A 115343-nucleotide genomic window follows, 5' to 3' on the forward strand; every position below is an offset into this window, starting at 1 on the left:
TATACGGCATCATGCAGGGAATACAGTTGGCGGTAGCCATGATCTCTTCCTTATGCGCCTCGAAGTGCAGATGTCCGATCAGCTCCTCCATAATCTCCTCGCCGGTACAGTCGCACATTTTTTTGTGTACATAATCGCCGACCTTGTCCGGGTACAGGCCATATCCCCAGAAGACCTTGACATGCTCCGGCTGATTGCGGAAATGCGGCTGGAACGCCAGCACGACCGACATGAACCAACTGGAATCCTTGAACGTTACGAGTGCGCCGGTTCCGGCCCGGTTGCGGGTGAACTTCTCCATCAGGTCGAAGAATTTCGAGTCCTGGAAGGTCACCGTGAAGGATTCCCATTTGGATTCATCCACATGATCGTCGAAGGAAGAAGGATTACCGAGACCCGGCTTCTTCGCGGCGATCGTCTCCCACAGCTTCCATGAGCTGCCCTTACCGTTCATCCCGGGAGCGGAGGTCATCGATCCGAGGCTGGAGCCTTCGGTCATCGAGCCGTTCGTCACAATTACGCGGTCGCCTTCATGAACCTGAATCGTGTCCTCCACGCCATCGCGGACCACCTTCATCGCTGTTACAGTAATGCCGTCGCCTTCTTTGAATTCCAGATCGGTTACGGTACATTTCAAGGTGAAATCTACGCCCAGCGGCTCCAGATATTGATGCAGCGGCAGAATGATGGAATCATATTGGTTATACGGGGTACGGGTTACGCCTTCAAGCGTTTGAATTCTAGGGAACTCGTGCATGAAGCGGAGCATATAACGCTTGAACTCAACCGCACTATGCCAAGGCTGGAAGGCAAATGTGGTTGCCCACATGTACCAGAAGTTCGTCGTGAAGAAATGCGGTCCGAACCAGTCGTTAATCCGCAAGGTGCCCAGGGCTGGCTCCGGCGTAATGACCAGCTTGCCCAGGGCCAGGCGGTCTGCCATATCGAAGCCCATGGAGGTGACATCCTGAACCTCACCCTTGCTGTTGATCAGCCGTGCCTGGCCGCGGGTCGGATTGGACTCGTCGAATTGAACGATTTCTTCCCGCAGCGTCATACCCGGCTGGTCAATGGACGGAATGGTACTTAACAGCTCCCACAGATTCTCATAGGTCTCATCGTTCAGCATCCGGCCGCCGCGAATGACATATCCATGCTCTGCATCGCCGGCACCGTCATTGCTGCCGCCAAGGATCTTCATCTCTTCAATAATGTGAATGTTCTGTCCGGGAAAATTGCAGTCTCTAACCAGATAGGCCGCACCCGCAAGGGATGCAATGCCACCGCCTACGAAATATACCTGCTCGTTACCGTACTCTTTTTTCACTGATTACCGCCTCCATAGATTTGCTTGAATACTGGACCTGAACCGAGTGTAATCCAGTCCCGCTCTGGAGGGTATCATCAAAGCGCTTGATCTGTATAAAATTTGGACATATGGAACAAAGTGTAACGTTTTTGGGCAGAAAAAAAGCCGCAGCCCTGAGGTTACGACAAAATGTTCTCATATTTATGCAGCGCCTTCAGGAAGTTTCCTTCAATCAGGACGCTCAGCTTCTCAATCATCGGCCCCGGCGGCTCCTGCATCCCGTCCTGCATCCACTGAATGATCAGTCCGGTGAAGGCCAGTGTGTAAAAGTTGGCGATGAACCGCTTATCCGATGTCCCGACATTCAGCCCGGCGGCCAGCTCGTTGATGACGCCCATGACGAGATCACTCGTCACCTCATACAGATAAGCGTCCAGATGCCTCCGTCCGAGGGAGTCCAAGGTGTTGCAGCAGAACGCCTTATTGTTCTCGATATAGCAGAATATCCGGTAGAATCCGTCGGTCCAAGTACTGTAGCTGCGGTACTGGGCAATGCTCTCGACAGCCTCCGTCTTGTAGATCCAGCCCAGCAAATCATAGATATCCTGAAAATGATAATAAAAGGTCTGCCGGTTCACGCCGCAATCCTCGACCAGATGCCGGACAGAGATTTTGTTCAGCGGAAGATGGGCCATCAGGTCCTTGAGCGAGCGGGCGAGCGCATTTTTGGTCAGCAGGGAATTGGACATAAGGGTCATCAGCTCCTAACAGGAATCAGCGTGTGCGCCAATAGTGTATCAGCAGGCGGCCGCCCTCGGCGATCAGACCCAGAGCGAAGCCGCCTGCTGTAAACAGGCCGAAGGACAGAAAGCCCGCAAGATCCTCGAAGCCCGACATCTCACGGTAAGTATACAGGTACATCAGGAAGAGTCCCGCGACAGTTCCAGCAGTTGAGAAAATCCACACAAGCCGTGCACCCAACCAGCCGAATCCGTTGACTACACCGGAGATGACAAGGGCAAGGATAGCCCAGCGTAGGGCAAGAATAGAGTTGAAAGGCTCACCTAACCACATATACCGGTGCAGAATCAGCAACAGCCACAGCAGCAGCGCGTAACCGGCAGACCATGCCAGCCAGCGGCCCGTCCGGGCAGGAGGCAGGAAATTCATTATCAGCTCACCCCATGTATAGCGTTATACCTCTTCCAGTTCTTCGGCGCTCTGCAGCAGGAACTTCAAGAGGTTCGGAAGGTCTTCCATTTGCTCTTCGGTAATTTGCCGTTTGAATTGCAGTTCAACACAGTTATTGTACGTATCCTCCGTCTGTCCATAGCGGAAGCTGAGCGATTGCACAGGCTGGAATTCAGGTCCCCAGATTCGGGTCAGAATCTCTTCAATGTCCGGGCACTGCTCATTTACATCCTCAATCTCCAGATAAAAGCGTAAGAAAAGACTGCACCCCGGGTCGCTGCCCGGCGTCTCCAGAATCTCATCTCCGAGGTCCTTCACTGTGGACTGGAGCAGAATCTCGGACGTCACATTCAGGCCTCCGGTCAGCTTGAACGCGAGGCTGAATTCCCGCGACATCAAAGCGAGATTGAGAGAATCGGACCGGTCCGTTACAACTAGAATCCCATCCAGATTATCGTAGTCATAGATCTGGTTCTCCAGGGCGATTTTGATATTGTCAAAAACAGTCGGGTGGAACAAGAGCGGCACCTTCTATCGTTTCTCTATATTATATAATGATCTGCTGCCGGCATTCCCGGCTTAGGAATTAGTTCGTAGGTGCCGGTGCCGTGTATTTCAGAAAAGTCTTCGGAATCGCGCTCTCAAACGTCAGGATTTCACCGGTAGTGGGATGGACGAACGAGAGCACACGGGCATGCAGGCCCAGACGGCCGACTGCCTTGGTCTCTGCGCCGTACTTCTTGTCCCCGGCAATCGGATGGCCGATGTCGGACATGTGGACACGGATCTGATTCTTCCGTCCGGTCTCCAGATGCACCTCCAGCAGGGAGAAGTGGCGGTTCGCCTGGATCAGCTTATAGCGGGTTACGGCATGCAGCCCGTCTCCCTCATGCGGACTGGAGTACATCTTCAGCGTCGAGGTCTCCTTCAGCCAGGAGCTGATCGTGCCTTCAGATCTCTTCACAGCGCCTTCGACCAGAGCCACGTAGGAGCGTTCCTTGACGGTCTCCTTCCAGCTGTTCTGGAGGGACTGCTGAATCGCCTCGCTGCGGGCAAACATCATGACGCCCGAGGTATCCCGGTCCAGCCGGTGCACCACATAGACGCGGTTTTTCGGGTTGCTCAGGCGGACATGCTCCATCAGCTGGCGGTAAGCCGTCAGTTCATTGTCTTCTCCGGTAGCGATGGACAGGAGTCCCGCATCCTTCTGAATCACGATAATATCGTCGTCCTCATGGACAATGGTCAGTCCCAGCAGCTCCTTGGCTTCAGCAGGCTTCTCCTGGTCAATCGTCACGGTCTGTCCGGGATGGAGCTGATGGTTATGCTTAGTCACAGGCTTGCCGTTCACAGCAACCTGCCCGCGGGAGAGCATGGATTTGATCGAGTTGCGCCCCTTATTCGTAATTGTCTTCAGCAGAAAAGCAAGCAGCTCCGCAGGCTCCGCTACTGTATAGGATTTGGGTGCAGCTGCCGGCTTGGCCGGGGCTCCGGATCTTGCTCCCTGTTTATGGTTAGAGGTTCTGTTCCCCTGATTTCTGGTTCTTCTTGTATTCATGACCGCATTCTCCGTCCTTTAATAGGTTACTCCTCAATATACCATGGGCCGTGAAGAAATACTACGGACGTAAGCGGCAGCTAGATATAGAGGAGCAGGCCGATACAGATCATCAGGGAGAGCAAGATATAGCTCCAGGCCACGACTCTGGCGTACTTTTTCTCCCGGTGCCAGCCCCGGTTACTGTAAATTCGGATATCCACCACCAACAGGAGCATGGCCGAGACCAACATTATCCCGGCTAGGCTTCCTAGCAACCGGATCATACGCTTCCTCCTCCTTCAACAGATACTTGTATAGGCGGATGCTTAGTCATGCTTGAGGCCCACTCTGCGGATATGCAGAGTCAGTCTGATCTCTACACCAACACTGCTGTACAGGCTCTCCCAGTCGTTTTTGCCGTGGATGTGTTCCCTCCAGTAGGCGGGATGATGGCTTCGGATCTGTTCACCCATACCAAAAATATCAGAGTGGTCCTTCTGGGTCTGCTTCACCAGCCCGTGCAGCACCGTCTGGATCTGCTCTTCGAAGTCCTGTTCGATCTCATGCAGCTTCTGCGGGGAGTTGACGGGAACATCACTGCTGTAATGCTCGTCCAGATCCCCTTCCAGGAAGATGTCATAGGACAAACAGGGCTTGCCGTCCTTGATATAGCTCCGGGTGCGGGTGAAGCGTTCATTGATCTTGGTCATGACAATCCCGAGCTCCTGCGTACGGAGCAGAGTGGAATAGCCGCCGGGGTCCATCCCCTGCATCGCCATGAACCCGCCGATCTCAATCGGGGCCGTTTTGCCCGCCATCCGGCCGCCGCTGAAATAAGCCAGCCCTGCAATGAGGATATTATCCTTGTTTCGCAGTGCCACATAAGGCAGATAAGCGCTTTGGCCCCACCTGGAATCCGCTGACCAGAAGGTGCCGATATAATCCCGGGGGAATTTGCCGGAGGAGACGGACTTCTCCATCATGGACAAAATATAAAGAGTAGGCACACGCTGCAGCGGCGGGTTCACATCCATGAAGGCGGAAGCACGGCCCTCGGAGACGAGCAGCCAGGTTCTGCGCCGGATTTCCGGGTTGCGCCGCAGATAATCATTTAGCTCGGCAAGGCTGCCCCGGGCAATTTCCTCGCTGATGATGATGATCCGCAGGTGAACCAGATAACGCGGGTCGGCAATCTGCTGCTGCAGATTATTCATGGCATCGTCGAGGGAGATGCCGCGCACGCTGACTACCCAGACGGGACTGGTTTTGCCTTCCCCTGCGCTGCCGCCGGTGCCGGGGCCCAGCGGGACTCTGCCCGGGACGGCAATCTGGGCGGTGACACTGATCATCTCCGTAGGCAGAGAGTTATCATGGATGTGAGTCACCCGGTCTTCTTTTTGCGTATCGTCTGCAGGGATTTTGTCAATGGATAAGCCGAGAACCAGCGCACGGTCCTCAATCTCCACCTGATCCCAGCATCCGCTGAGCAGGGGGGTGGCTATCGCCAGCAATAGGAGAAGGGCGAGTGTGCGCGGTAGCTGTATATTCATGAGGTCACCTTCTTCCTGTGGCGTCTAAGCAGATAGACCGTCCATAACAGCAGAGGATAGCCGAACATCAGCATCATGCCGGCATTGCCGAGGTGAAGGGCCCACCGGTAAGATTCGAACACATTTGAAGGCAGCATAGCCAGGATGAACACCACCGGCAGCAGAATCGTGGAGGCCATCCGCTGGTCGCGGAACCGCAGCAGCTTGTGCAGCAGATAGGCAGATATGTAATAAGTGGTGTAGATCGTCGTGTAGACAGAGATGACCCAGATAATAATGAAGATAGCATCCAGCCGCTCCAGGAATCCCTCGCCAAAAGCCGCCGAACGGGCCATCTCCAAGGTAGGGTAGATCAGCAGCTTGGTCTCTTCGGCACCGAATATCCCTACAGAGGCAATGACGATCAGCACGTAGATTGCTCCCGACAGGAAGATGGCCCAGGCCCCCGCACGAACCGCATGCCCGGGCTTCTCCATGAATGGAATCAGCAGCACGATGACGAAGGAGCTTTGGAACAGATAGGTGGCATCCCGCGCTCCTTTCCAGAACTGGAAGCTTGGGGGCATCAGGACAGGCTGCAGATTGAGCATATCCACATTTTTGAGCGAGAGCAGAATGGTGACCAGAATAGAGCCGGTAATCAGCGGCAGATAGAAGAAGTGGATATAGGAGAACTTCACAACGTTGCGCCTGGAGGACAGCAGACTGATGAGCAGCATCAGGAAGATGGTTGCTTCGATCGGTGTTTTTTTGTACAGCACGGTTGTGGCAACATCCCCGAATTGGCGTACGGTGAGACCGGTGAGTACAATGAACAGCAGCATAATTACCACAGTGAAAATAGCAGCAAGCGGGCGTCCGATCAGGCGGCGGCTGAACACAAACAGGGTCTCCTGCGGAAACCGCTGGCAGAGGGAGGCCAGCAGCCAGTAGCTGATGAAGGAGAACAGTACACCGCAGAGCGCAACAAGGGGAGCGCTGCTGTTGCCTGCTTCGGTCATATAACGCGGGAAGCTGAGGATGCCCACTCCGATAATGGTGCTGGTGATCACGGCTGCTGCGCGCAGAGTCGTAATCTGGCGCGGATTATTCATCGGTCTCATCTCCCTGCCTGAGAATCTGGTCAATCTCTGCGGCTGGCACGCTGCGGGGCAGTCTGTCCGTATCCCGGACATGCAGGAAGCTGGGGCGGCGGCGCATCCACCAGAGCGGCACCCGCACCAGCGTATCCTTCAGATCACGCCATTTGCCGGGAATGTAAGGGGACATATAAGGAACGCCGAAGGACTCCAGGAACAAGAGATGATTCAGAATCAAAATCGTGCCAATCATGACTCCGTAGAGGCCGAACATACCGGCCAAAAGGATCAGCGGAAACCGCAGCATCCGCAGGGCGATCGCCGCATTGTAGGCGGGAGTGGCGAACGAGCCGATGGTCGTCAGAGCCACAATGACAACCGTGATCGGACTGGCCAATCCTGCGCCCACGGCAGCCTGTCCGATAACGAGCACGCCCACAATAGATAATGCTCCGCCGATCATCTGCGGCAGCCGGATCGTCGCTTCCCGCAGCACCTCCATCGATACCTCCATGATCAGCACCTCCAGCACAGCCGGAAACGGCACGCCCGCGCGGCCTCCCGAGATCGCCACAGCGAAATCCGTAGGCAGCAGCTCGGGGTTGAAAGAGATTACAGAGACATATAACGCCGGGAAAAATAGTGAGCTGGCCAACGCAATCAGCCGGATGATCCGGATTAGGCTGCCCATAATGAAGCGTTCCGTATAATCATCCACCGTCTGGAAGAACTGGTTGAAGAGGGCGGGAACAATCAGGGCAAACGGTGAGCCATCGACGAGAATGGCAACCCGTCCTTCCAGAAGGGCGGCCACAGTCTTATCCGGCCGCTCAGTGCTCTGGACCTGAGGGAAGGGAGAGAGCGGCTGGTCTTCGATGAACTGTTCGATGTACCCGGCATCGAGAATGCCGTCGGTATGAATCAGCGAGATTCGGCGCATGACTTCAGCGACCAGACTGCTGTCAGTGACGCTGTCAATGTAACATAGAGCCACCCTTGACTGGGTACGTGCACCTAGCGGGCTGATCTCAATCCTGAAGTCCGTGCTCTGGAGCCGGTAGCGCAGCAGGGAGAGGTTGTTCTCCAGCTTCTCCACATAGCCTTCACGGGGCCCGCGGATGACCTGTTCCGTCTGCGGCTGCTCGACCCCGCGCATTTCAATCTGGCGCATTTCCATGCGGAGCGCCTCGGGAGTTCCGTCAATCAGCAGAATCAGATCACCCTTCACGGCGGCTTGGGGGAGTGCGGACAGATCGGCAGTCGTGGTGCCTTGAGTGACCTGGACGGCAGTACTCCAGATATAATGAATCATTGCGCCCGTATCCTCCGGTACCTCAAGCTGCGCTGGAGGCGGGGCCATTAACGGTTTCAGTACATGCTCGCGCACCTGCTCCATATTCACGAGTGAGGAGAAGAAGAGCATGGCGGCAGGATACGCCCCGAAGAGCAGGAAGTCGCGTACGACCAGATCGCCGTTCTCTCCGAGCCTGGCCTGAAGCTCCGGCAGATCGCTCTTCAGCTCTCCTGTCAGCTTGCTTCCGCCGGCCGGCTCCGGCTCTGGCGGAGAAGCCTGTTGCTTATGTATATAGGAGGCATATTTATCTTTCCAGTCTTGCAAACGGGCGACCTCCTTCATGGGGCAGATGGATGAAATTATCTAAAGTGTTGCTTGATCGTAAGGTTTTTATGTAATTTCTATGTGTAAAGTCCGGAAGGAGTGCTATCTTATCTGCTTCAGGCGGTTGCTTGGCAGCCGGTTGCCCGGTAAACTAAAAGGTAGAAAGCCTTAAGGAGTTTGAATAGACATGGAGATGCAAGGATCATTAATGGAGCAGGCCCAGGCCGAGCTGCAAAAATATTACGGTTATCCCGATTTCCGGGACGGCCAGAAAAAAATTGTGAACAATCTGCTGGAAGGCCGCGATACGCTGGGCATTCTGCCTACCGGAGGCGGTAAGTCCATCTGCTATCAGGTTCCGGCGCTGCTGCAGCCGGGGCTTACCCTGGTCGTCTCACCGCTGATCTCCCTGATGAAGGATCAGGTGGATGCTCTTACGACGGCAGGGATTCCCGCTGCTTATATCAACAGCACCTTGAGCGGCAAAGAAGTGAATGAGCGCATCCGCGCGGCCCGCCGAGGCGACTTGAAGCTGCTCTATGTAGCTCCTGAGCGTCTGGAGCTGGACTGGTTCCGCCTGGAGATGGCGGGACTGAACATCTCCTGCGTGGCTGTGGATGAGGCACACTGCGTCTCGCAATGGGGCCATGACTTCCGCACCAGTTATCTGGCAGTCTCCCCGTTCGTGGAGCAGCTGCCGCAGCGTCCGATTCTGGCGGCCTTCACAGCTACGGCTACCCCGGAGGTTATGGAGGATATGGTCCGGCTGCTGCGCCTGCGCGAGCCGGGTGTCTTCATGACCGGCCTTGGCCGCGATAACCTGGCGATGTCAGTGCTGCGGGGAGAGAATAAGCGCGAGTTCGTGCTGGATTATGCAGCTCAGCATGCCCATCAGCCGGGCATCGTGTATGCCGCCACCCGCAAGGAGGTGGACGATCTCTACCAGCGCCTTCAGGCCGCAGGGATCACTGCCGGGCGCTATCATGCCGGAATGAACGACCAGGAGCGGGCGGACAGCCAGGAAGGCTTCCTGTATGACGATATCCGCGTCATGGTCGCCACGAATGCCTTTGGAATGGGGATCGACAAGTCTAACGTGCGTTATGTCATCCATTACAATATGCCGAAGAACATGGAGGCCTACGTTCAAGAGGCGGGCCGTGCCGGGCGTGACGGGGAGCCGAGCGATTGCATCCTGCTGTTCAGTGCACAGGATATCATGACCCAGAAGTTCCTGATTGAGCAGAACCCGCAGGACCCGGAACGCAAAGCCAACGAATACCGCAAGCTCCAGCAGATGATCGAATACTGCTACACGACCCGCTGCCTGCGCAGTGCGCAGCTCGACTATTTCGGGGAGAGTCATGAGGATGATCACTGCGGGATCTGCAGCTCCTGTACTGACGAGCGTGAGCTGGTAGATATCACTGTAGAAGCGCAGAAGATCTTCTCCTGCATCCACCGGATGCGGGAGCGTTACGGCGTGGCGCTGGTCTCCTCCGTGCTGAAGGGCTCGCGTAACCAGAAGGTGCTGCAATACGGCTTCGAGAAGCTGCCGACCCATGGCGCTATGTCCAGCCGCAGCGAGAAGGAGATTACCGAGATCATCAACATGCTGATCTCGGAAGGCTATCTGGCCTTGTCCGAAGGCCAGTATCCGGTGGTCCGGCTGCAGCCGCTGGCAGCCGAGGTGCTGCGCGGCCAGCGCCAGGTGCATCAGCGCGTGGCCCGCACGCTGGTCACCTCCGGCACGCGGGACCGCAGCCGCTCGCGCGATACTTCGCCGTCTGCGGTCAACGAGACGGTGTTCGAGCAGCTGCGCCTGATCCGCCGCGAGCTGGCGGGGCGCGAGCATGTGCCGTCGTACATCATTTTCAATGATGCGACGCTGCGCGAGATGAGCGTGGTCTGCCCGCAGACGGAATCGGAGATGCTGAGGGTGAAGGGTGTCGGTGAAGTGAAGTACCGGAAGTACGGCAAGGCCTTCCTGGAGTTTTTTCAAAATGACATGTAAAGAAGGTTATAAGGCATGAGAATCATCCTGGCCACATTAAATGCCAAATATATTCATACTTCGCTTGCGATCCGGCTGCTGAAGGCGTATAGCGAGCATGAGTTCAAGGATATCCTTTTGGCGGAATATACCATCAAAGATCCCGCGATGAACATCGTGTCTGACCTTTTTCAGAAGCAGCCGGATGTGATTGGCTTCTCCTGTTACATCTGGAACATCGAGGAGACCATCAAGCTGGTCGGAATTCTCAAGCAGGTCATGCCGGAGGTCAAGATCGTGCTGGGCGGGCCGGAGGTATCCTATGAGCCGCTCTACTGGATGAAGCGGGAGGCCGGAGTGGACTTCGTTGTGAACGGTGACGGGGAAGAGACCTTCCACCATCTGCTGCAGGAGATCCGGGACGAACATAAGTACCATTTCGTATACGGTGCGGCTTACCGCAAGGGGGAAGAGCTGATCGTCAATCCTCCCCGTCCCAAAAGCGATCTGAACACCCTGCCGACCCCACACCGCTTCGCGGAGGATCTGCCGGAGCTGAGCAAGCGTATCGTTTATTTTGAGACAAGCCGGGGATGTCCCTTCAATTGCCAGTTCTGCCTGTCCAGCATTGAGGTGGGCGTGCGTTATTATGATATCGAACGGGTGAAGTCTGATCTGCTCTATCTGATTGAGGGCGGTGCCAAGGTCATTAAGTTCCTGGACCGCACGTTCAATATCAACCGCAATTATGCGATGGAGATGTTCCAGTTCCTGATCGATAATCATCAGGGCTGCGTGTTCCAGTTCGAAATTACCGCCGATATTATGCGTCCCGAGGTGCTGGATTTCCTGGCGCAGAACGCCCCTCCGGGCGTTTTCCGCTTCGAGATCGGCGTCCAGTCTACGAATGATGAGACCAATGAGCTGGTCAAGCGCCGCCAGAACTTCACCAAGCTGTCGCGCACGGTGATGAAGATCAAGGCCAGCGGCAACATCGACCAGCATCTTGATCTGATCGCCGGACTGCCGATGGAGGATTACGCCACCTTCCGCAAGACCTTCAATGACGTCTTCGCCATGGAGCCGGAGGAGCTGCAGCTAGGTTTCCTCAAAATGCTGCGCGGCACCGGGCTGCGCGCCCAGGCTGCCAAATACGACTACACGTATATGGAGCATGCGCCATACGAAATTCTCAGCAGCCATGTCATGCCGTTCGCCGATATTATCCGGCTCAAGCGGCTGGAGGATGTGCTGGAGAAGTACTGGAACAGCCAGCGGCTGGCTCATTCGGTCAAGTACCTGATCCGCCATGTCTTCCCGTCCCCGTTCGACTTCTTCCAGGAGTTCGGGGACTACTGGGAAGAGCGGGGCTGGCAGAAGATCGGGCATCAGCTGGAGGATCTGTTCACCCGGCTGCATGACTTCCTGACGGACCGGGGCACGGCCTCGATGGACATTGTCACCGGCCTGATGAAGCTGGACTACTTCCTCGCCCACAAGTACAAGCCCCGCAAGATCTGGTGGGACGATGTGCTTGATAAAGCAGAGTGGGCGAAGCACCTGAAGCAGATCGCCAGTCAGCCGGAGCTGATCTCGGCCAAGCTGGCGGAAGCCGGACTTAGCGAGCGGGAGCTCCAGAAGTTCATCGTGCTCGACGAGCTGCCGTTCCGGCTTGCGCCGGTGCTGGACTCGATCAGCGGACTGCGCTATGACGGGGAGCTTGACGCTGAGGCGGGTGCGCAGGCTGAAGCCGGGAACAGGGACGGTGGGGAGATACACGCGGCGGTTACAGCATCGGCCCCGGCAGAACGCGGGCGAGCTGGAGCGGGAGGCGTGGCTGCTGCTGAGGCAGATCTTCTGCCTTCTGTGGCAGCAGTGGCCGGTGGTGTGCCAGCGGCGGCCCATAGCGATCCGCACCCTGGGGCAAGCGAAGGCCGCACGCTGCTGGTCGTCCTGTATCAGCAGGATGAGAGCCAGCGGGCGCAGTATTATACGCTGCCTTTGTAGGGAAGAGTAACCTGATCTCATCCGGGCATCGGCCAAATGTAATCGAAAAACCGATCACATTCGGCGCCGCGTGGGCACGTGGACCGATAACCTGCGCAAACTGAACTTTTGCGGAAAGAAGACTTCTGAGTTAGTTACCTATGGGGGGCATACCGTTGAGTCAGGAGCAACACATATCATTGTTTAGGTACGGTGACGAGCATGGGGAGCAATTCAAGGACCAGTTACTTGGCTTTAAGCTTCCAGCGGAGCAGTTGCAGTTCACTGGACTGCCGGAGGAGACGCTTCAGGATATCAAGGAAGATGCCGGTAAGGAGGGAGTGGTCATTGCCTGCGGAGAACGGGCTGTGGGCTTCTTCATCCTCCACACTGGTGAGGGCATGGCCGATTTCTTTCCAGACTATGCCGATGCAGTTCTGCTGCGCGCTTTCCTTATGGACCATGCCAGCCAGGGCCGTGGGTTCGCTAAAGCAGCGATGTTGCTGCTGCCGGATCTTGTCCGCCGCTACTACCCTGAATCCCGGCAAATTGTGCTGGCTGTGAATGAACGCAATACCGCCGCCAGTCAGCTATATCTCCGGGCCGGATTTCAGGATCATGGTCTGCGGCGGAGCGGAAACAAAGGAACACAGCTGATTTTGCAATATGGGCTATCCTCTGAGCCTGTTGAGGCTTCTGCTGATGTATGAGGGGGACGTACTGCATAACCGTCTTATGGAGCTATTTACCCGCGATACACTGCTAATGGATATTTTCAAGCGTGCCCAAGGATTGGCTCCAGTTCCTTACTACATTGGCGCAGGATGCCTGGTGCAAACAGTGTGGAATGAACTTACCGGACGGTCGCCGGGATACGGAATCAGTGACATCGATTTTATTTACTACGATTCATCGGATCTGAGCTACGCTGCTGAGGATGAGATGGTTGCGAAGGGCAGGGAGCTTTTTGACGGTATTGTCCTTCCAGTCGATCTCAAAAATCAGGCTAGGGTCCATCTGTGGTACCCCCAGAAGTTCGGTGTGGAGATTAACCCCTACCTCTCCCTGGAAGCAGCAATTGACAGCTGGCCGACTACGGTGACCTCACTGGGAGCAAGGCTTGAGCTAAACGGTGAATGGAAGATTTATGCCCCATTTGGTCTGGAGGATTTATTTCAATTAATTCTACGGCCCAACAAAGCACTGATCAGCGAGAAGATCTACGAAGCGAAGACGCAGAAATGGAGGTCCAAATGGCCGGAGCTTACAGTGGTTCCTTGGTAGGAGAAAAAGCAGAAATTCCACATGCCTCAATCAGTGAGTATACTAGAATGAACACCTAATTGTATTTATCCTTCTCCAGTGTTACGATCAATAAAGAGATGCCAGTAAAGGAGCATAAACACTATCATGTGGATTACTCTGTAAGTGTGAATGAACTGAAGGATGGGCCGGCAATAGTGGAGATCACTATGCTATTAGGCATGCCTTTCTGTCGACTTACAGGGTATGCAGGGTGAATGGTTCGTATACCGACTTCTGCGGATATCTAAGGGTATCTTTTTTTGTTGCCGGAAATAGCATCTCTATGGCTCTTAACCTGCCTATCCTCCTAATGAGTGAATGGGGGAACGATATATGAAACAACCGAAATTAGTCTTAATCGAGGGTCTGCCCGGCTTCGGGAAGTCCACAGCGGCACAGCTGGTTTACGAAATTCTTACGGAGATGAATATGGGCGCTCAGCTTGTCCTGGAAGGGAATCTGGATCATCCCGCTGATTATGAGGGCATAGCTTGCCTTACCCTAGCAGAATATGATGAGATGTTCAGAACCAGTGGGATTCCGGGGGAAGTATTAAGTGCGCACACTACCTGTCAAGACAACAATTATCTGGTCGGATACCTGAAAATAATAAATGAATACGGTCCTCTCCTTCCGAAGGAATGGATGGACAGATTGACCCGGAAGGATGTATATGAACTGCCGCTGGCTCAGCACAGGAAGCTGATTACAGCAAGGTGGAGGCAGTTTACGGAGAGTGCCTTACGGGGGCCGGATACGTATGTGTTTGATTGCTGTTTTATTCAGAATCCTGTGACTATGGGGATGATCAGGCATGATGCAGCCGAGGAGTACATGATAAGCTACATTCAGGAGCTGGAGGCCATTATTAAGCCATTGAACCCGCTGCTGATTGTGATTGAACAGGACGATCTGGAGCTGGCTTTCCGCAAAGCTGTCCGCGAAAGACCTCTTGAATGGTCGGAAGGGTTCATCCGGTACTACACCGCACAGGGGTGTGGCTTGAGACAGGGACACCGGGGTTTAGAAGGTACGCTGGAGGTACTTAAGAGCAGAAGCAAGCTGGAAGAAAACATATACAACCTGTTAAGTATGAATAAGACAAAAGTAAATAATTCTACGTATGCGCTCCAGGCCTATAAGCAAGTTTTGAAGGAGAAGCTTGTCGCTTGGCGCAATCACCCAGCGGGTTCTTAACCCGCACAATTCAAAGAGAGGCATCCCTTACCTGACGGAGTGCCTCTCTTTTGAATATAGAATTTCTATTTTTCACACGACAACTTATCCTTATATTTCCCTCTGAAACGGTACCGCCCTTTAAAAGGACGGTGCTTACAACCGAATACAATGGCTGGTGCAAGGCATATGGACCAAATGTATGTGAAAAACAGCATACATTGTGCTCATAAGTAGGTATATGGACAAATGTATGTGAAAAACAGCATACATTGTGTTCTACGCCATTGACCCTGGTGGGGACTGTAAAAACTAATCTGCCGTAGGCTGAAGCCGCATGGATTCGGCAGGCAGGTGGCGGGCGAGCCAGTCCAGCACATCGGCCGTGACCTCGTCCCGGTTGACCTCGTTCAGCATCTCATGCCGGCCTCCCGGATACAGCTTGCATTCCACATCCTGAAGCCCCTGCTTCCGGTATAACTCAGCCAGACGTATCACCCCCTGGCCGTTCATCCCCACAGGGTCCTTCTCGCCCGCGAACAGGTAGACCGGCTTGTCGCTGCACAAGTGCTGAAGTGTGGACCTGGTATGCAGCTCCCGCAGCATATGGAAGAAATCCCGGAAGAAGCGGGTGGTGCAGATCGCCCCGCAGTACGGGTCGGCAATGAAGTGGTCCACCTCCTCCGGGTCGCTGCTGAGCCAGTCAAAAGCCGTCCGGACCGGAGAAAAGGAGCGGTTATATGCGCCAAATACAATTCCGTTCAGCAACACGCTGCGGTGGTGGTCTCCCTGGAGCCTTAACTGCACATTCGACAGGGACTCTGCCAGCCGCAGCATACCCCGGGGACCGTTGGTGCCGCTGAGGATGAAGCCGCTGTAGATCTCGTGGCCTTCCTCGCACATCAGCTTCTGAGCCAGAAATGAGCCCATGCTGTGCGCGAACAGGAAGATAGGCACGTGCTCATGCCGGGAGCAGGCGAGCTCTGCAAGCTGAAGGAGATTGCGCCGCATCCAGTAGAAGCCGTTCTCCCCGCTGTCGCCGAGCAGGTTGACTCTGCCGGCGGTAAGGCCATGTCCCCGGTGGTCATTGGCATACACAGTATAACCGGCTGCGGTGAGCGCCGAGGCGAACCGGGCATACCGCCCAGCCGTCTCACACATACCGTGTGCAATCTGCACAATCCCCCGGATCTCCGTTCCCGCGTCCGGCAGCCATTCATAGACATGGATTTTGACATCTAAGGGATCAGTCATGGTAAAAGTGTTCTCAGTCATCGCCTGTCCTCCTGAAAGTGAAATTCAGCATTCCTAGCGTAAAGAGTACCTGTTGCTTCTGATCCAAGTGAAACGCAGTCCGGCTGCTTAAGGCAGATAAGAGCGCAGCACTGTAGATTGTCCTTCAATACTGTAAGCGCCGAGGCTGGACGGAAGCAGATAGCATTCGCCCGCTGCATATGGCTGGGAGCCGCCCTCCCAGATCAGATGGCCGCTGCCCTCACAGATCACCAGAATGGTGAAGCTGTCATCCGTAGTGGCGAGCTGCCATTCACCGGAGACGATTCCTTTTTCCACAATAAAATAAGGCGAGGAAGCAATTCTAAGCCATTCCCCGGCCACAGCACCATCTGTCTTCATCGAAGTCGCGCCTGCTCCCTTATAGGCAGTCACATTCAGGGAATCCTCGATATGCAGCTCGCGCGGCTTCCCGTCCAGACCCGGACGGTCATAATCGTAAATCCGGTATGTAGTGTCAGAGTTTTGCTGGATCTCTGCTACAACGACTCCTGCACACAATGCATGTACAGTCCCGGCAGGGATATAGAAGGAGTCACCGGCAGCTACAGTCACTTCCTGCAGGCTGTCCATAACCGTTCCGTTCTCCAGCGCGTCCTTCAGCATCTCGCGGGTGACGCCTTCCTTCAGACCATAGATGATTTTGGCGCCTGGCTTGGCGTCCAGTACGTACCACATTTCGGTTTTGCCCAGCTCTCCCTTGGGAAGTCCGGCATAATCATCCGTAGGGTGAACCTGTACGGAGAGGTTATCGTTGCAATCCAGCAGCTTGATCAGCAGCGGGAATCGTCCGCCTTCTTCCGTAATTCCCTTGCTCCCGAACCACTCGTGCCCGAACTGCTCACGGATGGCATCCAGGCCTTGTCCGGCCAGCTCGCCGTTGACTACAGAGGAGGTGCCGTTCGGATGATCGGCAATCATCCAGCCTTCGCCGATATGGCCTTCCGGCAGATCCAGGCCGAATTTCTCCAGCGCCCGGCCTCCCCAGACACGTTCTTTGAACTCCGGCTGAAATTTCAGAGGATATGGTTTCGTCATTACAACATCTTCCTTCCTGATAATAAGATGATCTTCAGTTACAAGGGGCTCACTGTCTTCAGGTGTTAGCCCCTTTGTCTCTTCTCTACAGCTACAACATATGGTGCAGACTCGCGCTGAAGCTGCCGGTACACGATGGTCTGCGCGTCGTGCTGGGCCAGTCCGGCGGCCCAGGCTTCGACAGCGGCGGCTTCGCTGCCGCCGCCTTCGTGGCCGGGATACAGCACGGCCGTGATGATCCCGCCCGGGCGAAGCAGCGCAAGTGCCGACTCCAGCGCGGCCAGCGTGCTTGGCGGTTCGGTGATGATGGTCTTATCGGCATCGCCCGCAGGCAGATAGCCGAGGTTGAACATCACCGCCGAGACCGTTCCGCGCCAAGTGGGCGGAACGGCTTCAGCCATAGCTGCATGGCTCTGCTGCAGCAGCGTCACGGGAGCCAGCGCAGCAGGCGCTTCCTCCCGGGCCAGCCGCAGGCGCTCGCCGGCAAGAGCCAGCGCCTGCGGCTGGATGTCGAACCCGTACACCCCGCCGCGCGGCCCGGCCGCCCTGGCGAGGAACAGGGTGTCGGCGCCGGTGCCCAGGGTGGCGTCGATAGCCCGTCCGCCCGGCGAGAGCCGCTCAGCGGTCAGCTTATGGGCGAAGCTAAGGACAGAGAGGAAGCCCATCAGCCCTTCCTCCAGTACTTACCCTGCCAGGTGTCCCTGGCAACCAGTTCCTGGTCAATGGCATTCAGCACTTCCCACTTCTTGAGGCTCCACATCGGGCCGATCAGAGCATCGCGCGGGGCATCGCCGGTCAAACGGTGGACAATCATGTCCGGCGGCAGAATTTCCAGCGAATCGGCGATGAGCTTCACATACTCATCCTGCTCCAGGAACCTCAGCAGCCCGGCTTCGTACTGCTTCACCATCGGCGTTTTGCGCATGAGGTGAAGCAGGTGGATTTTGATTCCCTGAACCCCCATATTAGCTACAGCAGCTACAGTCTCCAGCATCATCTCATGCGTTTCCTGCGGAAGCCCGTGAATGATGTGGGTACACACACGGATGCCGTGCCGCCGGAGCTTGGCAACAGCTTCAGTATAGCAGGCGGTATCATGTGCGCGGTTAATCAGATCCGAGGTAGACTGATGAATGGTCTGAAGCCCCATCTCCACCCATAGATACGTGCGCTGGTTCAGCTCCGCGAGATACTCGACTACATCATCCGGGAGGCAGTCCGGCCGGGTGGCAATGGCCAGGCCGACAACCCCGGGCTGCTGCAGAATGACTTCATAATATTCCCTTAGCTCCTCGACGGGAGCATACGTATTGGTATAGGCCTGGAAGTAGCCGATATATTTGGCATTCGGCCATTTCTGATGCTGGCGGTCGCGGATATGGTTGAATTGGGTGACCAGATCATCCCGGCGGCTTCCGGCGAAATCGCCTGACCCTCTGGCACTGCAGAACGTACAGCCTCCTTTGGCGATGGTACCGTCACGGTTCGGACAGGTGAAGCCCGCATCGAGCATGACCTTGAACACCTTGGTATCCATCTGCCCGCGCATTTCGTAGTTCCAGGTATGGAACCGTTTATCCCCCCACAGAAGCGGAGAGGAGGCCTGTTGAAGATTAGACATGTGCAGCTCCTTTCATTAACCTTCCCATTGTATCAAAAATCCGTGATGAACGTAACAATCCCTCCCGGAAATCCGCCGAAAAAAAACTGAAAATAGGCTGTGAATTACCGCCATTTGGCTTGAAAATGCTTACACATTATGTTATATTTAAAGTGTTAAAAAAGCCGCTGCAGCAACCACAATCATATGCTTGAATTCATAATTTCGTGTCGTCCGGTCCATACTAAACCTTAGAGGTGATAACGATGAATTCTCCAACGGTATTTGCTGATAACAAAGGTTCGATTGATGTGCAGCTGACTCCCGATGAAGCTCTCGCCCTGACAGGCGTAGAATTCAACGGCAACCACAAGATCAAGACAGAAGCGCAGCGGAAGATCCGCAATGCGTTCGAGAAGACCTTCGAGTTCGATAAATAAATGGCAGTCCGCTGAACGGCGGGCCGGTAATGCAGATACAACACGCACGGAACTTTCGACCAGTCCTAACAGGGGCGGGACGGAAGTTCCTTTTCTTTTGCTGAAATCCCTTTACTTTTGCCGGTAAGTTCGGCACAATATTGCAAGTGGCATTTATCCTATTCAAAGATAAGGCAATAAGAGATAAGCGGAGGAATACCTATGCGTTTACGCGGAAGAAAAGGAATACGTGAAAGTCTTGAGGAGCAGACCGATCTGGTCATCCTGGAACCACGCAGCCTGAAGGGGCGCTGGTCCGAATTGTTCGGCAATGACCATCCGATTCATGTGGAATTTGGAATGGGCAAGGGGCAGTTTATCAGTCAAATGAGCTTCAAATACCCGGAGATTAATTTCATCGGCGTGGATATGTATGACGAGCTGGTGCGGCGCGCCGCCGAGAAGGCCCGGAATGTATGGGAGCCGGCAGGTGAAGAGACGCCGCCGAACGTGAGAGTGGCCCTGGCCAATATCGATTACGCGGAGGAAGTGTTCGCTCCGGGGGAGCTGGAACGGATCTATCTCAACTTCAGTGATCCCTGGCCGAAAAGCAAGCATGCCCGCCGCCGTCTGACCCATCCGCGTTTTCTGGATAAATACCGCGGACTGCTCAGTCCGCTCGGCGAGATTCATTTGAAGACGGATTCCCGCAGCCTGTTTGAATTCTCGTTAAATGCCTTTGCGGACTACGGTCTGCAGATGAAGAATATTTCCCTTGACCTGCATGAGGGCGGCGTGATCAACGAAGAGCATGTAATGACCGAATATGAGACCAAGTTCTATGGCCGCGGCGTGAACATTCACCGCTGCGAAGCGATTGTCGGAGATGAGGCGCTGAAGCAATATCAGGCCACCCGTCTGGACAAGTACCGGCTCTAGGCTGGATTACCGGTTATTACAGCAAAAGGCAGTCCGGCTCGTTCATACCGGACTGCCTTTTGCGTTCCAACTTGAGTTCTCTACTTTCCCTGTTCTGCGCGCGGTTTATCCAGCATATCAATAATGCTTTGGGCGCTTTGCAGCGGGTTGTACCTGGAGATAGCCTCCAGATGGGCCTTGCGCGCCGCGCGGACATTCCCGTAATCATTCAGCAGCCGCTTCATCCACCGGTCAACTACATCGAGAGAGCTGATCGGCTCCCCCAAGCCGGCGGCAGTGAAGTAACGGCAGTTCTCTTCTTCCTGGCCCGGCAGCGGTGAGTGGAAGAGCATCGGAATGCCCTTGGCCAAGCCTTCGCTGCAGGTCATGCCGCCCGGTTTGGTGACCAGCAGGTCGGAAACCTCCATCAGCTTGTCAATCTCCCGGGTGAAGCCCAGTAGCCTGATGTTGGGATGCCTGAACTGCGGGTCTTGCTGCATCTCCTGCAGCAGCTTGTCGTTCTGGCCGAGGCAGAACACAATCTGCACCTTGTCCCGCCATCCGGCCAGAGCCGCGTTCACTACTTCGTCATTCATCATGCCCCATCCACCGCCCATAACCATGACCGTTGGAATATTCAACAACTTGAACTGCTCTTGAATGTCTTCCCGGCCGTGCTGCTCCCAGAAGCTCGGGTGCACAGGGATGCCGGTTACCCGGACTTTGAGGGCGGCAACGCCCCAGCGGCGCAGCTTCGCCTTGACCTCGGGGGTGGATACCAGATAGCGGTCGACCTGCGGGCTGATCCAGCTGGCATGGGCGTCATAATCCGTAATGACCGTAATCAGCGGGGCCTTGAGCGGCGGGTTAAGCCGTTTCAGGCGTGAGATAACAGCACCGGGAATGAAGTGGGTACACACGATAATGTCCGGCTTCAGCTGCTTCACAATATTTTGGGCATGCGTATAAAACAAGTGGTGCAGGGCAAGTGTGGTAAGACGATTGAATGATTTCTGGTGACGGTACACATAGCCCATCAGCCGGGGCTGGGAGGTGACCGTCTTGCGGTAGGCCGAGACAATGAGCGGGGCCATCTTGGGATTCAGGAAGCTCCCCAGCTCCAGCACCTTGGTCTGCACCTCCGGAGACAGCTTCCGCAGGCTGCTCGACAGCGCATATGCAGCCTGCGTATGCCCGGCACCGAAGCCCTCCGACAGCAATAATATTCTTTTTTTGCGCAATGTATAGTTCACCTGTTCCCTAGAGGTATTCACTGGCCGGACGCCCCTCAGGCATCATATCCAAAGGGCAAGCGTACCGGCTGCGACTCCAGACCCAATGACCGCTCCAGCCAGGACATCAGACGGATAATGCAGCCCGAGGTAGATCCGGGAGAAGCCGACTGTGCAGGCCAGAGGAAGCAGAACCGCAGTCAGGACAGGGTAGGCTATCATATAAGGAACCGTTGAGGCGAAGATAGCAGTCGTATGGCCTGAAGGAAAAGAATGATCCTTAAGCGGATTACGGAACGTATTGGTGTCCGGCAGGGCAAGATAAGGCCGCAGGCGCGGGTAGAGCTTTTTGGCGATAGCGACGGGCACATGGCTTATCGCCAGCGCGGCCAGCGCTTGCAGCCCTGTAGTTCTCCATGGCTGCGGGCATACTGCCCAGACCAGAAGATTGATGCCGATCGCACTTGTTGCACCTCCGAGATGAGTGAGGTAGAAGAGCCAGAAGTTCAGAAACGGATTGTGCATCCGTCCGTTAATCCATTGAAACACCCGCTGCTCCAGGAGATGCAGTTTCTTGAATAAAGGTCTCATATCATGTCCCTCCGATAGTCCGGCTAAAAGAGTTCTGGCGCAGCTTAAGCAGCAGATTTCACGGCCTGAAGCTGTCTTTATCATACTTTTTTAAGGTAGCCCGTTCAAGAAAAAGCTCGGGTCCGCTCGAAAAATGTCTCTTTTGACTTGTGAGCCCCAAAGCGACTACAATGATTCAAGCAGGAAGATCGCGTTTATAAGGTAACAGAGAAATAAGGAGCCAGCCAGTACACTGGAATCCTTATTCATATCTTGTGTAACGTGACATAATACAATCGGAATCCTGCCCGAAACTAAGGGGAAATTCCTAAGTCTACAGTAAGGGATGAAACAAAAGGGTCAGATAGAACGTTAACAAGCCAGAGAGAGAAAAACATCTAGACTTGGAAAAAGGGGGCATCAAAAGATCATGACAGACGCATTATTTGTTTCGCTCCAAGTGATCTTGGCGGCAATTGCAGTTTATCAGTTTGGATTCTCACTGTTTGGATTGCGCAAGAATAAGAATAAGGTTAAGCATGCGCCGCAGAAGTCATTTGCTGTACTGGTTGCCGCGCATAACGAAGAAGAAGTGGTCGGCGCACTGATGGAAAACCTGAAGCAGCTTAATTATCCCCAGGAACTGTACGATGTATTTGTCATCTGCGACAATTGCACGGACAATACAGCTGCGATTGTACGGGAGCACGGCATGAATGCCTGTGTACGTACTAACAGTAACCTGCGCGGTAAAGGCTATGCCATTGAGTGGATGCTGAAGGAGCTGTGGGCGTTGCCCCGCCAGTATGACGCTGTTGTCATGTTCGATGCCGATAACCTTGCGCATACAGAGTTCCTGACAGAGATGAACAACGATCTGTGTTCAGGCGGACGGGTCATTCAAGGGTACATCGATACGAAGAACCCGGAGGATTCCTGGATCACGGCTGCTTACGGAGTATCCTATTGGTACATCAACCGGCTGTGGCAGCTGTCACGCCATAATCTGAAGATGGCCAACTTCCTCGGCGGAACAGGCATGTGCTTCGAGACGAACCTGCTGAAGGAAATGGGCTGGGGCGCAACCAGTCTGGTGGAGGATTTGGAATTCACCATGCGCAGCGCCTCCAAGGGCGTATATCCAAGATTTAATTATGATGCCAAAGTATTCGATGAGAAGCCGCTTACCTTCAAGGCTTCCTCCAGACAGCGTCTGCGCTGGATGCAGGGACATTTCACCGTGGCCCGCCGTTACTTCTTCCCGCTGCTGTGGCAGGGGATCAAGGAGCGCAGCCTGACCAAGTTCGACCTGGCACTGTACGGAGCGAACGTATACATTGTGTTGCTTACGTTCCTGATGACTGCCGTAATGTTTGTGGATAATGCTGTGTTCGACGGTCCGCATATTGCGAATATTTACGGACATCTGCCACTGTGGCTCGGGTATTTTGCCGTAGGCGCGAACATTCTGACCTTCCTGCTGGCTATGGCGCTGGAACGGGTGAAGTTCAAGAAGGTCTATCTGTACCTGCTGGTATTCCCGGTCTACCTGCTCTCGTGGTATCCCATTACGTTTTATGCGTTCTTCACGCAGAACAACAAGCAGTGGAGTCATACCAAGCATACGCGCGTAGTCCGGCTGGAAGAAGTACAGAGCAAGCAGGTTTCATAATCCGCACTGTAAATTAATAATTTCAGAAGGTGTTGACACCTTAGGTCTGATGATGTATAGTATTCAAGTGTGCAAAACATAGGGATTGCAAGCAGAAGCACCGGCTTCTCACCTGACTGGCTAACAGCCTGCTGGTTTTGATCTCAATGCTTTATGAATGGTTACAATTCATGAACGTTGATCAAACGGGGTGTCGGGGAATTACCGGCATCCCTTTTTTATGGAGAACCGTAATATATTATCTGAAAATTATTCGGAGGTGGAGGATTATCAGTAAGGAACATATGATCAATGATGAAATTCGTGCCAAAGAGGTTCGGCTGGTCGGAGCAGAGGGTGAACAAATCGGGATCAAGCCGATCCGCGAGGCGTTACAAATGGCGATCGATCTTAATCTGGATTTAGTCAACGTAGCACCGCAGGCGAAGCCGCCGGTATGCCGCATCATGGATTACGGCAAGTTCCGTTATGAAACGCAGAAGAAAGAGAAGGAAGCCCGCAAGAACCAGAAGATCGTGGATCTCAAGGAAGTCTGGTTCCGTGCAAACATTGAGGAACATGATTATCAGACCAAGTTCCGCAATGTAATTAAGTTCCTGGGCGAAGGCGATAAAGTGAAGTGCTCCGTCCGTTTCCGCGGCCGTGAGATTACCCACGCTAGTATCGGCCAGAAGATCCTGGAGCGCGTGAAGAGCGAAGTAGAAGAAATTGCTGTTGTAGAGCGCCAGCCTAAGCTGGAAGGCCGCAGCATGATTATGATTCTGGCTCCGAAGCCCCAATAATCCTGGAGTCACTTGCATAGCAATCTGGCGCCGCATAATATTCAAGGAGGAAACACCATGCCTAAAATGAAAACACATAGCAGCCTGAAAGGCCGCTTCAAGATCACTGGAACTGGTAAAGTATTGCGTTACAAAGCTCACAAGAACCACTTGCTGTCCCACAAATCGAAACGTGCAAAACGCGTATTGAACGGCAATCCGGTAATGGCCCCTGGGGATGTAAGACGTTTGAAACAAGGACTCGCTAACTTGAAATAGTTAATCACACATTTTTGGGAGGTTTATTAATATGGCAAGAGTTAAAGGCGGATTTGTAGTTCGTCGTAGACATAAAAAAGTATTGAAGCTGGCAAAGGGTTACTTCGGTTCCAAGCACCGCATTTTCAAAACAGCTAAAGAGCAAGTAATGAAATCGATGGTTTACGCATACCGTGACCGTCGTCAGACGAAACGTAACTTCCGCAGACTGTGGATCGTTCGTATCAATGCTGCAGCCCGTTTGAACGGTCTGTCTTACAGCAAGCTTGTATACGGCCTGAAATTGGCTGGTGTAGAAGTGAACCGTAAGATGCTGGCTGATCTGGCAGTGAATGATCTGAACGCCTTCAACTCCCTGGCTGTTGTTGCCAAAGAGAAGATCAACGCGTAAGATGCTATAAACCGAAAAGCACCGCCTGCGGGTTCTCCCGTGTGACGGTGCTTTTTTGCGCGGTGGGAACCGCCGGATGGACGGCTATTCCCAGTATTTCGTTGTACTAAGCAGTGAAGCGAGTTTCTTGCTGCTGGAACGTCTCAGCTTGCGCAGGGCGGACCGCTCGTCCGCTGACTGGCAGATCAGCTTCTCTTCGTCGGTCTGGGCCACGATGGCTGGAACAGGAGCTGTAGTGCCGTCTTCATTCATGGCTACGAAGGTCAGGAAGGAAGTAGCAGCAACGGCGCGTTCGCCTGTGTATAGATTCTCGGAGATGATCTTGACGAACACCTCAATGCTGGTGCGGCCTGTCCAGGAGACAAAGGATTCGAAGCAGACGGAATCCGTCGGCCGGATCGGCAGGAGGAAGTCTACAGAGTCAGCCGAAGCCGTTACCACGTTGACCCGGCAATGGCGCATGGCGGAGATAGAGGCCACTTCATCAATGGTACTCATCAGCTTGCCGCCGAACAGTGTCTTGTGATTGTTGACATCATTCGGGAAGACACGGCCGGTTTTAAATACGCGGGATTCATGACAGTATTTGAAGTCAGGTGCAGCTTGTGGTGTGTGTTCTTGTTCCATTTTCAGTAACTCCCTTTGCGTACAAGATGTAATCATACATGATAATAGAAAAGCCTTCCCTGTGCAATAATAATGTTAATGCACTTGGAGCCATAAGCTACATTTTGAGGTTTTCTAACATATAACAGACACAAAAGTAACATATCGCGTCATGGTAAGCGATTTCTTGTTGAAAAATGCAAATTATTATTGACCTGAGGTCATTAATAGACTGGATTTTAGCTTTTTTTGCAGGTATAATTTGTACTAATGGTATGTCCAAAGCAGAACACAGAAGACATCCAATTTACTAAGGGGGATCACTTTCGATGAAGAAGTTTTACCAACTATCTTTGGTTATGGTTATGGCCTTCACTGTCATTCTGGCAGGATGCGGTAACAATAACAGCGCTAATTCCGGCTCCAATGCTGGAACAGCAACTAATGCACCAACAGACGCAGCTGCAACAGAAGCGCCGGCACAAACTGAGGCTCCTAAGGCTGTCAAGCTGGGCCTTGTAACTGACGTAGGCGGAGTTAACGATAAGTCCTTTAACCAGTCTTCTTGGGAAGCACTGCAGGCTATGGAAAAGGATTTCGGCGCTGAGATTAAATATCTTCAGAGTAAATCCAATGCAGATTACGAGCCAAACCTTAACCAGTTCGTTAAAGGCGGCTATGATCTGACTTGGGGAATCGGCTTCGACCTTGGCGATGCAGTGCTGAAGGTTGCCAAAGAGAACCCGAATGCTAACCTTGCGATCATCGACAGTGTAGTAGATGCCCCTAACGTTGAATCTGTAACCTTTGCCGAGAATGAAGGCTCCTTCCTGGTAGGTGTAGTTGCAGGTATGACAACCAAAACCAACAAAGTAGGTTTCATCGGCGGTATGGAAAGCCCGGTTATCAAGCGTTTCGAAGTGGGCTTCAAAGCCGGAGTAGAAGCAGTTAACCCTAATGCAAAAGTAACTATCACTTATGCTGGCGCTTATGACAAGCCTGATACTGGTAAATCCCTGGCTGCAACGCTGTATGATGCCGGCAACGACATTATCTTCCCTGCTGCAGGCGCGACAGGCAACGGCGTATTCAACGAAGCGAAATCCCGCAACAAAGCCGGCGGTACTAAAGTATGGGTTATTGGCGTTGACAAAGACCAGTCTCTGGAATTTGGCGATGATGTAACCCTGACTTCCATGATCAAACGTGTTGACGAAGCGGTTAAGAAGGTTTCCCAGCAGGTTGTTGATGGTACTTTCAAAGGCGGTACTACAACTGTTCTTAGTCTGAAAGACAACGGTGTAGGCCTTCCTGAAACATCCAAAGCTAACGTTAGCGCAGATATTCTGGCTAAGGTTGACGAATACAGCAAGCAAATCATTGATGGAACAATCGTTGTTCCTGCCGAGTAATTCATTGCTTCAGCTTTACCCGATTTAACATAACGACGAAGCAGGGCCGGTTCAAGTACTGGCCTTGTTCTCTGTCAGCATCTGTTATAGACAATCACAACTGTACCGTCCTTGTGTGGGGCGGTACAGCCGTGTCTAAAAGGCAATATTATATATATTCTGTGATGAGGGTGATTCCATGAGTGCTGCGGCTCCTGTCGTAGAGTTGAAGCAAATCACAAAACGCTTTCCCGGTATCGTTGCGAACGACTCTATTAGTCTGACGCTGGAAAAAGGGGAGATCCATGCGCTGCTTGGTGAGAACGGGGCAGGCAAATCGACCTTGATGAATATCGTATTCGGACTGTACCAGCCCGATGAAGGCAGCATCGAAATCGACGGGAAACCGGTTATTATTGATAACCCCAATAAAGCTATTGAGCTTGGCATTGGTATGGTTCACCAGCATTTCAAGCTTGTTGATCCTTTTACGGTCACCGAGAACATTGTTCTGGGCATGGAACCGAAGAAAGGTCTTAAAATTGACTATAAATCCGCTGCGGAGCAGGTTCGTAAGCTATCTGAGCAGTACGGGCTCCAAGTCAATCCAAATGCCAAAATTCATGACATTTCGGTAGGCATGCAGCAACGGGTAGAAATTATGAAAACCCTGTACCGCGGAGCGGATATACTTATATTCGACGAGCCTACCGCTGTACTTACGCCGCAGGAAATTACGGAACTGATGGCGATTATGAAGCGGCTCGTTGCTGAAGGTAAATCCATTATCCTGATCACGCATAAGCTGAAGGAAATTATGCAGATTTCCGACCGTGTCACGATTATCCGCCGCGGCAAGGTAATTGATACGGTGAAGACTGCCGGTACCAATCCGAATGAGCTGGCCGAGAAGATGGTCGGACGCGGAGTTACGTTCAAAGTGGACAAGCAGACACCGCATATTGGCGAGACCATCCTGAAGCTGTCTAATGTCAGCAGCAAGAGCAAGGATGGCGTGCCTGTGCTGAATAACTTGAGCTTTGAAGTGAAGGCGGGGGAGATTCTCGGAATCGCCGGTGTGGACGGTAACGGCCAAAGTGAGCTGATTCAGGCCATAACCGGGCTACGTAAGATTGATTCAGGTTCGATCCAGGTCTCCGGTAAGGAGATTGCCAATCTGTCACCGCGTAAGGTATCTGAAATGAATGTCTCCCATATTCCGGAGGACCGTCACAAGCATGGTCTGGTGCTGGATTTCACTGTAAGTGAGAACATGGTTCTGGAGACGTATTATAAGAGTCCGTACAACCAAAATGGATTCTTGAACACAGATGTCATTAACAAACATGCCGAAGACCTGGTAAGGCAGTTCGATGTGCGTACACCGTCCATAGAGAACAAAGCCCGTTCCTTATCCGGCGGTAATCAACAAAAAGCGATTATTGCGCGGGAAATAGACAAAAATCCGACTCTTCTGATTGCCGCACAGCCAACACGCGGTCTGGATGTCGGGGCGATTGAATTTGTACAAAAGCAGCTTATTGCCCAGCGGGACCAAGGCAAGGCTGTGTTGCTTATTTCTTTTGAATTGGATGAAATCATGAATGTGTCTGACCGGATTGCCGTTATTTATGAAGGCCAGATTGTCGGAGAAGTATTCCCGCAGGATACGAATGACCAGGAACTGGGTCTGATGATGGCGGGCAGTTTGAAGCGGGGAGGTCATGCGGATGTCTAGACTCCGGAAAATATTCGCAACAGACAGCTATATCGTTCCGCTTGTAGCGATTCTATTGGGCTTCCTGGTGGGTGCTATTGTCATGCTGTTTGGCGGTTACGATCCTATCGCCGCCTACTCTGCGCTGTTCAAGCGTGTGTTCGGCAGCCCGTACGATTTCGGTGAGGCGATCCGCGAGATGACTCCGCTGATGCTGACGGGTCTGGCCGTAGCCTTTGCCTTCCGCTCAGGGATGTTCAACATCGGTGCGGACGGACAGGTCATGATCGGGATGACGGCTGCGTCTGTTGTCGGCATTAAGCTTGGCGGGGTATTGCCTTCCTTCCTGTTAGTCCCGCTTGCGGTCATAGCGGCTGCTGTATGCGGCGGGCTATGGGCCGGTATTGCCGGATATCTGAAGGCCAAGCGCGGAATTAATGAAGTTATTACAACGATCATGTTGAACTGGATTGCGCTCTTCCTGTCGAATTATATTGTCCGGACCTTCCTGCTTCTGCAGGGGCAGAACCGGTCGGAGGATAATCCGGCTTCTCTCTCCATGACCTTCCTCTTCTCCACCTTTGATAATGCCCGCTTGCACTGGGGAACTGTGATTGCTCTGGCGGCAGCCACCTTCTTCTATGTCTATCTGTGGAAGACCAAGCAGGGTTACGAAATGCGTGCAGTAGGCTTAAATCCGCATGCTGCTGAGTATGCAGGAATGAATGTTGGACGTAATGTAGTGAAGGCCATGTTCATCAGCGGCGTGTTCGCAGGCCTCGCAGGCGCTGGTGAAGTACTGGGCGTATTCCATTATCAATCGGTATTCGCAGCTTCACCCGGTTATGGATTCGACGGTATCGCTGTTGCCCTGCTCGGACTGACCCATCCGCTGGGTGTCATTCTTGCTGCCATTCTATACGGCACGCTGACGTACGGCTCGGCAGGCATGAGCTTTGGTGCGGATGTGCCGCCGGAGCTGATCCGTATTGTAATCGGTTCGATTATATTCTTCATCGCTGCGCAAGGCATTGTACGCTGGGTGCTCAAACCGTTTTACTTCAAGCGCAAGAAAGAGAAGGTGTTATAGATGGACTTCGTAGTCTTAGGCCAACTGCTCAATACGACGCTTGTTTTTTCCACAGCGCTAATATTTGCCTCCCTCGGCGGCATCTTCTCTGAACGATCCGGTGTCGTGAATATCGGACTTGAAGGCTTAATGATGTTTGGTGCCTTTGCAGCTGCCGTAGGCGGTTATTATGCTCAAGATGCAGGCATGGGCGAATGGGCTCCTTGGGTCGGTGTGCTTTGTGCCATGGCTGTAGGCGTAATCGGTTCACTGATCCATGCTGTGGCTGCGATTACCTTCAAGGCTGATCAGACGATAAGTGGTACGGTTATTAACTTCCTGGCCGCAGGCAGCACGCTTTACATGGTTAAGCTGTTCTTCGAAGGCTCAGGCGAAACTCCGCTGATCGACGGCTTCAGTAAAATGGCAATTCCTGGACTCTCCAAGATTCCGGTTATCGGAGAAGGGATATTCAACTCATACCCCACCACCTATTTAGCGATTATATTAGTAATCGTCATTTATTTCGTCCTGTTCAAAACTCCGTTTGGGCTCCGGCTGCGCGCGGTTGGTGAACATCCGAGTGCGGCTGACACCCTGGGGGTCAACGTTAACAAGATGAGATATATCGGCGTCATGCTGAGCGGACTGCTGGCAGGTATCGGCGGAGCCACCATTACGTTGACCACTACCGGTACGTTTGCCCATAATACGATCTCGGGTCAAGGCTTCATTGCCATTGCAGCGATGATCTTCGGGAAGTGGAACCCGCTTGGTGCGTTCGGTGCAGCTGTATTCTTCGGCTTCTCCCAGGCGATCCGCAACTATGTACAATTGTTTGAATGGTCCAAGAGCATTCCGCAAGAGTTCATCTTCATGATTCCTTATGTGTTAACCATTATCGTACTGGTGAGTGCAGTGGGCCGTTCCTCGGCGCCCAAGGCGCTTGGTGAGCCTTACGATCCTAGCAAACGCTAGGCCATCAGCAATACCATACTAAGTACTGAACAGAGCGCATTTCCGGATTCCGGAAATGCGCTTTTTTTTGAAAATTTGCAGGCAGCAGCTGCGGATACTTCAAGCCCTGAGGCGGGCGGATGTACAGGCAAATACCGGGTGAGGCGAATAGACTGTTAAGAAACAATTACAGGAGGGATATTATGACACACCCGGTTACTAAACAACAAGTGAGAAAGCTGATCGGTAAACATATCGTGGCGGTAAAAAAAGACGGGTCCAAGGTGACGGGCAAACTGGTCCGCATCTCAGGCAACCGGCTGATCTTGCAGCGTATCAGTAGTAAAAAAGTACAAACCAAGGCATTGATTCCACTTGTGTTGTTTGATTTGCTGGCCATCGGTACGGCTCCTTACGGTTACGGCGGAGGCTATGGCTACGGCTATGGCGGCGGGGCTCCTTACGGGGGCGGTTATGGTTATGGCCATGGTCCTGTTCCCGGCCCTTATGGAGGCTATGGCCCCGGTCCTGGTTATGGCATTCCGCCGATTGGCTTCTTTTAAGTCTTAGAGCTTGCCTGCTCCATCAACGGAACTGTTTCTCAAGCTCATAGCAGTAATTTTGCGGTTGATAACGGGCTACGCTGTAGCCCAGTTTTTCATAAAAGGCCAGGCCAGCGGTATTTCCGGTATCTACGGAGACCTTCGCTCTATGGCATGCACGGGATAGTGCAAACCGCTCTGCCCTGTCCATGAGCATATTACCGTAGCGTTTACGCCTTGCTCCCGGGGCAATAGCGAGCATATCAATGTATAACAAATCGCCATGCAGCAGAAAATGCACGAACCCCAGCGGATCGCTTTCGTAGTCGGGACAAGCAACAAGTGTGACTCCCTGTCCCAGGCGGCGGGGCAGATCCTTCCTGACCTGATTAATGATCGTCTGCGGAAGATGAGATAACGGGACAAGCTGCTTTTCAATCAAGTCATAAATAATCGTGTCATCCTGCCTGGGTCTGCGGTAACGAATCATAAATATTGCCCCCTTTCCACGCATTGTCGTACATCATATGCCCCGGGTGGTGTGGGCGTTCCGGCAAGAATAGAACAAGATTTTATGAAGAATTTAAGGTATAACTCGCAGAGGGGTATTGACTAACCGTGTGAGGAATCATATAATGTGTCTAAACATTTAACGAGCATACATGTATCGGCAATGATGAGGACGAAGTTTTAAGGGCTCTTTTGTTCAGAGAGTGAGAGGAATTGCTGCAACCTCCACCAGAATCCCTTATATACGAGCTCACCTCGGAGCTGTTTCCCTGAAAGGTCCATCAGCAAGAGCGGTGGAATTATTAGGGGGAATCGTTTGGTCCGCGTTAGGGACTTCAGGTTACGAAGATTTGGGCCCTGCCTACATCGATGGATTTTTGTATCCTGATAAGGCATTTCATCGCGAGATGTAATGCAAACATGGGTGGTACCACGGAAGCTAAACCTTTCGTCCCTCACGCGCTTCTTCTGCGCGTGGGAGGCGAAAGGTTTTTTTGTTGAATAGGGAGAAAATAGGGCCTGTTCGCTAATATTAAGGGTTGTTGATAAGGGCGTCCTGTCATTTGAATAATGCATGTGAATGATCGAAGGGAGGAATACTGATGAGCGCGCAATTACCGGAAGAAGTGCGGTCGATAGAGCAGTTACGTGAGAAATGGAAAAATCCAGAGGTGGTTTCGGGTTCCGAAGTCCTCTTGCGCAGTCTTGTACTGGAAGGTGTAGATACTGTATTTGGATATCCCGGCGGGGCTGTACTCTATATCTATGATGCTCTGTATGGATTTGACGATTTCAACCATATTCTGACCCGCCATGAGCAGGGAGCGATCCATGCGGCCGACGGGTATGCCAGAGCAAGCGGTAAGGTTGGCGTATGTATTGCCACTTCAGGTCCGGGAGCAACCAATCTGGTGACGGGAATCGCTACAGCTTTTATGGATTCGGTTCCGCTGGTGGTCATCACCGGTAACGTATTCTCCAGCCTGATTGGTACAGATGCTTTCCAGGAAGCGGATATTACCGGGATTACGATGCCGATTACGAAGCACAGCTATCTGGTGCGGGATGTTGAGGACCTGCCGCGTATTATTCATGAAGCCTTCCATATTGCGAATACAGGACGTAAGGGTCCGGTACTGATCGATATTCCGAAGGATGTATCGGCGGCGATGACATTGTTCACTCCGGCAGAACAGCAGGGGGTTAACCTTCGCGGCTACAATCCGCGCACGGTTCCCAATAAGCTGCAGCTGGATAAGCTGGTGAAGGCTATCGATGCAGCGGAGCGTCCGATTATTATTGCAGGCGGCGGAGTCATATACTCTGGAGCGCATGAGTCTATGTATGAATTCGTGAAACGCACGGAGATTCCAATTACAACTACATTGCTGGGCTTGGGGTGTTACCCGAGCGGCGAAGAGTTATGGATGGGAATGCCGGGGATGCACGGCACATATACAGCCAATAATGCCATTCAGCAATGCGATCTGCTGATTAACATCGGTGCCCGGTTCGATGACCGCGTAACCGGCAAGCTGGACGGCTTCGCTCCCAAAGCGAAGATCGTGCATATCGATATTGATCCGGCCGAGATCGGCAAGAATGTTGCAACTGATATCCCCATTGTCGGCGATGTGAAGACTGTTCTGGAAATGCTGATCCCGGATGTGAAGCGCGCCTCGAAGGCCGATGCCTGGAGAACACAGATTGCCCAGTGGAAGCTGGACCAGCCGTATCGCTACAAGGATTCGGAGACAGAGCTGAAGCCGCAATGGGTTATCCAGATGATTAATGACACCACTAATGGTGAAGCGATTGTGACTACAGACGTAGGCCAGCATCAGATGTGGGCTGCCCAATATTACAAGTTCAACCATCCGCGTTCATGGATTACTTCGGGGGGGCTTGGAACTATGGGCTTCGGTTTCCCGTCGGCGATTGGGGCGCAAATGGCCCATCCGCAGCGGCTCGTAGTCTCCATTAATGGTGACGGCGGAATGCAGATGTGTTCCCAGGAGCTTGCCATCTGTGCGATCAATAAGATTCCGGTCAAAATTGTTGTCATCAACAATCAGGTGCTCGGAATGGTCCGCCAGTGGCAGAACCTGATCTATGAGAAGCGTTACAGCTATACTGATCTCGCGGGAAGTCCGGATTTTGTAAAGCTGGCTGAAGCTTACGGTGTGAAGGGACTGCGGGCAACCAACAAGGAAGAAGCCGGCGCGGCCTGGAAAGAAGCCATGGAAACACCTGGACCCGTCCTGGTAGAATTCGTTGTTCCAAAGGATGAGAATGTCTACCCGATGGTAACTCAAGGCTCTACCATTGATCAAATGCTGATGGGGGATGAATAACAGTGATGAGACATACGATTGCTGTGCTCGTAAATGACCAGCCTGGTGTGCTGCAGCGGGTATCCGGATTATTCGGCCGCCGCGGCTTCAATATTGAGAGTATTACGGTAGGACAATCCGAAGAGGTCGGATTGTCCCGGATGGTAATTGTAACCTTGGGTGACCAGCATACCCTGGAGCAGATTGAGAAGCAGCTGTACAAGCTGATCGATGTAATCAAGGTGGTGGATCTGGGCGCAAAACCAATGGTAGCCCGGGAGCTGGCGTTGATTAAGGTGAAGGCAGAGCCGTCAGAACGGCCGGAGATTATGGGCGTCGTCGAAACCTTCCGTGCATCTGTAGTAGATATTGGCTCAACCAGCCTGCTTGTACAGGTAGTTGGGGATACCACCAAGATTGATGCAATGATCGAGCTGCTGAAGCCTTATGGTATTAAGGAGCTGTCCCGGACCGGAGTCACGGCGATGATTCGCGGGAATGCCTGATCGTCACATTTTACAGCTTTAACGAATTACTGCTTGCGTGCATTAATTTATTGATATTCGCTTAGACTTGCCCGCGAAAGAGCGGGGGCTTGAGGAACACGTCATTATATAGTAAGACTAATATGCAACGTGTTTTTGAAGCACCCGCTCTTTACGATGGGTCCCAAATTAAAGGAGGATTTTGACAATGGCAGTTACAACGTACTATGAACAGGATGCAGAGCTTAGCGTATTGAAAGGAAAGACAATTGCGGTAATCGGGTACGGTAGCCAAGGACATGCCCAGGCACAGAACCTGCGTGACAGTGGTCTTCAGGTGATAATCGGACTGCGTGAAGGCAAATCGTTCGAAGCTGCCAAGAATGACGGTTTTGAAGTATTGTCTGTAGCAGAAGCGGTATCCCGTGCAGATGTGGTGCAGATCCTGATGCCGGACGAAACACAGGCCTCTGTATATAAGAACGATATCGAACCGAACCTTAAGAATGGTGCGGCTCTGATGTTCTCCCACGGCTTCAACGTACATTTCGGCCAAATCGTAGCTCCTAAGGATGCCGATGTGCTGCTGGTAGCTCCTAAATCCCCGGGACACATGGTTCGCCGTACTTATGTGGAAGGCTTCGGCGTTCCCGGCCTGATCGCTATTGAGCAAGATGCAACCGGCAATGCACAGGCTATCGGTCTGGCGTATGCCAAAGGCATCGGCTGTACCCGTGCCGGAGTGATCGAGACCTCGTTCCGTGAAGAGACGGAAACGGATCTGTTCGGTGAACAGGCTGTCCTCTGCGGCGGTGTGTCCGAACTGATCAAGGCTGGCTTCGAGACATTGACTGAAGCCGGATATGCTCCTGAGATGGCTTACTTCGAGTGCTTGCATGAGCTGAAGCTGATCGTTGACATGGTATATGAAGGCGGATTGTCCAGCATGCGCGATTCCATCAGTAACACTGCGGAATACGGTGACTATGTAACTGGACCACGCATCATTACTGCTGAGACCAAGAAAGCAATGAAAGAAGTACTGTCCGATATTCAGCAAGGTAAATTCGCCCGCGACTTTATCCTTGAGAACCAATCCGGCCGTGCCTTCCTGACCGCTACCCGCCGCAACGAAGCCGCTCATCCGGTAGAAGTGGTCGGCAGCCAGCTGCGTGAAATGATGCACTGGATTAAGAAATAGAGTCATATACTTACTAAATACAATGAACCATAGATAACCCTCAGATGCGGCCGTAATTTTGCGGGCCGCATTTGAGGGTTTATGGACAATCTTCAGGAGGTGCTCAGCATGCGGAAAATTTATGTGTTCGACACGACGCTGCGTGACGGAGAGCAGTCGCCGGGTGTGAACCTCAATACGCGTGAGAAGGTAGAAATCGCTTATCAGCTGGAGAAGCTGGGAATTGACCGGATGGAGGCAGGCTTCCCTGCCGCTTCGCCGGGGGATCTGGCTGCGGTGAATGCAGTAGCCAGAGCGGTCAAGAATGTCACTGTAATCGGTCTGTCGCGTTCCAGAGAGAGCGATATTGATGCGGTCAAGGAAGCGCTGCAGGGGGCACAGGACCCATGCATTCATATTTTCCTGGCAACCTCGCCGATACACCGTCAGCATAAGCTGCGCATGGAGAAGTCACAGGTGCTGGAAACGGCACAATCGGCGATCCGCTATGCTAAGAAGTATTTTCCCAAGCTGGAATTCTCCCTGGAGGACGCCGGACGCACCGAGCGTGAATTCATGGCCGAAATGGTCTCCATGGCGATCCGTGAGGGTGCGAATGTAGTAAATATTCCAGATACAGTCGGTTACTTGAATCCGGCGGAATATGGAGCCATCTTTAAATTCCTGAAGGATACGGTGCCGGATATCGAGCGGGTACAGCTTAGCGCCCATTGTCATAATGATCTGGGGATGGCTACTGCCAATACCCTCGCTGCCATTCAGAATGGTGCAGACCAGATTGAGGGGACAATTAACGGGATCGGGGAACGTGCCGGCAATACAGCGATTGAAGAGGTCGCTCTGGCGCTTGAGACCCGCAGTGAATATTTCGGTGCCAAGACCTCTCTGGTCCTGTCCGAAATCTCCCGTACCAGCCGTCTCGTCAGCAAGCTGACAGGAATGGTTGTTCCGGGCAACAAGGCGATTGTCGGCGCCAATGCTTTCGCCCATGAATCCGGGATTCATCAGGATGGCATGCTGAAGGAGAAGACCACTTATGAGATTATGACGCCCGAAACGATTGGCCTCAAAGAAAGTAAGCTGGTGCTTGGCAAGCATTCCGGCCGTCACGCTTTCCGCGATAAGCTGAGTGATCTGGGCTATGACATTTCTGAGGAAGAGGTCAATGCCGCTTTTGCCAAATTCAAGGATCTCGCAGATAAGAAAAAGGAAGTCTCGGACGAGGATATCCTAGCGCTTCTGGAAGAGAAGCTGATCGATACGCCGGAGACCTTCAGCCTGCAGACGATCTATGTTACGTATGGCAATGAGGCTACTCCAACCGCTAAGGTGATTATTCACGGCCAGGACCCGCAGCCGATTGTGGCGGTTGCCGAAGGCAACGGATCGGTCGACGCAATCTACAATGCCATTGACCAGGCTACAGGGGAAGAAGTCACACTTGGCGATTACTCGATCAAAGCCGTCAGTAGAGGTAAGGATGCTCAGGGTGAGGTACATGTCGTGCTCTCGCAAGGCGAGGTTGCTGCGCAGGGCCGCGGACTTAGCACCGATATTCTGGAAGCGAGTGCCAGAGCCTACCTGGATGCACTGAACAAGCTGATTGAGAAGCGCAAGACCTACACCAAGCGTGAGCATGCCAATCTCTAATTCAGTTATATAAAAGAAGCCTCCCTGGACCAGTACGATTGGTCCGGGGCGGCTTCTTTTTTTGTTCAAAAATTTGCTGAAATTTTTTTGCGCTGAGAATTTTGGTTTTGAATCCAGTTATAGAGGATTTGAAACAAGTTTTTGAATGAAAAGAATGAACAAGATGAGTCGAAAAAATGAAAAATAGTTCATAATCCAAGGCTGATTCCTCATTATCTGCGTTTGAAACCACTTTTTTGTCGATAAAAATATTTTATTTTTAAGTTATCTATGATTTATCTCATAATCTGTTCAGAAATTGTTCAGAGGCAGGAAGTAGAGTTACGGAAGTACAGTAAACGCGAAATTGAAGGCCCACATACATATTAGCGACAGGGGGACGATCGGGAAGAAGGAAGCGGACTGGGTGAATGGCAAAGCAAGCTGGAATGTTCATTAAGCAGAAAGAGAGAGGGTATAACAATATGAAAAGAAAGACGATAGGCGCCTGGTTGGTTGTTGTAATGCTGATTACACAGTTTGCCAACGGTTTCGGGTTCATGACGAAGGTTAAGGCGGATGGGACGGAGATAACAGATCCACTAATTACAAGTGTGACTATGTCAGTCTATGATAATGGTGTTCCTGTAACGGATGTTGTCTACAAGCAGGGGGCTGAAGTCAAGCTGACTTATAATTGGGAGCTTCCCGATAACCATAATTATAAAGGGGGAGATACTTACTCCTTTGATTTGCCTGATAAATTTGTACTCGCTTCAGATATTAAAAATGTAGCACTTGTAGCGGATGGAATGAATTTGGGATCCTTTGATGTACTTAAAGGCAGCCCGAATAAGGTTGTAATGACTTTGGGCAATGATGTTGATAAATTCTTCGGAGTGCATGGTTCCTTTACAATTAAAACCTCCTTTGATATGAGCAAATTCACCGAAACAACAGTACAGACGATTGTCTTCCCTGTAGACGGCGGCAATCAGACCGTTACTATTACTTTCGAGCCTAAGGTAGACTCGACAATCTCTAAACGCGGTGTTCCTAAAGGAACTAACGCAAATAATGTAAATGCTAAACAAATTGTTTGGAGTGTCGATGTAAATAAAGTATTGGACAGTGTCTATGGAGCTAATGTCCTTGATACTATTCCTGCAGGTCTTACTTTGACTAATCCACTGGATGTTAAAGTATATGATCTGAATGTGAAACTAGACGGATCAGTTACACAGGGGTCAGAAATTTCAAACTCCAAGTATTCAGTTACGACTCCTTCGGGTGATCTGAAGGTCGCATTTAATGAATCGCCAATCACAAGCGCTTATCGTGTTCAATTCACTACCGATATCACGGATGCAACTAAAACAAGCTTCACGAATAATGCTTCATTCAGTGGAACAAACTTACAGGCTGTTCCTGCATCAGCGACAGTGAATGTTTCTAGAGGAGCTTATCTGAGCAAAAAATCATCTAATTATAATTCCGCAACTCAGGTAACCTACTGGGAGATCAATTATAACTATAACGAGTCATCGGTTCTTAAAGATGATGCCGTGTTAAAGGATTACTTCAATAACTCACAGCAATTGGTAGAGGGTTCCGTAAAAGTATTTCCGGTGAATTTCCTGACAGATGCGGCAGGAACTGTTGGAAGTACTGAGATTAATAATTATACGGTTACTCCTGCAACCCAGCCTGGGAAGAACGGATTTGAACTGAAATTCAATGAAAACATCAACAGTGCCTACCAAATTAAATATCAGACAAAGGCGATCAATCGAGTTGAGGGATCGGAGACTATTACCAACTCGGTTACATCCGGATCTACGACTGTAACTGGAGTTAATGATATTGGTCAGGTCATTATTAATAAGTCTGCAAAGGTAAACTACAATAGCAAAAAAGTTACTTGGACAGTGGCTATTAATGGTGACAGCTATCCGATGGAGAATGTAGTGGTTAAGGATATTTTCACCAATAAAGGTCTCGAGATTATTCCCGGAACTATTATTGTTAAACAAGGTACATCAACAATTACCACAGGTTATACTATTGAGAATCTAGTCAATACTACAGGTTTTAATGTTGTATTTAGTTCACCAATTAGTGGACCTTATACGATAACTTATGATACTTATTATGATAATAAGTGGCTGAATTATGATTGGCTCACAAAGGATGCTGATTTTGAGAATAAAGCGACTGTGGAATGGAATTATCCAGGATCCACGGTTCTTAAAACAAAAACTGTAACGGCAAACTTTAATCCTAAATCAGCAGAGAAAGCCAATGGTTATAAGAGTGGAGACTACAATGCACAAGAAAAGGAAATTACTTGGACGGTTGGGGTGAATTATAACCGGTATTCACTTGCAAATGCTAAAGTAACAGATACATTGCAGGATAATCAAAAATTCGTTCCATCTTCTGTAGAAATTCACACTATGAATGTCAATGAAGATGGTGGTTACTCCAAAGGATCAATTAAGCTTGCTCTGGATACAGATTACAATGTTACCTATAACGAAACGAGCAAAGAACTACAAATAGATTTTACAAAAACAATCACAACGGGTTATGTTATTACTTTTAAAACAAGTCTTAAAGGCCAATTGACTAATACATCAACGTTGAACAATACTGCCAACCTGTATAGTGGTACAAAACCGGAGTCAAAAGATCTAAAGGCTTCAGTGACGATTCCCAAAGCCGGCGAATATGTTACAAAGTCTGGGACACAGAACAATTTGAATATTAAATGGACTGTGAATATTAACCACAATCAGTCTTACATTGAGTCAGCCAAAATAGTAGATGATCCGAGCGATAATCAAATCCTTATTCCGGATTCGTTCAAACTGTACGCTACTACAGTTAATTCTGGAGGTACTGTTAGTAAGGTCTCTACACCGCTAACTAAGGGAACAGATTATGATCTAGTCATCACTACAGACCCTGATCTTGGTAAACAACAGTTTGTACTCACTTTCAAGGCTCCTATAGAGAAACCTTATATTTTGGAATATGAGTCTCTGATTGTAGCCAATAATGGGCAAAAAGTGTCCAATCATGTCTCAATCAGTGGTGAAAACTCCACTACAATTACCAAACAAACCAGCAAGGAAGTTACGGTTGCACTGTCAGACGCAGACGGCGTAGGAACAGGCAGCAGAAAAAATCTGAAGGTTGTTAAAGAGGATTCGACTAATCCTTCACTTAAGCTAAGCGGTGCTACATTTGCACTTTATCGTAAGGCTGGGGGAACAGAGACTGTCTTTAACACACTCACAACAGATTCTAAGGGTGAAATTAACTTTAATAATCTATGGCCGGGGACCTATACATTGCAGGAAATTACTGCACCAGCCGGTTATATCCTTAATCCTACCCGCTATCCGGTAAATTTTGATTCTACACTGGAAACGGTTATGACAGTGAAAAACCAGAAGACAGCAACGCCAACACCGTCGCCGACGGCAACACCGGCGCCAACAGCAACGCCAACACCGGCGCCGACAGCAACACCAACGCCAACAGCAACGCCAACACCGGCACCAACAGCAACACCGACTACGGCACCAACAGCAACACCGACTACGGCACCAACAGCAACACCGACTACGGCACCAACAGCAACACCGACTACGGCACCAACAGCAACACCGACTACAGCACCAACAGCAACACCGACTACGGCACCAACAGCAACACCGACTACGGCACCAACAGCAACACCGACTACAGCACCAACAGCAACACCGACTACAGCACCAACAGCAACACCGACTACAGTACCAACGACAGAACCAACAGCAACGCCAACACCAGTTACAGTACCAACATCACCGCCGGTCTACTATACACCGACACCTGGACCATCCACCATTCCTGGAGTTGTCGGTACACCAACGCCGACACCATCGGTAACGCCAGCGCCAACGGGGACTCCGGCTGCTTCAAGTACACCTGGGGTTACAACAGAACCTGTAGCTACACCGGCAGTTACGCCAGCAGTAACACCGGCCCAGCCTGGAACGGTCAGCACTCCAACGCCGCAAGCCACACAGGTGACTACGATTGAAGAAGTGCCTATCGACGGCGAAATCCCGCTGGGAGGCATCCCTAGCATCGGCGAAGAGCCGGCGCATGGTACGGTAACTATCACACCGGATGGCAAATGGACGTATACTCCAGATCCAGGCTACACCGGCAAGGATAAATTCACGATTGTCGTTACAGATGAAGACGGCAATGAGGAAGAGATTACAATTGAAGTTGGTGTTGATGAAGTGCCTAAGGGCACGGTTACTGAGCCAACTGACAAAGGCAACAACAGCGGACTTCCCGGCAAGCTTCCACAGACCGGAGAAGAAAGTCCTCTCCCGCTGTATCTGACTGGCGGCGGATTGATCATTCTGGGTGCTGTACTGGCCAGAAGATTCAATGCCCGTAAAAAGATGTAGGAGAGTACACCTCATCAAGCACTAACAAGCTAATATGGCCGTGTACACAAAAACACCCGCAGCAGGCTGCGGGTGTCTTTGCTGTTAGAAATATAAAGTCGCTGAAATAATGCCGTCCCCTGAAAGGTCAGCATTGCCGTTTCTATTTACGGAGAATCACATACTTCTGAGGTTAAGATGCTTCCATTCCTCATACCAGCGCTTAATACTCGCGGGGGGCTTCACGCCGAGCTCCCGTTTCAGTAATGCCGTCAGAGTATGATATTGCTCCTCTACTGCTGAACGCTCCCCGATGCTGTCGTAGACCTTCATCAGCCCGAGATGCCCCTGTTCAAAATAAGGCTGGAGCTGCACCACCCTCTGGTACACGGTTACTGCTTCCGGTATCCGGCCGCTGCTGACATAGAATTCGGCGATATTCATGGCGTGATGCAGCCAGATGGTCCGCAGACGCTGCCGTTCCCCTTCCGCCCAGAGGTAATCGTAATCGCTCAGATAGTCCCCCGAATAGAAATCGAACAACCGCTGATGCTCCTCATAGTTGTCCTTATTGATGGCATCTTGAGTCAGAATGCCCTTCTCCCATTCGTAGCTGTCTATCAGCAGGCTGCCGGTCTCCAGGGTGTAGCCTTCTCCTCCACTGGCATTGCTGATCTGCAGATCAATCTCTGCCTGCTTTAGGCATTGCCGAACCTGATAAATCGTTGTATAAAGATGAGTGGAGGCCTTCTTGAGATTGAAATCGGGCCACAGCAGATCGGTTAAGGTATCTTTGCTTACGAACCGGTTGCGGTTATGAAATAAATAAGCGAATAATTCCTGTGCCTTGGAGGTGCGCCAGCGGATATTGGGCAGCGGTTGGCCGCTTCGTTCAAATCTCAAAGACTGGAAGCTGCGGATCATGACCGTCTGCTTAGGCTTGCGGGAATCCTCCTGTGCCTGGCTGACACGCTCTTCCAGCCGCTCAATGGTCTTGAGCAGACGGCCCCGTTGTACAGGCTTCAGGACATAGTCGAGTGCATACAGCTCGAATGCCTCGATAGCATAGCTGTTATGAGCAGTCACAAATACGATACTTGCCTGCGGGCACAGCCTTTGCATAGCCTCCGCAGCCTGGACGCCATTCATCTCAGGCATATCAATGTCGAGGAAAATCACATCAGGGCGTAGCAGCGGAGCTGCATTGACCGCCTCGGAGGGATCAGTATAAGCAGCGATTACATTTATAGTTGTCAGTTCTTCCAGCATCATTTTCAGCTTCATAAGAGCAAGCCGTTCATCATCTACCAGCAAGGCCTGAATCATATCTATCCCACCACTTCATAAAGGAATGTTGTCTTGTCATAGGCTGTTTAAGGGTAATTCGACAAGAAAGTGGGTTATCCTCCCTCTGTACTTGCGCTTGAGGCTGATTTTTGAATAGAAATGCTGCTATTCTAAAATAATTTAGAAAACCATGCAGGGGAACCTTAAAGCCAGGCGTCTAACGTTATGTAGCTGAAGGAGGGAAGAAAGACTTGGAAGAGACGGAGTGGATCAAAGCTGTGCTAAGCGGCGAGCATCAGACCTTCGGGAATCTGGTGACCCGTTATCAAGGCATGGTATATAGTGTATGCATCAAAATTACAGGAGAAGCCGAGTCTGCCAAGGATATGGCTCAGGAAGTCTTCATCAAAGCCTATAAAGCCCTTCCCACCTTCAGAGGACAGTCTTCCTTCTCCACCTGGCTGTACCGGATTGCTTACCGCACCTGCCTGGACTGGAAACGGGCCAATGACCGGGAATGGCGGCACCGGAGTGCAGCAGATTACACAGAGAATGACTGGGTGACTTCACAGACACCTGAACAGGCAGTGCTTCGCAAGGAGGCATCCCGTGAGCTGGGTGAGAACCTGAATAGTCTGGCGGAACCGTACCGGTCGGTTGTGCAGCTGTACTATTTTCAGCGACACTCGTATCAGGAGATAGCTGATCAAAAAGGAATTTCGGTTAAAACGGTTGAATCGCAGCTCTATCGGGCCAGACAGATGATGCGCAAAAGCGGGGAGGAATGGCGATGAATTGTTCAACAGTAAAAGAGTGGATGCCGCATTATATAGATGGACAGTTGTCACCAGAGGCCCAGCAGGCCATCTATCTGCATACCCTGACCTGTCCCGGCTGCGCGGAATGGCTGGAGGAGGCACGCGGGCTTGCGGCGATGTGGAGCGAGATGGAAGCCGGGCTGGATCTTAACGGTCAGGAGCCCGTGTTGCCGCATGACTTTCCTGATTTGACTGGGGATGTTATGGCAAGGATCGGCCAACTGGAGAACGGGCGCAGAGAACGGATTGTGAAACCCACCATGACCAGACGGCGCACGACCCGGAGAACCTCCTGGATGCATTATGGCGTGGCGGTCGGACTGACGTTTCTCCTGCTGCAGCTTGGCGTATTTGAGAATTTGGCCTATGGCATCACTGAAATCAACGGGCATATGTCCACATCGGTCAGCTCCTGGTTCGGCCCGCAAGGTAACAATAAATAATTCCATAGCGGCTTCGCCGGTTATCTATTTTATTTCAACAAAACTTTTGGGAGGGTAACATATGATTAAGAAAAGACGCTGGCTCACGTTTCTCCTGGCTATGGTTCCGGGACTGGGCCACATGTATCTAGGCTTTAAAAAAATGGGGCTGGAGTATATGATAGGAGCATCGCTCTGTATTATATTCATTCCGTCCATGCCTGCTGTATTTCCGTTCGCGCTTGCTGCGCTCTGGTTCTACCAATTATTCGATGCGCTGCAAAAGGCGGCTTGGATGAAGGTATCGGCTGCCGAGCATGAGCGGATGATGTTCCATCCCGATAGCTTTGGAGCACCCTGGTCGATGGGAATGTCTGCGCCCCCGATGTACCCGCATGATGATGTTAATCCGGTATGGGTTGGTATAGGGTGTGTTATCGCGGGCATCCTGCTGCTGCTCATCACTGCATTTCCCGCACTGTGGGAGATTTTGAACGATATGAACATCGGAGCGATTCTGCTGTCGCTTGCCTTGATCGGGTATGGATTCAGAATGCTGAAGAATAATTCAAAAGTATAGTGAAATGGGGAATTAAAGGATGGGGAGATGGAAAATCGGCAGCTTTACCGCCGCAATAGGGTGCATAATAGTAGGAGTTATTGTAGTCATGGCTCAGTATGGTGTAGTCACGTATGATGTGCTGGGCTATATCTGGCCGGCCCTGCTTGTCCTGTTCGGCCTGGAGATGCTGCTTAGGCTCTTCATTAAATCCGATGTCAAAAGCCGGGTAAGCGGCTGGGCTATTCTGCTGATCATTGTGCTTATCGCGGCAAGCGGGGCACAGACGGTGTTAGCCGGAGGATCGCTGAGCAGTATCTTCGGCAACACCAAGCTGGTGCCGGTGAACGGGAAGGTAGAAGTGCAGCAGGATATTAAGAACGTGCGGATTAATCTGCCCCAAGGCAAGGTTAAGCTTCAGGGTGTGGATGGGAACACGCTTGCATATGAAGGAAAACTTGAGTTACCGGGCAATACAGACAATGAAGCGGCGAGTGCTCTGGAGCGTAAATGGAAAGTGACGGCCGAGGGCGACACGCTTGTGATGGAGCTGGAGGGAGATTCTGGCTGGCTCTCCAATATCCAGATCGGCTTCAACAACAATGCACCATATCTGAATGTCAGCATTCCGCAGGATCTGGCCGCTCAGGTAGAGACCAGTGACGGTTCCATCGAAGCCGGGGGGCTGGCCGCAGGCATTAATGTGGATACGAGTAACGGAACGATGGATATCCATGATGTCTCCGGCGGTGTGAAGGCTAACAGCAGCAACGGCACGCTGACGGTAAAGAATGTACAGGGCGGAGCAGACCTGGTTAGCTCGAACGGTGCGATTACGCTGGGGAATATTGACGGCGCTGTGTCGGCCAGAAGCAGCAACGGCAAGATTACAGTCAATTCGGCAATCACGGGTGCATGGGAGCTGAAATCCAGCAACGGCAAGATTGTCTTGGGTCTTCCGGCGGTAACGGATGCCAAGATTACGGCAGATACCAGTAACGGATCGCTTAAAGGCAACGTGGACTGGGGCGGCGACGATGAGGACCATGGAACGGCTGTACTTGGAAAAGGCACCCATGAGGTCACCTTGTCCACCAGCAATGGTTCTATAACAGTGGATACTGCACAATAAAAGACATAGAAGCATAAAGAGCTGTTCACCAGTATAACGTACTGGTGAACAGCTCCTTATTGTAAGTGAAGAAATGATTTCGGGGAGGATTATGCGGGCTGCAGCCAGTTAGTCCTGATTACCATGCATATGCCTTCGGAGCCGCACCGCCGGGTCCGGGGAAAATCTCATCCAGACGCTTCAGCACGGATTCGTCCAGAACAACCTCCAGGCTGCGCAGCGCGCTCTCGAATTGCTCCAGCGTACGCGGTCCGATGATTGGCGCTGTGACGGCAGGATTCGCCAGCAGCCAGGCCAGAGCGATATTATCCTGCGGCTCGCCCAACTCCAGGCTTAGCTCCGCAAAGGCCTCAAGCTGCTTCTTGTGCTGCTCTACCCGCTCCGCGTTGCCGCCGCTGCGGCTGCCCTCAATCTTCTTCAGCGCGTTGCGGCCAAGCAGTCCCCCGTCAAGCGGACTCCACGGAATAATGCCAAGGCCCAGATGCTGCGCGGCAGGCAGAACCTCAAGCTCCGGCAGACGGCAGGTCAGGCTGTATTTATGCTGCTCGGATACCAGTCCAAGGAACCCTCGGGCCTTCGCCTCCTGCTGGGCAACGGCAATATCCCAGCCGGCGAAGTTACTGGAGCCGGTGTAGCCGATCTTGCCTTGGCTGACCGCAAGCTCGAAGGCGCCCCACAGCTCGTCCCAGGACACGTTACGGTCGATATGGTGCATCTGGTACAGTTCGATGTGATCGGTCTGCAGACGCTGCAGGGAGCCCTCCAGATGACGGCGGATAATGTAGGAAGAGAGGCCGCCTTCATCATTGGGTCCATCCAGCTTGTCACTCATCGCTCCGTAGACCTTGGTCGCCAGGACAACCTTCTCACGGCGTCCGCCGCCCTGCTTGAACCAGCGGCCGATAATGGTCTCAGTCAGACCCGAATTCTCACCCCAGCCATACACATTGGCGGTATCAAAAAACTGGACTCCCGCGTCCAGCGCCGCATCCATAATCCGGAAGGCTTCCTTCTCGTCGGTGATGGGACCGAAGTTCATCGTTCCCAGACAGAGGCGGCTTACCTTCATACCAGACTTGCCAAGCTTCGCGTATTGCATCTTAAGATCACTCCTCTTCCATATGATTAGAGATCCGATAATTTCACCTGCCCATTAATTGTAATCAATTGGCGGGACAAGGGCAAATTCACGCTCCGCTTCACTTATAGGCTATATCTATGAACGTGATAGAATCTATATCTTTGTCCTTTGTCCTTCGTTATGATACAACAATATACAGAAGAACTATGTCTGCGACCAGCAGGACTACCTAAGGAGTGACAGGAATGAGCGAGGTCAAAAAAATCGCCGTAATTGCCGGGGACGGTATCGGACCTGAAGTTGTGGCGGAAGCGGAAAAGGTATTGAAAAGAACGGAAGAGCTGTTCGGGTATACATTTGAAACGGAGCACGCCCTGTTCGGCGGAATCGCCATTGATGAACGCGGAACTCCGCTGCCTGAGGATACGCTTGAAATCTGCCGCAGTGCCGATGCTGTATTGCTTGGAGCCGTAGGCGGACCGAAGTGGGATAACAATCCGAAGGAGCTGCGTCCGGAGACCGGACTGCTGGGTATCCGCAAGGCGCTTGGCCTATTCTCCAATCTGCGTCCGGCGGTGGTCTTCGATTGTCTGAAGGATGCTTCGACGCTGAAGCCGGAGGTACTGGAAGGAACAGACCTGATGGTCGTACGTGAATTGACAGGCGGGATCTACTTCGGGGACAAGCTGCGCCGCCAGGGCGAGCATGGCGAAGAAGCGGTAGATACTTGTGTCTACAACGTCACTGAGGTGGAGCGGATCGTACGCCAGGCGTTCGAGATTGCCGGGAAGCGCCGGGGCAAGCTGGCGAGTGTTGACAAAGCCAACGTCCTGGAGACCTCCCGTCTGTGGCGTGAAGTGGTGAACAGACTGGCGCCGGAATATCCGCAGGTTGAAGTTGAGCATGTGCTGGTGGATAACTGTGCGATGCAGCTGCTGCGCCGTCCTTCGAGCTTCGATGTCATCGTGACCGAGAATATGTTCGGTGATATCCTGAGCGATGAAGCAGCGATGCTGACAGGCTCCATCGGCATGCTGGCCTCCGCTTCACTGGGAGAAGGCAGCTACGGCCTCTACGAGCCGGTTCACGGCTCCGCGCCTGACATTGCCGGACAGGGGCTGGCGAACCCGATCGCTACGATCCTGTCGCTTGCACTGATGTTCCGCATGACCTTCGGCTATGAGAATGCAGCCGCTGCCATTGAAGCCGCAGTTGCGGAGGTGCTGGATGCCGGTCACCGGACAAGCGATATCGCAGTTGATAAGAGTAAGGCGATCAGCACCACGGAGATGGGCGACCTGATTGTAGCCGCTATCCGCAAAGCCTAGTTCTACCACATGTATCCCTTTTGACGCAGAACAAGTGGAAACGGCTTCGCCGTCCTTTTAAAGGACGGCGAAGCCGTTTCAGCGAGAAATAGAAGGATAATGTATAGCGTGAAACCTATACATTCTTCTATTTTGGAGAAAAACTTCACAAAATATTGCTTATTTATAATTATTATAAAAAAGTAATCAATGTAATATTGACTTTGATTTTGTACGATGATAACATTTGTTCTGTACCCGAATGAATGTAACCATCCCATAAAATCAAGAAAAGCATATTGCATCCGGCAACGGTCCGGTAGCTGTTTTTCTTACATAATCAAAAGGAGGATTTAAGCAATGGCAGAACGTTTGGTAGGTAAACCCGCTCCTGACTTCTTCATGGAGACAGTAACAGGCGACGGTAAGGATTTCGGTAAGGTAAGCTTGTCCGACTATCGCGGCAAATGGCTTGTATTCTTCTTCTATCCGCTTGATTTCACCTTCGTATGTCCAACAGAAATTACAGCGTTGAGTGATGCAGCTGCTGATTTCGCAGAGCTGGATACAGAAATTCTCGGTGTGAGCATCGACTCCATCCATAGCCACAAGGCTTGGTTGTCTACACCTAAGGATATGAACGGTCTTGGCCAGATCAACTTCCCGCTGGCTTCTGACATCACGAAGAAGGTTGCCAGCGATTATGGCGTCCTGATTGAAGAAGAGGGCATTGCGCTGCGCGGACTCTTCATCATTGATCCAGAAGGTGAGCTGAAGTATCAGGTTGTTAACCACAATGATGTGGGCCGCAGCGTTGAAGAGACATTGCGTGTACTGCAGGCTCTCCAATCCGGCGGGCTGTGCGCTATGAACTGGAAACCAGGCGACAAGAACCTGTAAGCTTCCGGGCCTCATGAGCCGCGATCTTTGATATACTAAGAGGACCTCCTTGCGGGAAGCATTACTCCCTTCAAGGAGGTTTTTTGCAAAAAGATAAGAATGTAAATGCTGAAACGGTACCGTCCTTTAAAAGGACGGAAAAGCCGTTTCTAATGGAGATAAGGACAGACGTTTGAAAATGGGCATAAAGGTTAATATATAGCTTGTAAGGGGAGGAATCTCTCCCGCTGCTTTGTAATATACTAATAGGAATTCAAATCATCGACAACACTCAAGGAGGGTGAACAAAAATGAGCTTTTGCTGTGGAGCGAGTATGGTTGGAACGAAGGGGACCCTAAAGCATTATCGCACGCAAGTCCATAATGTTCCCCTGCTTTTTTGTCCGGTATGCCACCGGGTAGAGGTACATTACAAAGTCGAGAATGAATATGAAATTCTGGCGGAATATGCCCATGGCGACGGCGTCACGGATGTGGATTTCCAGGATTATGTGATGGAGGAAGAGGAAGCGATCTTCGAGAACGTCATCAATATGGAGAGCGAGGACCCGCTGGCGATCATACGCAGCCAGATCGATATGTCGCTGGACCTGCTGGCGGTTGCCAAACAGATCGGCGACTCCAAATGGGAACGTGAGCTGAAGAAGCGTCTGGCTGTCATGAGCCAGCGGCGTCACCGGCTCCAGCAGAAGGCTTGAACATCTGTCTCGACCCTGCCACCGTCATGTTATAAATTAGTGAGCTCCCGCCCATGGCGGGGGCTCTTTTCAATGTATTTGCAGGAAATAAATCATTCCTCTCACACTTAAATGTGTCTTAAGAATCATTTTAAGAATATTTTTGTCATTCGACAGATTCTCTGATTGCGTTGTCTTCTTCTCTTGGATATGATTGGAATATAGTTGAAACGGTTGGATAATACAATACGATTTTCGAATGTTCTGGCGGCTTCGTCATATACTCAGATACATAGTAATTTGATGTCGCTTAAGCGTCTTCGTCAATTGCAGTAAAAGGGGGAACTTCGTATCGTGATAAGCCAATATCAGGAAAGCTTGCTATTATCGGCAAGAACGTTTCAATCTGGTCCGATGGATACCACATTTGAGGATGTGCTGGAGCACATCGACAGCGGGATTCTGCTTTTTGATGATGAGGGTGTGCTGACCTTCGTCAACAAGCAGATGTATGGCATTCTGGAGCTTAACCGTCACTCTCTTCTGGGCTGCACCTTGCATCATCTTTTATCCCATATTCAGCTTAGCCGCTTCAAGAAGAAACAGGTTCTGCGGAGTTATCGTGAAATGGTGCTCAAAGGTAAGCCAAGCTATGAATTTGTGGATGAATATGGACGGTATTGGCGCGCAACCCTGTCCAGCGGAGAGGAAATGAAGGGCAGCTACTTGTTCACATTCAAAGAGATCTCTGACTATAAGCTGATTGAACAGACGGCCTACCAGAATGACAGTCTGGCCATGCTGGGCCGGTTATCAGCCTCCATCGCCCACGAGATCCGCAATCCCCTGACGGCTATCCGGGGGTTCATCCAATTGCTTCATCCCCATCTGCATCTGCTTGGCAAAGAAGAATATGCGAAGATTATATTAGCTGAGATTGACCGTGCCAATGACATTATTCATGAATTTCTGACTTCCTCCAAGCCTTCTGTACCGCAGATCAGCATGATTCCTGTCTCTGCCTTGCTGAAGGAAGTGGTCCTGCTGACAGAGAGCGAGGCGCTGATGAAGGGCTGCCAGATCAACTTGCAGGTGCTCCAGGAGGATCTGGTCATCTCAGGGGATATTAAGCAAATGAAGCAGGTTGTGCTGAATATGATCAGAAATGCGATGGAAGCGATCTCGGAGCGGGTGGATGATTCTGTAGGCCGGATTGAGGTAGGCGCACGTAAAGAAGGAACAGAGGTGCGTATCTTCATCTCGGACAACGGAAAGGGAATGGATATCTGCACGCTTGACAGACTGTTCAATCCGTTCTTCACCACAAAGGAGAATGGGACGGGACTCGGACTCTCCGTCAGTGACCGGATCATCAAGAATCATGGAGGCTGCATCTCGGTCAGCAGCCGGCTGAATGAAGGAACCCGGTTCGTCATTTCGCTTCCGCTTACTCATTAATGCTTATCTTAAGCCCGTTGTTCTCAGTGGAGTGCATGCGGGTTATAATCAATATGTAAGGGCTGATTCCTGCAATGCACGAACAAGTGCGGGAGATCAGCCTTATCTGCGTCTGCCGGAGGGATGAGGTTTGATTTTTGAATGGAGCAGTGATGCCAGTGTAGCAATGGCGCGGGGAGAGGCTGTATGTCTAATAATCTCAGAGGCACAGGCACAGGGAGAAGGACTTCCGGCGGACTGGGCTGCACGAGTCCGCCTATTGTCCGCAGCGGGGCTGTTCAGCGGCAAGCAAGGGCAAGTGTATATCCTGCCGGTCTTGGAGCAACCCGGGCAGCCTGTGGTCATTCTGGCCGGAAGCGGAAAGGGCCTGACGGGTATGCACGAGCTGCGGCAGCTGATGGTACAGACCGCGAAGGCAGCTTACAGGCTGAAGGCCGCGGCGCTCGTTGTGCAGGTACCGGCGGCACTAGGCGGGCGGGCTGGGGCGCTGAAGGCAGAGGAAGCCGGCCAGGCCATCACGGAAGGGCTAGTTCTGGGGTCGTACCGCAGAAGACAATATAAGCTGGAACAGGCAGCTTACGCGGGTATAGATGCGGTACTTCTGCGTGTGGAAGGCAAGAGCGAAGCAGCAGAAGAGGAAGCCTGGAGACAAGGGATCAGGCGGGGGCAGGCTTTCGGGGAGGCTGCCAACCTTGCCCGTGATTTGACGAACCGTCCGGGGAATCTGCTGACTCCGTCGGATCTTGCGGTGGCCGCTATTGAAATCGCTGAACGGCACGGTCTTCCGGCTGAAGTGCTGGATGAACGGGAGCTTGCGCTTAAGGGAATGGGCGGATTGCTTGCGGTCGGCGGCGGCAGTGTGAATCCTCCCCGAATGATTGTTATCCGCTATCAGGGAACGAATCAATGGGAGAACGCAGTGGGCATAATCGGCAAAGGAATTACCTTCGATACTGGAGGCATCTCTCTGAAGCGGGCTCCGGGCATGGAGAGCATGTTCAGTGATATGGCCGGGGCCGCAGCCGTCCTGGCGGTTATGGATGCGCTGGGGCATTTGCGCCCCAAGGTCAATGTGGTCATGCTGATTCCGGCGGCAGAGAATATGCCGGCAGCGAATGCTTTTAAACCGGGCGATATCATTACTACCCTCAGTGGAAGAACAATTGAAATTATCAATACCGATGCGGAGGGCCGGATCATTCTGGGAGATGCGCTTACCTATGCCCGGGAGTGGGGGGTACAGCGGATCATTGACGTAGCCACGCTGACAGGAGCTGTGGTGTCGATTCTGGGAGATGTGGCTACAGGGGCCGTAACGAATGATCAAGCGTTCCTGGAAGAGATTCTGGCGGCTTCCAGGCTGTCGGGGGAGCAGATCTGGCCGTTGCCTGTCTATCCTGAATTCCGGGAGATGCTGACAAGTGAGGTTGCGGATCTCCGTAATGCTGCCGGGCGTTATGGTGCTGCCAGCACGGCGGGACTGTTCATTGGAGAATTCGCCGAGGGGCTGCCCTGGGTGCATCTCGATATTGCAGGGACTGCCTTTCTGTCTGCGGAACGGGGAACGAATCCTAAGGGGGCCACTGGCGTAATGGTCCGCACCTTGCTGGAATATCTGCTAAGCACTGCCGCTGAACCGGATCGCCGCTCCCCTGAAGCCTAAGCCGAATCGCCCCTGACAGACAAAGAGCCGCAGATTCTCAGTTTCCTGAGACCTGCGGCTCTTTGTTCACTTGGAATCCTGCTTCTCATAACTGCTGGAATGGCAGCCTATTTACGGGCCTTCATCTGGGCAGTCAGGGACTGGACACCATTCATAATTTTATCCCGTGTATTCTTATTCTTCAGCAAGTAGGCGGCTCCCAGGGCTACCGTTGTAAATAGAGTCTTCTTGGTGTTCATGGTTATTCCTCCTTGGCAATAGTCTGGTTGTTAAAAGCTTATAACTAACATACCCGCATGCCAAGGTTTCTAAACGAAAGAATACCCAGCGTATCCGCTAGAGCTGCATCCTAGCGCTTGCTGCCCAGTGTAGCACTGCCGCAGGACAAAGGTGAATCCATCGCTGCTGCAGGACAGGTCTTGCCCTTGTCACAGCCCGCACAGGCCCCCTGCTTGCCCTTCTGCACATGACGGTAGATCATCCAGCCGGAATACCCGAATATTAGCGCCACAATCACAATATTAACGATCATTGCTGTCATCGCTTCCTCTCAAAATAACTTGGACTTGCAGCGGGGCTACGACCATCCGAGCAAACGTCCTCCTTGATAGATCACCAGTGACACCGAATAAGCCAATGCCAGAGAGTAACCCATGGAGAAGAATGTCCATTTCCAGGACGCAGTCTCCTTCTTGATAACGCCGACAGTGGCCAGGCAAGGAATGTAGAGCAGGATAAAGGCCATGAAGCTGATCGAGCTAAGCGGTGTAAAGACTGAAGCAATTTGCCCTTCCAGTCCTGCTGCATCCGGGGCATGGTAGATGATGTTCATTGTGGAGACCACAACCTCTTTCGCGAGGAAGCCGGGCACCAGGGTAGAACCGGCCTGCCATGTTCCGAAGCCGAGCGGCTGCAGCAGCGGGGCGATGAAGCCGCCGAATTTGGCCAGGAAGGAGTGATCCATGTCCACATTGAGACCGCCAGGACCGGCATAGGACATCAGCCAGATCAGAACCGAGCCGGCCAGGATGATGGTCCCTGCCTTGCGCAGGAAGCCTTTGCCCTTTTCCCAGGTGCTGCGGCTCAGTGTCTTGAACTGCGGCATCCGGTAAGGAGGCAGCTCAATAATGAAGATAGACGTCTCATTTTTGAACAGGTATTTGGAGAAGAACTTACACAGAATCAGGGCAAATACAACACCCAATACATACATAGAGAGTACAGCTGTGGCTTGCTGGGCAGGGAAGAAGACCGCTGCGAACAGCAGATATACCGGAAGCCGGGCAGAACAGGACATCAGCGGCATTAGCAGTGTTGTCAGCATCCGGTCCTTGGGCTGTTCAATGCTCCGGGCCGCCATAATCGCCGGTACGTTGCAGCCGAAGCCGATAATGAACGGAATGAAGGCCTTGCCGTTCAATCCCATCCGCTCCATCGTGCTGTCCATCAGCAGGCAGACACGGGCCATATACCCGGAATCCTCCAGGAAGGAGATCATCAGGAACAGGATGAAGATCTGTGGAACAAATACGAGCACGCCGCCTACACCGCCGATGAGGCCATCAACAATCAGTGCGTGCGTGAATTCCGAAGCTCCGATGGCGCCCAGCAACGAATTCGTCCAATCGCTGAGCGGACCGCCGATGAAGCCATCCAGGAGATCTGACAAAGGCCCGCCAATCCAGTCAAAGGTAGTTTTGAACATGGCATACATAAAGACGATGAACAGGGGAAGTCCCAGAAAACGGTGGGTAAGGATGGAATCCAGACGTTCGGTCAGATTATGCGGTTTTTGCAGGGTAGAGTCTATAGCGTCAGCGCATACCATCCGGATGTAGTCCATGCGGACGGAGCGGATCCATTGGGGAAGAGTGAGTGCAAGCTTCTCCTGCTGCAGCCGGGTCTGAGCGGCATCTGCGATCAGCAGCAAACTGGAAATATCCATCCGCTTCTTGAGCAGTTCAAGGATTACCGGGTTCTGCTCCAGCAGCTGCAGAGCCACCCAGCGGAGATTAGGCAGACCAGAGGTCTTCTGCAATTGTGCAACAATGGAGGTTATGGCTTCCTCAGCGATGTCGCCATAATTCAACTGGAAGGTAATAGGCGGGATATGGGAGGGCTGCTCCAGTACGCTAAGCACCTGACTGGTTCCCTTGCCTGTCCGGGCAATCAGCGGCAGTACGGGGACACCGAGACGTTCCTTAAGGATGTCGGGATTCACCTGAATACCGCGCGCCTTAGCGACATCGGTCATATTCAGTCCGAGGATCGTCGGCTTGCCGTATTCCAGCAGCTGCAGGGTAAGCAGCAGGTTCCGTTCCAGCTGCGAGGCATCGACAATATTGATAAGCGCTTCGGGGGTTTCTTCGATCAGATATTGTGCAGCTACGCCCTCATCGCGGGAGAGGGGATGAAGGGAGTAGATTCCGGGCAGATCGATCAGCTTACCGGCTCCGTTCTTGAGGCTGCCGATCTTTTTCTCAACCGTAACGCCTGCCCAGTTCCCCACATATTCGTAGGAGGAAGTGAGCGTATTGAACAGTGAGGTTTTCCCTGTGTTGGGATTCCCCACAAGTGCGATAGAGCTCATGAGACCTTCACCTCTATCATAGCTGCTTCTTTTCGCCGGATAGCAAATAGCTGACCGTTGCATTCAAGCGTAATCGGACCCATGAAAGGCCCTTTGCCCTTGAGACGGATCATTACACCCTCAGATACTCCCAGGTCGGCCAGACGGCGGCGCAAGATAGGGTTCATGCCTTCGATTCTTTGAATGGAGCCGGTAAAGCCTGGTTGCAGACGCAGTAAGGAGCAGGATGTTAAAGCCATTGTTATCCCTCCGAAAGAGACTGATAATCAATCTCAATGATTTCTTGTAATGTAGCATTTTTCTGCCATTTATTCTGTGATTAATGTCATTGTTTCCGTTCGCAAAAATCGATATGGAAATTGCTGAAATTTTCTTTACAATATCTTCTTCATTAAAGTATGATTGAACGATAATATAAGCATAGTACTAAAGAGATACCCCGAAGGGAGAACAGATTGTGAAGACTAATCATAGTAAAATTGTCGATTGTACCATCCGTGATGGGGGATTGGTGAATAACTGGGATTTTAGCATTGAATTTGTTCAGAAATTATATGCCGGACTGAATGAAGCCGGTGTTGATTATATGGAAATCGGATATAAGAACTCGCCGAAGCTGCTCAAAGGGGCTGAGGGTGCAGGTCCTTGGCGCTTTTTGAATGATGACTTCCTGCGCAAGGTCATTCCGCAAAAGGGGCATACGAAGCTGTCGGCTCTGGTCGATATCGGCCGTGTGGACGAGAATGATATTCTGCCCCGCAGCGAGAGCATGCTTGATCTGATCCGAGTGGCTTGTTACAGCAAGGATGTGGACAAGGCTCTTCAGCTGGTGCAGACGTTCCATGACCTGGGCTATGAGACGACCATTAATATTATGGCCCTGTCCAATGTAATGGAGAATGAGCTGCTGGAAGCCTTCGAGCAGATCCGCGAAAGCGTAGTTGATGTAGTCTATATCGTGGATTCTTACGGCAGCCTGGATCATAATGATTTTCATTACCTGGTAGAGAAGTTCAAGACACATCTGCCGGAGAAGCGGCTCGGTGTGCATACCCACAACAATCTTCAGCTGGCCTTCTCCAATACGCTGATTGCAGCCGAGAAGGGGGTAGAACTGCTGGATGCTTCCTGTTATGGGATGGGCCGTGCCGCAGGCAACTGTCCTACAGAGCTGCTGGTTACCCATCTGAAGAATACGAATTATACGCTCCGTCCTGTGCTGGATATCGTTGAGAACCTGATGATCCCTCTGCGGGAGAAGGAAGAGTGGGGCTATATCATTCCGTATATGATTACAGGAACGCTGGATGAGCATCCCCGCTCGGCAATGGCGCTGCGATCTTCGGCCGATAAAGATAAGGCGGTTGACTTCTATGACACACTGACAACACCTGAGGTCAATTTCGGGGACAAATAACCGTCTGGAAGGAGAAAGCACCGGCCTCTATTTGTAGGCAGGTGCTTTTTTTCTGCCGGAGCTGCTTTCGTACAATATTGTAGGTGATCAATGTAACTTTACGGAGCTGTCTGGCCGATATTTATACATAGGACATCATACACAACCATCTGACTTTATAGATATTATTTTTAGACGCGAGGGACTTATGAGACAAGAAGAGAGAAAGACGATTCATGCGGCTATTCTGGGGGCTGCGCTATTCCTTCTGATCCAGATTTTTCGTACACCGCTGGGCCAAATAGAGGACAAGGATTTATTGATGGCCTTTTACCTTATTTTGGGCTGTTGTACTGTCGCGTTCGGTTTTGCGATTTTCGCCCAGGGCTGGCTGCTGTTCGCCAATAGTTTATCCAAGGCCAGACTGTACACCTCTGCATTGTTCCTGGGGGTGAGCATTTTTGACTTCCTGCATGTACTCGGGTTTGTAGGTATTTCCGGAATCACCCCTTATATTAGCCAGGGGCAGTCCTTATGGCTTCTGACGTTCTCCCGGTTGGCCAGTGCACTGGGGATCATGCTTATTTTCAGCAGAGAAGACCAGCTTGTAGGAACCGGCAGCAAGGGGAAGGTGTTCAGGAATGCTTTTGTGGTGATTCTGCTGTCTTTGGCTGTGTTTGGTCTTGGCAACCTGATTGTCTCCGGGCTGGCGGACGAACCATGGGCAGAAACGGCAAGAGATCTGATGAACATGGCGATACTGTTCGTCTATTTGCTTGGCGCTGCGATTATCATCTATCCGGGCAAAAGCGAAAAGTCGGCTTCTCTGCTGATTATTATCCGTTCCCTTGTGTTTTTCTCCCTGGCTCAGGTCTTCTTCATGAATCTGTTCAGTGTCGGAGAATTGGATTATCTCTTCGGAATGCTCAGCAGCGCAGCAGCCTATTATCTTCTGCTGACCGGAGTCTACAGATTGACGATTGAGGAGCCGTTCCAGGAGAACCAGCAGGCGGAAGCGCGGATTAATTATCTGGCGTACCACGATGAGCTGACCGGTCTTCCGAACAGACGCCGCCTGATGCAGCGCATGGAAGAGGTGGTGCTCCAGAGTGAGCAGGACAAAAGCCGCGGCTTCTCCGGGCTGGTCATTATGAACATCAACCATTTCAAGAATATCAATGACTCCCTGGGTCATTATGCGGGAGATTTGCTGCTGCAGCTGGTTGCCCGGCGGATCGGGGACGAGGTTAAAGTCAATGAAGAGCTCTTTAGTATGGGGGCGGACGAGTTTGCTTTTCTGATGACGGAGCGTACGGGGCTGGAGAATTGTCTGGTCCGGGCGGGTGAGCTGCTGCGCCTGTTCGAGACGCCGGTAGGTCTGGAGTCGGGTGAATACCATATTTCGCTTAGTCTGGGGGTAAGCATCTATCCCGGAGACGGAGATACGGCTGAGCAGTTGATACAGAATGCAGACACAGCGGTGCACAATGCCAAGGAGCAGGGGGTGGAGATCCGCCGCTATATTCCGGCTATGCAGATGAAGGCGAAGGAACGCCTCAAGCTGGAGAATGATCTGCGCCGGGCGCTGGAGCGGGGGGAGTTCTATCTGGTCTATCAGCCCCAGGTGCTGCTTGAGACAGAAGAGATTGTCGGCATGGAGGCGCTGCTGCGCTGGAACCATCCCAAACGCGGCTTGGTCTCTCCGGTAGATTTCATTCCTATCGCTGAAGAGAGCGGGCTAATTGTTCCCATTGGGGAATGGGTGCTTAAGACGGCTTGTCTGCAGAATAAAATGTGGCAGGATGCCGGCTATCATCCGATTTGCGTGTCTATTAACCTCTCGATGCGCCAGTTCCTGCAGCCTAATCTGGCCGGCAAAATTGATGCCATCCTGAAGGATATCGGTCTAGATCCCTGTTACGTGGATTTGGAGATTACCGAGAGTATGACCCTGGACAAGGAGACCGCCTTCGACCAATTGAACCGTCTCAAAAGACTCGGCGTATGCATCAGCATCGATGATTTCGGCACAGGCTACAGCTCGCTGCATTATCTGAAGAATATGCCGATTGACCGCTTGAAGATCGACCGTTCCTTCGTATCGGATGTTATGGAGGACAGCAACAATGCTGCAATTGTCTCTACGATTACCTCGATGGCCCACCATTTGAAGCTCAAGGTTACCGCCGAAGGCGTGGAGAACAAGGAGCAGCTGCACTTTCTGCGCCAGCAGCATTGCCATGAGGCCCAGGGGTATCTGTTCAGCAAGCCGGTGAAGGCGGCCGAATTCGAGCAGTCCTTCCTCAGGCCTCTGCTGGAAATGCCGTCGTAATCTCCGGTATCTGAATTTAATAGGGTTGCAATTTATTCGTAGTGATGCTACAATGTTTCTTGTACTCAATTCGAGTCGCGGGTGTAGTTCAATGGTAGAACTTCAGCCTTCCAAGCTGATAGCGTGGGTTCGATTCCCATCACCCGCTCCATATTTAACTTCCGAAATCCTTGTCCGCAAGGGTTTTTTTGTTGTGTATCGCACATGCAAAAACAAACAAAAAGAAGCCAGGCCCCCGATCCTTCGGGGGCCTGGCTTTATGAAATGACAGGTAAGCCGTCTGCCTTGGACGTTAGACGGTCTTCAGGAACTCGACCAAGGTCAGCAGGCCTTTGTCGAAGTTCTCCAGGTTGAAGTGCTCGTCCGGCGCGTGCAGGTTCTCGTCATCGAGTCCGAAGCCCATCAGGACGACCGGGGCCTTCAGGATGCGGGCGAAGCTCTCCATGATCGGGATGGAGCCGCCGTCTTTGGTGAAGAGGGCGCGGGTGCCATAGACCTTGCCGTAAGCATCGGCAGCGGTCTGGAGGATCGGGTGCGACGGATCGATGTTGAAGGCGCGAGCTTTCTCCATCTGCTTCACCTGAACCTTGGCGCCCTTTTGAATATTAGCCTTCAGATGGGCTTCAACGGCATCCAGGATGTGCTGCGGGTCCTGGTCGCCGACCAAGCGGCAGGTAATCTTGGCATGAGCTTCCTTCGGGATGACGGTCTTGCTGCCTTCACCTTGGAAGCCTCCGTATACGCCGTTCAGCTCCAGCGTTGGACGTGCGCCGACCCGTTCCACGAAGGTGTAGCCTTCTTCACCGTACAATTGCTCCAGGCCGAGGGCGGTGCGGATCTTATCTTCGTCCACACCTTGCTTGGCGAATTCTTCACGCAGGAGCGGGGACAGGGCAGGCACGCCTTCGTAGAAGCCTTCTACAGATACACGGCCCTTGTCATCGTGAAGGGTGCTCAGCAGCGACACCAGCGCATGCAGCGCATTGGGAACGCCGCCGCCGTAGGAGCCGGAGTGCAGGTCAGTCAAGGCGGTGTTCACTGTAACCTCCATGGAGCAGAGACCACGGAGCCCTGTGCAGATGGCAGGGCGTCCGCGCTCCAGCAGGGAGGTATCCGAGACAAGAACAGCATCTGCAGCAAGCTTGTCCTGGTTAGCTTCCAGGAATGGCGGCAGGTTGACGCTGCCAATCTCCTCTTCCCCTTCGATGCAGAGCTTGATGTTGACCGGCAGAGTGCCCTCTTGCTTGAGGATGGCCTCGATGGCCTTGATATGCATGAATACCTGGCCCTTGTCGTCTGTAGCGCCGCGGGCGTAGAGCTTGCCGTCACGGATCTCCGGTTCAAACGGAGGTGTAGTCCACAGGTTCAGCGGATCAACCGGCTGTACATCATAATGGCCGTAGACCAGGATGGTCGGCTTGCCGGGAGCGTGAAGGTAGTCTGCATAGATCACCGGATGACCGGCCGTAGGATGCAGCTCGATATTCTCAAGGCCCGCACGCTTCAGGGTCTCTACCAGCCAGCCGGCAGCGGTATTGATATCTTCTTTGTGGCTGGACAGGGCTGAAATGCTGGGGATCGCCAGCCATTGCTTGAGTTCGCTCAGCTGGGCTTCACGCTCAGCCTGAAAGTAAGTTTCGTATGACATTGTAGGTATGTACCTCCTTGGAATTCGCTGCTTAATACCACAGCTACCCGTATTATGCGGCAACATGCATAACGGAGGGTCTCTGCGGCTCAGGTTCGGCAGTGTAATGCATTCATTATACTGGAGATATCCTCATGGATCAAAAAAGGATTGTCCCACCCCTTCAACAGAGGGTGACCGGAGCTGCGCAGCGGGGAACAGTTCCCTGCAGGCTGTTGATTACTGGCAGCAACCGTGATAGACTTACTTAGTTTAAGCAAAGGAACCGCCGGGCGCGGCGGAAGCGACAGGAGCGAAATTGTAGTGTCAACGAACATGCCTGCAAGTGATGAACCGATATATATTTATACGTATGCCCATTCGCCGGATGAGACCTCACTATGCGGGATGGAGCTGCGCTGCCTGTTTGGCAGGGAGATCCCTCCGGCAATATTCGCAAGCGGGGTAGAGGCGGATGTCAGCCGCAGTCCTTTTATCAAAGAGCGGATAGATGTGATGTACGAAGGGGACACGCTCCCGGAGATCTACAAGCAGACAGAGCAGGTGGAGCTTGCGGGGCGGAGCTTCAAGGTTATTTTTGTGAAGACTAATGATCTGGCTCCTGAGCAAAAAATAGAATACGGTGAGCGCAGAGTGATTGAGCGGGAAATCGGCCTGCGGATTGAGGGAGAGGCGGATGTGAACCATCCGGAGCTGGTGTACGGGATTGTAACGCTCGGCGGACGCTGGTACTTCGGCCCTTATCATAAGAACAAGGCAACCTGGTTCAGGCAGATGCACAAGCCCCGCAGCTACTCCATAGCGCTCAGCACACGGGTAGCCCGGGCAGCGGTCAATATGGCAGTTCCGCGAATACCCGGTGTGAAGCTGATCGATCCCTGCTGCGGAATTGGCACAGTAATGGTGGAAGCTCTGTCTATGGGAATTGATGTCGTCGGCCGTGATATTAACCCGCTCATAGCGGCAGGTGCGCGGACGAACATCGCCCATTTCGGCTTCGAGAGTGTTGTTACGCTCGGGGATATCGCAGATATTGAGGAGCATTACGATGCAGCGATCGTGGATATGCCTTATAATCTGTATTCACGGATTACCCCCGAAGAGCAGTTTGCGATTCTGAGTCATACGCGGCGGATTGCGGACAGAGTGGTCATTGTGGCGATTGAGGCGGTGGATGAGATGATTGCTGCGGCCGGTTTTACAATTGTAGACCGTTGTGTGGCGCGAAAAGGTGCGTTCTCCCGTCATCTGATGCTGTGCGAGTAGATCACCTTGAAGGAAGAGCGTAACTAAATCCGAGTGAAGGCGGTGTGCTTATGGAACCAAAATGGTTAACCTGGGCCAAAGAAATTCAAGGGATTGCCCAGACAGGGCTGGCGTATGCCAAGGATGTATATGATATTGAACGTTATCAGGCACTGCGCGAGCTGAGTGTGGATATTCTGGCGAATTATACGTATGAGAGCAAGGAACGTATCCGGCTCTCCTTCGCGGGCGAAGACGGGTATAGCACACCTAAGGTGGATATCCGGGGAGTTATTTTTCAGGATGATAAAATTCTGCTCGTACACGAGAAGCTCGACGGAAAATGGGCACTGCCCGGAGGTTGGGCAGATATCGGCCTGTCACCAAGCGAGGTAGCTGTCAAGGAAATTGCCGAGGAATCCGGCTACCAGGCGGAAGCGGTCCGTCTGCTTGCCGTGCTGGATAAGAAGTTCCATCATCATCCGCCGGAGCCGTACCATACCTATAAAATGTTCATTCTCTGCAGAATTACCGGCGGGGAAGCGGCAGGTGGCGTGGAGACGAGCGGTGCGGGATTTTTTGCCGAGGATGCCTTGCCCGAATTGTCTGAAGAACGCAACACGGCCGAGCAGCTGCACATCCTATTCCAATATTTACATAATCCCGAAAAAGAAGTAATATTGGACTAAAGCACTGCATATTATAGATAACCAAGAGTGTATATAAGTTTTATGAATACATTTTTTGGTTAATATAATTTATGTAAGCCTTTACAATGATGATCCGCTGAGCCTTTATATCTAAAAAAATTATCGAAAACATCTCTTTTTGGGCCTGGTGGTCTACATTTTTTCCTCTGCTTTGACGATAAGAATTTTAGGAGGGGATCGCATGGAACAAGAAGAGCTAAGACTCCCGCTTGCGCAGGAGGGGATGACCCGGCCTACAGAGGGCAATATCGCCACGGGTCTGGTATGGGGTGTCCTGATCAGTATTCCCTTATGGATCTCGTTGATCGGCTGGATGATGGGCATCTGGAAATTCTAAGACCCGTCCGCAGCCATAGTTAAGTCCCGCTACTACTAACTGCACATATACAATGAAGGCTGCCTTTTCGTAGTGAAGAAGCAGCCTTTTTAAATATATAATTAATATTACAATTCGTTGTTAATATGCACCAGCCGGAAGTTCTCACAGACCACCCGCATATCCGGGTCAAAAGGCTTGCCCTCACACTCCAGCTCCCTGGTGAAGAACACCTCATGCTCGTAGCGCCAGGATTCGAGGCTGCGGTCATCCTCCCCTTCGGAGTAGGCGAATTCAGCGGTTACCTCAGCGAACGGAACAACCTCCACCTTCGTCGTCTCAATAATCGCGCGCGGCTGCCCTGTGCTGTCCAGCAGGACGGATAATCCGCCTGTAAAAGGCATGCTCAGCCCCTGAGCCTTAATTAGCTCATAATTCTGCGCGGTTCCTGTCTTGATTCCTTTCAGCACCAGATCCAGCAGCTCATCTGCCAGCCGGGGATTGTCGCCGAACGCCCAGGCGCTGTCGAATTTGTCTGCCGCTTCCGGGTGCTTCACCAGATAACTCTCCCAATATTTTGAAATTTCCGGGGTTAATGTCATTACGGTCACCTCTATCTTAGATTTGTAAGTGTATATTCATTGATCGTGAAGCAAAGCCGATTCCAGTTGGGCGAGGACGGGAGAGCAGTGCAGATCAGTCCGCTTCGCTTAACCAACTGCTATACAGGCCATCGAGCTTCTGCTGCGCAGCATCTCTCATTTCTTGCAGCCCGGCCAGCTTCTGTGCATTGCTCGACAGCTGAGGGTCCAGCATTTCGGCATCGATAAGAGCAAGCTGTGCTTCCGCTGCGGCAATGTCCTGCTCCCACGAAGCCGCCGGACGCTTCTTGCGGTCCGGACTGGCAGGGCCGGATGGTGATGCTTCTGCCCGCCCGCCTACAGAGCGGGGCTTGCCGGTGCCGCCTCCGGAAGATACCGGCTGCGGCATCTCTTGCCGCTGGGCGGCTTCGGCCTGCTTTTCCTTATAGTATTCGTAGTTGCCCGGGAAGGAGGAGAAGCGTCCGCCGTCAATATGCCAGAGCTTGCCGAAGCAGCGGTTGATGAAGTAACGGTCATGGGATACCGCCAGCACGGTGCCGGGGAACTCCTCCAGCGCTTCCTCCAGCGCCTCGCGGGAATCGATATCCAGATGGTTGGTCGGCTCATCCAGAATCAGCAGATTCGGCCTCTTGTGCATCAGGACCGCGAAGCGCAGCCGGGTCCATTCTCCACCTGAGAGGTTAGTGATGCTCTTGAAGACATCGCTGCCGTAGAAAAGGAAGCGGGCCAGCTGGCCGCGGGCTTCGCCTTCTTCAAGTCCGGCCTCCTCGCGGAAATAACGCAGCACGGAGTGGCCGCCCTCCTCCGGCACAGCTTCCTGGGCCAGATAACCGACGACAGCTCTGGAAGCAAGCGTACAGATCCCGCTATCCGGTGTCTCCTGGCCGAGGATGATCTTCAGCAGGGTGCTTTTGCCTGCTCCGTTGCCGCCGATCAGTGCCGTGGTCTCGCCGTATCGCAGAATATCGCTGGCGGCTGAGAAGAGCCTGCGGTCCCCGTAAGACTTGCTGATCTGGTCCAGGATAACGACCTGGTTGCCGGTCCGGTCCTCCTGCTGGAGCTGCAGATCCATGGATTTCCGCTCCAGAATCGGGCGTTTGACCTTGACCATCCGGTCCAGCGCCTTCTGCATGGAAGCTGCCCGGCGGGGGAACGAAACGTTCTGCGGATTCAGCTTTCCCCATTCAATCAGCCTTTTGATACTCTCCTGCATCTGCTTGATCTTCTTCTGCTGCTCCTGATAATCGGCGAACTGCTGAAGGAGCCGTGCTTCCTTCTCTACCTGATAGCCGCTGTAGTTCGTATGGAAGGTGAAAGCCTCCCCGTCTTCAATCTCAATGACCTTCTTCACCACGGCATCCAGGAAATAACGGTCATGGGAGATTGCCAGAACCGTGCCATCATAGCTCTGGAGGAACTTCTCCAGCCACTCGATAGCCTCCATGTCCAGATGGTTGGTCGGCTCATCGAGCAGCAGGATGTCGGGACGGCGCAGCAGCAGCTCGGCCAGCCCTACCTTGGTCTTCTCTCCGCCGGAGAGGGAGGAGAAGCGGCGGTCGTACTGCTCCGTTCCAATCCCCAGCCCTGAGGCTACACGCTGGATCGAGGCTTCCAGCTCATAGCCGCCTGCCGCCTCGAACTTCTCCTGTAGGGTGCCGTATTCCTTAAGCAGCCGGTTCCAGGCCTGCTCGTCTTCGCCCGCACCGGAGGATGACATCTCCTGCTCCAGCTCCCGCAGGCGGCGCTGCCAGCCGAGCTGCTCCGCGAAGCTGCGCTGGAGGACGGCATAGACCGTCTCGCTCTCGTTCACCTCCTGAATCTGGGCAAGCAGGCCGATGACGCTGCCCCGGCGGATGGAGAGCTGCCCTTGGTCCGGGCGTTCTTCCCCGCTGAGCAAGTGGAAGAGGGTGGTTTTGCCGCAGCCGTTGCGGCCGATCAGGCCGATTTTTTCGCCTTGGCGGATATCGAAGGTGACATCGCTCAGGACGAGCTGGGCACCGTGGTATTTTTGGATATTTTGACATGAGATAATCATCGTTAGGCTCCTTTTATTAGAATGCTCTTTGCTCTCCCGCTTCAATTTATCCGAAATATCCGTTTAAAAGCACATAAAAAGGCCGCAGGGAAATTTCCCCACGGCCTGAGAATTCTTCGGGTTAAGACATCCGTTGAAGTGTAGGCGAGAAAGGCATTTCACAATGTTGTAGTGTTATTAAGTTCGTGTAAATGGACAGACTTCTCCCGTTGTCCGATTTTACATGAACGATGCCCGCCATAATATTAATCAGCCGGCTGCTAACACTGTTGGTCCGATTGTGATCCATTCTCCTACACCTCCTTTTTGATAAATTTAAAGCTAGTGTAACCAAAAATCCCGAAATAAGCAAGGGAGAAATGTTCTCTCCAGACATAAAAGTATGGTTCTGCAAGTAGTATGAAGTGTGGCGAAGGGGCGTTGCCCTTATACCGGCTGCGGGAAAAGAGGAGAGCTATGGCGATTTTTAACGGATTACTGGGTAATGCGACCCAGGTTGAGCTGGGAGAGGTGCAGCGGGAATACGGACGGATTCTTGCTCCGAATGAAAAGATTGAGCGCGCCTATAAGCTGGTCCGGGACATGTTTATTTTTACAGACAAGCGGCTGATTCTTGTAGACAAGCAGGGGATGACCGGCAAAAAAACCGAATACCACTCTGTTCCTTACAAAAGCATCACCCATTACTCTGTGGAGACGGCGGGGCATTTCGACCTGGATGCGGAGCTGTGCCTATATATCTCGGGCGCTGGGCTGCCGCTGAAGAAAACCTTCAACAAATCGGTCGATATCTATGAAGTGCAGGCTGTGCTGTCGCAATATATCCTGAAATGAGGGGAGCGCGCAGACAGGGCGTACTAAGGCTGTAGCCTGCTGCAGCTCCATATAACAGACGGACAGAATGGATGCCAGGCCTGGGCCTGCTTCCATTCTGAAATTTGTGCATGGCTCACAAAATAAGCGGCAGCAAATGTACGGTCCTGCGGAAGCCGTTGACAGGGGCTCCGGGCCTGCTGTTAAATGACACTAACTTAAGCGGCAGGGAAGGGAGGCGGAACATGGGGAGAGGACCGGTGACCGGAACGAAGACGATGGTGGTCAGCCCGCATTATCTGGCCTCGGCAGCGGGCGCGCAAGTATTGGCCAAAGGCGGCAACGCCTATGATGCGGCCGTTGCAGTCAGCGCGGCGCTGGCTGTGGTCTACCCGCATATGACCGGGCTCGGCGGCGACGCCTTTTGGCTGGGGTACAGCGCCAGTGAAGGGCGCGTGCGGGCTTACAACGGCAGCGGACGCTCGGGCTACGCCGTCCGCCGGGACTGCTATGCCGGGGAGGAGGCCATTCCCCGGCGGGGTGTGCGCAGCGCCATTACGGTGCCCGGAATGGCGGATAGCTGGGAAGCCGTCCAGCGGGAGTATGGACGGCTGACCCTGGCCGAGGTGCTGGAGCCGGCTATCGGCTACAGCACCGGGGGCTTTCCGCTGTCGCCGGACCAGCATGGCGGCAGCGTTCTGGCCGGAGCCGCGCTGTCGCCTGAAGCGGCGGCGGTGTATCTTCCCGGCGGCCGGATACCGGCGGCGGGAGAGCGGTTTGTGCAGCGGCAGCTGGCCGGGACGCTGCGGGCGCTTGCGGCGGGAGGCCGGGATGCTTTTTATAAAGGGAGCATTGCTGAAGAGATTAGTAATTATATGCAGGCTTCCGGCGGGTACCTGACCCGCGATGATTTCGCGGACCATCAGGGGAGTTGGGAGGAGCCCCTCCAGACGCACTATCATGGGCATACCGTCTATCAGGTTCCACCGAACTCGCAGGGCTTCACCGCGCTCATAGCGCTTAATATCCTGGAGCATTCTAACTTCGCGGAGATCAGGCACGGCTCCTATGAGTATTATCATCAGCTGGTGGAGGCGCTGAAGCTGAGCTTCCGTGACCGCGACCAGGTGCTCACCGACCCGACCTTCAGCAGCATTCCGCTGGACCGTCTGCTGAGTAAGCCCTATGCGGCACAACTCGCGGCGTCAATTTCTCCCCGTAAGGCGCTTGCTCTTAGCAGCGAACCGGTTGGAAGGGATACGGCTTACGCAGCGGTGGTGGATGAAGAGGGCAATGCCGTCTCGTTCATCCAGAGTCTGTATTTCGAATTCGGGTCGGGGGTGATGGCCGGGAATACGGGAATTCTGCTCCAGAACCGCGGGTCCTTCTTCTCGCTTGATCCCGCCCATGTCAATACGCTGGAGCCGCATAAGCGCACCTTCCACACGCTGATGCCGGCGATGGCCTGCCGGGACGGGAAGCCGGCTTATCTCTATGGTACGCAGGGCGGTGAAGGACAACCGCAGACGCAGACCCTGCTGCTCACGCGCATGCTTCACTATGGGATGGACCCGCAGACTGCGGTGAGCGAACCGCGCTTCGTCTGGGGCAGAACCTGGGGGGAGCCGACCCAGGAGCTGCGGATCGAGAACCGGGTAGCGGAAGCCGTACGGTTAGAGCTGGCGGAGGCGGGGCATCTTGTCCGTGAAGCGCAGAGCTATGACGGGGTGATGGGGCACGCCCATGCGATCTCGATTGATGGCAACGGCTACCGCAGCGGGGGGACGGACCCCCGCTCTGATGGAGCGGCTATCGGGTGGTAGAGGGGATCGCTTACCGAAGGTTTGCCCCGCCCCGATCAGGGTGTAAAGGGGATGCTTAAGGGAGGCATAATTGCAATCTCTACAACTAAATCCTCAAATGTGCCGCCGAATGCTCGGCTTAAACGCAGCTTTATCCCTTACTTGCTCTACTAGAAGAGGGGGGAAGGCAGAATGATTAAGGAGATAAGGATAGAATAATCCGGTTGGTCCGGGAGGGAGAGGGTGGAGCACATGATTCTTGATAACCGGCACGGTGCATTCCGGGTCCCGGAGCTGGAGATTCCCGGCAGCGGGCACGGGGCATTGCATGGCCTGACCTTCACGGTAAAAGATGTCTTTGCGGTGGCGGGGCACCGCTCTTCCGCCGGTAACCCGGACTGGCTGCGCAGCCACGAACCGGCGGCCTCTCATGCAACTGCTGTACGCAGACTGCTGGAAGCGGGAGCCACGCTGCAGGGGGCTGCCCATACGGATGAGCTGATGTACAGCCTTGGCGGAGAGAACTATCATTACGGCACCCCGGTGAATCCGCACGGGGAGAACCGGATTCCCGGCGGCTCGTCCAGCGGATCAGCGGTAGCTGTGGCCTCAGGGAGCGTGGATTTTGCCCTCGGTACGGATACGGGCGGCTCTATCCGGGTTCCTTCGGCTTATTGCGGTGTATTCGGCTATCGTCCGACCCACGGGGCGGTATCCTCGGAGGGAGTTATTCCGCTGGCCCCGGCTTTTGACACCGTGGGCTGGATCGCAGTAAGCGCGGAGCTGCTGCTGAAGGTGGGGCGCATTCTGCTCGGGTCTGTGGACAGCGGCGTAGTTAACCAGGGCATGGAGTATAGTATGGAGCAGAGCGGCGGTGAGAAGGTAGACAAGTGTGCCAGTGACCTTCGAATGTCCCGGATGTTCACCGCCCCGGAAGGCTGGGCGCTTGTGGAGCAGGACTGTGCAGATTACCTGAGGCGGGGGCTGGACAAGCTTCAGGCCGGCGCTTCGCTACAGGCTGCTGAAGCCGTGGTTGCCCCTGAAGGCTTGAAGACCTGGATGGACGCCTTCCGTGAGCTGCAAGGTGCCGAAATCTGGGCAACCCATGGGGAGTGGATCGGGCGGGAGCAGCCGGTCTTCGGGCCGGATATTGCCGCCCGGTTCGCTTGGGCGGCGGGGCTGGCCGGGGCGGATCACAGCCCGGCCGCTATGCTGCGCAGCCTGATCACTCAGCGGCTGCGGGTGCTGCTCGGGAAGGACGGCTGTCTCGTCCTTCCGACCGTGCCGGGTCCGGCCCCGCTGCGCGGCGCCGGACCCGGGCAGCTGGAGCGGAGCCGCAGCAGCGCCATGATGCTCAGCTGCCTGGCCGGACTGGCCGGGCTGCCGCAGGTTACGCTGCCGGTGCCCGGCCCCGGCGGACTGCCGCTGGGACTGTCCGTCATCGGCGGGCACGGACAAGATCTCCGGCTCCTGTCATGGATACAGGAGGTATGGAAATAGGATGTTACAGCCCTGGTTCTCTGAACGAAGAGAACCAGGGCTTTTTGCTGATTACCCAATGTATGCGGAAAACAATATCCAATTGTAATCGGAAAACCGATTACATTGGGCGGTGCGAGGACTGACGGAGCGATTGTAATCGGAAAACCGATTACATCGTGCGGCGCGGTGGCAGACAGAGCGATTGTAATCGGAAAACCGATTATATCGGGCGGTGCGAGGACTGACGGAGCGATTGTAATCAGAAAACCGATTACATCGGGTGGCGCGGTGGCAGACGGGGCGATTGTAATCGGAAAACCGATTGCATTGGGCGGTGCGAGGACTGACGGAGCGATTGTAATCGGAAAACCGATTACATCGTGCGGCGCGGTGGCAGACGGGGCGATTGTAATCGGAAAACCGATTACATTGGGCGGTGCGGGGGTGCGTGGGCCAAATTTACGCGAAAGACAGCATCCATTCTTCAGCTGCGAAGATACATGGGCAATTATGCAGCTCCAAGGGACCAAATTAGGGTTACTACCGTTTCATATGTTATATTACATAACACAAAAAAGCCTAATTCTAACTTTTCTCTTTCCAACAGCGGTCATTTTATCTATAATGTTACATAAAGTAACATATGAATCGAGTGAACCTATTATGAAGGTAGAGAAGGAGGGGTGGCTATGCATCTTACAGTGGAAGAAGCGTTGTCCATTTATCCTTTATCCGAAGCGAAGCTGATTGCCGGGTCCAAGGGGAAGCACAGGATTGTGAAATCGATCAATGTCATGGATGCTCCCGATATTTCGGACTGGATCAAGGAAGGGGAAATGCTGCTGACCACAGCCTATCTGATCAAGGACAGCCCGGAGGAAGCTTCGGCATTGCTGCAGATGTTGAACCGGCGCGGTTCAGCAGGGCTGGGTATTAAGCTGGGCCGGTTCTGGGAGGCTGTGCCGCCGCCCTTGATTGCGGAAGCAGAGCAGCTGAATTTCCCGCTGATTGAGCTGCCGTTCCAGTTCACCTTCTCCGACCAGATGAACGGCTTGTTCCGCGCGGAGCTGTCGCGCAGTGTGGGCACCCTGCAGAGCATGATGGAGAAGCAGCGGCTGCTGATGCGTCTTGCCTTGCGTTCCGGCCGCAGCCGTCCGCTGCTGGACACCGTCTCGGAGATCATCGGTTATCCGCTGGCTGTAATCAGCAACCGGGGAACGGTAGTATTCAACAACTCGGGGTACACCGAAAGTGAGCAACTGGAAGGTTGGCCCTGGCCGCCACGCAATCAGCGCTTCCGTCTCGGCGAAGGCACCGGCTACCGGCTTCCGCTGCTGCAGGCCGGGAAATGCCTGGGTTACCTTCATTATTGCGATATTGATCCCTTGCTGCTGCCCGTGGAGGAAAGTCTGTTCGTCCAGGGGGCAGAGCTGATTTCTTATCATATGCATACCGGGCTGGAGGATTATTTCGAGCAGGCCGGACACCGTGAATTCAGCGGGCTGCTGCGGCGGTTCCTGAAGGACGGGCTGAAATACGCTGAGCTGGCACAGGCAGCGCTCCGGCTGGAGATTACGCTGCTTGAGGCCCCGTTTCAACTGCTGCTTACCGATGTGGCTGCTGCGGGAGAAGCCCGGCAGGGAGAGCTGCTGCGGCTGAAGGAGGAGTATTCGGAGCATCCGGTGCTGCATGGCCTGCAGGCGGTCCACTTCCTGGTGGAAGAGGGACTGGTGTCGCTGTATCCGGCCGGGCCGCATCAGCCCGAGGAGTTCCGGGCACTGATTCAGGAATGCTTCGACAACCTGAAGTTCGATAAAGGTTATTATCCGCAGGCCGCTGTCAGCAGTGTGAAGCAGAAGCCGGAGGGGCTGAAGGAAGCTTTTGCCGAGATAAAGGAATGTATGGACATGGCCCGTCAGTGGGGCGCGCACGGAAATGTGGTGCATTACCGCCAGCTGGAGCTTGATCTGCTGCTGAGCAAGATTCCGGCAGAGACCATGGAGCGCTACTATAGCGGCAGCCTGCGGGGACTGCTTAGCCGTGAGCCTGAATATGTTAAGGAGATGCTCCACACGCTGGAGGTCTACCTGGAGAATGACGGCCATGTGAACGAGACGGCCAAGAAGCTGTTCATTCATCGCAATACGGCCACTTACCGGATTGAGAAGCTCAGTGAGCTGCTGGATGTCGATTTCAAAAAAATCAATGATCTCATGAAGCTGAAGCTGGTATTCCTGTTCCGCAGAATGCTGGAGCGAGAATAACAGCCGTCCATGAGCAGATTGCCAAAAAAAGGAGTGGAGAACAATGAAGGTGGCCGGAATCTTTTTGGCGGCAGGCCGCAGTAATGGAGCAGGGGCCTCGGAAGGTTCTCTGAACAGGGCAGGCGCGGGTTCAGCCAGTGCGGCGATGCTCAGTGAGCTGGAGAACTGCGGGCTTGCGCCGCTGGTTGTTGTGGTTCGCGCGGATGATCCTTTGAGCTGGCTGCCGCCTGCCGGGAAGGCGGACAATATGCGGCGGATTGAGACTTGCCTGACGGCCCATTTGGGCCTGTCCTTCTCACTGCGCTGCGGCTTGAATGCTGTTGCTTCGCTTCAGCCGGATGCGGTGGTCATTGCAGCGGCGGATCAGCCGTTTGTGGCGGCAGCTCAGATCCGCCGGTTCATCCAAGCGTATGAGCAGCACCCGGAGCTTGATTATGTCACGAGTGCACAAGAAGGATTGCTGATGCCGCCCACCCTGTTCTCAAGTACGCTGTTCCGCGAACTTCAAGAGCTGGACGATGAAGAGGGCATAGCTGCCATTATGCGGACCAAGGAGTATAAGGGGCTCATCCTGCCTCAAGAGTCTGTTCAGGCGTTCGCAGAGCCCGGGCTGCCGGAGAGCTTCGGAGGGTACCGCAGAGAATGGAGCGTGCGGAGCGGCAACAGACAGTGAATTCGCTATTTTACAAAGTTATGTAAGGTAATATCACATAATTTAAGTTTAATTTGAGATGACTTCGTGCATGGAGCACAAATGTGACCCCTCATCTTATCCACTCACACAAAGCTATGTTATATAAATTTACGTAAGTGCTGCTCCTCAGTATAGTAGAGATACATTAATGGCTGTAGCCATTAGGAGAGATATCCTGGAGGAGGAGAATTATGAAACAAAGGGGTCAGGCATTCAAATTTAGCGTTATTACGATGTTCCTGCTGGCGATGGTTCTGACGGGGTGCGCAAAGAATAATACAGCATCTAATACGGGTGCAGCAGCAACGACAGAGCCTTCGGCGGCAAGTACACCGGCAGGCAGCGAGGCGGCGGCAACCACTGAGCCGGCAGCGAAGAAGCCGACGGTTGCTTTTGTCTATATCGGGCCTCCGGGTGACGGCGGGTATACGTATCAGCATGATCAGGGCCGCCTGTATATGGAGAAGGAGCTTGGGATCAAGGCCGATTTCGTTGAAAATGTACCGGAAAGCGCCGATGCCGAGCGGATCATCACGGAGCTCGCGCAGAATCATGACATCGTGTTCACCACAAGCTTCGGCTATATGGATTTCACCTTGAATGTGGCCGGCAAATTCCCTAACGTGAAGTTCCTGCATGCCTCCGGCTACAAGACAGCCGAGAACATGGGAACCTACTTCGGCAAAAACTATCAGGCAAGCTATCTGTCCGGGATCGCGGCAGGCAAAATGACAAAGAAAAATCATCTGGGCTATGTGGGAGCCTTCCCGATCAGTGAGGTGATCTATAATCTGAACGCCTTCACGCTGGGCGCGCAGAGTGTCAACCCGGCGGTTAAGGTGGATGTGGTGTGGACGAATACCTGGTATGACCCTGCGACGGAACGTCAGGCGGCAATCAGCCTGCTCGACAAAGGGGCGGACGTCCTGCTGGCGTATCAGGATTCACCGGCTACCCTTCAGGCTGCGGCGGAACGGGGAGCTTTTGCCGGGGGAAATGACTCGGATATGAGCAAGTATGCACCGGACAACTACTTAACCAATCCTGTATGGAACTGGGGTCCTTATTATGTAAAAGCTGTACAGTCCGTGATGGACGGAACCTGGAAAAGTGAGCAGTACTCCGGCGATATGGCGGATGGCATGGTGGAGCTGGCACCGTTCGGCAACAAGGTTCCCGAGGATGTGAAGAAGCTGGTGGAGGACGCCAAGGCCAAGATCATCAGCGGCGGGCTGGAGGTATTCACCGGACCGATCTCGGACAACAAGGGCAATGTAACTGTTAAGGACGGCCAGAAGCTGACCCTTGAAGAGGTGCTTGGCATGAACTGGCTGGTCAAAGGTGTCGAGGGCACGATTCCGCAGTAACAGCTGCTGCAACACATCTTCATACAGCACAGCCTTACAGGTGGGGCGGGGTCCGGATACCGGAGCCTTCCCCACCTGTACTATAACTACCCGGAAAGGAGCGTAGCACTATGCAGGACCCTTCGGTTGAAATGCGCGGGATAGTGAAGACATTCGGTGCTGTAACGGCCAGCGATCAAGTTGATTTTTCGGCAAATGCGGGGGAGATTCACGCGCTGCTCGGGGAGAACGGGGCAGGCAAAAGCACAGTCATGAGCATGCTGTCAGGAGTGTACCGGGCGGACGCAGGAGAGATTCTTATTCATGGCAAACCGGCCAGAATCCGTTCCCCGAAGGATGCGGCATTGCTCGGTGTAGGCATGGTCTTTCAGAACTTCAGACTGGTGCAGAGCCTTACAGCGGCGGAGAATATCGTGCTTGGCGAAAAGTCGTCTTTCTGGCGCGGCAGCAAATGGATCAAACGTAAGCATGAAGAGATAGAGGCGCTTGGAGAACGGTTTGGCTTGAAATTTCCCGTCGACCGGCCGATCTGGCAGCTGTCTGTCGGCGAGCAGCAGCGTGTTGAGATTGTCAAAACGCTATACCGCGGGGCAGACATCATCATCCTGGATGAGCCGACTTCGGTGCTGACACCGGGAGAGGCGGAGCAACTGTTCGAGACGCTTCAGGTGATGAAGCAGGCGGGCAAGACGGTGATCATGACCACGCATAAAATGAAGGAGGTCATGGCCTCCTCAGACCGGATCTCCGTGATGCGCAAGGGGAAAATGATTGCTTCGCTGATGACAGGCGAGACGGATGAGCTGGAGCTGGCCCGGCTTATGGTAGGCCGGGAGGTTACGATCAGCCGTCAGGCGCGCGAGGCAACGGCCGGAGAGCCGCTGCTGATCGTCCGCGATCTGGAGGTCGCAGCAGATCATGGCCGCAAGGCGCTGGATGCCCTGTCGCTTACGGTTCATGAAGGCGAAATTGTGGGCGTGGCCGGCGTTGCTGGCAACGGGCAGAAGGAGCTGGCGGAGGTATTGACGGGGCTTAGAGCATGGAGGACGGGCGAGATCCGGTTCGATGGCAGTCCTGTGAAAACAGCTTCGGTAAGAGGAGCGATCGATTCGGGCATCTCGCATGTGCCGGAGAACCGGATGAAGAGCGGTCTGGCCGGACGGCTGGGGTCGGTTGACAACCTGCTGTTCAAGTCTTACCGCAGCGGAGAGCATTCCCGGTTCGGCTTTCTGAAGGCGGCCAGGAACCGCTCCTGGTCGCAGGAACTGGTCCGCCGCTTCAATGTGAAGACGCCGGAGCTGGATACTCCCGTGCAGCAATTGTCCGGCGGGAATCAGCAGAAGCTGCTGTTCGCCCGCGAGGTCAGCCACCGTCCGAAGCTGATGGTGGCCGTGCATCCGACGCAAGGGCTGGATGTCGGCGCAGCGGCAGGGGTGCATGAGCTGCTGATGGAGCTGCGCGGCTCCGGCAGCGGGGTGCTCCTGATCTCCGAGGATCTGGATGAGCTGCTGCAGTTATCCGACCGTATTCTGGTGATCTATGGCGGTTCCATTATAGGCGAGAGTGATCATGAGCAGGCGGACCGGGAACAAATTGGCCTGATGATGGCCGGTATCCGGAGCAGGGAGGGAAGTGCGGTATGAGTCCGAAGCCTGGAAATGAATCTGCAACGCTTCCGCCGCTGGCGGGGCGCAGCGGGAGGTGGTACTCCCTCAGACTGGAATATGATTCAAGCCGTACCCGTTCACCGTGGTGGACGCCTATTCTGTCGGTTGTTCTGGCACTCTTGCTCTGTGCGGTGTTCATCGCCGCTAATGGAATGAGTCCGCTGGTCGTTTACGAGAAAATGTTCCGGGGAGCCTTCGGCACCTCCTACGGCTTCACAGAAACCATGGTCAAGGCGATTCCGCTGCTGCTCTGCGGGCTAGGCATTGCTGTAGCTTACCGGATCTCCGTGTGGAATATCGGGGCGGAAGGCCAGCTGACGGTAGGTGCTATGGCGGCTACTGCGGTGACGATCTATTTCCCCGGCTTGTCTTCCTTCTGGTCCATTACGCTGATGCTGGTTTTCGGTACAGCGGCCGGAGCCTTGTGGGGTCTGATGACGGCGGTGCCGCGAACCCATTTCGGTGTCAATGAGCTGATTACCTCGCTGATGCTGAACTACGTGGCACTGCTGGCTCTGGATTATGTAGTGTTCGGCCCCTGGAAGGACCCGAAGGGGTTCAACTTCCCGGGTTCGCCGATGTTCACGGCCGCCCAGTCCTTGCCAGTGCTTGGAAGCACCCGGCTGCACATCGGGCTGGTATTCGGCCTGGTGGCCGTGCTGATCTATTATCTGATGATCAGGTTCACCCGCTGGGGCTATGAGCTGCGTCTGATCGGCGCCAATCCAACAGCCGCCCGGTATGCGGGCATTCACATCAAGAAGCATATTATCATCGTCATGCTGATCAGCGGCGGTCTTGCCGGGATTGCCGGCATGGCCGAGGTGTCCGGGGTTACGCATAAGCTGATGCAGGGGATCTCCCCGGGCTATGGCTATACGGCGATCATCGTAGCCTGGCTTGCCAAGCTGAACCCGCTGGGCCTGATTGTGACTTCGATTCTGTTCGGCGGCCTGATTGTGGGCGGCTATAGTGTTCAGACGATCGGACTGCCTTCGTCCATATCGGAAATGCTGCAGGGCGCGATCCTGTTCTTCCTGATTGCCGGCGACATGATTCACCGGTTCCGCATCCGCCGGAGCGCATAACAGCATTCTCGTACAGGAGGGAGTTCACTCATGGATTTCACTACACAATTATTAATCGCCGCTATCTCCGCCGGAACACCGCTGCTGCTGGCTACGCTGGGAGGCATTCTGACCGAACGGGCCGGCATTATCCAGCTCGGCGCGGAGGGGCTGATGCTGATGGGGGCAGTGACGACTTGTATCGTCTACATCCGCAGCGGGAATCTCATCCTTGCGCTGCTCTCGGCGGTAGCCATTACCGCTCTTCTGGGTATGGTTCATTCGTTCTTATGTGTCACGCTGAGGGCGAATCAGACGATGTCGGGCCTGGCTATGACGCTGTTCGGCAGCGGGCTTAGCGCTTATGTGGGCAAGTCGATCAGCGGTATTCCGCTTCCCGGCAGTTTGCCAAAGCTGGATCTGGCGGTGCTGAAGCCGGTGCCGGTGCTCGGGGAGCTTTTTGGCAGGCTGGATATGCTGACCTGGTTCAGTCTCCTGCTCGTCCTTGTGCTGCATCTGCTGATTCACCATACCTCGTGGGGGCTGCATCTGCGGGCAGTCGGCGACAATCCGGCTACTGCGGACGTCATGGGGATTCGTGTGCAGCTGATCCGTTACTGCTATGTTACTGCCGGAGCGGCGCTGATTGGTCTTGCCGGTGCGGATATGGTGCTGGCGTATGCGCCGACCTGGAATGAAGGGCTGACCGCCGGGCTGGGCTGGATCGCCGTGGGTCTGGTGATTTTCGCCAGATGGAATCCGCTGCGCGCGCTCTTCTGTGCCTACTTCTTCGGAGCGCTCGATTCGCTGGGCTTCCGTATTCAGCTGCTGGGGAGTGCGGTGCCGTCTTATTTTCTGAAAATGATTCCTTACGTCGTAACCATTCTCGTATTGATGTATCTGGGATACCGCAACCGCAACAAGCCCTCCGGTACGCCGGAGTCGCTGGGAACACCTTATATCCGGGAACAGCGGTTCTAGGCCGGGAGGGCGCAGGCGGCAATATACAAATTAGAGGGATGGAGGCTGGCCTATGACTATACCGGCGGACCGGTTGACTCTGGAGCAGATTAACTCGCTGACAAAAACAGACTTTGTGGAACATCTCGGCGGCATCTTCGAGCATTCGCCTTGGGTAGCAGAGGGGGTGTACAGCAGGCGTCCGTTCGATTCGGTGCAGGAGCTGCATGCTGCCATGATGGAGGTAGCACGGCAGGCGGAGCCGGACCAGGTGCTGGTACTGCTGAGAGCTCACCCGGATCTGGCGACAAGACTTGCTGTCAGTCCGCTCTCGGCGGCTGAGCAGCAGGGGGCCGGACTGGACCGGCTGACCCCGGAGGAATTCGCGCAGCTTACCGGGCTGAACGCCGCATATACTGCGAAATTCCGCTTTCCGTTCATCTTCGCTGTACGGGGCAAAACAAAAGAAGAGATCCTTAGCGCCATCGGTGAGCGTGTGGACCGTCCGCTTATGGAGGAGCAGGAGCAGGCGCTGCTGGAGATTGGTGCAATCACTCGTTTTCGGCTGGAGGATCTGCTGGGGGCGGAATAGAGACGGGTCACTGCATATTATTAGGAGGAAGGTGATGCAAATGTCTGGAATGAACGGACGGCTGAGCACCCATGTGCTGGATCTGTCACAAGGCAAGCCTGCTGCTGGCCTGTCGCTTCAGCTCTGGCGGCTGGATACCGGAGGGCCTGTGCTGCTGCGTGAGGCGGTGACGAATGAGGACGGCAGGCTGGACGCTCCGCTGCTGGCTGGAGAAGAGATGCAGGCCGGAAGCTATGAGCTGTTATTTATGGCCGGTGATTATTTCCGGGGCACTCAGGCTGGTGCGGGAGATCCGGAGACGGAGGAGGGAGCGGGCGCTGTTGTTCCGTTCCTGGACCAGATTCCGATCCGCTTCAATATGCCGGACCCCTCCGCCCATTATCATGTACCGCTGCTGGTTGCACCTGGAGGATACAGCACTTATCGCGGGAGTTAACACGGCAGTTAAGTGAACTGCTGCATCTAATCTTAAGCCAATAGACCGGAGGTGGGCTATCATGAAGGAAGAAGGCTATGAGCTTATCATCAGGAACGGACAGGTGGTTCTGCCCGAAGAAGTCCGCAGGCTTGAGATCGGAGTGAAGGATGGTAAAATCGCTGCACTGGGCGAAGACTTACAGGCCTCGTCCGGGACCAGAATGCTGGATGCGGAAGGACAATACGTGCTGCCCGGTATGATCGACATGCATGTTCACTTCAATGAGCCTGCGCTCGGTCACTGGGAGGGCTTCCGCAGCGGGTCGGCTGCTCTTGCGGCCGGCGGCTGCACCTGTTATGCGGATATGCCGCTGAACGGGAATCCGCCGACGGTGAGTCTGGAGGCGCTCCGGCTGAAGGCGGAGGCCGCAGCCGGGAACTCGGCGGTGGATTACGTGCTGTGGGGCGGACTGGTACCCGGCAATCTGGAAGAGCTGGAGGGACTGGCGGCAGCAGGCGTTACCGGGTTCAAGGCCTTCATCTCGAATCCCGGCGGTGAAGGCCAGGGCCGGTTCCGTGAGGTGGACGATGACACCCTGTATCAGGGGATGCTTCGGATCGCCGCAACCGGCGGGATTCTCGCCCTGCATGCGGAGAGCGAAGCGATAACCTCGGCGCTGGGGGCGGCGGCATTGCGCGCCGGGCGCAGCAGTGCGCGGGATTTTGCGGCTTCGCGCCCTCCGCAAGCGGAGCTGGAGGCTGTAGCCAGGGCGCTGCTGTATAGTGAGCGGACCGGTTGTAAGCTGCACTTCGTCCATATCAGCACAGCGGCAGCCCTGGAGCTGATTCATGAGGCCAAGCTGCGGGGCCTGGATGTGACCGCAGAGACTTGTCCCCATTATCTGATTCTGGATGAAGACAGCATGGAGACCCTTGGGCCGCTGGCCAAATGCGCTCCGCCTCTGCGCAGCAGCAGAGAGCGGGACCGGCTGTGGGAGGCACTTGCTGCGGGGCAGGTGGATCTGGTCGCTTCCGATCATTCCCCCTGTCCGCCCGATTTGAAGCTGGCACCCGGTTTGTCGTTCATGGAAGCCTGGGGCGGAATCTCAGGAGCCCAGAGCAGTCTGGAATTGATGTTCCATGAAGGTGTTCATGTGCGGGGCCTGCCGGTTACGCAGATCTCGGCGCTGCTCTCCGGGCTTCCTGCCCGGCGGTTCGGGCTGGAGGGGCGCAAGGGCTCCATCACGCCGGGGCTGGATGCCGATCTGGTGCTGCTTGATCCAGATGCAGCCTATACCCTGCGTGCAGAGGATCTGTTGTACCGCCACCGGCATAGCCCCTATGTCGGAATGACCTTATCCTGCAAGGTAACGGCAACGATCTGCCGGGGCAATGTTGTCTATACAGCCGCGGAAGGCGTAGTTGCCGGCAGCGGAGGGGAATGGCTGCGGATCAGGCACAGCCAGCCGGGGCTATGAAGCCGGCCGTCCCGCAAGTCCCGGCCGGGGAGCTGCTGAAGCTTCTGGATGAACTCGCAGCCTACAGTGCTCCGGGTCCCGGAGTTACGCGGCTGCTGTATACGCCGGAGTGGCAAGGGGTTCAGCATTTTTTGCAGGAGAGAATGGCTGGACTCGGGCTTGAGGTCCGGATGGATCCGGTGGGGAATGTCTATGGCACACTGGCCGGTTCCCAGGTCAGCGATAAGGTTATCCTGACCGGCTCGCATATCGACACGGTTGTGAACGGCGGACGGTATGACGGCGCTTATGGGGTAGCTGCTGCTGTAACTGCGCTGCGCTATCTTCTTGAGACCTTCGGTCCGCCGCTGCGGACACTTGAGGTGGTATCCTTCTGCGAGGAAGAGGGCAGCCGCTTTCCGCTGACGTTTTGGGGCTCGGGGAATGTAACCGGGCTGTATAACGGGAAGGAATGTATAGACTGCGCAGATGCGGATGGAATCACGCTGGCGGCTGCGATGGCGGCCTGCGGTCTTGGCGGGAGTGAAGGGATGGCCGCTGAAGCTGCGGCGGGTCTGGAGCAGAGTGGCGGAAGCGGGAGTGACGGATGTGAGAGTGAGGGGCCGGAAGCTGGAGCAACGGCGGGTCTGCAGGAAAGCTTCTGGCGCAATAATAGTCCTGTGCGCAGTGATATTGCCGCTTACGTCGAGCTGCATATTGAACAGGGGATTATTCTGGAGCGGACGTCCCGGAGAATCGGGGTTGTGCAGGCCATCGCCGGACAGCGGCGGTATCTTGTCAAGGTCGGCGGGACGGCCAATCATGCAGGGACTACGCCGATGGGGTTAAGACAGGATGCACTGGCTGGTAGTGCGGAGATGCTGCTGGCGCTGGAACGGTCCGCCCTGGCGGAGGGTGATCCGCTGGTAGCCACAACGGGGCGGCTCGAGGTCTATCCGGGTACCTCCAATGTAATTCCCGGCGAAGTGCAGTTCTCGCTGGACATCCGGCATAGCGAAACCGGGGTACTGGAGCGCTTCTGCGCAGCTATCCTGGCAGAGTTCGCAGAGCTTGGCCGCAGGCGCGGCCTGACACTTGAGGTACAGACGCTGCTGGAGACAGCCCCTGCTCCTATGGATCAGGAGCTTCGCACGGCTCTTGAAGAGATCTGTCTCCAGCAGGAGAAGCCTTACCTGAGCATGGTCAGCGGTGCGGGCCATGATGCCCAGTTGTTCGCCCCGCGCTGCCAGTCCGCGATGATCTTCGTGCCCAGTCAAGGCGGGATCAGTCATTCTCCTGCGGAGTACACCTCCCCGGAGGATCTCGCTGCTGGACTGGAAGTGCTGACAGCCATATTATATAGATTAGCTTATGAATAAGAGACGACCAAGCTTCGAGTTGTAATCTCGATTGCGTTTAAAATAGCGAGAACTGATCATTGGAAGTTTGGGGGGAGAGAATCATGAAGCGGTACGAAGATTTGTCGCCGTCCTTGCGGTGCATTATGACCCCCGGTCCCGTGGAGGTTGATCCGCGTGTGCTGCGGGCGATGTCTTATCCGGTGCTGGGACAATTCGATCCTGAATTCACAGAGATCATGAACGAGACGATGGAGATGCTGCGTGAGCTGTTTGCTACCAAGAATCAGTGGGCATATCCGGTAGACGGGACTTCGCGTTCCGGCATTGAGGCGGTGATGGTCAGCCTGATTGCGCCGGGGGACCGGGTGCTGGTTCCGGTCTTTGGCCGTTTCGGCCATTTGCTCCATGAGATTGCTGAACGCTGCGGCGCTGAGGTACTCACGATAGAACAGACCTGGGGCCGGGTTTTTCCCCCGGAAGAGGTGATTGAGGCTATACGGAGCTTCAAGCCGGATGTGGTGGCGATAGTTCACGGCGAGACCTCTACAGGCCGTGTGCAGCCGCTGGCCGGGATCGGGCAGGCCTGTCGGGAGCTGGATGCGCTGCTGATTGTAGACGCGGTGGCGACGATCGGCGGGGTGCCGGTAGAGACGGATGCCTGGATGCTGGATGCCGTGGTCGGAGGAACGCAAAAATGCCTGTCCATCCCTTCAGGTATGGCCCCGGTGACGTATAATGACCGGGCTGAGGCCAAGCTGCTGAAGCGCAAGCAGGTAGAGCGTGGACTTAGAACTGATGCAGCTGCTGTCAGTGAGCTGCCCGTGGTGCGCAGCAATTACCTGGACCTGAGTATGCTGCAGGATTACTGGAGTCCCCGGCGGCTCAATCACCATACGGAGATGACCTCTATGCTATATGCTCTGCGGGAAGGCCTGCGGCTGGTCCTGGAGGAAGGGCTGGAAGCGCGGCATGCCCGGCACAGGTTCCATGAGCAAGCCCTTACTGCCGGACTGTCAGCTATGGGGCTTGCGCTGTACGGGGAGGCGGAGAGCAAGCTGACGGTAGTCACCTGTGTGCTCATTCCGGCGGGCATAGACGGGGAATCCGTCCGTTCCATGCTGCTGCAGCGTTTCGGCATCGAGATCGCCAGCTCCTTCGGGCCGTTACAAGGCCAGATCTGGCGGATCGGTACCATGGGCTTCAGCTGCCGGGAGAATAATGTGCTGCGTCTGCTTGGCGCGATGGAGGCTGTGCTTATCCGCCATGGGTATGCGGTACCTGCCGGACAGGGCGTTCAGGCAGCACTTGACGTATATGAGTCAAAAGTAAGATAATCATACACAATGCGATTTGTTTAAGTGACGGCTTGCGCCCCCTTTAGGGGTGTCAGGGCCGTTTTTGCTAAATAGATAACCGGAAGGGAGTGCACATGATGACTTATACACGACAACCATTGGCGGACTGCGTCCCTGAGCTGGTTGCTACAGCCCGGGGAGATCAAAAGGCTACACTGGTCATTACTGGCGGCAAGCTGGTCAATGTCTGCTCCGGGGAGATTCTGGACGGCATGTCCGTCGCTGTACAAGGCGGGCGCATTGCTTACGTCGGCAAGGACGTCTCCCATACGATTGGGGAGAGAACGCAGGTTATTGATGCGGCAGGCAGATACATTGCTCCCGGACTGATTGACGGACACTGCCATATCGAGAGCACTCAATTGACGGTGACTGAATTCGCCCGCGCTGTATTGCCGCTGGGGACGACCGGAGGCTTTTTCGACGCCCACGAGATTGCCAACGTATTCGGGCTTAAGGGAATTAAGCTGATGCTGGACGAGATGCGGGGAACGCCGCTGGCTGCTTATATGCAGGTGGCTTCCTGTGTCCCTTCTGCGGGCGCAGAATTTGAGACAACCGGCGCGTCGATCGGACCGGAGGAAGTAGCGGAAGCCTACACCTGGGGCGAGGATGTGGTTGCACTCGGCGAAGTCATGAACTTCCCGGGTGTAGTCTACGGCGATGAGAAGATGATTGGAGAGATTCAGGCCACGCTGCGTGCTGGACGTTATGTTGACGGGCATTTCACCTGGCCGGCGAGTGACTGGAGACTTCCGGTCTATGCCGCAGCAGGGGTGACCGGGGACCATGAGTGTGTGACAGCGGAGGATGTGATTGAACGCGTACGTCTGGGGATGTATGCCAAAATGCGCCGCGGCTCTGCCTGGCATGATGTCGCCAAAACCATCACGGCGCATACCGAGCACGGGCTGGACCCGCGCCGGATGATGCTGGTGACGGATGACCGCAGCTCCGAATCGCTGCGCGATGAGGGGCATATGGATTTTGTCGTACGCCATGCGATCTCCCAGGGGGTGAAGCCGGTCACGGCTTTTCAGATGGCAACGATCAACACCGCCGAGCGCTTCGGCGTAGCCCGCGATATCGGCTCTATCACGCCGGGCTCCTGCGCAGATATCATTCTGCTGGACGGTAATCTGGCCGATGTTCATGTGGTCATGACGATTGCGGCTGGCGTTGTTGTGGCTGAGAACGGCAGCATGACGGCTGAGCTGAGCCCTTACACTTATCCGGATGAAGTGCTGGCCTCTGTGCATCTGCAGCAGCCCCCGGTTCCCGCAGACTTCGTGATTCATGCGCCCATTGAAGAAGGTGCTCTAGCTACACGGGTCATCCAGGTCATTGAGAATCATGTGGAGACCGGAGAGCTAATCATGAGTCTGCCAGTAGCCGGATCGGAGCTGGTGGTGCAGGACGGCCTGTGCAAAATCGCTGTTCTGGAGCGGCACAAGGGAACGGGCAACAAATCCGTAGGGGTTGTGCAGGGCATTGGCTTCCGCGAGCCTGCGGCTATAGCGATGACTGTAGCTCATGACAGCCATAATGTGCTGGTCATCGGCAATGATGATGGACTGATGGCGCAGGCGGCTGCGGCTGTGGCGGAAGCGCAGGGCGGTGTTGCCGTGATTACCGCTGCCGGGACCACCTTGTTCCCGCTGGCGATTGCTGGACTGATGTCTGCAGAGCGCTTTGAGATTGCCGCTGCGCAATCCGCTGCCATCAGCAAAGCGCTATATGATGCAGGCTGCACGCTGAACTATGCTTTTATGACCCTGTCTCTGCTGGCGCTGGCGGTTATCCCCGCACTGCGGATTTCCGATAAAGGCCTGGTGCGGATTTCTCCCGAAGAGGGAATTCAGCTGGTACCGTTGTTCGTCAGCTAAGGCGGCGCGACACCATACCGGTGAAGGTACACTTTTATTCTAATATTGGGCTACTGGGCCATTCAGTCTATTGCAGACTGGATGGCTTTTTTGTTGTAGAGGAAACTATAATTTCCTCCTGTTGTGGACAAGGTGAGTGTAAGGTACAGGGCCATATGGACCGAATGTATATGAAAAACAGCATACATTGTGCTCGCATGGAGGCGCATGCCCGAATGTATGCGAAAAACAGTATACATTATGCTAGTGCTAAGGTGCATGGCCCAAATGTATGTCAAAAACAGCATACATTGTCTACCACTCAGGCGCATGGACAAAATGTATGTGGAAAACAGCATACATTCGTGTGCTGGCGCGAAGGTAATCCTTTTCATCCATAGGATGTTTTTTTTGTTCGTGTATCAGTACCCTGTTGAAAAAATATAATAATTAACCGATTTTTCACAGCATGAAACAGAAAATTTTAAGTTTTTAATAAAAAGCATTAACAATAGGTGAGGAAAAGACGATAATACTTTTAAATTAGTTAAAATTATTGTCGAATCATGAAAATTCAGCATATACAGATCGTCCAAACCTGAGGAACGGGGTGCATGAGAATGTTGAGATTAGAAACGCGCGACATCTTGAATATCACCAGGAAGCAAATTGCCGGTATTTTTAAAATGGAGCCGGTTGAACTGAAATTTGTCAATGATTATCAGGGTGAGCAGTATCTGCTGACCAATGATAAGCTGCATCTCAGCAACCAGCATTATTGGGCTAAGGTCATGGAGTGTGTGTTCGAGAACCATGTCAGACCTGTTCTGATGTGCGAGGTGCTCTACTTCCTGCGCAATGAGTTTCTGGAAAGTGACATCAAGCTGAAGTTCTCTTATGATTTTGCGGAGGGCTCGGAGGGGGAAGCGGCAGCTTCGGCAGAGATTAGCTTCAAGGATTCGCCGGATCTGCAGCCTGATGAAATTGCCGAATTGATCGATTTTGCCCTAACTTTGCAGGATAAGCAGTGGTTCGAGGAACTGACTGCCAAATATAAACAGCTTACGGTTCAGTAATTGTACTATTTAAAATAAAACGCCCGGCTTACAGGATGACGGCATCCGTGAGACCGGGCGTTTTGCTTGTCCTCATTCGGCGGAAGACAGCCAGCCCCGGGCCGAGCGGTCTACCTGTTCCGCGAGGAAGCTGATCCACTCTTCCGTGCCGTTCAGGCAAGGGGCTACCTCCAGCTTCTCAGCATCCCCGCCGCCCATGGCGAAGAGTTCCCGGCCTTCTACGGCCAGCTCATGCAGCGTTTCGAGACAGTCCGTGACTAGTCCGGGTGAGAAAATCAGCGGCCGCCGGATTCCGCGTCCGTGAAGCTCCTTCAGCGTATCCGCAGTCGACGGTCCCACCCAGGTCTCCGGCCCGAAACGGGACTGGAAGGAGAGCTGCCAGCGTTCCGGGGTCCAGCCCATAGCTTCTGCGAGCAGACGGGCCGTTTCCTGGCACTGCTGCGGATACGGATCTCCGGTCTCGGCATAGCGGCGGGGAATGCCGTGGAAGGACAGGACATAATAGTCCGGCTCTTTGCTCATGGCGCGAATTTGCTGCTGTAATAAGGATTGCATCGCTGCGATATATCCAGGTGCGTCATGGTAGGCTTCTACGAAACGCAGCGCCGGTACGAAGCGCTTGGATACCTGCCCGTAGCGGCTATGACGTCCCAGAGCGGCGAAGCTTGCAGCTTCATAGACGGAAGCGGTTGTCGTCGAGGAATACTGCGGGAATAGCGGAAGGACTATGATGCGGGTCACTCCCGAAGCCTCCAGCTTGCGGAAGGCTTCGGCCATGCCGGGTGTGCTGTAAGCAAGCCCCAGTTCGACTTGATAGCTGCTGCCCAGCAGTGTCTGGAGCGCTGCCTGCTGGGCTCTGGAGTGAACGAGCAGCGGTGAGCCCTCTTCCATCCAGATTTCCTGATACAGCTTCGCGGACCTGCGCGGACGGGTGCGCAGAATAATACCGCGCAGCAGCGGCTGCCAGAGCAGGGGATGATAATCAATGATTCTGCGGTCAGACAGAAACCGCTTCAGATAGGGGCGGACCGCCTTGGCACTCGGGGCGTCAGGGGTTCCGATCTGAGCAAGAATAACGCCTATACACGACTGATTCATGAGCAGCTGTTACTCCTTTCCATGAACATGGCATCGTTTTAAAATATCATACTCAAGCCCGATCATACAATGTAATAAATCTCACGGATATCATATGAAGGAGGATATGGCAGATTATGAGAGGTGAATGGTTTGTGAATTTTGTGTCAATGCAAAAAAGTGATGTTTCTTATAGGGTATGTGATTTTCTACACAGAGAAAAGAGTTTCAATTTTGTTACCATCAAGCCAGAAATATTCACCAGCAGCTTGAAGTCCACTTATGTGAAATAATTCACTCTAATATGTGAATTGTTTCACCTTTTGAAAGATTGTATATATAGATGAATCTTTTCTTACACGGGCTGGGCCGAGCAGGAATGAAGGAAGGAGTGGGTGACGTTCAGGAAGAGTTGGCTGCTCTTCGTAATCAGAAGGAAATGAATGGACCAACACGGTTTGAAAACGCTACATACTACTGGGGAATAATAAAGGAGAATACGCATTTGAAAAAATTAATTTCTTTGACTGTAAGCGCAGCCTTACTGCTCGCGCCATTAGCCTACACGATTAACGCACCTGCCTTGAACCTGAAGGTGGATGCGGTTTCAGCAGCCTCGGAAGAAGCGCCGGCAGCGACTGCTAAACCAGCTCCGAAGGCAACAGCCAAACCTGCAGCCACTCCGAAGGCAACAGCTAAACCTGCACCAACTCCGAAGGCAACAGCCAAACCGGCAGCAACCCCGAAGGCGACAGCCAAACCTGCAGCCACTCCGAAAGCGACAGCCAAACCGGCAGCCACTCCGAAGGCGACAGCCAAACCGGCAGCCACTCCGAAAGCGACAGCTGCACCCGCAGCATCCGCCAAAGCTTCTGAGAAGCCAGCGGCAACTGCAAAGCCTGTAGCAACAGCAACACCAGTTACTGTGCACAAGGATGTATATCAGGATGGAGTATATGTAGCCTACGGAGATGCGTATTCCAAAGGTACAGAGGGTGCGAAGGTAACGATTAAAGACGGCAAGATTGCCGATATCGAGCTGCTCAGAACCAGCCCGAAGATCATTGACCGCAATGCCCGTGAGAATTACAGCGGCGTGTGGGCAGCCTACGGTCTGATGAAAGACAGACTGATGGGCAAAACCAGAGACGGCGCAGCTGCGGTTGATGCTGTATCCGGCGCAACCCGCACGAGCAACGGCTGGAAGCTGTCCGTAGACAGAGCTTTTGAGCGGTCGCTTGCGCATCAAGCGGCGGATGTTGCTTATTTCAATGGAGTCCACATGGGTGTAGACCCTGAGGCCAAATATGCAGTGTTTGCTACCTATGAAGCAAACAAGCTGACTGCGGTTAAATTGTATCCGCTGAGCGCTACCGGAGATTTCGTGGATGAGAAGACGTATACGGCTGAACAGACCGCAGCGATTGCTGCAATCACTCCTGCACTGCTCGCCAAAGGTGCCAGTGCGCAGCCGGTAGCCGGCTTCGAGACGGAGACCAAAGCCGCAGTGAACGCCTTCTGGGATGCCGAACAGAATGCCAGCATCAACAACAAATCTGCTTATGTTGACGGATTCTACTCTTCCTACGGTACAGCAAGAAGTGTAGGCGTGGAGAGAGCAGATGTTGTGATCCGTAACGGTAAGCTGGTAGATGTGAAGCTGTTCAGACTTGGCAGCAACCTGATCGACAGAGGGGCAACCGCTTATGCGGAGGTTGTGAAGGCGAATGCTCCGATGACCGCCAAACTGCTGGCTAACGGATCTTATATCGCTAACTATAATGAAAAGGTAGATGGAATCTCCGGCGCTACGGAGAGCAGCCACGGCTGGAACCAGGCCGTAGAGCGCGCTTTTGAGAAAGCCTTGAAGACTCCTGGGGAAGGTCAAACCTTCGACGGTAAATTTGCGGGTGTGGATAATCAGTCCAAGGTTATGCTGCTGGTTGATATCGATGCGGATCAGGTAACAGGCATTAAGTTGAGCCTGTTCGGCGCAGACGGCAAGCTGATTGCAGATGACAAACGTACGGAAGAACAGAAATCACTGGTCGACAAGCTGACCGCCGGACTGCTCGCAAGCGGTGTGCAGGCTCCAGATATCGCCGGACAGGAAGTCTTGTCGGCTGCAGCGAAGGCAGCACTGACGGATGCTTTGACTAATGCGTCCAAAGTACAAGGCACTTATAAAGACGGCACCTTCACCGCTTATGGTGATGCGTATGACAAAGGCACGAACAAAGCAGATGTTACACTGCGCAACGGCAAGATCGTAAACGTTGCTCTGTCCCGTGTAGGCATGAACATGGTCGATCTGGGCAAATCCGCTTACGCTGAGGTGCAAAAAGCTATACCGGTGCTGACCGCCAGCTTCCTGGCCGCAGGTACAAGAGAAGGCGCTCAGGATGTAGATGCGGTATCCGGCGCTACCAGCAGCAGCAATGCGCTGAAGGCAGCCGTTGACAGAGCTTATGGTAAAGCGGAAGTTACGGAAACGGATAAGGCTGCGTATTTCGATGGGATTTTCATCGGTGCAAGTGTGGATAAAACTGTAAATGTCATGGTTACTACTAAGTATAATGTGCCTGTAACTATGGCTGTGTACTACCTGGATGATAAGGGGAAAGTCAGATATAACCTGACGGATGACGAGCTGCTTGTGAAATACGAGATCGAAAATACCTCGAACGGCAAAGGACTGCATAAGTACGGGTACCGTGCAGCAGCCTTCGGAGCGAATGATGCCCAGAAAGGCATCTCCGCCAAAGTGGTAGAAGCCATCAAAGAAGCGCTCGAATCTGCCGGAAAATAACAGAATCTATTTATTAAGGGTTGTCCAAGGTCATGCAAATGGCCGCCGGGACAGCCCTTTTTTCAGGTGTGGACATAAATAGAAATGCCAATCGTATAGTAATTTAAAGGGATTTGGGAAGGGAGTGTCAAACCTCTAATATACACACTAATATACCCAGCAGGCCCAGGCCTGTAAGTCATAGGAGGCTTCACAATGACATTAATCAAACAGCTAGCCCCGCAGGATGAATTCACCGGCTTCTATCTGCTTAGAGAACTGGTGCTGAAACAGACGAACGGGACTCCTCCCAAGGATTACTTCGATATTGTACTAGGTGATGCCAGCGGTCAGATTTCGGCGAAATACTGGGACGTCAGCGTGACGGATAAAGAGACTTTTTTTCCGATGGCGCTGGTGAAGGTCCGGGGATTGGCCCATACGTACCGCGAGAAGCTCCAGGTCAAAATCACCAAGCTCAGACTGGTTAATGAATCGGATGGGGTATCGCTGACCGACTTCATCCGTTCGGCCCCGGTGCGTCCAGTGGACCTGGTCCATACGATCAAGAACGAAATGGCTAGTATTGTTGATCCGGAGATTGCAGCGATTGTGAACTTTTGTGTCGGTAAGGTAGAGGAGAAGCTGATGCATTATCCGGCTGCCAAGACCCATCATCATGCCTATTTCGCCGGGCTTGCCTATCACATGGTCCGCATGCTGGAGATTGGGGACTTCCTGTGCAAGCAGCGTCCGTTCCTGAATCCTGATCTGATGAGAGCAGGCATCATCCTTCATGATATCGCCAAGCCGGAAGAGATGATCTCGCAGTACGGCATTGTGTCGGATTACAGCGTGCACGGAAAGCTGATTGGACATATCTCAATGGCTTCAAGCTGGATTACAGAAGCGGCCATCCGCACCGGAATTGATCTGGAATCCGAGAAGGTCATGGCGCTTCAGCATCTTGTATTGTCCCATCATAATCTCGGGGAGTGGGGAAGCCCGGTCCAGCCGCAGACGGCTGAAGCGGTTGCCCTGCATCATATCGATGCGATGGATGCCAAGCTGCAAATGGTGGAGGACGCCCTGGATACCACGCCGGTGACGGAGGAATGGACTCCGTTCATTAGAGGACTGGAGAATAAGGCCGTCTACCGGCTGAAGTTATAAAGAGTGAGATCCTTGTATCGCTGAAAATAAAGCAATCCCCCCATCCCGCAGTTGCGGTTTGGGGGGATTGCTTTATTTTGGACCTTCAGCCTCCGCTGCGGCGGCGGACTCAGCCGCAGCCTTCTCTGCAGGGCCATCGGCCTCCACCGTAAGACCGTAATGGCTGCATAGGGCACGGAGTCCGCCCGGGAACCCCTCGCCAATAGCAGCGAATCTCCACTTATCCTTATAACGGTAGAACTCGCCGATAACAACGGACATGCCTGGCATAACATTCCGGCTGAAGGGGAACACCGCCAGCCTGACTCCCGTCCGGGAATCAATCAGTGATACGGAAGCGTTCCAGATCGGGCCCGGATGCCTGTTACCGCTGAACTCCGGAACGGTGAAGGCCAGCGCAATCCGTGTAATGGCTGCAGGCAGATTGCTTAACTGAAGATACAGATGCCCCATATGCGCAGCAGGCTTCGAGCAGAAGACGGAGCCGCTGGGGTCTTCCATATTCCCGTAAAAAATAAGCCCCCGCTCCTGCTCACAGCGTCCGCTCTCCCGGAGCAGAAAGGCAGCAGTCTCCGGCTGGCTCACTTCCGTGTGCAAAGCCGATGCATCCCACTCCACAGCCGCAAGAAGTCTGGAAGCGCTGAGCTTGCCGCCGATATCGACGCGCTGCCCCCGAACCAGTGTAGGGACAGCCGCAGCACCGGCGGCTGTCGGTGCTGCGGCCGGAAGCTGGTCAAGTGAAGCTGCTGGCGCTTCACCTTGTGCCTGCCCGGCTGCCGTTCCGCTAACCTGCAAGCCCGGGCTTGCAGCAACCGCGGTCTTAGCGGCTGCCTTCTTCCCGGCCGCCGGCTTTTTCGCGGCCTTCTTGGGCGCTGCTTTGAACGGCGTATACCCGCCGTCATACATCGTCCCGGCCTTATAGCCCTGGCTGCCGGCTAACAGCAGCGGATCGAACTGCTGCCACTGCTCCATCAATTTCAGGAGAATCAGTGCAGAAGCTCTGGCATCCTCCAGAGCATCATGGTGCTTCAGCCGGATGCCGAAATGCGCCGAGATGACATTCAGCTTATGGGAGGGGAGGTCCTGGAGCATTTTTTTGCCGAGCAGGTAGGTACATAAATATTGAAAGCCTGGATAGCAGAGAGAGTAGTCGTCCAGGCAGTAGCGCAGCACACTCATATCGAAGGCGGCATTATGCGCGATCACAATCTCCCCTTGCAGCAGCGGCTCTACCGTAGGCCACAGCTCCTCGAAGGTAGGCTGGCCTCTGACCATCGAAGGTGTAATGCCATGAATGGCAATATTCATCCCGTCGAACGGTTGCTGCGGGTCTATCAGCCAGTTATGTTCTGCTGTAACGATACCATCGCGGACCTGAACAAGCCCCAGGGCACAGGCGCTGGAGCGGCCGGCATTGGCAGTCTCAAAATCTATCGCAGTGAAATTCATCAGGTAAAGCCCCTATCTATCATCTAATACCTCCATATTATAGGAGCAAAGGCGGAAATACAATCTGTTCAGGTTGTGCAAGGCTGCCACAATGGGGTATACCTTATCTATGAACTTCTGGAATAGACTGCTATGAAGAGGAGATGAAGGATTTGCTGCTTTCAAAAGGTCAAAAGGCCGAACTCACCAAAGGAAGAGATGTAAGCGGCATAAAGGTCCAGCTCGGCTGGAATACACACCATAGCGGAATAGGCGTAGATGCGGCAGCCTTTCTGTTGTCGGATCAGAACCGGTGTGAACGGGATGAGGACTTTATTTTCTATGGCAATCCGGTCTCCAGGGATGGGGCCATAGCTCATGCTGCGGAGGGGGAGAACGGGGCGAGCCTGTCCATTTCGTTAGCGAAAATACCTCTGCATTATGCCCGCATTGCGCTGACCCTGACGATCTATGAGGGGGAGCAGCGAAACCAGCGGATGAAGGAGCTGTCAGGCTTGCAGCTGACACTGACTGACCGCAGAACTGGGGAAGAACTGCACCGCTTCGAGTATGGAGCGGATCTGTCGGAGGAGACTGCCGTTGTAGCCGGGGAGCTGTACCGCCATCAGGGAGAGTGGAAGTTCAGCGCCATCGGGAGCGGGTATAATGGGGGCCTTGCAGCCCTGTGCCAAAGCTACGGGCTTGAGGTGGAACAGGAATCCGGGAACGAAGCCGCAGCAGCGGCTGAGGTGGTAGAGCGGGAAACTGAGGTAGTGGAGCAAACATCTGAGGGAATGGGGCAGGCAGCTGAGGTAGTGGAGCGGACAGCTCGGTTAGTGGAGCGGACGCCTGAGGTAGTGGAGCAGACCCCGGAGGATATCCCGCAGTCCGCAGCCGAGCTTCCGGTGAATGTGTTGTCTTCGATTAATCTGCGCAAAAAGATCGTGGAGCTCACCCTGGTCAAAAAACAGCTCACCGGTGTCACCGCAAGGGTGGGGATTGTACTGGACATCACCGGCTCCATGCGTAGTCTCTATGCCAGAGGCGTGGTGCAGGAAGTGGTGGAACGCATCCTCGCGGTAGCCAGCAAGTTCGACGATAACGGCTCGCTGGATGTATGGGTCTATGATACGGAATTCAGCAGACTTCCGCCGGTTACCGAACAGGAGCTTGGCAGCTATGTCTTCACCCATATTATGAATAATGATGCGATTCATAAGTTTGGACGCAATAATGAACCGCCGGTGATGCAGGATGTTATCCAGAAATACACGAAGGAGGAGCCGGACACAACGCCTGTGTTCATTATCTTCATCAATGACGGCGGGGTTGTGAAGCTGACCCGCAAGGTCATTATGGCAGCCTCTTCTCTTCCAATCTTCTGGCAGTTTGTAGGCATCGGCGACTCTGACTTCGAGGTGCTGAAGCAGCTCGACACGATGAGCGGCAGACTGGTGGATAACGCCAGCTTCATGCACCTGGACCGCATCGAGGATGTATCCGACGAGGAACTGTATGACCAGCTGTTGAATGAATTCCCGCAGTGGCTGAAGGCCGCGAAGGCGAAGGGGATTCTGTAGCAGTATTCGCAAGGAGGCACATAGCCTCTGCTAAGTAGCAGCCTTCGCTCTATAGCAGAATTCGCAGGGAAGCGCAGAGGTTCCGCTCTATAGCAGAATTCGCAGGGAAGCGTGTAGCCTTTACTCTGTAGCAGCATTCGTAGGGAACCCTAGAACCTCCGCTCTTTAGCAGCATTAACAGTAAACTGAGTTTGCCCCCTTAGTGCGGGCGGATTGCACATCAATGCCAGGAATGTTGCATATAATGCAGCTTTGATTCCTGAATATTTGGGCGTCCATGAGGAATGTTGTAACAATTGCAAGAATTGTCCCGTTAATCCGCCCGGAGGAGCAAGAAAGCTGACTTTTATACAACAATTTAGAGTTTTGCTCCAAATGATGAGGAGATTGTTGTCTTATGTGCAGGATTTTTGAAATTTACCAGCCACAGCGGCACCCGAAGCAAGACCCCAAGCGGCACCCGAAGCAAGACCCCAAGCGGAACCCCTAGCAAGACCCCAAGCGGAACCCGAAACAAACCCGAAGCGGAGCCCTAGAGCGCTCCGCTGAATCGGTTCGCCGTAAGAAAGGGCAGCTTAGCCGGTTACCCTGGCTTTAGAAGTTGATTCCGCCTGTGGACTGGCAGAGACCGGCAGCTCCAGACGATAGCCCTTGACCAGTGTATCCCCGTTCTTCAAATCCGTCTCATAAGCCCGCTTGAAGCCAAGTCTCTCATACAACTTGATCGCAGAGGCCATCATATCCGAAGTATGCAGATTCAGACTGGCTGCCCCCAGTGCAATGGCCCTTCCTGCCGCTTCGCGGATCAGAAGTCTGGCCACCCCGCGCCCCCGGACCGCCGGAGATACGGCCAGCAGACGAATGATCGGCGTATGGATGGCCAGCTCCGGTCTGCCGTAAGCAGCCTCAGAGGAGGTAAACAGCAGTACGCTTCCCACGATCTGTCCATCCTGCTCCGCTACAATCCGGGAGACCGGTCCATCGCCATGAACCGAGCCGAGAATGGAGTCACGGTACTCCTCCCAGAACGGCCCGGGCAGCACGGCTGCATATTCGCTATAAGCTTCGAGCAAGACCCCGGCAATGGCTTCACGGTCGGAAGCTGCGGCTTCACGGATTACAAGTTCTGTTGAGTGATTCATCTGGTGCCTCCTGTCCGGTAATGGAATGTGCCGTTATTATAATACATAAATCCGATGAGTATAAGAGGAATTAGATGATTTCAATTAATAGATAGAAAAGTTCTATCTGACTTGTGATAAATGTAAATTGAACTTGAAAACATAAATTTGGGGAAAAGTGGCGGAAGGGAAATTTCCAAAATAAACGATGCCTGTCAGTTGACAAAAAAAAAGCCTCTGCATAAGATTGATTAAATTCATTGTTAAACGATAGGAATAATATAATTATTGATGCAGAGGGGGACTATGCTTGAATATCGAGAACATTGAGGCGTTTGTCTACATTAACCACTACGGAAGCTTCAACAAAGCGGCAGAGGTGCTCTATATCTCGCAGCCGACAGTGACGGCCCGTATCCAGTCGCTGGAACGGGAGCTGGACTGCAAGGTATTCGACCGGCTGGGCAAGCAGATTAACCTGACAGATAAAGGCCGCCAGTTCCTCCCCTACGCGCAGCAAATTCTGCAGGTCTATCAGAACGGCAGGCATCAGCTTCAATCCAAAGGCCAAATCCCCGGCGAGCTGAGAATCGGCAGCACGGTATCGGTCTCCAATTATCTCATGCCCCGTCTGCTGCTTCATTTGAAGCAGCGTTATCCCCACATTCGTATCAAGCTGACTACTGCTCCTACCGAAGTGTTGATAGAGAAGCTGAAGGCGAGGGAGATCGATCTCGCTTTTATCCGCAAGGTAGTAAATCCGTCCATCCAGTCGTTCCCCTTCTGTGAAGACCCGATCTCGCTGTATGTGTATGCCGGTCATCCGCTGGCCCGCAAGGGCCGTGCTTCGATCCGGGAGATCTCTGAGCAGACTCTCGTATTCTTCGAATGCGGCTCGCTGGACTGGATGCGCCTGCACCGGGTATTCGAGAGCATGGAGCGTCCGCCGGGAATAGTCTATCAGGTGGATAACCTGGAGACAGCCAAGAAGCTGGTGCTGAAGCAAGCCGGAATCTGCTTCCTTCCAGCCTTGAGTGTGCAGGAGGAGGTAGAGGCGGGTTCCCTGGTAAGGGTGGATATCGCGGAGACCGAAGGCATCTCCTTGCGGACTCACCTGATTTCGCTGAACGGGGAGAACGCGGAATTCCTGGACACCCTCCTGGAGCTGGGGACGGGGACGCTGAGCAAGCTGAATTGACTTCTTGAATAACCATATTAAGAAACTCTATTAGCGCATGGCAGCGTGCAGTGATAAAGTTAATTGCATATAATCACCACTATACAGATAGGAATTATCTAAATTGAAAAGGGGCTTGAGACATGAACAAGACGATAACGTTCGCATCCACACTGGTACTAACGCTGCTGATCGCTGGCTGCGGCAATAATAACAGCGCAAATAGCGGCAAGGTCGCGGAGGCAGCCCCTCAGAATAGTTCGAAGTCCACGGCTGCTGCCGCCGAGCCGGCTAAGGTGACCAAGATCGTGGTTGGCACCGGGACAGCTTTTCCCAATGTCTGCTTCATCGATGAGAACGGCAAGCTTACCGGGTTCGATGTTGAGCTGCTGAAGGAGATTGACAAACGCCTGCCCGAGTATGAGTTTGAATTCCAGACGATGGATTTCAGCAATCTGCTGCTCAGTCTGGAGACGAAGAAGATTGACCTGGTGGCCCACGTTATGGAGAAGAACCCGGAGCGGGAGCAGAAGTATTCTTTTAACAAAGAAGCTTATGCCCACTGGAGAAACCGCATCGTTGTAGCCAAAGGTAACACCTCGATCCAGACACTGGATGATCTGAAGGGGAAGAAGGTGCTGACCGGTGCCACCAGCGCGCAAGCGCAAATTCTTGAGAACTATAACAAGGAACACGGTGCGGATTCGATCAAAATTGTCTATCAGAACGGTGCCGCCAACGATACGGTCAGCCAGATTGATTCAGGCCGGGTGGATGCTACCCTTGCTGCGGACTTCGTATTGCCGATCATTGACCCGCAGAGCAAGCTGCAGGCGGTGGGTCCCGAGCTATCCTCTGCTGATATTCTGTATGTGCTGCGCAAGGATGATGCCCCTTCGCTGAAGCTGTCGGAGGCCATTGACGGAGTGGTTAAGGAACTGAAGACAGACGGCACGCTTGGCAAAATAAGCACACAGTGGCTGGGGGCGGACGTCACTACCTCATCAGTTCAATAATGCGCAAGGCGCGTACAGCTCTGAAAGGAGGTGCAGCATGGGTGCACCGTTTGATCTAGGTTTTGTCTTCTCGTTCCTGCCCAAGCTGCTGACTACGCTGAGCACCACGCTGCTGATCGTAGCCTGCTCGCTGCTCGCAGGGATGGTGGTCGGATTTATCATTGCGCTACCCCGCCTGTATAAGGTGCCGGTTCTGAAGACCTGCGCTGAGGTGTACATTTCTTTTTTCAGAGGGACGCCGATTCTGATTCAATTATTCCTGTTCTATTACGGTCTGCCTGAGGTGCTGAAGCTGGTGAATCTGGATATGACGCGGACTCCGGTGCTGGTGTTCGTGATTCTGACCTACGGTCTGCATACCGGGGCCTTCATGTCGGAGATGATCCGCGCTTCAGTGACAGCAGTCGATAAAGGCCAGGTGGAAGCAGCTTACGCTACGGGGATGACCTCTTATCAGGCTTTTACCCGTATTGTGCTGCCGCAGGCGCTGGGAATTGCGATTCCCGTCTTCTCGAACCTGGTCATAGCGCTGCTGAAGGATACTTCGCTGGCGTTCACGCTGGGCGTGATGGAGATGACGGGCAAGGCCCAGACCCTGGGCAGTGCGACCCAGCATTTCATTGAGACGTATATTGCGCTTGCTCTTATCTATCTTGTGATCAGTTTGTGTATTGAGAGGCTGCTGCTGGTTGCGGAGAAACGTCTGCTCAGGCATGAAGCCCAGGACAGCACGGCCAAGAAGCGGTTCACTCTGCAGCGAAAAGCATCCTACCGCACAATCGTCGCGGATATGGGAGCGGGTAAAGGAGGCGGTGCGTAATGAAGCTGGACCCAGCTTTTATCTGGACGGCGTTTGTGCAAATTCTGGGAGCCATTCCTACGACGCTGTATATCACGGTTGTGTCGGTGTTGGCAGGCTTCGTGATCGGTACGGCCGTGGCCCTGATCCGGATTTATAGAGTCCCCGGGCTGTATCCGCTGGCTGTAGGGTATGTCACATTCATCCGCGGCACCCCGATGCTGACCCATCTGCTGCTGATCTATTTCGGGCTGCCGATGATCATTGACGGGCTTGCTGCACAGTTTGGCTGGAGCTTCCGCTCTGTATCGATCCCGATGATCGGCTTTGCCTATATTTCTTTCTCCATTACGGCGGGTGCTTATATGTCCGAGGTGGTACGCTCCGGCCTACTGGCGGTGGACCGCGGTCAGCTCGAAGCGGCCCATTCCATCGGAATGAGCACGCCCCAGGCGCTGCGGCGGATTGTGTTCCCCCAGGCGCTGGCGGCGAGCCTGCCGAATCTGTCGAATTCCGTGATCGGGATGCTGCACGGGTCTACGCTGGCTTTTACCGTATCGGTGGTGGACATCAATGCCCAGGCGCAGATTGTCGCTTCAACCAATTGGAAGTTCTTCGAGGCTTACCTGGCGGCGGCGCTGATCTTCTGGGGACTGACGTTCCTGATTGAGCGGGCAACTGCCGTCATTGAAAGACGGATCAATCTGTATAATCGGGGGGGAGTCGCGTGATTAAGCTATCGCAGCTATCGAAGTCGTTCGGGCGCCATCAGGTGCTGAACCATATTGATCTGGAGGTGTCCAAGGGGGAGGTGGTCGTCATTCTCGGTCCCAGCGGCTCCGGCAAAACCACCCTGCTGCGCTGCGTGAATGTTCTGGAGAAGCCCAGCAGCGGCGAAATCTCAATCGGGGACTTCAAGCTGGACTTCCGGCACGCCCGCAAGAAGGATATCCACCAGCTCCGGCAAAAGACCGCCATGGTCTTCCAGCAGTACAATCTGTTCCGGCATAAAACCGCGCTGGAGAATGTGATGGAGGGCCTCCTGGTCGTCAAGAAGCTGCCGAAGGAGGCGGCGAGAGAGAAGAGCATCGCCCTCTTGGAAAAGGTGGGGCTCGGCGCTAAGCTGGATTCCTATCCTAGCCAGCTCTCCGGCGGCCAGCAGCAGCGGGTCGGGATCGCCCGGGCGCTTGCCCTGGAGCCGGAGGTCATCCTCTTCGATGAACCGACCTCGGCTCTGGACCCGGAGCTGGTAGGCGAGGTGCTTGCGGTGATCCGCAAGATTGCCAAGGAAGGCATCACGATGATTGTGGTGACGCATGAAATGGGATTCGCCCGCGATGTGGCGAATCATGTGGTGTTCATGGACGGCGGAGTGATCGTCGAGGAGGGCACGCCCACGGAGGTATTCAACCATCCGCGTGAAGAACGAACGAAGCAGTTCCTGAAGAGGATTACGCCGGAGCTGAACTATTCTATCTAGGAGGCATATCTATGGCAATTACAATCAGCGTACTCGACCAAAGCCCGATCTATCCGGGGGAGACGTCGGAAGAGGCTTTTGCGCATACAATCAGCCTGGCGCAGCTGTCGGAACGCCTCGGCTTCCGCCGCTTCTGGGTATCCGAGCATCATGATTCCGAGCAGGTAGCCGGGTCTTCTCCCGAGGTGCTCATCTCACACCTGCTGGCCAAAACGGAGCGTATCCGCATCGGCTCCGGCGGAATTATGCTTCAGCACTACAGCCCCTACAAGGTGGCTGAGAATTTCAACGTGCTGGCTTCGCTGGCCCCGGGACGGGTGGACTTAGGGGTAGGCCGTGCCCCCGGCGGCTTGCCCCGCAGCACACAGGCGCTGCAACAGGTAGCCGGGGAAGGGGCTTCGTTAACGGACAAAATCACGGAGCTGGAGAAGTACGTACATAACCGGCTGGAGGAGGAGCATCCGCTCTACGGGCTGAAGGCAGGCCCGCTCCCCGGCATCCCGCCGGAGCTGTATGTACTTGGTGCCAGTGTCGCCAGCGCCGAGATCGCTGCCGGATTGGGATTGCCGTATGTGTTCTCCCTGTTTATCGGCGGCGATCAGGCTGTTGCTCTAGAGGCGGTGCGGGCTTACCGCAGCGGCTTCAATAGCAGCGGCGGTAAGGAACCACGGGTAATTATTGCGCTGGCTGTCATCGTGGCCGACACGGAAGAGGAGGCCAAGGAATTGGCTGGAGCGCATAAGCTGATCCGCATCCGTTTCGCCAGCGGCAAGATTTTGACTCTGGCCAGCCGGGAGCAGGCCGAGGAGTTCACCCGCCAGAGTGAGGAAGCGTACACGCTGGAGGAGCGGGAGCCTGAGATTACCCAAGGAACGAAGGAGACGGTTCGTGAGCAGCTCCTGGCGTTAGCCGAAGCTTCTGGCGTAGAGGAGTTCATAGTGACGACCAATGTGCAGCCCTTCGATAAGCGGCAGCGTTCCTTCGAGCTGCTGAGTGAGGCGCTGGCCGAAGTACCGGCGGAGGCATAGCCCAGTGAAGACATCTGGTTAACAAGCAAGGAGGCCCGCTAATGACAAATTCAGCCACGGAATCTGCTGCACAGGAAGTACATTCGTTATCATTCAAGGAGCGACTGGTTGAAATCAGGCGTCATCTGCACCAGCACCCGGAGCTGTCAGGGGAAGAGGTGGAGACTAGCGTGTATATCACCTCACTGCTGAAGCAGGCGGGTGTGAAGATAGTAGATTACGGACTGAAGACTGGAGTGATTGCCGAAATCGGCGGCCAGCAGGGCGGACCGGTGATTGCGCTGCGGGCTGACATAGACGCCTTGCCGATCCAGGAAGATACCGGACTGCCGTATGCCTCACTGTATCCAGGCAGAATGCATGCCTGCGGGCATGACTTCCATACGGCAGCGCTGCTTGGAGCTGTGTATGAGCTCAAGGAGCAGGAGAGCAGCTTGAAGGGAACGGTACGCTTTTTGTTCCAGCCCGCCGAGGAGAAGGCGAAGGGAGCGCAGCAGATCATCGCATCTGGGGGGCTGGATCAGGTCCGCGCAGTAATCGGCATGCATAATAAGCCGGAGCTCCCGGTAGGCACCATTGGCATCAAGGCTGGTCCGCTTATGGCGGCCGCAGACGGCTTCGCTGTCAGCATCCGGGGCTTCGGCTCCCATGCCGCCGTGCCGGAGGCCGGAATAGACCCCATCGTGGCAGCTTCCCATATTGTAACTGCGCTGCAGTCCATCGTCAGCCGGAATGTGGGCAGCCTGGATAGCGCAGTCATCAGTGTCACACAGATCCACAGCGGGAATTCGTGGAATATCATCCCGGACACAGCGGTACTGGAAGGAACGATTCGTTCCTTCGATGAAGCGGTGCGCGGCAAAGTAGTGAAGCGGTTCGAGGAGGTGGTCACAGGTGTTGCTGCTGCACTTGGAGCTGAAGCCAGTGTGCGCTGGATCGGCGGGCCGCCGCCGGTCATCAACGATGCGCTGCTGGCCCGGCTGGGCGAAGAGACGGCAGCGAATCTGGGCTATACCGCGGTGCAGCCGGTGCCGTCTCCGGCCGGGGAGGATTTCGCCTTCTACCAGCGCGAGGTACCCGGATTGTTTGTCTTCACCGGTACAGCCGGAAGCAGGGAATGGCATCATCCCGCCTTCGAGCTGGATGAAGCGGCGCTGCCGGTAGGCGCGGGGTTCTTCAGTGATCTGGCGGTCCGTGTGCTTGAGCATCTGGCGGGGGAGAGGGGTGCAGATCATAGCGGAGCATTCTGATTATGATGTCATTATTGCCGGCGCAGGCTCCATGGGCATGAGCGCAGGCTATCATCTCGCCCGGCGCGGGGTGAAGGCACTGCTGATCGATGCCTTCGATCCGCCGCATACGGAAGGAAGCCATCACGGGGAGACCCGGCTGATCCGGCATGCCTACAGCGGCGATCCGGCCTACATTGACCTGGCGCTCCGCGCCCAGATGCTGTGGGAAGAGGCGGAAGCAGAGAGTGGGACGGAGCTGCTTGTCCCTGCGGGCGTGCTCAATCTGGCAGACAGCAGCGTATATTCCTTCGCCGGACGCCATGCGGAAGCGCGGAAGCGGAAGGTGCGGACCGAGCATCTGGATGCGGCGGAAATCCGCCGCCGCTGGCCGGCCCTGACCCTCCCGGACTCCTTCGAGGCCATGTATGAGCCGGAGGCCGGTTACCTGTACAGTGAGCGGTGCATTACAGCCTACCGGCAGCTTGCGCTTGCTCATGGTGCGGAGCTGCTGACGAATACACCTGTGCTGAAGGTGACGGCCCGCGAAGGGAGCGTTACCTTTCATACGAAGAACGGAGATTACCATGGAGCCGCTGCTATTCTCAGCGCCGGGGCCTGGTTCAGTTCATTGTCGCCCTTCGTTAATTTGCCGATAAAGGCTGTACGCAAGGTAGTAGGCTGGTTCGGGAGTACGCCGGCCTTCGATGCCGGGAAGTTCCCCGGCTTCACTCTCGGTTCCGAGCAAGGCGGGTTCTACGGCTTCCCCGCTATCAGCGGGGCAGGGCTGAAGATCGGCCGCCACGACACGGGCGAAGAGTGGAAGCCGGGTGAACCGCTGGCACCCTTCGGCAGCCGGGAGAGTGATGAAGGTGACCTGCGCCGTGTACTTGAAGCTTATATGCCCGGCGCTGCCGGGAAGCTGCTGAAGGGTTCTGTCTGCAAGTATGAGCATACACCGGATGAGGATTTCATCATCGACCGCCATCCCGTTCACAGCCATGTGCTGCTGGCCGGAGGCTTCTCGGGCCATGGCTTCAAATTCTCCAGCGTGGTCGGCGAGATTCTCGCGGATCTGGCTGTGCAGGGACATACTCGGCAGAATATAGCTCCGTTTGCGTTGTCGCGCTTCGATAATAACGCAAGACTAACTGAGCATATCCCATCAGCGGGTAACAACGATAATTCAAACCTATACTGGAGGGAATCGCAATGAGCAGTGTGAGTGTGGAGCTAGACGGCTACTTGAATACGCATGGGCAATTGGTCCAGGCGGTGGAAGGCTTATCCGATGAACAGCTGAGGTGGAAGGCAGAGCTGTCAAGCTGGAGCGTGACCGAGGTGTTGGCCCATTTGGCGGATCACAGCATTGTGGTCTCCTTCCGTATCCGTGATATTCTGGCGGATACGAAGGTGCAGCTCCCGGCATTCCAACAGGATGCGTGGGTCAGCGGACAGCATAGTAACCAGGGGCAGGCCGGAGACAGCTTGGAGCTGTTCCGCAGCCTGCTGCAATACAACAGTCTGCTGCTGGGAAGGCTGAGCCCCGCAGAATGGGATAAAAGCGGGATTAACTTCAAAGGCGAGCCGGTGCGGATTACCGATATTGTCCGCAGCTTCACCGCCCATGTGCAGAATCATCTGGCCCAGATTGAACGGGTGAAGCTGGGAGCACAGGCGGGTCAAGCGAATCCAGCGAATCATGCATCGCAGCAAGCGGCTCTGTAGGAATAGTGTCATGAGGAACCAAGCGGTCTGAATACCCATTCGAGGAGGAATGAACATGACGAAATCAAGACAGTTGAAGCTGGGAGCTCTATTGCACGGAGTGGGAGGAAGCACCTCCATGTGGCGCCATCCTGATGCGAAGCCCGATGCCAGTGTGAACTTTGAGCTATATAAGGAGTGGGTACGCAAGGCTGAGGAAGGCAAGCTGGACCTGATCTTCATTGCCGACGGTCTGTTCATCAATGAGAAGTCAATCCCGCACTTCCTGAACCGCTTCGAGCCGCTGACGATTCTTAGTGCATTGGCAGCGGTCAGCAGCCGGATTGGTCTGGTCGGAACCTTGTCTACCTCTTACAGTGAACCGTTCACGGTAGCCCGCCAATTCGGCTCGCTCGATGTGATTAGCGGCGGACGGGCCGGCTGGAATGTGGTGACTTCACCGCTCGAAGGCTCTGCACTGAATTACAGCAAGAAGGAGCATCCCGATCATGGCAAGCGGTACCGCATTGCCGCCGAATATCTGGAGGTGGCACGCGGGCTGTGGGATTCCTGGGAGGATGATGCTTTTGTGCGGAACAAGGAGACAGGTGTCTTCTTCGATAAAGATAAGCTGCACACGCTTGATCACCAGGGGGAATTCTTCTCGGTAAAGGGACCGCTCAATATCGCCCGCTCGAAGCAGGGACAGCCGGTGATTTTCCAGGCAGGCTCCTCGGAGGTCGGCAAGGATTATGCCTCAAGTGTGGCAGATGCCATCTTCACCGGCCATGATACTCTGGAATCGGCGCAGGCATTCTATAAGGATGTAAAAACCCGTGTAGCATCCTTCGGGCGCAATCCCGATGAAGTGTTAATCTTCCCGGGGATAGCACCGATTCTCGGGGCCACCCCGGAGGAGGCGGAGCGCAAATACCAGGAGGTTGCCGGACTGGTAACGATCGAGAATGCGCTGAACTATCTGGGCCGCTTCTTCGAGCATCATGACTTCTCGCAGTATCCGCTGGATGAGCCGTTCCCGGATCTGGGCGATCTGGGCCGAAATAGCTTCCAGAGCGGAACAGATAAGATTAAGAAGGACGCCAAAGAGCAGGGCTTAACCCTGCGGCAGGTCGCCTTACAGTCGGCTACACCGCGCAGCAGCTTCATCGGTACGCCGGAGCAGGTGGCCGATCAGCTTCAGGCCTGGTTCGAGGGCGGAGCCGCCGACGGCTTCATGCTGGCCGCCGCCGTACCGCACGGCCTGGAGGAATTCGTGGATCAGGTGGTTCCGATTCTACAGGAGCGCGGACTGTTCCGTACCGAATATGAGAGCGATACGCTGCGGGGCAATCTCGGCTTGCCGATTCCGCAGAACCGTTATGCCAAGGCTTCTGAACCGGCGGGACAGGTGTGAGTCAGGTGCGTTCCAGCAGACGTTGATGGCGTACAGGATGATTCAACAGCACAACAAAAAGGATGCCATCCCTATGACCAGGGAGGCATCCTTTTTGCAATTACGGACGATACCGTCAGCTTACTTCCGGTTACGGAGGCGTTCCAGCTCGGCTTCCACCGCGCTATTGATGGAAGATTCATGAGCCGCTGCGGCCAGCCCGGCCTGCTCGGCCATTGCTTCCTGCATGGCGATTTTGTCCTCCATCCGTTCGAATCCGCGTGAGGCAGAACCATTGTTCAACACCTGGCCGGGATAGCCTGCCGGAGAAGCAGCGCTGTAAGCTTGGGCTGCTTGCTTGGCTTCTGCGGCCTTGCGGGCGCGTTCGGCCAGCTCGGCTCTTTTGGCTTTGAGACGTTTCTGTTCTTCCTTAACACTGGCAAGCTGTACTTCAAGGGAAGCCAGAGTAGCCTGGGTCTCTTTCAGGCCGGCGGTGCATTCCTGTTCGCTCTCCGTGTAACGGATCTTAGCCATAACCGCAGTGCGGGCAGCCGGTTCATTGCCTTCGCTCATGTACTGGACTGCTTCCGCTTCACTGCGCTCTGCAAGCACCTTGTATTCGTAGATCCGGCGCTCCAGCACACTGGCTGCTGCCTTAAGTTCACGCTGTTTGCCTTCGGCACCAGTGATTTTGTCCTCCAGGTCACGCAGATATTGGCCAGTCAGCAGGATTGGATCTTCCAGTTTGTTCAGTCCTTCATGAATAGCAGCCTTGGTCAGGGTAGTAATTCTTTGGAATATGCTCATTATAATAATCTCCTTTGTATGTGGGTTTAGTTGGTTTAGTTATTTTGGCAAGGGATATCGCAAGTAATTAGTAGTTGTTAAAGCCGTCACCGAATCCGCCGTAGGATTCCTGGGGAACAATAAGGCTGCCGATGATATAGAGAAAAACTACAGTGCCGAAGCTGAATATCGTAGCGATAGCAACAATCAATCTTACAAGGGTCGCATCCACTTTGAAATAGCGCGCCAGTCCTCCGCATAAACCTGTGAGTTTCTTGTCTGTTACGGAGCGGGTTAATTTTTTATTCATAATATATCTTCCTCTCATATTAGATGACCGCCGGTGTGGCGTGTTCATTTCCGTTGTCTATGTATGTATTGTACGAATTTATCCTTCCTGGCAAAACAGCCTGCAGACGGTTCTTTGTTCCCGACCTTAGTCGGGGATGAGGACCGCAATAGGACGGGGAGAGGCCGGGAAATAACGTTAGAGGTGCGCAGCAGCAAGGATTTTACACAATCGGTCCTGCGGTTCATCCGGGGTTAACATTGGAGGATTAGACTGAATTCTAGCGTAGCCTAACTAACATACGGGAGGACTAGCCATGGGAATTCACAAGTATTTTCGCTCACTGAATGAGCTGGAGCGCATCATCCGCTGTCCGGGCAAATTCAAATTCGAGGAGCACAGCGTTGCGGCCCATTCCTGGAAGGTCGTGCAATACGCGAAGACGCTGGCGGATATTGAAGAGAAGCACGGGGCGGTGATCGACTGGAAGAAGCTGTACGAGATTACGAGCAGCCACGATTATGGAGAGATTTTTATCGGGGATATCAAAACGCCGGTGAAGCACTCCTCGCTCCAGCTCAGATCATTGATCCAGCAGGTGGAGGAGGGCATGATCGACAACTTCATCAAGGAGCATATTCCGGACGAATTCAAAAGCATCTTCTACCAGCAGCTGCGTGAGGGCAAGGATGAGTCGCTGGAGGGTCTGATTCTGGAGGTTGCGGATAAGATGGATCAGGTGTACGAGGCCTTCGCCGAGCTGCAAAGAGGGAACACGGAGAAGGAGTTTGTGGTGATGTACCGCAATGCGCTGATCAAGATCAAGCATATTGACCTCAAGTGCGTGGATTACTTCCTGGCAGAGATTCTGCCGGATATGGTGAACGAGGAGACGCTGTCTCCGATTGATATTAAGAGAATTACGGAAGAGGCGCTGGCTCTGTAGATGAGCTGTGGCTCTTTTTTTGAACCCATACAGCAGATGTATTAAAAGCAATATGCAGCGGAACCGTCAGCAAGAGCGACTCCGTAACCTGCGCGAACAGCCCGAAGAAGATCCCTCCGCTCAGCGCGAACAGCATAAACCGGACACTCTCGCGGTTCAGCCGGTAATACTGCAAATGCGACACAGCGAACAGGAAGGCTGTAAGGAGAATAGCGCCGCTGATATCGATGATTCCCGTGGCATGGAGTTGCCCAAGACCCGGATGCTGCGCGAGAATGGGCAGAACCAGCCCCCGGAAAGCAATCTCTTCAAAGATCGGGAAGCACAGCACGAAGTTGACTGTATTATAAGTGCCTGCTGGATTATAGCCGGAGGATCGGGAGATGATCAGATTCACAAGCAGTATGATAAGGAACAGCGGAAGCACCCTCATTACATCTTGTGGAGCGTTGAAGGTGTAACCGTTGCTCCAGAGAAGACTTCCTCCAATCATGGCAGCTCCCCAATAATAAATCGTATACCGCATCTGTGCCTTGGAGATGAGTCCAATAATCCGCTCGATGATCCGGTAGGAAAAAGACAGCAGTACAGCAATAGCGCATAGCTTCAGTAATAGCATGAATGTTAATCCTCCTGAGACGGTGAAAGTGTTATACTAAAGGAAAAATAAGGATGGTGCATTACTGTTGCAGTACTTCAATCTTATACCCATTTCCAATACGCTTGTCTGGTTCAGCGTTCTGCTACTGATCGTATGGATCGTAGACTTCGTACAAGGCGGGTCCCTGGAGCCGCTTCAAGCGGTTAGCCTTCGGGAGCGGACCAAGTCTATTCTTGCGGATATTCTGATCTTTGCCGCCTTGAACAGCTTGCTTATGTATGTCGTTCATCCCATGGATAATCTGTTGCTGATCTCGCTGGCTGCTGCTGGACTGCTTGTTACTTACTACTTGTCTTCAAAAGCGTTCAGGAAGCGCTTACCTTCCCGGCCTTGGATCTTGCTGATCCACGTTTTGCTCGGCGCAGGCTTCTACCTGCTGTTCGGTATGCTGCTGATGAGCAAGCTGGTCGTCACCTATAACCTTAACATGACAAAACAGTTTGATATACTCTTTTTTGTCTATGGCCAGGACCGGCCGGTGGTGTACGGAGTGCTGCTGATTATGGCTGTGCTGTATTTCGTGATCGGGAAGCTGCTGATGCGGCCTCTGTATAGCTGGTACAGAGCGGTTTATTACGGAGGCTCCAAATAGCCCCCGGACCATACGAGTGGCCGGAGGCTGCTTAGCTACACCTGAAAACGATATCCCGCTCCCCATACGGTCTGAATGTATTTCGGGTTGCCGGGGTCCTGCTCGATCTTGTCGCGCAGCCTGTTGATATGGACGGCTACAGTGGCGTTATCCCCCATGGCATCGAAGCCCCAGATCCGTTCGTACAGAGAATCCCGGCTGAAGACGATATCCGCATTGACAATCAGGAAGTGCAGCAGGTCGAATTCCTTCTTCTTCAGCTCCAGTTCCCGGCCGTGCAGATAGGCTCTGTGGGATAAAGTATGGATGATGAACGGACCGCTCTCGATCCGGCTGCTCTCTGTACTGCCGCCGCTCATGCCCTTAAGTCGGGCATACTGAGCCAGATTGGATTTGACCCGGGCCACTAGTTCACCTGGTGAAAAAGGCTTGACGATATAATCATCGGCCCCAAGCCCCAGGCCCCGGATCTTGTCGATGTCTTCCTGCTTGGCCGTGACCATAAGGATAGGAATGTCGAGCCGGCTCCGCAGCTTGCGGCACACCGAGAATCCGTCTTCCCCTGGCAGCATCAGATCGAGTAGAATAAGCTGGAATTCCCCTGTTAGCGCCAGCTCAAGCCCGGTGATGCCATCCTCGGCAACCTCCACCGTGAAATCATTAATTTCCAGATAATCCCGCTCGATCGCTGCAATTGCACTATCATCTTCAATGATTAATACTTTGGTCATAGCAAGGCCCCTTTATCCAGCACTGGCAGTGTGATAATGATGCACAAGCCCCCTGCCGTGGAGGGCTCTGCGTGAATACTTCCGCCCATCCGGCTGACAGCTTTGGCTGTGATTGCAAGCCCCAAGCCGCTGCCTTTAGTCGGGTTATTGCGCGAAGGATCGCTGCGGTAGAACACATCAAACAGCTTATCGAGTGCATTCTCCGGCACGCCGGGTCCGTTATCTTCCAGATAGATGAACACATTGCTTCCCTGTACTTCGGTACGGATGGTTACCTGGACACGCTCCTTAAGCTTGTACTTCCAGCTGTTCTCCAGAATGTTGAATACCATGCTGCTGAGCTGCGCCGGATCGGCGAAGATATGCACATCCGCAGCAAGTCCCGCAATGACTACGTCCAGCCCTTTGTCCCGGTACTCTTCGGCCATAGCTTTAATTAGGGAGAGCAGCTCCTGATTGACCTCCAGCATCTCGGGCTCGTATGGATAATCGCCCAGGTCCATTTTGGAGAAAAGAAAGATCTTGTTCACCATCCGGTCAATATCCTCCGCCTTGGTCTTGATCATGGTGATATATTTCTTCTGGGATTCAGGGGTAGCGGCCACCCCATCCAGAAGCCCTTCCGAGTACGCCCGGACAGAGGTCAGCGGGGAACGGAGATCATGCGATATCCCGGCAAGCAGCTCCTTGCGGCTCTCCTCCTGCCTCTGGATCAGGCGCTGGGATTCTTTGAGGCGTATAGCCATGTCATTGAAATCCTCACAGACTGGAGTGAATTCATCCTTGTTCCCGTACTGAATTCTGACATCCAGATTGCCGTCCCGGATCTGATGCACCCCGTCTGCCAGCGTGTCCAGCGGCTGCTTAATCCGCTTGAACACAAACCGGGTAAGAAATTGATTGGTTACAAAAACAGCAGAGATGATCCCCAAGGTAACCAGAATAAGAAATGTAACCATAGCCGGAGTCACTTGTCCGTCCGTAGAATCATAGGCCGGGCCGATAATGCTGACAGTATAAGTGCTGCCCTTAATACGGATCTGTTCAGCAAAGACCTCTTTGTTCGAGGTAGAAGCGAACCCTTGTCCATCCATGGCCCTGACGGTCTGCAGCAGCTTCTCTGTCTCCGGGGTCTCCTTAAAATTGAAGCCGATCAGCCTTGTCCCGGAATCGTAAACCGCCAGACTCATGTCCTCCGGTTTCAATATCTCTTCGATCTGGCGGCTTAGCTCAGCCTGCTTCTGCGCCCCCTCGTTGTTCAGCAGCTTCGCGGACAACTGAATCAGATCATCGTAGCCGGTATAGAACGGGCTCTGCTTATCATGCTTCGATACCTTGAACAGGAGGGACACGCTAACAAAAGCAATGAACAAGGAAATACAGACGGGGATTACAATCATCAGGATATTTGAGATGAATAAGCGCCGCTTAATGGTCATAACCGGTTCCTTCCTGCAGGCATTTTATCGTGCTTAATCATTCCATCATACCATCCGTTGCAGCAGCACGGCTAATCAGTGCGCAGAGCGTAGATCGGCCGGAGTCTGGCTGCTTTATTGGCGGGCAGGATGCCGAAGAACACACCGATAAAGAGCGAGAAGAGGAATGAAATGCTCACCATGTTCCAAGCATAGCCAACCTGAAGGGCGGTCAATTGGCCGGCCAGCCAGGTTAGCCCTAATCCCGCTCCGATTCCGAGGATTCCGCCCATGGTACTGAGCACCGTTGACTCAATGATGAATTGCAGCAGAATATCTATCTTTTTAGCGCCGATAGCTTTGCGTATGCCGATCTCCCGGGTGCGTTCGTTCACCGAAATAATCATAATGTTCATAATGCCGATTCCGCCAACGAAGAGTGAGATTCCGGCGATTCCAGCGAGGGCAAGGGACAGGGTGCCGGAGGTTTTCTTCAGCGTATCCAGCATTTGTTTGGAATCGAACACACTGTAGGCATCCTTGGCACGGAGGAACTTGCGGTCCAGAATCTGTCCGATAGCTGTCTTCACAGACTCTACATCCTTGTCGCTCAAGGCGGTGACGGTAAAAGTCTGAATTCCCTTGCTCTGAAGCAGCCGCTCGGAGGTGGATAAGGGAATGAGAATCTTCTTATCATTTGATCCGCTGAGTGAGGTTCCCTTCGTCTGGAGTAAGCCTACAATCTGGAAGGAGGTGCCGTTCAGCTGGATTTCACGGCCTACCGGGTTGTCTGCACCAAACAGCTTCTTCGCCGTCTCGGTTCCGATCAAGGCAGCCTTCTGCCGGTATTCATTATCGATATCAAGCAGGAAGCGGCCGGACTGCACATGAAAGTTCTGTACCTTCTCATAGCTTGGGGTGATGCCTTCAAGCGAGACATTGGTATGAAGGTTACGATATTTGGCGGTTACATTGCTGCTGATCGTAGGCGATACCAGATCTACACCGGGAACCCGGCTGAATGCGGCAACCTCCTCAGCCGTGAGGGAAGTGACCGCCCCGCGTCCGGTAATCATGACCGTCAGCTGATTTGTGCCAAGGTCACTGAACTGGCTGGTGATCTGACCCGTAACTCCCTGCCCCACCGAGACCAGCAGGATGACCGAGGATACTCCGATGACAATGCCCAGCATGGTGAGGAAGGAACGGACCTTATTGCCGACGATACTCATTACCGCCATCCGGATACTCTGAGCAAGAATCATTGGTCATTTCTCCGATCTTCAACCAGGTGGCCGTCCTGAATCCGGATGACCCGCTTCGCTTGTTCCGCAACGCCCAGGTCATGTGTGATGACAATAATGGTATGTCCCTGTTCATTCAGCTTTTTGATCATGTGCATGACCTCTTCTCCAGTCTTGGAATCGAGTGCGCCGGTAGGCTCATCTGCCAGCAGAATGGGAGGATTGCCGGCAAGTGCTCTGGCGATGGCAACCCGCTGCTGCTGGCCTCCGGACAGCTCACTCGGACGGTGGTGCATCCGCTCCTGCAGGCCGACCTTCTCCAGGGCGGCAGCGGCCAGCGTTCTTCGCTCCCGTTGTGACAAGCCCCGGTAGACCAGGGGCAGTTCGACATTCTGGACAGCGGATAACTTAGGGAGCAGGTTGAAGTTCTGGAAGATGAAGCCTATTTTCTCATTACGGATCCGGGCCAGCCGGTTATCGGATAATCTGCGGACATCTTGTCCATCCAGAGAATAACTCCCTTCATTCGGGATATCCAGGCAGCCGATCATGTTCATCAAGGTGGATTTTCCAGATCCTGAAGGGCCGATGATAGCAACGAATTCGCCGTGATGGATCTCAAAAGAGATATCCTTCAGCACCGTCATCTGTTCCTTAGCCATCATGTATCCGTGGACCATATGCTCAATCCGGATCAGGGGCTCTGTATTCATTGTGGCCCTCCTCCGTCACCGCCGCCACCGCTGTTGTCGAAGCCGCCCTCGTCACCGCCCATATCGAATATACCCGGGGCTGCGGGAGCAGGTGTGTTGTTGGCTGCGATGATGGTTGGGACAATTACTTGTTCTCCTTCGCGCAGACCATTGACGATTTCGATCCGGCTCTCATCATGCACACCTACAGTGACAGGCTTCAGCTGAACGGGCGGGGGTGTGGCAGGGCTTCCTGTGGCAGAGCTGCCCTTGGGCGAAGGGGTCTGCTGCGGGACGGAGTCCTGAACTTGAACATAATACTTTTTATCCTTTTGAGTCACAGACTCGACGGGAAGCAGCAGTACTTGGTTCTTTTCTTCAATGGTAACGACTCCTTGTGCTGACATACCCGCTCTGGCTCCGGTCGAGTCCGTGAGCAGAAGAGTCACTTCAAAGACGGAAACGCCATTAGTCACCGTTCCTTCATCCGCAATCCGCGTGACCTTGGCCGGGTAGGCCTTAGCGGGCAGGGCATCCATTTTAATGGCTGCTGACATCCCTGGCTTAATCTTGGGGATGTCCAGCTCGTCAATTTTAATCGTAGCGCTTAAGTGCTTGTAGTCCGTTATGGAAAAGACCTCAGCTCCTTTTGTTACCATCCCGCCTGAGGAACTGCTGATCTTGGTCACCGTTCCATCCATCGGCGCTGTCAGGGAAGCGGGCGGGATATGATCCTTCCGGAGTGCTGCAAGCTCGGTCAATGTGGCTGTAATGGTATCCTTGGTTCTCTCGATGGCCAGCTTCGCCGCATCAATATCGGTTAAAGCAGCACCGTCCATGATTAGCTTCTTGTACTGGTCTTGTTTCTCCAGCAGGTCATTCTGCGATTGCTTGAGCGTATTCTGCTGGATTCTTACGTTACTGGCTACATTGGCTCCCTCATAAGTCAGCAGGATCTGACCCTTCTTGACTTGTTCATTCTCTTTAACGAGAACCTTGGCTACATTTCCTGTGTCCCTGGCATATACGATCGTAGTATTCGTGGCCTTCACGGTGCCGGAGCCTTTGACGGTTACAGATATATCGCCCTTGGTCACTACAGTAGTCTGAGCGGCAGGAGGGCTATCCTGCTTGTTCTTATCCGGCCACAAGCTATAGACAACAATTCCAGCAGTGACAATGACTGCGGCTGACAGCCCTAAGGTTTTTTTGACGTTCATAGCGATCCTCCGGGATCTGGATTTGCCGCGTTTTTCGGGGCAGCGGGGGTCTCAGGGGCTTTGGCCGCAGGAGTGTAAGTCAGGCTGTAGCTCTGGCTGCCCAAGAGAATCCGCTCTCCCTGGAACTCGTCATAGAGCGTTACGAGGAATTTGCCGCTGCGGAGCGTCTTATAAGCATTGCTTGTAAGGGTCATGGAATAGGTCAGGAATTTCCCTGTTACCAGATCCGTCCCGGGCGTGAGCGTTCTCTCCTGCGTCTGGCCGAGAGGATCGGTAAGCTGCACGACCAGCTTATGCGCATTAGCGCCCATATCATACTGGTTGTCCTTGGCAAGCGTGTACGTCAGGTTGACATTCAGCGTATCCTGGCCCTCTGACACAGCGCCTGTGGCCTGAGTAACCGTGAACGTATAAGGGAATAATGGCACTCCGCTGCCAAGGGTGGCTAGCGCAGCCGGAGTCTGAATATGCAGAGTGAGTGCCTTAGGATTAATATAGGCGGTCGGCGTTCCGTCCGGCGCTGTCAGCTTGTTCTCGCTAACCCCTTCTCCCGCGAAAAGTGTCAGCTGCGAGGCATCGATGCTTGCAGGCAGCTTGCTCCATACACTCACCAGACTCTTGCCCTTGGGCCCGGCTGCCAGTGCAGATTGGCTGACTTCTGCCTCATAATAGGTATTGTCCGGTGTCTTATAATAGGCCACAAGTCTGGACAACTCTGCCCTTCGGGCTTCAAGACTGCTCACTTCAAGCTCAGTATACAGAATGTTCTGGCTTGCTCCGGGATAGAGGAGGGTCCGGTGTTCTTTGACCTCCGCCCGTTTGCCTGCAGTATCGATCTTGAAGGTGGCACCATCACCTGCGGCAGACATACCCGGAACAACTTGCTGTGTTTTCAGGGAGAGGAATGGCTCTGTGGTGTCGCCTGCCCCGCTGTTTAGTCCGATACGGAGCTGGTCCAGAGACTGCTCATAGGGGAGCTTACCGATCACATAATACACAGCGCTCGCTCCTGCGGCTATCTGCTGGCTCGAGGTGGCTGCAACGACTTGAACCGGAGCGTCCAAGGCGGTCTGCCCTGCATGAATCGTCCCTGTAAAAGCAGGGAGGGTTGCTGCCGCATCCCTGACATTACGGATACGAATGGTGCCGACAAGCAAATCCTCAGTTGTCCAAGGCATACGCTGCACTGACTCTAGTGTGGCACCGAAGGTTCCGAAGCTGTTATCCAGGATGTACTCCGAAGCAACGGAGTTGGTCATCTCTAAGGAATAGGGAATCTTGTACATGGCTGTAGGGAAAATTGTCTTGCCTTCTGCGGCCGGCTCCACCATCTGGAGCTTCAGCGTACTCTGGTTTACATTCAGCGGCACTTCGGCAGAGAACTGCAGGATCTTCTCCTCGAGCGGCTTCAAGGTGAGACTGGCCAGCGCTTTGCTGTTGACCGGGAAGGAGTAGCCTTCCTTAGATGTTACAGATAATTCATAGGCTGGCAGAGCAACCGCCTTGTTGCCGGCATTCCTAATGCGCAGCTTAAGTG

Annotated in this window: 104 protein-coding genes, 1 tRNA gene and 1 pseudogene (2 of these 106 running past the window's edge); 68 read left to right on the forward strand and 38 right to left on the reverse strand. The window is 53.7% G+C overall.

Annotation, left to right across the window (positions count from 1 at the left end; all coding sequences use genetic code 11):
- From NST04_RS29595 to NST04_RS29635, 9 genes are all read right to left on the reverse strand, one after another.
- On the reverse strand, positions 1-1327 hold the 5' portion of the coding sequence (locus NST04_RS29595) for an oleate hydratase (RefSeq protein WP_341187441.1). 254 nt of this gene lie to the left of the window's left edge; only the first 1327 of its 1581 coding nucleotides appear in the window; the start codon lies at positions 1325-1327; the stop codon falls past the left edge of the window.
- 161 nt (positions 1328-1488) lie between these two features.
- Positions 1489-2058, reverse strand: coding sequence for a TetR-like C-terminal domain-containing protein (locus NST04_RS29600; protein WP_341187442.1), 570 nt, complete (start codon positions 2056-2058; stop codon positions 1489-1491).
- Between the two features lie 25 nt (positions 2059-2083).
- Positions 2084-2479, reverse strand: a complete 396-nt coding sequence (locus NST04_RS29605) for a hypothetical protein (protein ID WP_341187443.1) — start codon at positions 2477-2479, stop codon at positions 2084-2086.
- A gap of 24 nt (positions 2480-2503) precedes the next feature.
- Positions 2504-3019 (reverse strand): hypothetical protein, encoded by a 516-nt coding sequence (locus tag NST04_RS29610; protein WP_445667965.1) that lies wholly within the window; start codon positions 3017-3019, stop codon positions 2504-2506.
- A gap of 67 nt (positions 3020-3086) precedes the next feature.
- Entirely contained in the window at positions 3087-4058 is a 972-nt protein-coding gene (locus NST04_RS29615) for an RluA family pseudouridine synthase (RefSeq protein ID WP_341187445.1), read from the reverse strand.
- An 80-nt stretch (positions 4059-4138) separates the two neighbouring features.
- Positions 4139-4324: a CLC_0170 family protein gene (locus NST04_RS29620; protein WP_341187446.1), complete on the reverse strand. Its 186-nt coding sequence runs from the start codon at positions 4322-4324 to the stop codon at positions 4139-4141.
- A gap of 42 nt (positions 4325-4366) precedes the next feature.
- A complete protein-coding gene (locus tag NST04_RS29625; protein WP_341187447.1) occupies positions 4367-5590 on the reverse strand; it encodes a Ger(x)C family spore germination protein in 1224 nt (407 codons plus the stop codon).
- Entirely contained in the window at positions 5587-6693 is a 1107-nt protein-coding gene (locus NST04_RS29630) for a GerAB/ArcD/ProY family transporter (protein ID WP_341187448.1), read from the reverse strand. The genes NST04_RS29625 and NST04_RS29630 overlap by 4 nt, the downstream gene beginning before the upstream one ends.
- Positions 6677-8287: a spore germination protein gene (locus NST04_RS29635; RefSeq protein WP_341187449.1), complete on the reverse strand. Its 1611-nt coding sequence runs from the start codon at positions 8285-8287 to the stop codon at positions 6677-6679. The genes NST04_RS29630 and NST04_RS29635 overlap by 17 nt, the downstream gene beginning before the upstream one ends.
- Positions 8288-8474: 187 nt before the next feature.
- On the opposite strand from NST04_RS29635, the gene recQ reads away from it, so the two are divergent.
- The 5 genes from recQ to NST04_RS29660 all read left to right on the forward strand — a co-directional run bounded on the left by recQ (position 8475) and on the right by NST04_RS29660 (position 14768).
- Positions 8475-10301 (forward strand): DNA helicase RecQ, encoded by a 1827-nt coding sequence (gene recQ / locus NST04_RS29640; RefSeq protein ID WP_341187450.1) that lies wholly within the window; start codon positions 8475-8477, stop codon positions 10299-10301.
- A 15-nt stretch (positions 10302-10316) separates the two neighbouring features.
- Positions 10317-12287, forward strand: a complete 1971-nt coding sequence (locus NST04_RS29645) for a B12-binding domain-containing radical SAM protein (protein WP_341187451.1) — start codon at positions 10317-10319, stop codon at positions 12285-12287.
- A gap of 179 nt (positions 12288-12466) precedes the next feature.
- Positions 12467-12976, forward strand: a complete 510-nt coding sequence (locus tag NST04_RS29650; protein WP_341187452.1) for a GNAT family N-acetyltransferase — start codon at positions 12467-12469, stop codon at positions 12974-12976.
- Positions 12977-13001: 25 nt separating this feature from the next.
- Complete coding sequence (locus NST04_RS29655; RefSeq protein WP_341187453.1) at positions 13002-13550, forward strand: nucleotidyltransferase family protein; 549 nt, start codon at positions 13002-13004, stop codon at positions 13548-13550.
- A gap of 354 nt (positions 13551-13904) precedes the next feature.
- Positions 13905-14768, forward strand: coding sequence for a hypothetical protein (locus NST04_RS29660; protein ID WP_341187454.1), 864 nt, complete (start codon positions 13905-13907; stop codon positions 14766-14768).
- A gap of 291 nt (positions 14769-15059) precedes the next feature.
- Here the strand turns inward: NST04_RS29660 and NST04_RS29665 are convergent, their stop codons facing one another.
- The 4 genes from NST04_RS29665 to NST04_RS29680 all read right to left on the reverse strand — a co-directional run bounded on the left by NST04_RS29665 (position 15060) and on the right by NST04_RS29680 (position 18699).
- Positions 15060-16022, reverse strand: coding sequence for an alpha/beta hydrolase (locus NST04_RS29665; protein WP_341187455.1), 963 nt, complete (start codon positions 16020-16022; stop codon positions 15060-15062).
- Between the two features lie 87 nt (positions 16023-16109).
- On the reverse strand, positions 16110-17078 hold the full coding sequence (locus NST04_RS29670; protein WP_341187456.1) for a type I phosphomannose isomerase catalytic subunit: 969 nt from the start codon (positions 17076-17078) through the stop codon (positions 16110-16112).
- Between the two features lie 65 nt (positions 17079-17143).
- Positions 17144-17743 carry a tRNA (mnm(5)s(2)U34)-methyltransferase gene (locus NST04_RS29675; protein WP_341187457.1) on the reverse strand — a complete coding sequence of 200 codons (600 nt, stop codon included), beginning with the start codon at positions 17741-17743 and terminating at the stop codon, positions 17144-17146.
- Positions 17743-18699, reverse strand: a complete 957-nt coding sequence (locus tag NST04_RS29680; RefSeq protein ID WP_341187458.1) for a TIGR01212 family radical SAM protein — start codon at positions 18697-18699, stop codon at positions 17743-17745. The genes NST04_RS29675 and NST04_RS29680 overlap by 1 nt, the downstream gene beginning before the upstream one ends.
- A gap of 245 nt (positions 18700-18944) precedes the next feature.
- On the opposite strand from NST04_RS29680, the gene NST04_RS29685 reads away from it, so the two are divergent.
- Together NST04_RS29685 and trmB are read left to right on the forward strand one after the other, a co-directional pair.
- Complete coding sequence (locus tag NST04_RS29685; protein WP_179090500.1) at positions 18945-19118, forward strand: hypothetical protein; 174 nt, start codon at positions 18945-18947, stop codon at positions 19116-19118.
- A 201-nt stretch (positions 19119-19319) separates the two neighbouring features.
- Positions 19320-20036 (forward strand): tRNA (guanosine(46)-N7)-methyltransferase TrmB, encoded by a 717-nt coding sequence (gene trmB / locus NST04_RS29690; protein ID WP_076160578.1) that lies wholly within the window; start codon positions 19320-19322, stop codon positions 20034-20036.
- Positions 20037-20116: 80 nt separating this feature from the next.
- Here the strand turns inward: trmB and NST04_RS29695 are convergent, their stop codons facing one another.
- Positions 20117-21256 carry an MGDG synthase family glycosyltransferase gene (locus NST04_RS29695; protein WP_341188085.1) on the reverse strand — a complete coding sequence of 380 codons (1140 nt, stop codon included), beginning with the start codon at positions 21254-21256 and terminating at the stop codon, positions 20117-20119.
- 54 nt (positions 21257-21310) lie between these two features.
- Positions 21311-21838: a phosphatase PAP2 family protein gene (locus tag NST04_RS29700; protein ID WP_036696099.1), complete on the reverse strand. Its 528-nt coding sequence runs from the start codon at positions 21836-21838 to the stop codon at positions 21311-21313.
- A gap of 409 nt (positions 21839-22247) precedes the next feature.
- On the opposite strand from NST04_RS29700, the gene NST04_RS29705 reads away from it, so the two are divergent.
- The 4 genes from NST04_RS29705 (at position 22248) to rplT (ending at position 24920) form a co-directional block, all read left to right on the forward strand.
- On the forward strand, positions 22248-23489 hold the full coding sequence (locus NST04_RS29705; protein ID WP_341187459.1) for a glycosyltransferase family 2 protein: 1242 nt from the start codon (positions 22248-22250) through the stop codon (positions 23487-23489).
- Between the two features lie 284 nt (positions 23490-23773).
- The gene (gene infC / locus NST04_RS29710) at positions 23774-24271 is read left to right on the forward strand and encodes a translation initiation factor IF-3 (protein WP_036696103.1); all 498 of its coding nucleotides are present in this window, start codon (positions 23774-23776) and stop codon (positions 24269-24271) included.
- A 57-nt stretch (positions 24272-24328) separates the two neighbouring features.
- Positions 24329-24529: a 50S ribosomal protein L35 gene (gene rpmI, locus NST04_RS29715; protein WP_036696104.1), complete on the forward strand. Its 201-nt coding sequence runs from the start codon at positions 24329-24331 to the stop codon at positions 24527-24529.
- A 31-nt stretch (positions 24530-24560) separates the two neighbouring features.
- Positions 24561-24920 (forward strand): 50S ribosomal protein L20, encoded by a 360-nt coding sequence (gene rplT, locus NST04_RS29720; protein WP_036649386.1) that lies wholly within the window; start codon positions 24561-24563, stop codon positions 24918-24920.
- Positions 24921-25004: 84 nt separating this feature from the next.
- On the opposite strand, the gene NST04_RS29725 is transcribed toward rplT, so the two are convergent.
- Entirely contained in the window at positions 25005-25547 is a 543-nt protein-coding gene (locus tag NST04_RS29725; protein WP_036696107.1) for an acyl-CoA thioesterase, read from the reverse strand.
- A 308-nt stretch (positions 25548-25855) separates the two neighbouring features.
- Here NST04_RS29725 and NST04_RS29730 point away from each other — a divergent pair, with 308 nt between their 5' ends.
- The 5 genes from NST04_RS29730 (at position 25856) to NST04_RS29750 (ending at position 31223) form a co-directional block, all read left to right on the forward strand.
- On the forward strand, positions 25856-26938 hold the full coding sequence (locus NST04_RS29730) for a BMP family lipoprotein (RefSeq protein WP_341187460.1): 1083 nt from the start codon (positions 25856-25858) through the stop codon (positions 26936-26938).
- Positions 26939-27116: 178 nt separating this feature from the next.
- Positions 27117-28655, forward strand: a complete 1539-nt coding sequence (locus NST04_RS29735; RefSeq protein ID WP_341187461.1) for an ABC transporter ATP-binding protein — start codon at positions 27117-27119, stop codon at positions 28653-28655.
- Entirely contained in the window at positions 28648-29724 is a 1077-nt protein-coding gene (locus NST04_RS29740; RefSeq protein ID WP_341187462.1) for an ABC transporter permease, read from the forward strand. The genes NST04_RS29735 and NST04_RS29740 overlap by 8 nt, the downstream gene beginning before the upstream one ends.
- Entirely contained in the window at positions 29725-30681 is a 957-nt protein-coding gene (locus NST04_RS29745) for an ABC transporter permease (protein WP_341187463.1), read from the forward strand.
- Positions 30682-30863: 182 nt separating this feature from the next.
- Positions 30864-31223 carry a hypothetical protein gene (locus NST04_RS29750; RefSeq protein ID WP_341187464.1) on the forward strand — a complete coding sequence of 120 codons (360 nt, stop codon included), beginning with the start codon at positions 30864-30866 and terminating at the stop codon, positions 31221-31223.
- A 22-nt stretch (positions 31224-31245) separates the two neighbouring features.
- On the opposite strand, the gene NST04_RS29755 is transcribed toward NST04_RS29750, so the two are convergent.
- The gene (locus NST04_RS29755) at positions 31246-31692 is read right to left on the reverse strand and encodes a GNAT family N-acetyltransferase (RefSeq protein ID WP_341187465.1); all 447 of its coding nucleotides are present in this window, start codon (positions 31690-31692) and stop codon (positions 31246-31248) included.
- A gap of 622 nt (positions 31693-32314) precedes the next feature.
- Here NST04_RS29755 and ilvB point away from each other — a divergent pair.
- From ilvB to NST04_RS29780, 5 genes are all read left to right on the forward strand, one after another.
- Complete coding sequence (gene ilvB, locus NST04_RS29760) at positions 32315-34066, forward strand: biosynthetic-type acetolactate synthase large subunit (protein WP_341187466.1); 1752 nt, start codon at positions 32315-32317, stop codon at positions 34064-34066.
- A 5-nt stretch (positions 34067-34071) separates the two neighbouring features.
- Positions 34072-34551 (forward strand): acetolactate synthase small subunit, encoded by a 480-nt coding sequence (gene ilvN, locus NST04_RS29765; RefSeq protein WP_036696181.1) that lies wholly within the window; start codon positions 34072-34074, stop codon positions 34549-34551.
- 187 nt (positions 34552-34738) lie between these two features.
- Complete coding sequence (gene ilvC, locus NST04_RS29770) at positions 34739-35731, forward strand: ketol-acid reductoisomerase (protein WP_341187467.1); 993 nt, start codon at positions 34739-34741, stop codon at positions 35729-35731.
- Between the two features lie 108 nt (positions 35732-35839).
- Entirely contained in the window at positions 35840-37381 is a 1542-nt protein-coding gene (locus tag NST04_RS29775) for a 2-isopropylmalate synthase (RefSeq protein WP_340756026.1), read from the forward strand.
- Between the two features lie 410 nt (positions 37382-37791).
- Entirely contained in the window at positions 37792-41835 is a 4044-nt protein-coding gene (locus tag NST04_RS29780; protein ID WP_341187468.1) for a collagen binding domain-containing protein, read from the forward strand.
- Positions 41836-41991: 156 nt separating this feature from the next.
- Here NST04_RS29780 and NST04_RS29785 read toward each other — a convergent pair whose 3' ends face one another.
- The gene (locus NST04_RS29785) at positions 41992-43140 is read right to left on the reverse strand and encodes a response regulator (protein ID WP_341187469.1); all 1149 of its coding nucleotides are present in this window, start codon (positions 43138-43140) and stop codon (positions 41992-41994) included.
- 212 nt (positions 43141-43352) lie between these two features.
- On the opposite strand from NST04_RS29785, the gene NST04_RS29790 reads away from it, so the two are divergent.
- From NST04_RS29790 to NST04_RS29805, 4 genes are all read left to right on the forward strand, one after another.
- Positions 43353-43895 (forward strand): RNA polymerase sigma factor, encoded by a 543-nt coding sequence (locus NST04_RS29790; RefSeq protein ID WP_341187470.1) that lies wholly within the window; start codon positions 43353-43355, stop codon positions 43893-43895.
- Positions 43892-44362 carry a zf-HC2 domain-containing protein gene (locus NST04_RS29795; RefSeq protein WP_341187471.1) on the forward strand — a complete coding sequence of 157 codons (471 nt, stop codon included), beginning with the start codon at positions 43892-43894 and terminating at the stop codon, positions 44360-44362. Before NST04_RS29790 ends, NST04_RS29795 begins: the two co-directional genes overlap by 4 nt.
- A gap of 61 nt (positions 44363-44423) precedes the next feature.
- Complete coding sequence (locus NST04_RS29800) at positions 44424-44921, forward strand: hypothetical protein (RefSeq protein ID WP_341169764.1); 498 nt, start codon at positions 44424-44426, stop codon at positions 44919-44921.
- Positions 44922-44940: 19 nt separating this feature from the next.
- A complete protein-coding gene (locus tag NST04_RS29805) occupies positions 44941-46032 on the forward strand; it encodes a LiaF transmembrane domain-containing protein (protein WP_341187472.1) in 1092 nt (363 codons plus the stop codon).
- A 118-nt stretch (positions 46033-46150) separates the two neighbouring features.
- Here NST04_RS29805 and NST04_RS29810 read toward each other — a convergent pair whose 3' ends face one another.
- Positions 46151-47131, reverse strand: coding sequence for an aldo/keto reductase (locus NST04_RS29810; RefSeq protein ID WP_036696143.1), 981 nt, complete (start codon positions 47129-47131; stop codon positions 46151-46153).
- Positions 47132-47358: 227 nt separating this feature from the next.
- Between NST04_RS29810 and leuB the strand changes: the two genes are divergently transcribed.
- The 5 genes from leuB to NST04_RS29835 all read left to right on the forward strand — a co-directional run bounded on the left by leuB (position 47359) and on the right by NST04_RS29835 (position 53118).
- The gene (leuB, locus tag NST04_RS29815) at positions 47359-48441 is read left to right on the forward strand and encodes a 3-isopropylmalate dehydrogenase (protein WP_341187473.1); all 1083 of its coding nucleotides are present in this window, start codon (positions 47359-47361) and stop codon (positions 48439-48441) included.
- 339 nt (positions 48442-48780) lie between these two features.
- Positions 48781-49320, forward strand: a complete 540-nt coding sequence (locus NST04_RS29820; protein ID WP_036727686.1) for a peroxiredoxin — start codon at positions 48781-48783, stop codon at positions 49318-49320.
- 290 nt (positions 49321-49610) lie between these two features.
- Entirely contained in the window at positions 49611-50018 is a 408-nt protein-coding gene (locus tag NST04_RS29825) for a hypothetical protein (RefSeq protein WP_036727687.1), read from the forward strand.
- A 333-nt stretch (positions 50019-50351) separates the two neighbouring features.
- Complete coding sequence (locus tag NST04_RS29830) at positions 50352-51455, forward strand: ATP-binding protein (protein WP_036727689.1); 1104 nt, start codon at positions 50352-50354, stop codon at positions 51453-51455.
- 130 nt (positions 51456-51585) lie between these two features.
- Positions 51586-53118, forward strand: a complete 1533-nt coding sequence (locus NST04_RS29835; RefSeq protein WP_341187474.1) for a leucyl aminopeptidase — start codon at positions 51586-51588, stop codon at positions 53116-53118.
- A 107-nt stretch (positions 53119-53225) separates the two neighbouring features.
- On the opposite strand, the gene NST04_RS29840 is transcribed toward NST04_RS29835, so the two are convergent.
- From NST04_RS29840 to NST04_RS29855, 4 genes are all read right to left on the reverse strand, one after another.
- Positions 53226-53357, reverse strand: coding sequence for a hypothetical protein (locus tag NST04_RS29840; RefSeq protein WP_256707444.1), 132 nt, complete (start codon positions 53355-53357; stop codon positions 53226-53228).
- Between the two features lie 110 nt (positions 53358-53467).
- Positions 53468-53650 carry a FeoB-associated Cys-rich membrane protein gene (locus NST04_RS29845; RefSeq protein ID WP_341187475.1) on the reverse strand — a complete coding sequence of 61 codons (183 nt, stop codon included), beginning with the start codon at positions 53648-53650 and terminating at the stop codon, positions 53468-53470.
- 45 nt (positions 53651-53695) lie between these two features.
- Positions 53696-55708, reverse strand: a complete 2013-nt coding sequence (gene feoB, locus NST04_RS29850) for a ferrous iron transport protein B (protein WP_341187476.1) — start codon at positions 55706-55708, stop codon at positions 53696-53698.
- Complete coding sequence (locus NST04_RS29855) at positions 55705-55947, reverse strand: FeoA family protein (RefSeq protein WP_341187477.1); 243 nt, start codon at positions 55945-55947, stop codon at positions 55705-55707. Before NST04_RS29855 ends, feoB begins: the two co-directional genes overlap by 4 nt.
- Positions 55948-56165: 218 nt before the next feature.
- Here NST04_RS29855 and NST04_RS29860 point away from each other — a divergent pair, with 218 nt between their 5' ends.
- From NST04_RS29860 to NST04_RS29870, 3 genes are all read left to right on the forward strand, one after another.
- Positions 56166-57125 (forward strand): aldolase catalytic domain-containing protein, encoded by a 960-nt coding sequence (locus NST04_RS29860; RefSeq protein ID WP_179090501.1) that lies wholly within the window; start codon positions 56166-56168, stop codon positions 57123-57125.
- 187 nt (positions 57126-57312) lie between these two features.
- Positions 57313-59436, forward strand: a complete 2124-nt coding sequence (locus NST04_RS29865; RefSeq protein ID WP_341187478.1) for a putative bifunctional diguanylate cyclase/phosphodiesterase — start codon at positions 57313-57315, stop codon at positions 59434-59436.
- Between the two features lie 77 nt (positions 59437-59513).
- Positions 59514-59587 (forward strand) — tRNA-Gly (locus tag NST04_RS29870).
- A 141-nt stretch (positions 59588-59728) separates the two neighbouring features.
- Here NST04_RS29870 and NST04_RS29875 read toward each other — a convergent pair.
- Positions 59729-61084, reverse strand: coding sequence for a dipeptidase (locus NST04_RS29875; protein ID WP_341187479.1), 1356 nt, complete (start codon positions 61082-61084; stop codon positions 59729-59731).
- 315 nt (positions 61085-61399) lie between these two features.
- On the opposite strand from NST04_RS29875, the gene NST04_RS29880 reads away from it, so the two are divergent.
- The 3 genes from NST04_RS29880 (at position 61400) to NST04_RS29890 (ending at position 63376) form a co-directional block, all read left to right on the forward strand.
- Positions 61400-62350, forward strand: coding sequence for a TRM11 family SAM-dependent methyltransferase (locus tag NST04_RS29880; protein WP_341188086.1), 951 nt, complete (start codon positions 61400-61402; stop codon positions 62348-62350).
- A 50-nt stretch (positions 62351-62400) separates the two neighbouring features.
- Complete coding sequence (locus NST04_RS29885; RefSeq protein WP_341187480.1) at positions 62401-63018, forward strand: NUDIX hydrolase; 618 nt, start codon at positions 62401-62403, stop codon at positions 63016-63018.
- A gap of 202 nt (positions 63019-63220) precedes the next feature.
- Positions 63221-63376, forward strand: coding sequence for a hypothetical protein (locus NST04_RS29890; protein WP_156949647.1), 156 nt, complete (start codon positions 63221-63223; stop codon positions 63374-63376).
- A gap of 107 nt (positions 63377-63483) precedes the next feature.
- Here the strand turns inward: NST04_RS29890 and NST04_RS29895 are convergent, their stop codons facing one another.
- Both NST04_RS29895 and abc-f read right to left on the reverse strand, forming a co-directional pair.
- Positions 63484-63957 (reverse strand): ASCH domain-containing protein, encoded by a 474-nt coding sequence (locus NST04_RS29895; protein ID WP_341187481.1) that lies wholly within the window; start codon positions 63955-63957, stop codon positions 63484-63486.
- A gap of 94 nt (positions 63958-64051) precedes the next feature.
- Positions 64052-65992 carry a ribosomal protection-like ABC-F family protein gene (gene abc-f, locus NST04_RS29900; RefSeq protein ID WP_341187482.1) on the reverse strand — a complete coding sequence of 647 codons (1941 nt, stop codon included), beginning with the start codon at positions 65990-65992 and terminating at the stop codon, positions 64052-64054.
- Between the two features lie 456 nt (positions 65993-66448).
- Here abc-f and NST04_RS29905 point away from each other — a divergent pair, with 456 nt between their 5' ends.
- The 16 genes from NST04_RS29905 (at position 66449) to NST04_RS29980 (ending at position 86231) form a co-directional block, all read left to right on the forward strand.
- Positions 66449-66826 (forward strand): PH domain-containing protein, encoded by a 378-nt coding sequence (locus tag NST04_RS29905; RefSeq protein ID WP_036696174.1) that lies wholly within the window; start codon positions 66449-66451, stop codon positions 66824-66826.
- 224 nt (positions 66827-67050) lie between these two features.
- On the forward strand, positions 67051-68628 hold the full coding sequence (ggt, locus tag NST04_RS29910) for a gamma-glutamyltransferase (RefSeq protein WP_341187483.1): 1578 nt from the start codon (positions 67051-67053) through the stop codon (positions 68626-68628).
- A gap of 231 nt (positions 68629-68859) precedes the next feature.
- On the forward strand, positions 68860-70107 hold the full coding sequence (locus NST04_RS29915; RefSeq protein WP_341188087.1) for an amidase: 1248 nt from the start codon (positions 68860-68862) through the stop codon (positions 70105-70107).
- A gap of 671 nt (positions 70108-70778) precedes the next feature.
- Positions 70779-72353 (forward strand): PucR family transcriptional regulator, encoded by a 1575-nt coding sequence (locus NST04_RS29920; RefSeq protein ID WP_341187484.1) that lies wholly within the window; start codon positions 70779-70781, stop codon positions 72351-72353.
- A gap of 43 nt (positions 72354-72396) precedes the next feature.
- Entirely contained in the window at positions 72397-73026 is a 630-nt protein-coding gene (locus NST04_RS29925) for an NTP transferase domain-containing protein (protein WP_341187485.1), read from the forward strand.
- Between the two features lie 212 nt (positions 73027-73238).
- Positions 73239-74414 (forward strand): BMP family ABC transporter substrate-binding protein, encoded by a 1176-nt coding sequence (locus NST04_RS29930; protein ID WP_341187486.1) that lies wholly within the window; start codon positions 73239-73241, stop codon positions 74412-74414.
- Between the two features lie 110 nt (positions 74415-74524).
- The gene (locus tag NST04_RS29935) at positions 74525-76057 is read left to right on the forward strand and encodes an ABC transporter ATP-binding protein (protein ID WP_341187487.1); all 1533 of its coding nucleotides are present in this window, start codon (positions 74525-74527) and stop codon (positions 76055-76057) included.
- Complete coding sequence (locus NST04_RS29940) at positions 76054-77169, forward strand: ABC transporter permease (protein WP_341187488.1); 1116 nt, start codon at positions 76054-76056, stop codon at positions 77167-77169. The genes NST04_RS29935 and NST04_RS29940 overlap by 4 nt, the downstream gene beginning before the upstream one ends.
- Positions 77170-77199: 30 nt before the next feature.
- Complete coding sequence (locus tag NST04_RS29945) at positions 77200-78129, forward strand: ABC transporter permease (protein WP_341187489.1); 930 nt, start codon at positions 77200-77202, stop codon at positions 78127-78129.
- Between the two features lie 52 nt (positions 78130-78181).
- A complete protein-coding gene (uraD, locus tag NST04_RS29950) occupies positions 78182-78700 on the forward strand; it encodes a 2-oxo-4-hydroxy-4-carboxy-5-ureidoimidazoline decarboxylase (RefSeq protein ID WP_341187490.1) in 519 nt (172 codons plus the stop codon).
- Positions 78701-78740: 40 nt separating this feature from the next.
- Positions 78741-79136: a hydroxyisourate hydrolase gene (gene uraH / locus NST04_RS29955; protein WP_341188088.1), complete on the forward strand. Its 396-nt coding sequence runs from the start codon at positions 78741-78743 to the stop codon at positions 79134-79136.
- A gap of 61 nt (positions 79137-79197) precedes the next feature.
- Complete coding sequence (gene allB, locus NST04_RS29960) at positions 79198-80595, forward strand: allantoinase AllB (RefSeq protein ID WP_341187491.1); 1398 nt, start codon at positions 79198-79200, stop codon at positions 80593-80595.
- A complete protein-coding gene (locus tag NST04_RS29965; RefSeq protein ID WP_341187492.1) occupies positions 80592-81953 on the forward strand; it encodes a Zn-dependent hydrolase in 1362 nt (453 codons plus the stop codon). The genes allB and NST04_RS29965 overlap by 4 nt, the downstream gene beginning before the upstream one ends.
- Before the next feature lie 83 nt (positions 81954-82036).
- The gene (locus NST04_RS29970; protein WP_341187493.1) at positions 82037-83269 is read left to right on the forward strand and encodes a pyridoxal-phosphate-dependent aminotransferase family protein; all 1233 of its coding nucleotides are present in this window, start codon (positions 82037-82039) and stop codon (positions 83267-83269) included.
- 98 nt (positions 83270-83367) lie between these two features.
- Entirely contained in the window at positions 83368-85176 is a 1809-nt protein-coding gene (locus NST04_RS29975) for an adenine deaminase (protein WP_341188089.1), read from the forward strand.
- Positions 85177-85802: 626 nt separating this feature from the next.
- Entirely contained in the window at positions 85803-86231 is a 429-nt protein-coding gene (locus tag NST04_RS29980; protein ID WP_341187494.1) for an IDEAL domain-containing protein, read from the forward strand.
- 72 nt (positions 86232-86303) lie between these two features.
- On the opposite strand, the gene hemH is transcribed toward NST04_RS29980, so the two are convergent.
- Positions 86304-87329 (reverse strand): ferrochelatase, encoded by a 1026-nt coding sequence (gene hemH, locus NST04_RS29985; RefSeq protein WP_341187495.1) that lies wholly within the window; start codon positions 87327-87329, stop codon positions 86304-86306.
- A 484-nt stretch (positions 87330-87813) separates the two neighbouring features.
- On the opposite strand from hemH, the gene NST04_RS29990 reads away from it, so the two are divergent.
- Both NST04_RS29990 and NST04_RS29995 read left to right on the forward strand, forming a co-directional pair.
- Positions 87814-90117 carry an FMN-binding protein gene (locus tag NST04_RS29990; protein WP_341187496.1) on the forward strand — a complete coding sequence of 768 codons (2304 nt, stop codon included), beginning with the start codon at positions 87814-87816 and terminating at the stop codon, positions 90115-90117.
- Between the two features lie 195 nt (positions 90118-90312).
- A complete protein-coding gene (locus NST04_RS29995) occupies positions 90313-91269 on the forward strand; it encodes a 3'-5' exoribonuclease YhaM family protein (RefSeq protein ID WP_341187497.1) in 957 nt (318 codons plus the stop codon).
- Between the two features lie 72 nt (positions 91270-91341).
- Here NST04_RS29995 and NST04_RS30000 read toward each other — a convergent pair whose 3' ends face one another.
- Positions 91342-92718 (reverse strand): TerD family protein, encoded by a 1377-nt coding sequence (locus NST04_RS30000; RefSeq protein ID WP_341187498.1) that lies wholly within the window; start codon positions 92716-92718, stop codon positions 91342-91344.
- A 143-nt stretch (positions 92719-92861) separates the two neighbouring features.
- On the opposite strand from NST04_RS30000, the pseudogene NST04_RS30005 reads away from it, so the two are divergent.
- Positions 92862-93383: pseudogene (locus tag NST04_RS30005) on the forward strand (TerD family protein); the annotation flags it as partial.
- A gap of 228 nt (positions 93384-93611) precedes the next feature.
- Positions 93612-94277 carry a vWA domain-containing protein gene (locus NST04_RS30010; protein WP_341188090.1) on the forward strand — a complete coding sequence of 222 codons (666 nt, stop codon included), beginning with the start codon at positions 93612-93614 and terminating at the stop codon, positions 94275-94277.
- Between the two features lie 575 nt (positions 94278-94852).
- On the opposite strand, the gene NST04_RS30015 is transcribed toward NST04_RS30010, so the two are convergent.
- Positions 94853-95419, reverse strand: a complete 567-nt coding sequence (locus NST04_RS30015; protein WP_341187499.1) for a GNAT family N-acetyltransferase — start codon at positions 95417-95419, stop codon at positions 94853-94855.
- Positions 95420-95708: 289 nt separating this feature from the next.
- On the opposite strand from NST04_RS30015, the gene NST04_RS30020 reads away from it, so the two are divergent.
- The 10 genes from NST04_RS30020 (at position 95709) to NST04_RS30065 (ending at position 105248) form a co-directional block, all read left to right on the forward strand.
- The gene (locus NST04_RS30020) at positions 95709-96596 is read left to right on the forward strand and encodes a LysR family transcriptional regulator (RefSeq protein WP_341187500.1); all 888 of its coding nucleotides are present in this window, start codon (positions 95709-95711) and stop codon (positions 96594-96596) included.
- Between the two features lie 122 nt (positions 96597-96718).
- The gene (locus NST04_RS30025; RefSeq protein ID WP_341187501.1) at positions 96719-97591 is read left to right on the forward strand and encodes a transporter substrate-binding domain-containing protein; all 873 of its coding nucleotides are present in this window, start codon (positions 96719-96721) and stop codon (positions 97589-97591) included.
- 37 nt (positions 97592-97628) lie between these two features.
- Positions 97629-98411 (forward strand): amino acid ABC transporter permease, encoded by a 783-nt coding sequence (locus tag NST04_RS30030; protein ID WP_341187502.1) that lies wholly within the window; start codon positions 97629-97631, stop codon positions 98409-98411.
- Positions 98411-99121: an amino acid ABC transporter permease gene (locus NST04_RS30035; RefSeq protein ID WP_341187503.1), complete on the forward strand. Its 711-nt coding sequence runs from the start codon at positions 98411-98413 to the stop codon at positions 99119-99121. The genes NST04_RS30030 and NST04_RS30035 overlap by 1 nt, the downstream gene beginning before the upstream one ends.
- Positions 99118-99870 (forward strand): amino acid ABC transporter ATP-binding protein, encoded by a 753-nt coding sequence (locus NST04_RS30040; RefSeq protein WP_341187504.1) that lies wholly within the window; start codon positions 99118-99120, stop codon positions 99868-99870. The genes NST04_RS30035 and NST04_RS30040 overlap by 4 nt, the downstream gene beginning before the upstream one ends.
- A gap of 11 nt (positions 99871-99881) precedes the next feature.
- A complete protein-coding gene (locus NST04_RS30045; RefSeq protein WP_341187505.1) occupies positions 99882-100898 on the forward strand; it encodes an LLM class flavin-dependent oxidoreductase in 1017 nt (338 codons plus the stop codon).
- Between the two features lie 41 nt (positions 100899-100939).
- Positions 100940-102148 carry an amidohydrolase gene (locus NST04_RS30050; RefSeq protein WP_341187506.1) on the forward strand — a complete coding sequence of 403 codons (1209 nt, stop codon included), beginning with the start codon at positions 100940-100942 and terminating at the stop codon, positions 102146-102148.
- The gene (gene solA / locus NST04_RS30055) at positions 102132-103343 is read left to right on the forward strand and encodes an N-methyl-L-tryptophan oxidase (protein WP_341188091.1); all 1212 of its coding nucleotides are present in this window, start codon (positions 102132-102134) and stop codon (positions 103341-103343) included. Before NST04_RS30050 ends, solA begins: the two co-directional genes overlap by 17 nt.
- Entirely contained in the window at positions 103340-103855 is a 516-nt protein-coding gene (locus tag NST04_RS30060) for a DinB family protein (protein ID WP_341187507.1), read from the forward strand. The genes solA and NST04_RS30060 overlap by 4 nt, the downstream gene beginning before the upstream one ends.
- Positions 103856-103910: 55 nt before the next feature.
- Positions 103911-105248, forward strand: coding sequence for an LLM class flavin-dependent oxidoreductase (locus NST04_RS30065; RefSeq protein ID WP_341187508.1), 1338 nt, complete (start codon positions 103911-103913; stop codon positions 105246-105248).
- Positions 105249-105368: 120 nt separating this feature from the next.
- On the opposite strand, the gene NST04_RS30070 is transcribed toward NST04_RS30065, so the two are convergent.
- Together NST04_RS30070 and NST04_RS30075 are read right to left on the reverse strand one after the other, a co-directional pair.
- Positions 105369-106034, reverse strand: coding sequence for a PspA/IM30 family protein (locus tag NST04_RS30070; RefSeq protein WP_341187509.1), 666 nt, complete (start codon positions 106032-106034; stop codon positions 105369-105371).
- A 67-nt stretch (positions 106035-106101) separates the two neighbouring features.
- Positions 106102-106323 (reverse strand): PspC domain-containing protein, encoded by a 222-nt coding sequence (locus NST04_RS30075; RefSeq protein WP_341187510.1) that lies wholly within the window; start codon positions 106321-106323, stop codon positions 106102-106104.
- A gap of 295 nt (positions 106324-106618) precedes the next feature.
- Between NST04_RS30075 and NST04_RS30080 the strand changes: the two genes are divergently transcribed.
- Positions 106619-107248 (forward strand): YfbR-like 5'-deoxynucleotidase, encoded by a 630-nt coding sequence (locus NST04_RS30080; RefSeq protein WP_341187511.1) that lies wholly within the window; start codon positions 106619-106621, stop codon positions 107246-107248.
- Here the strand turns inward: NST04_RS30080 and NST04_RS30085 are convergent.
- Positions 107223-107867, reverse strand: coding sequence for a CPBP family intramembrane glutamic endopeptidase (locus NST04_RS30085; RefSeq protein ID WP_341187512.1), 645 nt, complete (start codon positions 107865-107867; stop codon positions 107223-107225). The two genes, NST04_RS30080 and NST04_RS30085, sit on opposite strands and share 26 nt — an antisense overlap.
- Positions 107868-107934: 67 nt before the next feature.
- On the opposite strand from NST04_RS30085, the gene NST04_RS30090 reads away from it, so the two are divergent.
- Positions 107935-108501, forward strand: a complete 567-nt coding sequence (locus tag NST04_RS30090) for a hypothetical protein (RefSeq protein WP_341187513.1) — start codon at positions 107935-107937, stop codon at positions 108499-108501.
- A gap of 35 nt (positions 108502-108536) precedes the next feature.
- Here the strand turns inward: NST04_RS30090 and NST04_RS30095 are convergent, their stop codons facing one another.
- From NST04_RS30095 to NST04_RS30120, 6 genes are all read right to left on the reverse strand, one after another.
- Positions 108537-109232: a response regulator transcription factor gene (locus NST04_RS30095; RefSeq protein WP_341187514.1), complete on the reverse strand. Its 696-nt coding sequence runs from the start codon at positions 109230-109232 to the stop codon at positions 108537-108539.
- On the reverse strand, positions 109229-110671 hold the full coding sequence (locus NST04_RS30100) for a sensor histidine kinase (protein WP_341187515.1): 1443 nt from the start codon (positions 110669-110671) through the stop codon (positions 109229-109231). Before NST04_RS30100 ends, NST04_RS30095 begins: the two co-directional genes overlap by 4 nt.
- Positions 110672-110742: 71 nt before the next feature.
- The gene (locus NST04_RS30105) at positions 110743-111915 is read right to left on the reverse strand and encodes an ABC transporter permease (protein ID WP_341187516.1); all 1173 of its coding nucleotides are present in this window, start codon (positions 111913-111915) and stop codon (positions 110743-110745) included.
- A complete protein-coding gene (locus NST04_RS30110; RefSeq protein ID WP_341187517.1) occupies positions 111912-112607 on the reverse strand; it encodes an ABC transporter ATP-binding protein in 696 nt (231 codons plus the stop codon). The genes NST04_RS30105 and NST04_RS30110 overlap by 4 nt, the downstream gene beginning before the upstream one ends.
- Positions 112604-113806: an efflux RND transporter periplasmic adaptor subunit gene (locus NST04_RS30115; RefSeq protein WP_341187518.1), complete on the reverse strand. Its 1203-nt coding sequence runs from the start codon at positions 113804-113806 to the stop codon at positions 112604-112606. The genes NST04_RS30110 and NST04_RS30115 overlap by 4 nt, the downstream gene beginning before the upstream one ends.
- On the reverse strand, positions 113803-115343 hold the 3' portion of the coding sequence (locus tag NST04_RS30120) for a hypothetical protein (protein ID WP_341187519.1). Its footprint extends 1018 nt past the window's final position; only the last 1541 of its 2559 coding nucleotides appear in the window; the start codon falls outside the window, past its right edge; the stop codon is at positions 113803-113805. The genes NST04_RS30115 and NST04_RS30120 overlap by 4 nt, the downstream gene beginning before the upstream one ends.

It is taken from the genome of Paenibacillus sp. FSL H7-0756, assembly GCF_038006765.1.
Lineage (GTDB): Bacteria > Bacillota > Bacilli > Paenibacillales > Paenibacillaceae > Paenibacillus_AQ.

Excerpts from the sequence above, each read along its gene's own strand:
- NST04_RS29600 (WP_341187442.1), bottom strand. The coding sequence starts at position 2,058 with ATGTCCAATTCCCTGCTGACCAAAAATGCGCTCGCCCGCTCGCTCAAG.
- NST04_RS29605 (WP_341187443.1), bottom strand. The coding sequence starts at position 2,479 with ATGAATTTCCTGCCTCCTGCCCGGACGGGCCGCTGGCTGGCATGGTCT.
- NST04_RS29615 (WP_341187445.1), bottom strand. The coding sequence starts at position 4,058 with ATGAATACAAGAAGAACCAGAAATCAGGGGAACAGAACCTCTAACCAT.
- NST04_RS29620 (WP_341187446.1), bottom strand. The coding sequence starts at position 4,324 with ATGATCCGGTTGCTAGGAAGCCTAGCCGGGATAATGTTGGTCTCGGCC.
- NST04_RS29625 (WP_341187447.1), bottom strand. The coding sequence starts at position 5,590 with ATGAATATACAGCTACCGCGCACACTCGCCCTTCTCCTATTGCTGGCG.
- NST04_RS29630 (WP_341187448.1), bottom strand. The coding sequence starts at position 6,693 with ATGAGACCGATGAATAATCCGCGCCAGATTACGACTCTGCGCGCAGCA.
- recQ (WP_341187450.1), top strand. The coding sequence starts at position 8,475 with ATGGAGATGCAAGGATCATTAATGGAGCAGGCCCAGGCCGAGCTGCAA.
- NST04_RS29645 (WP_341187451.1), top strand. The coding sequence starts at position 10,317 with ATGAGAATCATCCTGGCCACATTAAATGCCAAATATATTCATACTTCG.
- NST04_RS29655 (WP_341187453.1), top strand. The coding sequence starts at position 13,002 with ATGGAGCTATTTACCCGCGATACACTGCTAATGGATATTTTCAAGCGT.
- NST04_RS29660 (WP_341187454.1), top strand. The coding sequence starts at position 13,905 with ATGAAACAACCGAAATTAGTCTTAATCGAGGGTCTGCCCGGCTTCGGG.
- NST04_RS29665 (WP_341187455.1), bottom strand. The coding sequence starts at position 16,022 with ATGACTGAGAACACTTTTACCATGACTGATCCCTTAGATGTCAAAATC.
- NST04_RS29670 (WP_341187456.1), bottom strand. The coding sequence starts at position 17,078 with ATGACGAAACCATATCCTCTGAAATTTCAGCCGGAGTTCAAAGAACGT.
- NST04_RS29675 (WP_341187457.1), bottom strand. The coding sequence starts at position 17,743 with ATGGGCTTCCTCTCTGTCCTTAGCTTCGCCCATAAGCTGACCGCTGAG.
- NST04_RS29680 (WP_341187458.1), bottom strand. The coding sequence starts at position 18,699 with ATGTCTAATCTTCAACAGGCCTCCTCTCCGCTTCTGTGGGGGGATAAA.
- NST04_RS29685 (WP_179090500.1), top strand. The coding sequence starts at position 18,945 with ATGAATTCTCCAACGGTATTTGCTGATAACAAAGGTTCGATTGATGTG.
- trmB (WP_076160578.1), top strand. The coding sequence starts at position 19,320 with ATGCGTTTACGCGGAAGAAAAGGAATACGTGAAAGTCTTGAGGAGCAG.
- NST04_RS29700 (WP_036696099.1), bottom strand. The coding sequence starts at position 21,838 with ATGAGACCTTTATTCAAGAAACTGCATCTCCTGGAGCAGCGGGTGTTT.
- NST04_RS29705 (WP_341187459.1), top strand. The coding sequence starts at position 22,248 with ATGACAGACGCATTATTTGTTTCGCTCCAAGTGATCTTGGCGGCAATT.
- infC (WP_036696103.1), top strand. The coding sequence starts at position 23,774 with ATGATCAATGATGAAATTCGTGCCAAAGAGGTTCGGCTGGTCGGAGCA.
- rpmI (WP_036696104.1), top strand. The coding sequence starts at position 24,329 with ATGCCTAAAATGAAAACACATAGCAGCCTGAAAGGCCGCTTCAAGATC.
- rplT (WP_036649386.1), top strand. The coding sequence starts at position 24,561 with ATGGCAAGAGTTAAAGGCGGATTTGTAGTTCGTCGTAGACATAAAAAA.
- NST04_RS29725 (WP_036696107.1), bottom strand. The coding sequence starts at position 25,547 with ATGGAACAAGAACACACACCACAAGCTGCACCTGACTTCAAATACTGT.
- NST04_RS29730 (WP_341187460.1), top strand. The coding sequence starts at position 25,856 with ATGAAGAAGTTTTACCAACTATCTTTGGTTATGGTTATGGCCTTCACT.
- NST04_RS29735 (WP_341187461.1), top strand. The coding sequence starts at position 27,117 with ATGAGTGCTGCGGCTCCTGTCGTAGAGTTGAAGCAAATCACAAAACGC.
- NST04_RS29740 (WP_341187462.1), top strand. The coding sequence starts at position 28,648 with ATGTCTAGACTCCGGAAAATATTCGCAACAGACAGCTATATCGTTCCG.
- NST04_RS29745 (WP_341187463.1), top strand. The coding sequence starts at position 29,725 with ATGGACTTCGTAGTCTTAGGCCAACTGCTCAATACGACGCTTGTTTTT.
- NST04_RS29750 (WP_341187464.1), top strand. The coding sequence starts at position 30,864 with ATGACACACCCGGTTACTAAACAACAAGTGAGAAAGCTGATCGGTAAA.
- NST04_RS29755 (WP_341187465.1), bottom strand. The coding sequence starts at position 31,692 with ATGATTCGTTACCGCAGACCCAGGCAGGATGACACGATTATTTATGAC.
- ilvB (WP_341187466.1), top strand. The coding sequence starts at position 32,315 with ATGAGCGCGCAATTACCGGAAGAAGTGCGGTCGATAGAGCAGTTACGT.
- ilvN (WP_036696181.1), top strand. The coding sequence starts at position 34,072 with ATGAGACATACGATTGCTGTGCTCGTAAATGACCAGCCTGGTGTGCTG.
- ilvC (WP_341187467.1), top strand. The coding sequence starts at position 34,739 with ATGGCAGTTACAACGTACTATGAACAGGATGCAGAGCTTAGCGTATTG.
- NST04_RS29775 (WP_340756026.1), top strand. The coding sequence starts at position 35,840 with ATGCGGAAAATTTATGTGTTCGACACGACGCTGCGTGACGGAGAGCAG.
- NST04_RS29780 (WP_341187468.1), top strand. The coding sequence starts at position 37,792 with ATGGCAAAGCAAGCTGGAATGTTCATTAAGCAGAAAGAGAGAGGGTAT.
- NST04_RS29785 (WP_341187469.1), bottom strand. The coding sequence starts at position 43,140 with ATGATTCAGGCCTTGCTGGTAGATGATGAACGGCTTGCTCTTATGAAG.
- NST04_RS29795 (WP_341187471.1), top strand. The coding sequence starts at position 43,892 with ATGAATTGTTCAACAGTAAAAGAGTGGATGCCGCATTATATAGATGGA.
- NST04_RS29800 (WP_341169764.1), top strand. The coding sequence starts at position 44,424 with ATGATTAAGAAAAGACGCTGGCTCACGTTTCTCCTGGCTATGGTTCCG.
- NST04_RS29805 (WP_341187472.1), top strand. The coding sequence starts at position 44,941 with ATGGGGAGATGGAAAATCGGCAGCTTTACCGCCGCAATAGGGTGCATA.
- NST04_RS29810 (WP_036696143.1), bottom strand. The coding sequence starts at position 47,131 with ATGCAATACGCGAAGCTTGGCAAGTCTGGTATGAAGGTAAGCCGCCTC.
- leuB (WP_341187473.1), top strand. The coding sequence starts at position 47,359 with ATGAGCGAGGTCAAAAAAATCGCCGTAATTGCCGGGGACGGTATCGGA.
- NST04_RS29820 (WP_036727686.1), top strand. The coding sequence starts at position 48,781 with ATGGCAGAACGTTTGGTAGGTAAACCCGCTCCTGACTTCTTCATGGAG.
- NST04_RS29825 (WP_036727687.1), top strand. The coding sequence starts at position 49,611 with ATGAGCTTTTGCTGTGGAGCGAGTATGGTTGGAACGAAGGGGACCCTA.
- NST04_RS29840 (WP_256707444.1), bottom strand. The coding sequence starts at position 53,357 with ATGAACACCAAGAAGACTCTATTTACAACGGTAGCCCTGGGAGCCGCC.
- NST04_RS29845 (WP_341187475.1), bottom strand. The coding sequence starts at position 53,650 with ATGATCGTTAATATTGTGATTGTGGCGCTAATATTCGGGTATTCCGGC.
- feoB (WP_341187476.1), bottom strand. The coding sequence starts at position 55,708 with ATGAGCTCTATCGCACTTGTGGGGAATCCCAACACAGGGAAAACCTCA.
- NST04_RS29855 (WP_341187477.1), bottom strand. The coding sequence starts at position 55,947 with ATGGCTTTAACATCCTGCTCCTTACTGCGTCTGCAACCAGGCTTTACC.
- NST04_RS29865 (WP_341187478.1), top strand. The coding sequence starts at position 57,313 with ATGAGACAAGAAGAGAGAAAGACGATTCATGCGGCTATTCTGGGGGCT.
- NST04_RS29875 (WP_341187479.1), bottom strand. The coding sequence starts at position 61,084 with ATGTCATACGAAACTTACTTTCAGGCTGAGCGTGAAGCCCAGCTGAGC.
- NST04_RS29880 (WP_341188086.1), top strand. The coding sequence starts at position 61,400 with ATGCCTGCAAGTGATGAACCGATATATATTTATACGTATGCCCATTCG.
- NST04_RS29885 (WP_341187480.1), top strand. The coding sequence starts at position 62,401 with ATGGAACCAAAATGGTTAACCTGGGCCAAAGAAATTCAAGGGATTGCC.
- NST04_RS29890 (WP_156949647.1), top strand. The coding sequence starts at position 63,221 with ATGGAACAAGAAGAGCTAAGACTCCCGCTTGCGCAGGAGGGGATGACC.
- NST04_RS29895 (WP_341187481.1), bottom strand. The coding sequence starts at position 63,957 with ATGACATTAACCCCGGAAATTTCAAAATATTGGGAGAGTTATCTGGTG.
- abc-f (WP_341187482.1), bottom strand. The coding sequence starts at position 65,992 with ATGATTATCTCATGTCAAAATATCCAAAAATACCACGGTGCCCAGCTC.
- NST04_RS29905 (WP_036696174.1), top strand. The coding sequence starts at position 66,449 with ATGGCGATTTTTAACGGATTACTGGGTAATGCGACCCAGGTTGAGCTG.
- ggt (WP_341187483.1), top strand. The coding sequence starts at position 67,051 with ATGGGGAGAGGACCGGTGACCGGAACGAAGACGATGGTGGTCAGCCCG.
- NST04_RS29915 (WP_341188087.1), top strand. The coding sequence starts at position 68,860 with ATGATTCTTGATAACCGGCACGGTGCATTCCGGGTCCCGGAGCTGGAG.
- NST04_RS29920 (WP_341187484.1), top strand. The coding sequence starts at position 70,779 with ATGCATCTTACAGTGGAAGAAGCGTTGTCCATTTATCCTTTATCCGAA.
- NST04_RS29925 (WP_341187485.1), top strand. The coding sequence starts at position 72,397 with ATGAAGGTGGCCGGAATCTTTTTGGCGGCAGGCCGCAGTAATGGAGCA.
- NST04_RS29930 (WP_341187486.1), top strand. The coding sequence starts at position 73,239 with ATGAAACAAAGGGGTCAGGCATTCAAATTTAGCGTTATTACGATGTTC.
- NST04_RS29935 (WP_341187487.1), top strand. The coding sequence starts at position 74,525 with ATGCAGGACCCTTCGGTTGAAATGCGCGGGATAGTGAAGACATTCGGT.
- NST04_RS29940 (WP_341187488.1), top strand. The coding sequence starts at position 76,054 with ATGAGTCCGAAGCCTGGAAATGAATCTGCAACGCTTCCGCCGCTGGCG.
- NST04_RS29945 (WP_341187489.1), top strand. The coding sequence starts at position 77,200 with ATGGATTTCACTACACAATTATTAATCGCCGCTATCTCCGCCGGAACA.
- uraD (WP_341187490.1), top strand. The coding sequence starts at position 78,182 with ATGACTATACCGGCGGACCGGTTGACTCTGGAGCAGATTAACTCGCTG.
- uraH (WP_341188088.1), top strand. The coding sequence starts at position 78,741 with ATGTCTGGAATGAACGGACGGCTGAGCACCCATGTGCTGGATCTGTCA.
- allB (WP_341187491.1), top strand. The coding sequence starts at position 79,198 with ATGAAGGAAGAAGGCTATGAGCTTATCATCAGGAACGGACAGGTGGTT.
- NST04_RS29965 (WP_341187492.1), top strand. The coding sequence starts at position 80,592 with ATGAAGCCGGCCGTCCCGCAAGTCCCGGCCGGGGAGCTGCTGAAGCTT.
- NST04_RS29970 (WP_341187493.1), top strand. The coding sequence starts at position 82,037 with ATGAAGCGGTACGAAGATTTGTCGCCGTCCTTGCGGTGCATTATGACC.
- NST04_RS29975 (WP_341188089.1), top strand. The coding sequence starts at position 83,368 with ATGACTTATACACGACAACCATTGGCGGACTGCGTCCCTGAGCTGGTT.
- hemH (WP_341187495.1), bottom strand. The coding sequence starts at position 87,329 with ATGAATCAGTCGTGTATAGGCGTTATTCTTGCTCAGATCGGAACCCCT.
- NST04_RS29995 (WP_341187497.1), top strand. The coding sequence starts at position 90,313 with ATGACATTAATCAAACAGCTAGCCCCGCAGGATGAATTCACCGGCTTC.
- NST04_RS30000 (WP_341187498.1), bottom strand. The coding sequence starts at position 92,718 with ATGAATTTCACTGCGATAGATTTTGAGACTGCCAATGCCGGCCGCTCC.
- NST04_RS30015 (WP_341187499.1), bottom strand. The coding sequence starts at position 95,419 with ATGAATCACTCAACAGAACTTGTAATCCGTGAAGCCGCAGCTTCCGAC.
- NST04_RS30025 (WP_341187501.1), top strand. The coding sequence starts at position 96,719 with ATGAACAAGACGATAACGTTCGCATCCACACTGGTACTAACGCTGCTG.
- NST04_RS30030 (WP_341187502.1), top strand. The coding sequence starts at position 97,629 with ATGGGTGCACCGTTTGATCTAGGTTTTGTCTTCTCGTTCCTGCCCAAG.
- NST04_RS30035 (WP_341187503.1), top strand. The coding sequence starts at position 98,411 with ATGAAGCTGGACCCAGCTTTTATCTGGACGGCGTTTGTGCAAATTCTG.
- NST04_RS30045 (WP_341187505.1), top strand. The coding sequence starts at position 99,882 with ATGGCAATTACAATCAGCGTACTCGACCAAAGCCCGATCTATCCGGGG.
- NST04_RS30050 (WP_341187506.1), top strand. The coding sequence starts at position 100,940 with ATGACAAATTCAGCCACGGAATCTGCTGCACAGGAAGTACATTCGTTA.
- NST04_RS30060 (WP_341187507.1), top strand. The coding sequence starts at position 103,340 with ATGAGCAGTGTGAGTGTGGAGCTAGACGGCTACTTGAATACGCATGGG.
- NST04_RS30065 (WP_341187508.1), top strand. The coding sequence starts at position 103,911 with ATGACGAAATCAAGACAGTTGAAGCTGGGAGCTCTATTGCACGGAGTG.
- NST04_RS30070 (WP_341187509.1), bottom strand. The coding sequence starts at position 106,034 with ATGAGCATATTCCAAAGAATTACTACCCTGACCAAGGCTGCTATTCAT.
- NST04_RS30075 (WP_341187510.1), bottom strand. The coding sequence starts at position 106,323 with ATGAATAAAAAATTAACCCGCTCCGTAACAGACAAGAAACTCACAGGT.
- NST04_RS30080 (WP_341187511.1), top strand. The coding sequence starts at position 106,619 with ATGGGAATTCACAAGTATTTTCGCTCACTGAATGAGCTGGAGCGCATC.
- NST04_RS30085 (WP_341187512.1), bottom strand. The coding sequence starts at position 107,867 with ATGCTATTACTGAAGCTATGCGCTATTGCTGTACTGCTGTCTTTTTCC.
- NST04_RS30095 (WP_341187514.1), bottom strand. The coding sequence starts at position 109,232 with ATGACCAAAGTATTAATCATTGAAGATGATAGTGCAATTGCAGCGATC.
- NST04_RS30100 (WP_341187515.1), bottom strand. The coding sequence starts at position 110,671 with ATGACCATTAAGCGGCGCTTATTCATCTCAAATATCCTGATGATTGTA.
- NST04_RS30105 (WP_341187516.1), bottom strand. The coding sequence starts at position 111,915 with ATGATTCTTGCTCAGAGTATCCGGATGGCGGTAATGAGTATCGTCGGC.
- NST04_RS30110 (WP_341187517.1), bottom strand. The coding sequence starts at position 112,607 with ATGAATACAGAGCCCCTGATCCGGATTGAGCATATGGTCCACGGATAC.
- NST04_RS30115 (WP_341187518.1), bottom strand. The coding sequence starts at position 113,806 with ATGAACGTCAAAAAAACCTTAGGGCTGTCAGCCGCAGTCATTGTCACT.